This is a genomic window from Mesorhizobium sp. CO1-1-8 (assembly GCF_020164875.1).
In the GTDB taxonomy this organism is placed as follows: Bacteria; Pseudomonadota; Alphaproteobacteria; order Rhizobiales; family Rhizobiaceae; genus Mesorhizobium.
Genome location: NZ_JAIUGZ010000003.1, coordinates 461,373 through 553,914 on the forward strand (window position 1 = coordinate 461,373; position 92,542 = coordinate 553,914).

The window sequence follows — 92,542 nt, forward strand, 5'->3', positions numbered from 1 at the left end:
CGATCCAGACGCCCTCGGTAGGTTCGTCAAGTAGCAGAAGCTTAGGTTTTCCCAGCAGGGCACGACCGATTGCAAGCATTTTGCGCTCGCCGCCGGAGAGGGTCCCCGCCTGAAACTTTAGCCGCGCGCCCAGCTTCGGAAAAAAATCCAAAACCATATCAATGTCGCTATCAGACCTCTTCACGGCTGCACCCAACGCCAGATTTTCGCGCACCGACAGACTTGCAAACACGGCATTCTCTTGAGGGACGTACCCTATTCCCCTTCTGACGCGTTTTTCAGTCGCCTCGCCCTGTACCTCCGCTCCGTCGAAGCTGATGCTTCCCTTGGTCGATTTGAGCTCGCCTACGAGCGTTTTCAAGAATGTGGATTTACCGGACCCGTTGCGTCCGAGGAGCGCGATTGACCCCTTGTTGGGGCAAGCCAGGTCAATGCCAAACAACACCTGGCTTCTGCCGTAGCCAGAGCACAGCTTGTCGACCTTCAGAATTGCTTCATGTTCAGACACGGGAGGTATAGACCTCCTTCACCCTGGCCGAGTTATCCATATCATCGACATTGCCGTTATAGAGCACGCTTCCTTGATCCAGGACGGTGATCGTGTCGCAGATGTCCTTGATGAAATCGAGGTCATGTTCAACGATGATCAGCGCGCATTCTTCCTTCAGCGTCATCAACAACTCACCTGTGGATCGTCTCTCTTCCGGGCTTAACCCCCCTGTTGGCTCGTCGAGCAGAAGGAGCTTCGGTTTTTGGATCAACGACATGGCGATCTCCAGCCATTGCTGTTGCCCGTGACTGAGGTCGGAAGCCAGATCGTCCGCGCGATCGTCCAAACCAAATCGCTTCAGACTTTCCATAACCTCGGCATGCATGTCGCTTCGGCTGCGGGAACGGATCAGTGGCCACACCGACTGCCCCGCCTGCTTTGCCAGCAGGACATTGTCGTAAAGTGACAGCTCCGGCAGAATGGCCGTTATCTGAAACTTGAGGCTCAGGCCCAAGCGAGCGCGCCTGTTCGACGACATGGTCGTGATGTCGCGACCATTGAACAGGATTGCTCCCTCGCTTGCGAAATGAGCCCCGGCGATCGCTTTCAAAAGGGTGCTTTTGCCTGACCCGTTCGGGCCGATCAGACCGTGGAACGTATTGTCGGCCACTGAAAAATTGACGCCATTCAGGGCCTTCAGCGAACCGAACGCCTTGCCGACGCCCTGCACCTCAAGCAACGCCATCGCTTCGCTCCGTGACGCCTGCTGCGTTACCGACAACTTGACTGCCGGGTCTGGGAATTTTTGGCGCCTGCGTCCGAGGGCCGAAACTGCCGACCTTTTCACGCTGCGAAACGACGAACCCCAAAATCCCCGTCGGCTTGTAGACCACGACGACCAACATGATCGCCCCGAGGATGACTGGCCAAAGGCTGCGGATCGAATCAAAGTCCGAAAGAGCGAAGCTGAGCCCCTCAATAACCGCCACGCCTATGATCGGCCCGACAAGTGTGCCTGCACCACCGAACAGAGCGTAGAGCACAACGTATGTGGAGAGCGTAAAGCCCATGCTTCCAGGGCCGACGAAGCCCTCATGAAAAGCGTAAAGTGATCCGGCCAAACCAGCAATCATTCCCGCGAACGAAAAGACCAGCGCCTTGAATAGCTGGGCCCGATAACCGAGATAGGACAACCGCTCCTCGTTCTGGCGCATTCCCGCCAACACCAGGCCGAACTGCGATCTGACCAGATAGCGACTGGCCAGATAGACAATCAGCAGGACAACAACCGCCACGCAGTAGAAAACCGGCCCCGGTTCGATGTCGTAGCTTCCGATCTGCAGAAAGGGAGACACCGACATGCCATTCCCGGCCCCAACCCACTGCCAGCCGGCAACAAGTCTTTCCGCGGCGTAGGAGGCCGTCAGCGTGCCTACCGCAACGAAGATCGGCTCCGGCCGCCGCTTGCCGAGAAGCAGGCACCAAGCCAGCGTCAACGCCAGGACGAATCCGATCGCCATGCCGACGGGCAGGATAATCCAAATCTGGGTCAAACCGGCATTATTCGCCAGGAGGGTAACAGCGTAGGCCGATACACCGAAAAACAGCGCCTGGCCGAAGCTCAAAATACCGGAATAACCCCAGCAAAGATCGAAGCTGATGGCCAACAGCGCCAGGATCAATATCCGCGTGATGATCGTCACTGAGAAGTCACTGAATAAAAACGGTATGCAAATCAGGACCAGCAGCAAAATAGCTTCGATTATTGCGATCGCGCCCAGCGATCTTCGCTTTGCGGACATGGCGTTTTTAGTGGAACCAGACATTTAGATAACTGCACCCTAACATAAGCAAATGCGGTCACCCGGAGACCCGGGTGACCAACAGCGAGCCCTTCCTCAGCAAGCGGCAGGGGGAACCATGTCTGTCTTCGAAATCACTTCCCATTTGGGGCCCTTTGCCTGAGCCACATAGACGTTCATGGCAGCGTGGTGCGTGCCCGGGATGATTGCAGCTGGACCGCCAGGCCCTTCTGAAATCTTGGCGCTGTCAAGCACCGCGCTCACCGCTTCCATTGCGAGATCGCCATTCGTCTTGATGACGGATTGCTCATAGAGCTTGATCGCCCGGTAGATGCCCGTGGCGCCGGTGCCGGCGGCAAAAAGGTAGGGCGTGCCGGGGAACATCGCGTTGTAGTCGGCCAGCAATTTCTGGCTGAAGGGATCTTCGACAGTGTGGAAGAAATCCGTGACGCTGTAGATCCCTTCAAGCGCATTTTTCGGCACGAAGTTCTGCGCATTTTCGTCAAGATAGATGCACGACTGGGTGCCGCCGTTCTTTTGGAAGCCGGATTCATAGAGCTGCTTGGTGAAGCCCTGCAGTCCAGGCGGTACAATCGTGTTGAAGACGTGATCGACCTTCTCGCTGGCGATCTTGGCGATGGTCGAGGAATATTCGACCTGATCGAGCGGGTAGTACTCCTCGAAGATCACCTCACCGCCATTGGCTTCGATAAGCTGGCGGGCGATTTTGTTTGTGACGTGCGGCCATTGATAGTCTGCGGCGGGCATGGCAAACCGCTTGGCGCCCTGCTTGATCAACCATGGTATGAAATTGGTAAGCTGCTGTGTGGGTGTGAGCCCAACGCAATAGAGGTGTGGCGTGCAATCCCCCCCTTCATAGATCTCAGGGTAGATGTAGAGCGTCTTGCCGCGCTTCAGGATTGGCGTCTTGATCGCCTCGCGGGTTGAGGACAGGATGCCGCCGATGACCAGGTCCACATGATTTTGCTGGATGAGGCGCTGGACGTTGACCACGGCCTTTGCCGGATCCGACGCGGTGTCTTCCAGGTGAAGTTCAAGGGGGCGTCCAAGGATACCCCCGGCATCGTTGATCAGCTTTACCGTGAACTGAGCGGCCTGCCAGTTGGAGTTGCCGAAAGCAGCCATTGGCCCGGTTATATCGGTGGCTATGCCGATCTTGATCGGGCCGGCGGCATGGCTCCATGTGGGGCGAAATACTGATCCGGCCGAAAGTGATGCCAGTCCTGCCAGCGCCACTGAGCGTTTCAGAAAGGACCTCCGGGACACGTCACGAGAGGCGGTACCGTCCATTTCCTTCAATTTATTTGTCATCTTCTTCCCCTTGCTATCAAACCTTGCGGCCGAAATTTCACGATGATGAGCGCCACTACAAAAACCATGACCTCCGCGAGAACCGGTGTTACGTGATCAACGACAACCGGAATCTCTCGTAGCCATTGAAAGCCGGGGACCATGGATCCAACCATGGCCGCACCGGCCATTGGACCTTCGAAAGTTCCAACGCCGCCCAGCATGACCGACAGAAATGCCTGAACGAGAAAGCGCACCCCCATGTCGGCCGATAGCGAAAACAGCGGAACAATCAACGCGCCCGCCAGGCCTGCAAGAGCCGCGCCTGACGCGAATGTGGCGGAGTAAAGTCTTGAGGTAGACAAGCCTGACACGCGGGCCAGCGAGGGGTTCTCCATCGCGCCTCTAATCTGCAGGCCATATCTTGAGTACTTCAGGAATGTGTACGCCGACACCATCAAGGTGATCGTCGCAACGATAATAAGCGTCCTCCACATCGAGAAGTTCACGCCGGCGATTTCAAAGAACCCGTCCAACGGCTCCTTGATCTCGTGATATTGCCCGCCGATTAGTATTCGTACCGTTTCACGGATTATCAGACCAACGGCAAAGGTGGCCAACATTGCAATGATGGGCGTAGCATAAAGCCGCCTCACCACCGCCATCTCTACGGCCACTCCGACCACCGCAACCACGAAAGGCGCTGCTATCATCCCTGCCCATATGGGCAGCCCCAGGGTTCCGAAGAGGTAGACGGTATAGGCGCCCAGCAATACGAACTCGCCATGGGCAAAATTGAAGATGCCCATGAGACTAGCGACGATGGCCAAACCGCTCACAACAAGCACCATCACCGAAGCGAAGGCGACAATGTCGAATATCAGCTTGACTGTCACCATCTTCGTTCACCACCGTCAGCTCGCTGCCCCGCAGCCAGGAGAGCCATTTGAGCAGGCCTTGGTCAAAGGACTATTTTTTAGACCATAGGCCTCCGTGCCGGGTAGTGTCAAGGCGTCTGGGGCGGATCTGGGCCACCCCGACCAGCTCCAATCCTGTAACCCCTGTGACGTTTGGGGTGGCTGACTGGGAAGATCGGCGCCTCACTTGCAGCGAAACTCGCCCCCTTGGGCTCAATGCCGGCCACACCGAGATGGCGGCAACCGGGAGACGTGATCGCTCAAAGAGCTTCCGCTGTTCCGATTGGCTTGCAGTGGTTGGCATGCAGGAAACGCGAGAGATGCGTCTCCACAAGATTGGCGCTTTCCACCGGCAAGATGTGCCCCGCGTCCTCGACCAGCACCGTTTGCGCCTGTGGAAGGACGCTTGACGTCTCTGCCGTACTGTCGTGCGCGATGACCCCATCCGCCGTCCCGTGCATTATCAGGACCGGGCAGCGTACCTTTGAAACCCGATCGCGGATATCAAAGCCTTGGAGAGACGCGGTTGCGGCTCCAAGCGCTGGCGCCGAGGCCGAGAGGCGGTTTTCGACAAAGTCGGCCAGAAACGCTGGATGCTGCAAAGCAAACTTCGCCGAAAAAACCGATCGCGATGTGTGCTCGGCCGCTGCGCGAGGACCCATCTCCCGCAAGACGTTGCCACGTTCCTGCATTCTTGCCCAGGCAGCTTCCGGAAAATGGCTGGCCGTCCCCAGCAGGCCAAGCGCTGCGACCCTGTCCGGCTCACGACTTGCCAGTGTCATGGCGATCATGCCGCCTTGCGACACACCGACGATGGCAAGGCGATCGACCTTGCATGCCTCGAGAATGCCCGCCCAATCATCTGTCAGTTGCTCCATTGTATATGGACCTGCGGGCTTTGCCGAAGATGCGTGGCCGCGGGTGTCGGCAGCGATGACGCGATAGGAACCGGACAATTTCGCGATGACGCGATGCCAAAGCGCATGGCTCCAGCCAAGGCCATGGATGAGCAAAACTGCCGGACCACGACCCGCTTCGGTGACGAACATCTCCGTGCCATTCGTTTCAACCAGCCGACCCGGAAGTGGGGTGAAATAGCTATTGTTCATCTCTTGGTTCTACCTTCATTGGATGCAGCAAGAGAGCCCGACAAAGCCTCTTCAATTCGATGACGGCCATCGCAAAATTTCTTTTTACGCCTGTTTTTTACTTAAGATTTGTGTAGTTTTACATCGTCGTAATTCCGCAATCGGATCCAAAAATGTCAGACACAGGCGCACCAGAATGGCTTGCAGTTGCGGTACCAGACGCCGGGCAGGATCAACGGATTGTTCCCATTCGCGTCCGCGAACACGATCTCATCCTGGTTCAGGACGGATCCGACCTTTGGGCATGCCAAAGACTGTGCCCACATGAATATACAGACCTGTCGCAAGGCAGGGTCTCCGGCAAGCGACTGTTTTGTGGACGCCATTTCGCATCGTTTGACCTCAGCAACGGATCGTCCGGCAACGGCTGGGATTTGCCGCGCCTGAAGGTGTATCCGGCGCGATTGCGCGACGGCAGGATCGAAGTCGACGCTTCGGCCGTTTCGGAAGATCCTCCTGTGCGGCGAAGGAGTCTCCGGGAACGGCAGGGCCATGATCTGGTCGATCCGGCCCCGCCCAACAGGCTGTCCTAGGCCGCAATCGCAGACGGCAGAATGGGCGCAACCGCGTCATAACGTGTGCCGGCGCGCAGGCAGAAGTCGGGCTGCAACAGACGCTCCGCCACAACCTCCGTGCCTTCGTTGTCATAGAGCAGGAATTTTCCACGCAGATCGGAGAGCACAGTCACGTCCGCTTCAGCGCCAGGACGCAGAGATCCGAGGCCATTCGAGACGCGGATCATCTCTGCGGCGTGCGATGTCACCATCGGTACGACCTGTTCGAGGCTCAGTCCCAGCGCCATCATTGAACTCATCGCCTGGACGAGGCTGAAGCGGGGCTGGCCGTTGAATGGATCATTCTCATCATCAGCATGCGCGCTCGGCGTTCCCGCCGGCGCGGGCACCTGGGTGTTGTAACCGTGAATATCGGCTCCCAGCGTGTGGGGAACGATCCCGGACTCCAGCGCCTTGCGAGCCAAGCGATAGGAAAAATGGCTGCCATGTCCGACATCGACCTTCAGACCGCGATCGATGGCCGCGGCGATGACTTTGTGCACTTCGCCTTGGCGGTTCACAAATCCGCCGGGATGCCGGGTGAACGGATGAGCGAGAACATCGCCTTCGCGCAGCAACGGAATGACACGTTCAAGGATCGTGTCGACATCTTCGCCGTTCGCTCCCGATTCAGGCAGGCCCCATAGCTGACCGAAATGCACGTAAACTGGCAGATCAGTCTGACGGCCGATTTCGGCGGCGAGTTCCATCACTCGAATGCCCCAGCGCGCAAAGCCGCCAATTTCCGCATGAGCCTTGATCCCGCGCACGAGATCCTTGTTTGCATTCGCCGCCTTCACGGTGGCGTCGACGTTGACGCCATCGGGCGAATACAGCTCGGGGTAGTAGTGCCCCTCCAGGCCGCCCACCAGATATGTCGACAAGAAAGCGTAAACGCGCGTTTTGGCCCGCTCGGAAATGAAATGGCGAAAGCCTGGCAATGTCATGCAAGACGGGCCGCCCTGGTCAACAAGCGTCGTGACGCCGGATTGCACGCCAACCATGTCTGCTTCCATGCCGAACCGTCCGGTCACAAAGCGGTAGCAGTGCGCGTGGGTATCGATCAAACCCGGCAACACCAGCCGATCACGCACACTAATGACCTGCCTGGCGCTGCTTGACGTCAGAATGTTTGGGCCTACGGCAGCGATCCGTCCGTTGTGGATCGCGACATCCATTTTTCCGTCGATCCCGCTAGCCGGGCAAATCACCCGACCGCCCTGCAAAACAATGTCGTACTGCGATTCCTGGTTCATCGAGCACCTCCTAGGCATACGCATTGCAGCCTGTCAGCCAGGCCCACAACACAAGTGAATCTTGGCTTTGTCCGCCGCAACGAGTGGATTCTGTCAGCCACCGAGATATGCCTCACGGACCTGAGGGTCCTCGAGCAGCGCTTTGCCGGACCCGCTTTTCTTGATTACCCCGGCTTCGATCAGGTAGGCGTGGTCGCACATCTCCAACGCCGCGTAGGCGTTCTGCTCGACCATCAGCACCGTCATGCCTTCATTGCGGATTTCGGTGATGAGATCGAAGACCCGGTCTATGATCGCGGGGGCAAGTCCCAGCGACGGCTCATCAAAGAGAACCAGCCGTGGACGCGACATAAGCGCTCGGGCGATGGCGAGCATCTGCTGCTCTCCTCCCGACATCAGTCCGGCCGGCTGCTTCTTGCGCTCCTCCAGTATGGGGAAGCGTTTGAACATCTGGCGCATATCACTTTCAACCTGCGAAGAAGCTCGGCGCAGATAGCTGCCAAGCGCCAGGTTTTCTTCGACCGTCATTTCCGGAAAGACGTGGCGTCCTTCGGGACAGTGCGCGATGCCCTTTGACAGAATTGAGCGCGGCGTGTTGCCTGTTATGTTCTGTCCCTCGTAGCGGATGGTGCCGCGCGTGGGGGAGATCAAGCCCGAGAGAGCTCGCAACGTCGTACTCTTGCCAGCGCCGTTTGCGCCAACCAGCGCGACGAGCTCGCCCTTTTTTACCGTCAGCGAAATGCCCTTGACGGCATTCACCTTGCCGTAGCTGCAGCAGAGGTTCTCTATTTCAAGCATGACGCCTCCCATGCCCGAGATATGCATGGATCACATCCGGGTGCTGCTGCACTTCCCTTGCACTTCCGTCGGCAATGATCTTGCCCTGGTTCAGGACGACAATGCGATCCGAGACCTCCATGACCATGCGCATATCGTGTTCTACGAGGAGGATGGTGACTCCCTTCTGCCGAACTTTGTCCAGCAGGCGGATGAAGTTTGTAGTCTCCGTGGGATTCATTCCAGACACCGGCTCGTCCAGAAGCAACAAAGAGGGATCTGCAGCCAGCGCAACGGCCAGGCCCAGCAGGCGTTGCTCGCCATAGGCAAGCGAGCCCGCCAGGCTTTCGCCACGTCCGCCAAGGCCGACAAACTCGAGGATCTCCGCGGCTTTTTCTTGAAACCGGCGCTGCTCGGCGCGAGCGCCAGGCAGGCCCAGCAGGATCTCCCACGCCTGTGAACGCCCTTTGCGATGCAATCCGATCACGACGTTGTGGAGCGCCGTGCAAGCCAGGAACAGACTGGTTTTCTGGAAAGTGCGCACAATACCGAGTTCGGCGATCTGATAGGTTTTGAGGCCGGCCAAGGATTTCCCGTCGAAGCGTATCTCGCCCGACGCAGGCGCGAGGAAGCCTGTGACAACATTGAATGCAGTGGTCTTGCCAGCGCCGTTCGGGCCGATCAGGCTGACCAGTTCGCCCTTGTCGACGGAGAAGTGCATGTCAGCGATCGCCACCAGTCCGCCAAAGCGGATGCTGATATGATTGACCGACAACAACGGGGTCATCTGTCGACCCATGGCTACCTCGAACCTTCTGCCGAGACAGGCGTCTCAGCTGATGCCGGTGCGACCGCGGGAGATCCAAACCGTGACCGCAAGCGTTGAAGCGCGGGGACAATTCCCTCGGGCATGAAGGACACAACGCCTATCATCAGAAGACCATAGATGATCCACTGAACCTCAGGCTTGGCGAACTCGCGCAGAACCGGCGGAATGACCCCAAATATGGCGCCGCCCACCAACGGGCCCGAAAGCGTACCCTTTCCGCCCGTGACGATCATGATGATCATTGTGACCGTGTAGATGAACAGAAAGATATCAGGATCGATAATGCGGATATAGTGAGCATAAAGACTGCCCGCGGCGCCCGCGATCGCGGCGGAGACGACTGCGCCCAGGACGAGATAGCGGGTGACGTCGATCCCCACGGAAGAGGCCAGCGATTCATTTTCACGCAGCGCCACCATGGCGTGGCCAACACGCGAATGCACGAGCCTTGCGATGATGACGTATGCGAGAAGGCCAAGGGCCAGGATCAGATAGTAGTTGCTGATCTTGCTGTAAAAGTTGATTTCCAGACCGGGAATGGGAAGCTCGAATGGCGGAATGTTGTTGAGTGCCATCGGCCCCTGGGTCACTGAGACCCAGTTCAGCGCGACGAGCCGCACAACCTCGGCGAAACTGATGGAGACGATGACAAAATAGGCGCCGCGTATGCGGAACGATACCTTGCCGATCAACCAGCCGAACAATCCCGAGATGACAATCGCGAACAGGAAGGACAACCATACCGGTTTCGGCGCGACGGTCAGCTCGAAGTTATCAGTGATTGGAACGGTGAAGCCCAATGAACACAAAGCGCTGACATAGGCGCCGATACCGAAGAACGCGATGTGGCCGAGACTAAGTTGCCCGGTATAGCCGAACACCAGGTTCAGGCTCATCGCCCCGATGATGAAAAGCCCGGTCGTGATCACAAGATGAAGCACGTAACTGCCGCTGAGAACCGCCGGCAACACCAGGAGCGCACAAACAGTGAGGATCTGGAGGATACGCATCAGCTAATCCGCTCCGATCGGGCAATCAGTCCGGTTGGACGGAAGGAAAGCACAAGGATGATGACCAGGAAGCCGATCGCGTCGCGGTAGCCGGACGAAATGTAGCCAGCGCCAATTTCCTCGACTCCGGCCAGGATGAAGCCGCCGATCGCAGCGCCCCAGAAGTTTCCCAACCCGCCGAGAATGACGATTGCGAAAGCTTTGAGCGAGACAGGGTTTCCCATCGTAATCGTGACGATGAACGCCGGCGCCAACAGAGCACCCGCAGCTGCCGCAAGCCCGGATCCCAGCGCAAACGTCAACGTATTTATCATGCTTGTGTTGATGCCCATGAGAGCCGCCGTATCGCGGTCCTGGAATGTTGCTCTCATCGCCTTGCCCAAGCCGGAACGATGAATGAAGAGGTGCGTTGCTGCTATGAGCACGATCGCCGCTGCGAAAATGAAAACGCGCAGCCAGGAAACCGATACGGGCCCGATCGTCAGAGGATCTTCGGGAAAGGGTGTAGCGACCGACTTGGCCACTCCGCCCCAAATAAGTTGCTCGGCATTTTGCATGATGATCCATGCGCCGATCATGACCAGCATCGTGATGTCGATGTCGGCTCCGCGCAAACGCTTAAGCAGGAGGATCTCCACCATTGCTCCAAGCGCCATTCCCAAAGCGATCGCCAGCAAGATGGCGGCGAAGAAATTGACATGGAGGACCATGACGAAAAAGAAGGCCATATACGCGCCGAACGTATAAAGTTCGCCATGCGTGAAGTTCACAACCTTCATGATCCCGAAGATCATGGTTAGACCGATACCGAGCAGGGCGTATGTGCCTCCAAGGATGGCGGCGTTCATAATATGCTGCAGGAGTTCATCCACGAATTCGCACCAAGAGCCGGAGCAAAACACGAAACGGAAACTTCAAGTCGAGGAGAGATGCCCTCTCCTCGACAACCTGATTGAGCCGTCTAGAAATCGACAGGCGCGACTTTCCCGTCCTTGATCTGGATCATGTAGACATTGGGAGAACTCTGGCCGGATTCCTTGCCGGCCTCGCCATCCTTGTTGAACGCGATATCGCCGTTCGCGCCCTTGACCCTGACCTTCCAGAGGGCCTCCTGAATGGCCTTCGGCTCAGCCTTGCCAGCCTGCTTGATCGCCTCGGCGATCGTCAGGATACCATCAAATCCGCGGAAGCCTTCGGTCAGACCGGCCGGATCCAGACCCCGCTTCTTCCACTCTTCCACCAGGTAAGTCGCCACATCCCTGTTGACCGTCTGCTCCGGGAACCAGGGCGTGAAGAACACAATGTGATACGAACCGTTTGCCGCCGCCCCGGCCTGCTGAATGAGCTGGTCCGGCGCAGACGAACCGCCGGTGGTGATGAAATGCTGCGTCATGCGAAGGTCTTTCGCCTGCCTGAGCACGAGGGTGATCTGCTCGACGACACTGGTGACGAAGATCGTATCGGAGTCAGTGTCCTTCAGCTTTGCCAGCTGGGCACTGATATCGGGGGCGTTCGGATCCATCGTTTCGATGATGCCGATCTCGACGCCCTGCTCCTTCAGGGCTTTGCTGAATTCCTTGGCGGCGCCGATGCCGAAATCGTTGTTGGTAACGAGGAAACTTGCCTTCTTGATCTGAAATTTTCCGAGTTTGCTCGCAAACACCTTTGCTTCCATTGAAGATGTCGGGGCAATGCGGAAGACCCACGGATTTCCCGACTTGGTGATTTTCTCCGAGGACGAGGTCTCGACCAGCATCGGCACGCCGTATTCCATAAGCTTCGGCATCACCGCGAGTGTGAAGGTAGAACTCCACGCCCCCATCATGACAGGGACCTGGTCGCGCGTGATGAGTTTTTCCGCCGCTGCAGCGGCTTCGGTAGGATTGCCTTTGCTGTCCTCGATAACCAGTTCCAACTTCTGCCCGAGAACGCCACCTGCCGCATTGACGCGATCGGCGGCAATTCGCGCACCGTCCGCTATGTAATTTCCTGAGGCCGCGACCGGCCCGGTAAGGGGCATGTTGACCCCGATTTTGATCGTGTCCTCGGCAAATGCTTGCTGTGCACAAATGGCAAGCACCACGGCAGCTAGCGTGCGAAATCCGTAACGAAGTTTCATGACGTCTTCCCCTTGGAGATGTGGCTGGGATGCATATGGTTTTTCGAAGTTGCGCGACGTGACGAACGTCGCGTGGCGTTTTTTTGCATCGTGGCTTTTTGCATACTGTGCAAGCAGACTTGCGAATGTCAACAGGATTTATTGCCAGAATTTGCAATGACGGCGCGTTATATCCTGCTGAATATCTCGCTTTTCGCCGGAAAAGCCCATTTGAGCTGCGAAACAACGCTTTTCAATAATTGCGTTTGATGCAAGCCGACTTGCATGATAGTGAAATCTCGACTCGGCCGCTGGCTGCTCAAATCCACCATCGAGAAGACACGCAATGAAGAAATCTGGAATTGGCGCAAGCTTGCTTCGAAAAGAAGACGACCGGTTTATGCGCGGAAAGGGTCGCTATGTCGGTGACCTCAAGATGCCCGGGATGCTGGAGGTCGCCTTTGCGCGCAGTCCGCTCGCCCATGCACGAATTCTCAACATCGAGGTCCCTGAAGACCTGAAGGGCCGCGTTTACGTGGCAAAGGATCTGGCTGACACAAAGCCAATCCATGCCGGCGCGACGCTGCCCGGCTTCAAACTCTCGGATCAACCGGTGCTCGCTGTCGATCGCGTGCGTCACGTGGGCGAGTTGGTTGCAATGTGCCTCGGGGCAACCAGAGCTGAGGCCGAAGACGCCGCAGCCCGCATCCGCGTCGACTACGAGGAACTGGCGCCGGTCTCAGACATGTTGCGGGGGCGCGATGCCGACGCACCGATCCTGCACGACACATGGTCGGACAATGTCTTTCTCGAAAGTCTCGTCGAAGGAGGCGAAACATTCGAGGGCTTCAACGCTCCCATCCGGATCACGCGCGAATTGCGTACGCAGCGGCAATGCATGTCACCGATGGAAGGCAAGGGTCTCCTTGCCCATTGGGATACTCGGCGCGATCAGCTCGTCGTACTGACGTCCACGCAAATGCCTCACGTCGTTCGAACAGGCCTCGCCGAGTGCCTGAACCTGGAACAACGTCAGGTCCGTGTGACGGCGCCTGACGTGGGCGGCGGCTTCGGCCACAAGGGAGTGCTGTCGCCGGAAGAGGTGGCCGTCTGCTGGGGTGCGCGTGCAACCGGTCTGCCTCTGCGCTGGCTGGAAGATCGCCGCGAACAGCTGATCGCCAATGCCAATTGCCGCGAGCACCATTACATCATAACGGCCTATGCCGACCGTCAAGGGAAGCTTCTCGGTCTCGAAGCCGACGCAACCGTCGATGTCGGCGCCTATTCAGCCTATCCGTTTACCGCATGCATCGAGCCCTCGCAGATCTCCAGCATCTTGCCGGGACCATATGATTTTCCCCGTTATCGTTGCCGTACATGGGCGGTGGCAACAAACAAGCCAGCGTTCCTGCCATATCGCGGCGTTGCGCGCTCCGGGGTGTGCTTTGCACTCGAATGGATGCTTGACGCAATCGCGCGTGAAACCGGGCGCGAGCCCTATGAGGTGCGGCTGGAGAACCTTATCCGGCCGGAGCAGATGCCGTTCGACAACATCACCAAAAAGCATTTCGACAGCGGTGACTATCCCGAATGCATGCGCCGCCTGGTTGCGGCGCTGGACATACCAAAATGGCGTGCGCGCCAGAAGAACGGCGAGCCGGACGGGCGACTGATCGGAATAGGGCTCAGCATCTTCAACGAGCAGGCTGCCCATGGAATGTCGGTCTATGGCAGCTGGGGCATCCCGGTGTTGCCCGGATACGAATTGGCCAGCGTGCGCGTGACGCCTGATGGCGGACTGGAACTTCGGTGCGGGATACAAAGTCACGGTCAAGGCCTGGAAACGTCGTTAAGTCAGGTCGCGCATGAAATTCTGGGCGTGGATGTCTCGCGCATCGCACTCGTGCATGGCGATACCGACACCTCGCCCTACTCCGTCGGCACATACGGTTCGCGAAGCATGGTCATGGCCGGCGGAGCGGTTACTCGGGCCTGCAAGGAACTCCGGACCAGGCTTTTGAAGATCGGCGCACACCTCCTCCAGGCCGAGGTCGGCGATGCCATTTTCGAGGATGGTCAGGTGCGCGCTGGAGGCGCGTCGGTTCACATCGCCACGATTGCAAACACCTGGTATCAGCGTCCCCACGAATTGCCGGCAGATGTCAATACCGGGGGCCTTGAAGCGACGGCCGGCTACAAGACCGCACGCGACACCGGTACCTTCAGCTATGCGGCGCATGGCGTGGCCCTGGCGGTAGACCCACAAACCGGCGAAGTTGAAATTCTCGACTACGTTGTCGTCGAGGACGGCGGAGTGCTCGTCAACCCGATGATCGTTGACGGTCAGGTCTATGGCGGCGTGGCACAGGGCATAGGAACTGCCCTGTACGAGGAGATGCGCTACGACGACGCGGGGCAACCGCTTGCGTCGACCCTCGCCGACTACTTGCTTCCTGGTCCGACCGAGGTTCCTGATGTGCGCATTCTGCACATGGAAACCCCCTCTCCCTATACAGAGTTTGGAGCCAAGGGCATTGGCGAAGGCGGGGCGATCGGCCCACCGGCGGCCATAACCAACGCGATCAACGACGCGCTCAAAAACCTCCATGCCGAGGTTACTCAGCTTCCGGTAACGCCTCGGCGCATCGTGGCGGCCATCGCGGCTGGGGCCAGGATTGAAAACAGCACGACGAACGCCGCATCGAGGCCATCATGAAACCAGCCCCATTCGGATACGAACGTCCGCGCGACTTGCGCGAAGCACATCAGATCCTTCGGCAAAGCGACGGCTCCGCGAAGATTTTTGCGGGAGGCCAGTCACTGGGGCCGATGCTCAACATGCGCCTCGCTCAGCCGCAGCGGATCATGGACATCACCGCATTGCCGGAGCTCACACACAGGGAAGAAACGAAAGACAGCGTCTTTGTTGGCGCCTGTGTGACGCATGCGAATATCGAAGATCGCCTTGTGCCGGACGCCTCGCGCGGAATGATGCCATCGCTTGCAACAGGGATAGCCTATCGGGCGGTCCGAAATCGCGGCACGGTGGGCGGCAGCCTTTGCCACGCCGACCCGGCGGCCGACTGGATATCAATCCTGACGGCTCTCGACGCTCAGGTCCTGATATCTGGTGAGGGCGGCCACCGGACGCTCCCGATCAGCGACTTCATCATGGGCGTTTTTGAGGTCGATCTCTCGCCGACCGAGATCCTTGAGGGCGTAAGGATACCTCGTCTTTCTGCCCGTGCGCGTTGGGGCTATTATAAATTCTGCCGCAAGACCGGAGAGTTTGCGGAGGCCATCGGGGTCGTCGTCGATGATCCCGAGAACGACGTCTGCCGGATCGTCGTTGGCGCGACCGAAGGCGCCCCTTATGTTCTTTCGTCGCGCACGCTTTTCCGCTCCGGCGATCTCACCAAGCTCGACACCCAGCACTTGTTCGATCTCTTCGATGAAAAAGGTATGCACGACCCATATGAGCGACAGCTTCATCGCGTCGCAGTTGAGCGGGCAGCATTGAGGGCCACCGCATGACAACACACACCGTTCGACTGACCGTCAACCAAAAGCCAGTGACGGCGACCGTAGAGGCCCGTACGCAACTCGTCGACCTGTTGCGCGAGGACCTCTTGCTGACCGGAACCCATATCGGATGCGAGCACGGGGTGTGCGGGGCATGCACCGTCCATATCGACAACGTGCCGGCACGGTCCTGCATCACTTTCGCCGTCGCCTGCCAGGGCTCCGCGATAAGAACCATCGAAGATTTCGACGACGACGAGGTCATGAAGCAGCTTCGCTCGGCGTTCTCTCGCGAACATGCGCTGCAATGCGGCTATTGCACACCGGGTATGCTTGCGACATCGCGCGATATCGTTCGCCGCCTGCCGGATGCCGATTTGAAGCGCATCCGGATCGAACTGAGCGGGAATCTTTGCCGCTGTACTGGTTATTCAGGCATCGTCCGCGCGGTCCACAGCGTCCTGGAAGAACGCCGCAGGACCGGGGCCGCCACGACATTGGATCGGTCCGCCATCGGGCCAGCCGGCTCTGGTCACGCCGGGACAGTGTCAGTGTCTGGCGGCATGAATCATCGGACGCCTGAGGCAAAGACACCCGAGCCTTCGGCGGCACAACGCATCACCACGTCTGCGAGCGGCCGTTTGAGTAACACTCCCAACATCCGGATCCAACAATCCTTCGTCGTGAACTCCCCGCGCGATCAAGTGTGGGCGATGTTTGAAAATCTGGAGGAGGTGATCTCCTGCATGCCGGGCGCAGCCTTGACGGAGCCACCCCAGGATGATCGGCTCGTTGGCCATATCCGTATCGCAATGGGTCCCATCAAGGCGACTTTCAGGGGGCAGGCTGAAATTGAACGAGATCCGGCCGCCTATATCGGGGTTATTCGCGGCAGTGGCAACGAGGAGCGCGGCTCCTCAACCAGCGGCGAGCTACGCTACGCCTTGCTGGTGGGCGGCGAGAGAAGCACGCGCGTGGAGGTGGAGATCGCGGCGGCCATAAAGGGTCCACTCGCCCATTTCAGTCGTTCAAGTCTCGTCACTCAGCTCGCCGCACGTTTGACCCAGGGTTTTTCCGATAACCTTGCTGCCCGCCTGAGAGGCGAGACCAGCACTGGAACCGCGGGCGCCGACCTGAAAGTCGGCTCTCTCTTCATTGACGCGATTAGGGGATATCTTAAAAAGATGCTTGGATTTTGGCGTTAGCCGCTGACGTCCGTGTTATGCAGTGAACAAGCGTCGAAAACGTCGACCCAGCGTTCAGGCATGTCAAGAAGAACGAGCGCAATTGCCCTATCTGGCGTCACCTTGAGAAGGTCACAATGAAAAAAACGCGTGCTAGCGCCCGCGCTCGGCAAAATGTCGAGGCTGGTGAAACTGCGAGCAGCTATTTGCAACTTGGATCGTTCATCCGTCAGATGCGGCAGATGAAAGGTATGCTGTTACGCGATCTCGCGGCGGAAAGCGGCTACTCTGAGAGCCTGCTTTCCCGAATCGAGAACGATAAGACAACGCCATCACTTCACACGCTACACAACATCGCGAGCTCTCTGAACCTGACGGTTGCCGAATTGCTGAGCAACCAACCAATGGAATCAGATATCGTCCTGCGAGGGGGAAAGCGTCGAACGATCGGCTCCAGTCCAGATTCCGCCTTGCCGGACGGTATGGAGGCAGAGGTTCTGACCCCTCTTGGCCGCAAGTCCACATTGCAGGGCTTTTTGGTCCGCCTAAAGCCAGGAGCGAGCCGCACCGGGACAAGACAACACGAAGGTGAGGAGATGGGTTATGTTACGCGCGGTGAGTTACTGCTGAATGTAGCTGGCGCAACCTACCACCTCTTCCCGGGAGACTCGTTTTTTTTCGCCTCTCGCCTGGCTCATGATTATAGCAATCCCTGCTCAACGATCACGGAGGTGGTGTGGGTAAACACGCCAGCGTCAATCTAGGCGGGAATTTCGAGGCATCTTGTTTCTTCCATCTTCTGCGTGGAATGGCGCAAGCGGCACCTCCAGGAAATCAGAACCTTCTGCCCATAGGGGCACGCCGCTTGCAGCGATCGTTGCGCCGACGTCGAAATTGCAATCCGCCTCATTAGACCGGCTCTTCGGTCGAAACGTCAGCCGTCGAGAAGCTGCCAAGATCCCGGCAACCGAGCGTCTGGTGTAAGCACAGCCAGCAACACCAGTTTTGACTGCCAAAGCAGCGAAGTCAGGAGAAAAGCATGCCTCACAACCAGGCCATCAGCCCCGGCGCCGTGCGAGAGTCTGCTGCACAAGAAGCAGGGCAACGCAGTTACGCAATAGAATCTCGCGGCTCGAAGGGGCAGGTGACCAGCCCTCATATTCTTGCAAGCGTCGAAGGCCGGCGCGTACTGGCATCGGGCGGCAATGCGATAGAAGCGGTAATCGCAATGGGCGCCGTGCTTGCCGTGGTCTACCCGCATTTCAACAGCCTTGGCGGCGATGCGGTGTGGCTTGTCGCCGACGAGAACGGTAAGAGCCGTTGTTTCATGGCCATTGGTCAAGCGGCGCTCGACACCGCCGGCTACGAAGATGGCATTGCGGCGCGCGGCCCACGCTCGGCCGCCACGAGCGCTTGTCTCGTGGACGGCTGGGGACATGCACATGGCTTCGCACAGATGTGGGGCAACCGTCTCTCCTTCTCCCAGCTGCTCGAGCCGGCCATAGCGCTTGCCCAAAATGGGTTTCCCGTCAGCCAGTCACAAATGTTCTGGCTCGATTTTCGCAAGAAGGATTGGCCGTCTTGGCCTGGCTTTGCTGCAGCGTTCGATACAAATGGCCTTGGCAGCCGCGACTTCGTCCAACCGCAGTTGGCCGCGTCGTTGAGGGCCATTGCCGAACGAGGCGCGCGCGAATTCTATGAGGGCGCACTGGCGTCACGAATCGCGGATGGCCTTCGCGATGCGGGCTCGCCGTTGCGCCTTGCTGACCTTGCCGCGACGCGTACGCTGGAATGCGAGCCCCTCGCCTTAAACTACGCGGGCCATACGCTGCTGGCGCCACCGCCGCCAACCCAAGGCGTCACCACGCTGATGATCATGGGCATTCTCGAGCACTTGGGCATTGGCACGGTCGCGGAAGGATCCGCCGAGTTCTTCCATCTGATCGTCGAGGCGATAAAGCAGGCCTTTCTTTTGCGCGGGGGCATCTCGGATCCGGCATTCTGCTTGCAGCCTGTCGACACTTGGCTGAGCCCAGCCGGGCTGCAAGCCATGGCATCGCGCGTCGACCAGAGTCGCGCCATGCCCTGGCAAGAACCCTTCCAAACTGGCGACACAGTCTACCTTGCTGCAACCGATGCGCAGGGCCGCTGTGCCAGCGTCTTGCAAAGCACCTATTTTGACTGGGGCAGCGGTGTCGTTGCTGGTGACACGGGCATATTGTGGCAAAACCGCGCCGCTGCCTTCACCGCAGGCTCAAACGCGCTGCGTCCCGGAGCGCGGCCGTTTTACACGTTGAACCCTGGCATCGCGCTGAAAGGGGGACGCCCTCGCATCCTCTATGGGACGCAGGGAGCGGACGGCCAGCCGCAGACTTTGGCCACCTTGTTGACGAGGATCATCGACTTTGAATTCGGCCCTGCTGCGGCTCTCGCGGCTCCTCGCTTCCTGCTCGGCCGCACGTTCTCCGACAACAACGATACGCTGAAGATTGAACAGGATGTCCCAGCCGACGTGCTGACCGAACTATCCCGCCGTGGCCACCGGACTGCATCGCTGCCTGCGGCAAGCCCCCTCAGCGGCCAGGCCGGTATCATTGTCATTGACGACGGTGTCGCGCGCGGCGCGCATGATCCCAGAAGCGATGGCGTCGCCCTCACCGTTGAATAGGATCTCAAGCAGCGTCGCGCCAATCTGTTCGCTAAGCTTACTTCAATCCACGTCGCCTGTGGGTGGGCAGCCTGGGCAGCAACCTCCCCAAGCCTCACTGGCTTAGCCGCCGGTCATCAGCCGTCCGGTTTCGCTGAGCAAGGTCTGTATCATCCGATTGGCGATGGGATTGGACTTACCCGGCCCGAGCGCCACAAATTCCGTGTCTGGCAGCGCCGGCAAGTTGAACCGGCGGTCCAGAGCGCTCAGGCCATCGGGGATTAGACATTCGGCGAAGGCAGCAACGCCCAATCGCGCCGCCAGGGCCGCCCTCAGCCCGCTCAAGCTCCCACTGCTGCATCCGACCCGCCACGAGAGGCCCGCGCGGTCCAAGCTCTCGATAGCGATCGTGCGCGTCATGCTGGGAGGGGAATAAAGGACCAAGGGTATTGCGCCCTCTCCGTTCCAGGCAAAGGAGGAACTGGCTATCCAGATCAGCCTGCCGCGCCATGCTATGGTTCCCCTGTCATCACCATTCTTGCGTTTGGCGAAGATCACATCAAGATCGCCACTGTTGTAGGCTTGATAGAGTTGTTCGCTGAGGCCCACCGTCAGCTCTACGTCGGCAAATGGCTCCGCCTCGCGGAATCGCGTTAGCACCCCTGCGAGCCGCGACATCGCGAAGTCCTCAGATATTCCCAGGCGCAGGCGAACCCGTCTCGCGACGCCATTGAAGTGGCTCATAAGACGGGTGTTTGACTCCAATACCGCGGTCGCCAACCGAACCATGGCATTGCCATCCTCGGTCAGAAGAACGGAATGGGTATCGCGCACAAACAATATCCGCCCCAAACGATGCTCCAGTCGTCTGATATGCTGACTAACCGTTGACTGGCTCAAACCGAGACGCGACGAAGCGACGGTAAAGCTTCGGCATTGGGCCACCGTTACGAAGCTCTCTAGCAAGATCGGGTCAAGCGGTAGTGACGCGCGGGTCATTGCGTCTCTTAATGGCTGTTATCGCTGTAATTACTCTAGCCACTATCTTACCAAGCGTCACCCCTTTCCGTGCGAGGCGACCGTGACGCTCATCAAAAAGCTGCCCATCGATGCCTATATGGTGCTGCTAATCTGCACGGTTGGATTGGCCGTTGTCGCGCCGGTATCAGGTCAGGCTGCCATCCTTGTTTCACGCTTGGGTTCTGTCGCTGTCGCGCTTCTCTTCTTCCTGTACGGCGCAAAGCTGAAGACCCAGGTGGTGCTGGCCGGATTTGTGAACTGGCGTCTGCAGGGTCTGATACTATTGATGACCTATGTCCTTTTCCCCCTGCTCGGGTTGGCGATCTTCCGGGTCGGCGACGCGATCTTTCCCCATGAGATTTTGGTGGGGATCGTCTATCTAACCCTCCTGCCGTCAACGATTCAGTCGTCGATCGCGCTTAGCGCTATGGCTCGAGGCAACGTTGCGGCATCGCTGTGCGCGGCATCGGTTTCAAACCTGCTTGGCGTCGTGGTTACTCCGTTGCTGGCGACGCTGCTGCTCTCCACGGCCGGCTTCGTACTCGATGTTCGGTCCGTTCTCAGCATAATTGCACAGATCATGCTGCCCTTCGCTGCGGGACAGATAGTTCGTCCGCTTATCAGCGGATGGCTGGAGCGCAACAAGCTGATCACGACGGTGGTGGATCGCGGATCAATCCTTCTAATCGTTTATTCGGCTTTCTCCGCGGGCATGATTGCCGGCGTCTGGAGCAAAATCGATCTTCCAATCCTTGTAGCCCTTATGGTTCTGGCCGCTGCGATGCTGGCTGTCGCGATAGTCACCGTCAGGTTCTTTTCCAAATTGCTCGGCTTCGACCATGCTGACGCGACGACGCTTCTGTTCGCAGGCATTCAGAAAAGCCTTGCCAGCGGCGTGCCCATCGCCAACATTCTTTTCGTTGGCCAGGCTGTAAGCATCATTCTCCTCCCGCTGATGCTGTACCACCAGATGCAACTGTTTGTGAGCGCTTTCCTTGCCCAACAGCATGCCAAAGAGCTCTCTGCCGCCCGGCCGTAAAACGCGGAAGGCCACCGTGATGCCCAGCTGCGACAGTCGATATTTTTTCGCGCAGATTGACGGAGAAGCAGCAGGGCTGTCCTCCTGCCAGCCTGCGTGCTCGAACAAAGGTTGCGCCGAGCACTCGCTTTAATTTCGAAGGCGCGCGCAGCCGAAGGTCACGACGTTTGACATCACCTGAGTATGGCTTATAAAATAGACCAATTGACCGCCTCGCGGGCGGTCGTTCGGTTAGTGCTATAGCGAGGCGCTTCTGGCAGGCGCCAATCCAACGAATTGAGGCGATTAGAAATGTCGGTTGGGAATGCAAAGCAAGACGTTTTGGCAGTTGTCGAAAAACTGAGAGACGTCCTCGTCCAGCGAACGTCGGAAGCAGTACAAATTCGCAGTGTCACGCCGGACTACATCAACGCTGACTATGAGGCCGAGGTTGGCGGTGAGACACGAGTCTGTGAGTATTTCCGCCCCTATATGGATGATTTGGGGCTGAAGACCGACCTCTGGGAGGAAGAAAAGGGTCGAGGCGTTGTTGTCGGCGTCTGCAAGGGAACGGGAGGCGGCCGTTCCCTTGTTCTCAACGGCCACGTCGACGTGGTCCCGCCTTTGGAGGACGAGAAGTGGACCGTCGCCTCGCCCTGGAGCGGAAAGGTCGTTGACGGCAAGATTTACGGCCGCGGCGCGGTCGACATGAAGGGGCCTGATATGTCGGCCTATGTAGCGCTGCGCGCTGTTCTGGAAGCCGGCTACAAGCCAAAAGGAGATGTTACACTGCAGTTCGTCTGCGGTGAGGAAATGGGCCAGGCCCTTGGGAGCCGTGGCGCAGTGCGAAAGGGTTATGTCGCGGATTCCGTCATCATCATGGAGCCATCGCGCAGCCACCTTGGCGCTGCCGGTCCAGGCCTCGTCTATCTGCAGGTGGAAATCGCCGGCAGAGCAACCCACATCGCGATGCGCGGACGAATGGTGCATGCTCGCTCTGCAGACGAGACCCAATACGGTCCCAGCCTGGGCGTCAATTCGATCGAGCGCACCATGGTCATTTACGAGGCGATGCAACGCCTTGAACAGGAGTGGGGTTACACCAAGATCCACCCGCTTTTTGCGCCCGGATTTTTTACGATCCACCCGGGCGCCATTACCGGCGGGCCGAACGGCGCCTTCATGGTATCCGATCGAAGCACGATTGATTTTGCCATCTGGTCGCCGCCCGGCGAAGACCTGGCTGATGTTCGCAAACAGGTCGAAGAGCAGATCAAGAGGTTTGCGCAGACGGATTCCTGGCTTCGCGAGAACCCACCTAAGCTCAAGTGGCTGGCCGCCCTCGACGCGTGGGAGACGCCGCTGGACGCTCCGATCTCCAAGGCTGTGCACGATTCATATGAGGCAGTGTGGGGCGAAAAACATGTTCCAAACGCTTGCGAAGCTGGCTGCGACGCGGTCGCGTTCCTGGAAGCCGGCATCAAGGATGTGGTATGCATGGGCCCCGGCAATTTCGGTGTGGCGCACGGTCCCGATGAATATGTCGACATCGAAGAGCTGACAAAGTGCGCCGGCGTGCTTGCCCTATCTATTATCGACTATTGCGGCGTCGAATAAGGACGGCAAGCTCGGCTCGCTCCATGACATTGGAGCGAGCCGAGCCCTCCCTGATCGCTGTGATGCGTGAAGGGACCTCTCTTGTCGCCGCTCGGAATTTCGGTGGATCCGAATGAGCCCGGCTATATTGTGAGCACCGCAAGACAGTCGAGACCAGTCGCGTGCGATGGTGCGACCGGCCACAGGGGCAGCAGCGTTTGACGACGCGAGTGGTGAATTCGACCCGTCGATCATCTGCGCCGCGAGGGAAAGCTTTCGCTGCGAAGTCGCTTAAACGGACCCACCGTGCCGTCGCACGAGAGCATCAAATGCCGTCTTGGCACGCCCGGCTGCATCCTCATATCTAAGGAAGCGGCTCGATACATGGTGGCTGAGGTAGATCCCGCAAAGCTCCCATACGAACTGTTCCACATCCGTGCGGACGCAAAGATGACCCATCCATCTAGCCTCCATAACGAACTGGCGGAGTTGCTCTCGCCAATGCTCCTCGAGCTTAGCTGCGTGGGAGCGCACCTCGCCTTCAACATCGTCCAATTCGAATAGCGCCGCCGCGACGGGGCAGCCACCGCTGAGGCCGGCGCGGCCTGACCAGTCGAGCCAATTTTCCATCAGAGCAATCAGGCGCGGCAATCCCTCCGCGGCTTGCATTGCGGGTTGGGCGACGACCCGATCGGCGGCTTGCGCCATTTCGTCAAGAAGTTCGATCTGCAATTGTTCCTTGGATCTGAAATGGGCGAACAATCCACTCTTGGATATACCCGACGCACTAGCGAGTTGCCCCAGCGTCACCCCGGACAGTCCCGCAACGCTCATCTGGTCAAGTCCGATGCGCAGCAGACGTTCTTTTGTGTCGTTTCCCTTCATGCAGGAATAATACGACCGGTTGTGCTTTTTGCAAGTGGAGAGTGCCTCGTTTTTCGTTGTTTTCTGGCTTTAAGGGGGCGCCCCTTTCGTTATGGTCGGCAAGCATGATAGCAGCGGGATTTGCGCCTGAATTTCAAGTTCTACGCCCCCTCCACCGCAGGCGCGATCTATCCATCTGAATGACGCCGCAGAAACGGTCGCGTACATACCTCTCGCCGCAGATCTCGCGAAGCAATTTGCCGGCGGCCGCCGTCGACGCACTTTAATGGCACGCCCCCGGCCAAATACCTGACCTAAGGGTGGACCGTACCAAGACCGATTGGTCCGGCGATCACGTCGTGCGCCACGATCTTGTCCAGCTTCTGGGATCGTACCGTCACCTTGCCAAAGATGACGGACAGCGCGTTGGTCCCCACGCCCGTATCAGTGCGACTTGCAGCATATCGCCCAGGCAAGACTTAGCGAAGAAATCTAGAACGTGGACTCACGCAGTTCGTCTCCCGGCTCGACAGCTGCTGCCTTAAAAAGGGCGCAGCAGCTTCCGTGTGGGTCCCGCTTCGACGGGGCCACGATACCTGTGGTGCTATTGGCAATTGCCTCAACAGCCAATTCTTGGCAATCGGGATAGGAGTCCGGAAACACAAGCGCGTCCAGTGCGATCTCCTCACGGAGATCCCGCGCTTCACCAGTATACCGGACGGTAAAGTAGGACACACGATTGTGCTCGGTGGGCTTCCAATGATGCCGCCGTTCAATATGCGCAGTCCCTTTGCTCCCCGCCGTGTAGAGTGCAGGGAACTCCTTCGTGTTGAATCGGAGCGGCACGTAACTTCCACGGCGCGACGGATCGAAAGTATAAAGAAGCGCCCTGGCAATCTTCGCCACCGGACTCATGGGGGAAGGAGAATCCCCCACCTGGGCTTCGATCTCGGGCTCAGTCAAGCCAAAGCGGCTCAGCCGGTCTCGTTGAGCTTGGTAGCCGGCCATAGGATCGAACAGAATAGTTAGCACGCACCTGAACTTCTCGCGTCCTGCGTAGCGCTTTTTCCTCATCGGTCCAGGGTCCCGCCACCGCGTGCTTCAAGCAATAACTTGATTTGAAGCAACTGATTGAAGGTTCCATCCAACAGAGCCTCTCGCATGGGAATACCCAGATCAGCGGAAATCTTATCAAGAGCGGGGAGCGACTGGCCATAGAGTTCGTGCATCAGCACCGCAGTGTCGATAAGCACCCTGACGCGCTGCTTTGCGTCGCGCGACGCAGCAAGGAGGGCAACGAACGCATCTTCACCTAGATCTTTAGAACGTTCGCCGCCAAGAAGCAGATGGCTGTCGGTCTTAGCCAAGCCAAGCTCGATCGCAAAGCCCGTGAGGAACTTCCGAGCACCAGAAGTATAGTGGTCTGCCCCAAGTTCTGCAGGACGAGCGTCTTCGGTTGCGAGGCTTGCCTGAAGGCGCTCCCCGAAGTCATCCATGTCGCCCTTTTCGAGGGAAATCATGGGGCCAATTTCTGAATCGTCATAGTCCCCGATCTCATCGAGACCGGATACCATGACGAGGACGGTGTCCCGCAGCTCATCGAAGCTCCGAAGATATCGGGCAATTGCACGACCGGCTAAGTCGGGGGACTCGATCAATATGTCAGCCCTGCCAATGGGTTCGAGGCTTTGCAGATGGGTATCCCAATGCTGGTCTAGAACCACTAGGCCTGGGGGCGGAGCGCCGCCCAGGATTTCCTGTACTGAGACTTCAATGGCCGCAATATTGGTCTCACTGCGAGTTCGAATTCCAACAGCCTCAAGGCTTCCGACGAGTTTTTGCTCATCAGTCTTCTTGTCATCGAAGACCCAAGCGGTCCGCATTTCAATAACTTCGCTTGCAACGGCAACATTCACGATCCTGGATCTTTCTTTGGATGTTCTCTGACAATGGAAGATGGAAAGGTGAGAACAAAACGATGCCAAACAATCTTGTATCCGGCAATAGGGCTTAGTACCCTCTCCCCGCTGAGTTCGCTCGTGCGATAGCCAAGTGTGCCCCCCCAGATCTCCATAGCGCTCTTTGCGAACCCCAACCCTCGGCCGGCTCCGTTGTCAGGCATGCTTATGCGAGCGTATTCGCCGCGGTAGCCGGCTTCAAAAACCTTCTCCTCCTCATAGGAGGATAAAGCGGGTCCTAGATTTGAGATCGTTACCGTCAATCCGTTTGACAGCGTGGAGATGGCAGTCATCACCACCTCACTGCGTGGTACGCTGTACTTAGCAGCATTGTCGGCGAGAGTTCCGAGAATATCAGACAGAGTGGTCCCGTCCATGAGGACGTCGAAATCGACTCCCGACACCGCCAGAGCGAGCGCGCCGCCACCGGCCGCTTGAGCCGCCGCCGTAAACTGGCTCCGGAATGCGTCTCTGATACGCGTGGGCGTTGCCTTGGCTTTGTCGAAGGCCTCCTTCGCGCGCTTGACGGCGATAAGCCGTGGGTCTCGAAACAGCCGTCGATCGCCGCTCGTCGCTTTTAGTACCTGGGCACTCATTTCCAAAGAACTAACCGCAATATCGAGATCCGCTACGATCAAATCGCCGACCCGCCTATCTTCTTCATGCAGGCTTTTCACGATTCTTTGATCGAGCCGCGTCCTTATACCTCGCAGCTGCCTTTCGACCCGCCGATACTCATGACGTAGCACGTTCCGAACTTCTACCTCCCAAGAAGCGTCAGAGGTGAGGTCGGCCAGAATTGAGCTGACTAGACTGGCCAACGCAACTGTGCGCCGATCCCAGTTGGCGTCCATTGCAATGGGATGTGGCGTACTGAAGATCAGCGCACCAATCCAATCTCCAGCTCCCACGCGGGCTGGAAGCTCCACCATGAAAGTCCTTCGACTGGAGCCATCCCCGCTTGTAGGCAATTCCTGTAGTTTACGATTGCTATCTAAAAACTCTCGCACTTGGACAACCGAAACCGCCCCTAACTCATCGGTGCCAACTCGTTTGCTGGTCCAAGTTCCAAACTTTTCTAGATCAAAGGACCCTTCGCTCGGGTGCCGGGCTCCAGTGAAGACAGTGACATGATCGGCGAGGAAAACGTCCGCGATAACCCGGCAGAGTTCCGATTTGCGTCCCTGACGCGCTCCGAAGTCGTCTGACCAATACCGATCGAACCTAGACACCGCATCGAAAACATTCACGCTCAAGAATGTCGACGATAGAACCTCCGCCGCCTCTTCGCACTTTGGACGCAGTAGAGTGCCGAAGTGGCGGGGCATTGTAGACACCAACTCAAGAACCCCCCACACATTTCCGCCGATCCTGATTGGAATGGCCAGCACCGAGCGTCCCCATTCAAACTCTAACCGATCGTCGTCGGGGACAAGAATAGTCGCTTGGTCATTCAGAAGGGCATCGGCCACATAGACTGTCGCATTCTGTGTCGCAGCTCGGTAGGAGGCGGACCGCCGACGAAGCCGCTCTTGACTTGCCGCGTCTCGCATGAAGCTTCTTTTGATCGCAGCTTTTTTTTCGTGCGAATTGCCGGAACAATGGATGCCTAAAGCGTGTAGCGGTGCATGATCCTCTGTCAGCGCGTACCGATAGATCGACACCTCGGATGAGAGGAGCACGTCCGCCAGAAAGCGACAGAGCCTGTTCCAATCCACCAGCTTGGGGCTGTCTCCGGCGAAGGCGGCAGGAGCTATGCTGAAATAGGTGCTGGTCGCCAGCCAGTTGTCCAAGATCGCCATCGACTCGTGAAAGAACTGCGTCCAGGTCAGTGCACCGGTGTCCTGACGGTGTTCGACAAGGCTGGCGATATCGCCACCGTCGGCGCGAAGTGAGGCTTCGAAATCGTCCCTCCAAGAAGGCGTTCCCAATTCCGCTGCCATCGAAAGTGTCCGCTCAATGGCTTGCTCGATCTGAGGACCAAGTTCAGCCCTCAGCCCGTAGCTCCCCAAGGCATTCTTGGCTGAAACGAGCGAGGAAAGCACCGCTATCTGGGCGATATCTATGTCACCATGGTGGGCCAAAACTAGGCGGTTAATCTCACCAAGCATGTCGGCGACGTCTGCCATCCTTCGGCTGGATGGCTCAAGAGAGCGGACAAGGCGAGAATTGGCAGCATTGAGCAATCTGTCAATCGGGTACAGACTGGCAGAATCTTCCCGCCGGTGGTGCACGCTCGCGGGCCGCCACGTACGCGAAATTCTATCTAGGAATGTCTCCAAGGCAGGACGTACGCTGGACATTGAGCTGCCAGGCAGTAACCACAGTAAAGGCCCGATCAACACAACCTCATCACCCTTGGTGACGGAGCCGTAGGTAAAGAACAGCGGCGCAAACTGGGCTACGTTAACGATGCGTAGCGCAGTCGGATTGTCGACCATTGCGAGAATATGATGAAGCTCAAACCAGCGAAAGTATCTGTGATCTCTGAACATCCGGGCGATCGGGGGCGCATTTGTCCAACTAACAGAGAACAGACGGTCGCCAAGATCGCTGAACCGCGAGACCCAGATGTCGGGATCGTTTGACACGACTGCGCAGAACTCTTCGAACTCAGTCGGAAGAACTCTTATCACGTCGAAGTCATGGCTAGTCGACGCGCTTTTGTTGATCGTAGCTACGGGTACCCCTTCGAGATAGCTCAGGATTGTCGCCGCGACCACCGTTGCAGGCGAAGAAGCGTTCGATCTCGGCTTGCCTAGGTCCATAAACACCTCCGCGACTTTGAACGGAAAGTTCCATTTGGGGAATAAGTAACATAAAGCCGAGCACTAGCCGGCTCTAGATTCGACGGGTTAGTCAACATCTGCCCCCGTCCTCGGTTTCATTGTCAGTGGTCGTTCCCGGCCAGCGGCAAGCCAGTAACAACCCCGTGCCTATCTCGGCTGAGCCTCCTAACCCAAGCCCTCGATATTCGCACGCAGGCCAGAAAGCTCCAAGATTGTTCGAGAACAAATATGGCGTGTGAGCACACGCGATCCGTTAATCAAACGTTTCCAAGTCTGTCGGGCGTCACGCGCGTTTCGGGGCGCCCGATGAAAACGCACTGTTTAACTGAAGTGACCGGAACTGCGCAGTTTCGCGAGCAAGATTGTTGCCGTACCGCGATACTCGATCCGGGCATGCTCGCTTAGTGGCAATGATTCCCAGGCAGACAATTCTGTGACCAAGGTGCATGCCTCACCGTTGACCAAGGCGCATCTCATTTGGCCGCCCTTCTCGAGCACCACGATCGCCGCTTCCGCTGCACCATACCCGATCGCAGCCATTCTCCGAATGGCGGCGTCACCATCTATGCGGACATTGAATAGCACCGATCCTTCGGTTTTCTCCGCGGCGTCGATCACTCTGTCTGAAAATGGTTTCTGGATGCCGTCTGGATTGGCAATCGACTGCTCGAAGAGAACCATTTCAACGTGCCCGGCCACCATATCGGCGACAGTGCTCTGTCTGCCGCGATTGGCAATAGGCAAGATTCACTTACGCTGCTTAGCTCACAGAAACCGTGGGGGGGAACCGGTTAACGCCACCGGTTCACGCGATGAGTTCTCGGATCGACCGAGCAACAGGAAGGACCGCTTCGATTCGAACGCAACCTCCACTTTGAAGCGCTCAGAGGATCGAAGCGCATGGAGGATCGACCGGTCGACTGAAGTCTTTCCAATATTCCCCCAGCGCGGCTACGGCATCTCTGGGCCAATAGCGTAATGACGGTTTGGCGAGAGGGACGTTCGGCACGGCACGTGCCAACCTCGATAGTCTTCTCTGGTACCTCAGGATGGCGATCCAGTGCCAGTGTCAAGAGCGCAGCGTTCTCCCGATTCACTGATCGCAAAAGTCAGCGCCAGGGCAATCCTTGAGGTAGCCCACCACATCGCTTGCCAAATGCATGCGACCTAGACCGATTGGCTCGGCATGATATCCTCTATCCGGATCGGAAAGCGCCGCACGCGCACGCCTGTCGCGTGCCACACCGCGTTTGCGATTGCGCCGACGGTGCCGGTGAGACCAATCTCTCCAACACCCTTTATGCCCAGCTGATTGACGTAGAGGTCATCCTCCGGAATGAGGATGGCTTCCATCGGTGGGACGTCAGCATTGACCGGCACATGGTACTCCGCCAGATCGGCATTCATGATGCGTCCCGTTCGGGGGTCCATCACGGCCTCCTCCTGCAGTGCGAACGAAATGCCCCATATCATGCCGCCGAAATATTGGCTGCGCACAAGACGAGGATTGATGATACGACCGGCTGCAAAGGCGCCGACCAGTCGTGTCGCCCGAACCTGGCAGAGCTCCGGATCGACCTTGACCTCCGCAAACACGGCGCCATGCGCATACATCGCATGCGACGCCGCCACATCAGGATCGCGGGCGGCCTTGGCCGTGCCAACCAACTCCGTTCTTCCGGCGCGGGCGAGGATCTGCACAAAACTTTCGCCACGCTCCTTGTTGTCGCGGCGATGGAGCCGCCCGTCCTGCGCAACCACGCCGACATTGCCCGCGCCGAACAACGGAGAGTCAGGATGCCCCATCGCGAGTTCGGCAAGTCTGGCGATCGCGTCCTCACCGGCATTGTGCAGCGCCAGCCCGGCGCTGGCGGTGTGGCCAGAGGCGCCTGCAACGCCGCCGTCCGGCAGGTTCGACCGACCGGAAGAAAATTCAACCTGATCGGGGTTGAGCCCGAGTGCTTCCGCAGCGATCTGAGCCAGAGCCGTCCACGCGCCTTGTCCCATATCAACGCCGCCCGTTTCCACCAAGGCCGTTCCGTCGGCGCGCAAGGTTGCGCGCGCTTGAGCTGGAAAATGCGAACAATGAAAGACGGCCGTCCCCATGCCCCAGCCGACGAGGAAGCCGTTCTCGTCACGCATCTGGCGTGGTCCGAGCGGACGCTTCGACCAACCGAAACGCTCGGCGCCCGCGGCGTAGCATTCCCGCAGCGCCTTCGATGAAAAAGGTCGCCCGGTGCCGGGTTCGGTCTCGGCATAGTTCAACAGCCGGAATGCGAGCGGGTCCATGCCATGAGCTTGCGCCGCCTCGTCCATCGTGACTTCCAATGCCGCCGATCCCGGCGCCGCGCCAGGTGCCCGCATCGGCCCGGGCGTGCCGATGTCGAGACGCAGGCCTTCGTGCTCCGCAAGCAGCGCAGTGCTTGCATAAAGCGGCAGCGATGCATCCGATGTCGGTTCGATGAATTCGTCGAAACTGGAGGTGGTGACAAGCGTGTGGTGGTGAAGCGCGGTCAACTTTCCATTCCCATCGGTGCCGACACGCAGCTTCTGCCAACTGGCGCCGCGATGGCCGACCGGCCCGTACATCTGGGCCCGGGTCAGCACTAGTTTTACCGGCCGATGCAGCATGCGCGCGGCGAGAATGGCGAGGATTTGCGGTCCGTTGATCATCACCTTCGAGCCGAACCCCCCGCCAAGGAATGGCGAGCGGATCAACACATTCTCTGCCAAGATGCCGAAATAGGCCGCATAATATCTGGTGCTCAGCGCCAGCGCCTGATTTGGCATGTCCAGGGTTAGACTATCGCCGTCCCATTTGGCGACGATAGCATGAGGCTCCATCGCGTTGTGATACTGCGCCGAGGTCGCGAACTCCGCCTCCACTATATGGCTCGCCGCCGCGAAGCCTGCCTCGATGTTGCCGCGCTCCGTGCGGGCCGGTTCGCCGATGTCGACTGCCGAGGGTTTATAGCGCCCTCCATTTGCCGGCCCCGTGCGGGCCGCTTCCACGTAATATTGCGGCTTGAGCAGCGCGGCGCCCTCGGTGGCCGCTTCTAGCGTTTCGGCGACCACCAAGGCGATCGGCTGGTTGACGTAGCGGACCGTATCGTTCTGCAGCACTTCGACGCGGAAGCCGAAGGGCGGCATCTTCTCGTTGGGATCATGGGACAGCGGCGGTCGGTTCGCCGGCGTCAAAACCTCGACCACGCCGGGTTGCGCCTTGGCGGCTGTGACGTCGAGCGATATCACGCGCCCACGAGCGATCCGGCTGACCGCGGTCACGGCATAGAGCAAGCCTTCGGGATGGGTGTCTCCAGCGTATTGTGCACGGCCGGTGACCTTGAGCACGCCGTCGCGCCGCGTCAGCGGCTGACCGGACGTGGAGCCATGCCGGAGATGCCGCCGAAAGGGGGAAGCGGTCTCAGACATGATTTGCTCCGGCAAGGGTGGAAAACGGCGACGCCGGCAGCGCAGGCATGATGGCCGGGGTACCGTCCAGGGCAACGGATAGAGCGCGGCGTACGATGCGACGCGCCAGTTCGATCTTGAATGTGTTATCACCGGACGGCCGGGCCTCCGCGAGCGCGATATCAGCCGCCTTCGCGAAGGCCCCGGTTGTCGCCCTCCGGCCTCTTAGCCACGCTTCCGCGTCGCGGGCCCGCCATGGTTTGGCGGCAACACCGCCAAGCGCAAGGCGCGCCGAGTGGATCGTGTCGCCATCGATGTTCAGCGCAGCCGCTGCCGAAACAACGGCAAAGGCGTAGGACGTGCGCTCGCGCAACTTCAGGTATCGCGCATGGCCTGCGAAACCGGCGGCTTGCGCTGGAATCCTTAGCGCCACGATCATTTCACCGGGCAGCAGCGCCGTTTTCCGTTCCGGTGTCGACCCGGGAAGCATGTGCAGTGCTTCCACCGGAATTTCGCGAGGGCCGTGCGGGCCCAGCAACTCGACAATGGCGTCCAACGCCACCAGCGGCACGCAGAAATCCGACGGGTGGGTGGCGATACAATGTTCGCTCCAGCCAAGCACCGCGTGCAGCCGATTTTGCCCGTGCAAGGCATCGCAGCCTGATCCTGGCAGGCGCCGGTTGCAGGCGCTCTCAAGATCGTAGAAATAGGCGCAGCGTGTGTCCTGCATGAGGTTGCCTGCAACAGTCGCCGCGTTGCGAAGCTGCGCGGAAGCACCAGAAAGCAACGCCTCTGCGACCGACGGAAAAGTTCGCGCAAAGCGGCTCTCGTAGGCCAGGTCCGAGTTGCGCACCATCGCCCCGACGCGCACGTCACCGTCCGCAAGCCATTCGATGCGGTCCAGACCAGGCAGTCGGGTTACATCGATAATCCGTCCGGGCTGCGCCACTCCACATTTCATGAGGTCGAGCAGATTAGTGCCGGCTGCGAAGTAAACCGAACCCGGCTCTACCGCAGCGGCAATGGCCTCCGCCACGTTGGTTGCTCGAACATAGTCAAACCGGTTCATGCTGCGCCCGTCTGGCGGGCGCCGCCGTCGTCCTTCTCAGCCATCCTCTTCTGCGCTGCCAGCACAGCTTCGGTGATGCCCTGGTAAGCGCCGCATCGGCAGATGTTTCCGCTCATCAGTTCGCGGACGCGTTCGGGATCATCGCCGGCATGGCCCTCCGAGATGAGGCCAATCGCGCTCATGATCTGTCCGGGCGTACAGTAGCCGCACTGAAATCCATCCTGCGCGATGAAGGCGGCCTGTACGGGATGCAGCGTCTCCCCGTCGGCAAGCCCTTCGATGGAGTGGATTTCGGCGCCATCCAGGCTTGCGGCCAACGAGAGACAGGAATTGATACGCCGCCCGTCGACCAGAACGGTACACGCGCCGCACTGGCCGCGGTCACACCCCTTCTTGGTGCCGGTCAAGTGAAGCCGGTCGCGCAAGAGGTCAAGGAGCGTTACGCGGGGATCATCGAGCGCAATCGCGTGCTGGTAGCCGTTGATGACGAGGTTGATGGCGACTGACATGGATCCTGATCATGATGAAGATGACTTAAGAGTTTTTGTACCCTGTGCTGATCTGCTTGATTGGGTGAGTGTAAGCGGAATTCGCAACATGAGTTCCGGGCAGGAAAAGGCGGGGACGTCCGTGACGTATGTCGATGCAAATTGAAAGGCGTTGATTAGGTGAGGTGTGCTCCGGACCCTGTCAATAGGGTTTGAGGTCGAGAAGTAGCCGATGGGTGGAACGCGTGACGAATTCAGCCAAACGATCTCAGGCGAGCAACACAGGTTGGTGGAGAAGCGCGCCGAGGCGTAGCGCGTCTTTGGCTTCGACTTGCTGGACAGCGGAACAGAATGGCGAGGTCTCGGTCATTAACGAGCGCAACAGTCGCCATTCATCGACGGTGCGCATCAATTTGACCAGCTGGCGCTCTGTTGCGTTGGAGACTGTCTGCTGTGGCAATGAGCGCTCGCCCTTCATTCCAGGCGGGCTAAGCAGCGCTCTCACAAAAATTCACGTGTGCCATTCCCCTTACTGTCAAGGTGCTTGAATTGAAGTTGCTCGCCTAGGCGTCCTCCGGGTCAAGTTCTGACCAGGCGTCGGGCACCGCCTCGTCAAATATTGCCGACCAGTTCTTCGTGTCGTGACGTGGCTGAAGAGCTTTGGTTCTGCTGACGATCAAACCCTTCAATCTTCTCGCCGCCGAGTTGAATCGGGCCTCAACGGCCTCCACAGCCTGTTCGCCATGGACCCCTGCCTCCGGGCGGCGATTTGCCGGGAAGCGATCGGCCTCCGCCGCAGATTGACGAGCAGAAGCTGTGCCGGCCGTGCGAGCATTCTGATATGACGCGGTCGTCGCGGGAACGGGTGTCGACGGCAGGAATTCCATTGCTGGCACGAAAGGAATGTGACTGCGAGAGAAAAGCTCCGGGTCACGAAACCGCTTCACCGAAAAGAAGCGCAACTTGTCGGCAAGGATCGGGTTCTGCCCTTCGACGATCACAAGCATCTTGTCGGGCGGCAGCTGGCGAATTTCCTGCGGCATCATCAGATCCCGCTCCCTCAACTGCTCCACCTTGGTGCGCCGGGGAAGGCCCATCGGCTCGATCGTCCGGGACTCGGTCTTGTAGCGCAGTGTGCGTCGGCCAAGGCTCTTCGACACCGCCTCGGCGGTCGCTTGATCGTTCGCGCCGAGCACAAGTTGATAGCCGCAGTTTCCCATGAGGGATTGGCGCGCGGTTTCGCCATAAATCTCGTCGAGGTTCTTCAAGTCCTGGACGATGAAAGCCATTTTGATATTGTAGCCGGCGACGAAGGGCAGTCTGGCGGTGATCTCGCTCAGCTTCTTCAATTGCCTGAACTCATCCAAGAGGAAGTAGACCGGCAACGTTCGGCGCCCATGCTCCAGCAAGAGTATATCGAGGGCCTGCTGGACGAAGAGCGCCAGCAACGGCCTCAGCAGCGTGATGTCGGTGATGTTGGGCGCCAGATAGATCGAGATGGGTCGGTACTTCAGGGCACGCAGGTCCATGTCCGTGACGAAAGTGGCCGCCACCACGCGTTCGTTTCGGAAAGGTCGCAGCGCCTTCTGGACGTCGAGAAGCGCCGAGGCCGCGGCGCGCTCCGAAAGCGCGAGATAGGCATTGAAGCTCTCGACCGTGAAGCGCGAAAGATCGGGCTCCTTCTCCTTGATAAAACCCATCAGTGCCTGAAGGTTCGCGCTGCTGTTGAAGAATGCCGCCACTTCGCCGAGATTGCGTCGGCCGTGATAGAAGACACTCTCGTTGATGTAGCTGATCACCCCGGCCATGACCTGTTGGGCCGTCGCCTGCCAGATCGAATTTTCCGAATCGACGCTTTCGGGGACCAAGATTGCGGCAATGTTCTGGATGTCGGTGGTGCGGTCGCCGCGGTCAGGGCGGATGAAGTCCAGCGGATTGTAGCGGTGGGTCCGGTCGGATCCCGGGGCGAAAAGGAAGACCTGACTGCCCTTCGCCTTGCGGTAGCCGGCCGTGGACCGAAAAATCTCCCCCTTTAGATCGGTGACGATCAGCGAGCCTTCGTGGCTGAGAGCATTCGGAATGACGTAGCAGGCGCCTTTTCCGGAGCGTGTCGGCCCGATCACAAGATGATGCCGCTCGTCGTCGACGCGCAGAATCTGATGACCAAAAGACCCAAGGATATGTCCGCTACGGCGAAACCACTTTGCCCGGCGAAGCGATGCTGTATTTTGAAAGCGCGCATCGCCAAGCGGATTGGATGCCATCCGCAGACCGGCATAAGCGACAACGCCGGCGACGAGGAGCGCGGGCGCCGCGGCCCCCAGTGCCACCCGCTGCAGCGTGTGATTGCCGGCATAGACCGCGAGCTGTTGGAGAGGCACCCAAGGGTTTGTGGCCAGCGTCGCCTCTATGACACGAGCGTCACCGTAGAGAAGTTTTAGCGCCAGGCCATAACACAGGAGCCAGATGGCGAAGGCGATCGCCAGGCAGAATATGACGTAGATCACACGCAAGGAGCCTGTCATGACCCGACCATGCGTTCAAAGAAGATCTCGGAGACGCAGCGGCGGCCCCCCTCACGCCGAAGCTGGATGACAATCGGGATGACGCTGCGGATATAGGAGATTAAGTCCGCCTTCTGATATGCCGCCGAAAGTCCCGACTGCATCACCATCATGGCCAATTGCTCGTATGCGCCGAGCGGCGTGTCGGCGTGCACGGTCGTCATCGAACCTGGATGTCCGGTGTTGATGGCGCGAAGGAAGAAAAAGGCCTCCAGGCCCCTCACCTCACCGACGAACAGGCGGTCAGGACGCATGCGCAGTGAGGCCTCCAGCAAACTCTGGATCGTGACGCTGGCCGTACCCTGGTCGCCCTTTGAGGCCAAGAGATGCACCGCATTTGTCTGAGGCGGAAACAACTCTCTCGTGTCCTCCAAGGTGATGACGCGCTCGAGGGGGTCGACCGACTTGAGACAGGCGTTGAGGAAAGTCGTCTTGCCGCTAGAAGTGCCGCCGCTGATAAGGATCGAAACGCGATTGGTGATCGCGGATCGGAGGAAGCCATGGACATCGTTTGCATGGAGAAGCTTCGTCAGCTCCCGATCCACGTCGGTCGCGCCACCGATCGTCACAGAGACTTGGTCAAACGCACCTCTATCGCGATAGTCGTCGAGGCTGAAATCGCTGACGACCTGCTTGCGCAGCGAGATGGCGCCGCCGTCGGGAGCTGCCGGCGGCAGCACGATTTGGATGCGCTCGCCCGTGGGTAGCGCAGCGCTCAGGATCGGGTTGGCGGAACTGATGAACTGGTTCGTCGAGGCCGCCACGCGCTCGCCGATGTTGACGATCTCCGCCGTCGTCAGCTCAGGAGCCGAAAAGAACTCCATGTGCTCGTCGCCCAGCCGCTCGATATACACACGACCGGGACGATTGATCGAGACCTCTATGACACGCGGGTCAGCCAGAAACGGGTTCAGCGGCTCCAGCGCGCGGTAGAGAAAATAATGCCTGTGGTCGCGGGCGAAGTCAGTTGAGACCACGTTCATGCTTGATCTCCTTGAGCGCTTCGGAGAGCGGGTCGATGTAGAGCGCTGAGAAGTCGAGGTCCTGGCGCACGAAAACAAAGATACGCTCGCCTTGCGCGATGCTGATGGTTGGCGGGATCTTGAGGCTGTCGCCGAGCGCCTGATTGGCCATGTCGGAAAACGTCTGCGCCAATGTGGTGCGGGCGAGGTCCTCGGCGCGCTGACTGTCGTCGCCGCCAGCTGTCGCCGACTGGCTGTCGCCACCCGCCAGATAGCTGGCGCCGCCGCCGATGATGGACAGGAGAATGGCAGCGCCAAACCGCTCCTTGTATTTGTTGTCAACCTGACCGGTCAGGCCAGATCGGCCCAGGCTATCGGCTCCAACCGAATCGAGGCGAACGCTGACGCCGTCATCGCGCAACATTCGTGTCCAGATCACGAAGACACGCTTTTGACCCCGCACAATGTCTGACTGATATTCACCGATGAGGCGTGTGCCCGTCGGAATAAGAACGCGCCGACCATCGAAGGAATAAACGTCCTGAGAGACGACAGCGCTGATTTGGCCCGGCAGGTCACTTACGATTGCTGTTTCCAGGATCCCGGGTATCAAGGTCCCCTCCGGAACCAGTGCATCGATGCGATCGATCCTTCTTGCCTGTGCGGTTCGATCGCCGCGGCTGATCTCGGCCGCCAGGAACTTGCTGTTGCGATCCTCGCCCGCGACAGAGGCGCCCTGCCCATCCGCTGGTGTCGATCCGAGCTGCTCTTCGCTTGAACCTCCCTTGTTGTCGAACACGACCATGTTGGAGCGGTATCGTTTCGGGAATTCGTCCTTGGCTGGCGCGGACCCCAAATCGGCTTCCGGTGCCGCCGCGGGCGGAGGCGGAACGTTGAACTCAGTCGTGTCGGAATGCTCTTCCGCTTTTGCCGGCGGCGGAGGTGGCGGCGGGATTTGGAGAACTTCTGGTTCCGTCGGCTTTGGTTGCGTCACGCCGTCACGCACAAAGGACGGCGGCCGAAACGTCGTCGTTGAAAATTCCTCGTCGCCGGCCAACGGATCGCGTCGCTGCTGTCCGCCACCGGTGAAGACGAAATAAGCCGCGACGACGCCCGCGAGGACAAGGATCCCCCCGCCGAGCAACTGCTTGCGACGAACAGACCTGTCCGCGACAGCGGGCTCGTCGGCACTCGCCATGGCCTCGAGTTCGGGACTGCGCTGGATCAATTGCCGCTCCCCCTCCGCCTGGTTGCTTGAGGATCCTTGGCCGGGCCAAGGACTCCGGGATCGGGGGTGCCGAAATCGGGCTTCTTCAGATTGAAGATGCAGACCCATTGAGGGCCGTCGCGCAAGGTGAACTGCGTCGCCGTTCCATCGACGACAACATAGTCGCCTTCCCTGCGGAAATTCTCCAGCGTTTCGGAAAAGTCGGAATTGACCGCGAAGATCGCCGGCACGCGGCGTTCGAACTTGAAGAAGGTCTTGGCGCCGTCATCAAAAACCATCAGCGGCTTCAGCCCTGCGTCACCGGAGAAGGAATAGTCGATGTTGACGTTGGCCTTGTCGATGCCGGAAATATTCGGCCACGCGGCGCGCTGCTGGGCTTCGCTGCGCAAGGCGGTATCCAGATTTTTGTCGGGATAGACGAAGCGAATCCCGAAGACCTCTTTGGTCGCTTCCGGCTCGTTGTCGCGCAATTCCAGGTAGTAAATCCGCTTGTCCGTAACGACGTTCATGTTGGTGGTCACATTCCTGGCGGTCGGTTTCACGAACAGGATGTTGCCCTTTTCAGCCGGGACCACCTGCCAGCTGTCCGTGTCGCCGAGAGAAATCGTCTGGAACCTCTCGTCCTCATCGAAAATGATCATGGTCGAAATGCCATATGTAGCAGAGACTTGTACGACATTGTTCATTTGATAGATTACGCTGGTGACGCGCCGGTCGAGCGCCCCGCCCTTCGGCGTCTGAGCCGCCAGGGCGACCGAACCGAGCGCAATGAGATACAGCAAAGAGGCGAAGGCTCTTTTCCCCCTCATCACGGGCTCCCCGGCGTCACGGTTTCCTGGTCGCGTCGATAGTCGTAGACCTGGAAACCAAGCGGGTTTTCGAAGCGCCATTCGTTCTTGATGGGCGTGTCGGTGTACCGGAAGCGCACGACCGAGATCCAATGTCGGTCGATGACCTCGGTTTCGCTCTTCTCAGTGGTGGAAAAGCGTACGATCGCTGTCGAAGCGTTGGGAAAACTGACCGATTTGATCGCAACCGAAACGCTTTTCAGCTTGCCGTAGATCTTGGCGGGATTTTGCGGATTGGCGGCACTGTATAGGGCCTGCAGGTCGCGCGCGGCATTGCCGGTCGAAAGAAGTGCTGCGATGCCAAAATGCTCGTCAATCGCGTAAGGGTCGTAACCCTCGCGGTTGCGGATGTAGCGGACGACGTTGGCTTGTGTCACCGCCTCCTGCTCCGTCAGCTTAGCTGGCCGCGTCAATCCGGACTTCACCTCGGTATAGCCGGTGTTCATGTCGACCTCGACAAGGTAGGGTTCGAAGCTCTTCAGCGGCAGCATCAGCACGACGGCGAGGAGGCTGAGCACCGCGATCCCTGCAAATAGCATCGCGAAGAACCAAGCGACGCGACTGGAGCGCTTCGCCCGCTTGATGATCTCGATCTCCCAGATTTCTCCGTGCTGGAAGTAGGATGCCAGTCTGTCCTCGGGGCTCTCTGCCATGTGTTCCATCGGTTTGGCTTGGGGGGTCATCGGCGACGCTCAAGCGGATTGTTGCGGTGTTCCGTTGGCTGTGATGGCACGTTGCATGGTCTCGCGGGCCATGGAGCGGGCCGGGTGAAGCTGGGCCTGCACCCGCTGAACTGCAGCCTGCATCTGCCGCGACGACGTGCCGATCGCCATGCGTCCGAACAGGATGCCGCGGTCGGTGAAGGAACGTGACCGATTGCCGATCGGCATTGAGAAACCGCCGGCAATCCCCTGAGCCAGCGACTGAACCTGGACAAGGACGAACGAGCCAGCGAGGCAGAGCATTATGAACGCGGCGAAATCGCTGAGCTTCAGCTCGCGGTTTCCGGAGATATCGTTGATTTTGGTAAGCTCCGGCGCCATGGCCGCAATTAGAAAGGCGGCAATGACGTAGACGAACAGCGGGATCAGCGCATAGAGCAGGGACTGATTAAGCCAGCCCAACGCGTAATTGCGCGTCGGGTTGAAGAGCATGCAGGAGATGAAGATCGGCGCGGTGCCGAGCAGGACCCAAAGGATGACCTTTGCCAGCACCAGAATGCCGAGCGCGATGGCCACGAAAAGCCCGGCAAAGATCATGATCACGATGCCGATCAGTGCCGGCAGCACAGAGAAATAGCCGGCCTGCTCCGAAAACGTCGAGGCAGCCACGTTGGCTGTCTTCCAGATCTGCGAAAGCCCGTTGGTCGGCTCCGTGACCCCGGTTCCTGAGGCAGAGAGCACGGCGCGGCCGGCGGCTTCGGGCACTTTCGTCAGCCAGTCATAGACCAGCGCATCGAAATTGGACCAGGTCCTAACGAGGATGAATATCACGATGACGCGCATGAGTCGGCCGACGATCTCGGCCATGCCGAGCCGGGACGTTCCAAGGAAAAGCTGCATTCCGTAAAACAGCAAGACCAGGATGAAGAGCAACCGAAGCAGCGGATCGAGGTCCCTACCCAGCGCCTCAAACGCGCGCTCGGAGAAATTCTGTCCCGACGCGTCGATGCGTTGCAGTAGCTGTCCGACGAAATCGTCCACCGCCCCGACTACTCCGGTTTTTGTGCGAGGCCGCTGATCGCCGCAAGCACAGCTGTGCTGTCGGGATCGACCAGCCGCATTGCGCCGCACTCCTTGCCAGGATCGGCGACGTAGCCGGTCAGATCGGCCGGCCGCTTGCAGGGTGCGGACTTCTCCGCGGGTGTGGCACAGGCGGCGAGGAGGGATATCATCGCAGCAAAGCCCACGATCGTGAAAGGCCTGGTCCCGCTCATTCGTAGGTGAGCGCTTTTTTGGTATTGGAAATATCGGTCAGCTTGCGCTGGTTGTCCGCCTGCAGCGATTGCACCGCAGCGTTCATCGTCCCGATCATTTCGTTGAGGGTGAGGCCAGTCTGCACCTGGAGTTGCGTATTCTGGTCGATCGATCCCTTGATGTCCTTCGAGGTGCCGATCTCTTGTCCTGCGCTCTGCAGGGCAGACCGCCGGCTTTCAACCGCCTGCTGCGATCCGTTGACGAGCGCCGAGACACCGAGGACAGTTTTAACCAGTTCCTCGTATGATTTGTCGCTGGCAAGCGAACTATCTTCCTTGCCCGAGAGCGACTTCACCAGTTGCAGTCCATTCACGAACAGCGTCGCCGCCTTGGCGATCTGGGGCCCCATGGACCCGAAATTCGGCATTCCGCTCTGCAGAAGACCGTCAAAGGACGGGACCGACGTCACGCTGAACCCATTGCCGATGGCGATGTCCTTCAGCGAGCTGGTTTCGCTGCTGCGGTCGCCAGAGACCGCTTGCAGCGTTTTTTCGACCGTCGTCAGGATATCCTTGTTGGTGTCGAGAATCTTGGCGGTCTTTTCGGCCGTGTCCTTGGCGACAGCATAATTTGTCTTGTCGATGACCGGGATATCCGCGCGCGCCGTCGTCATGCCAATGGCCATGCCGCTGACCAAAAAGAGAATACGTTTCATCAAGGTCTCCCTATCATTGCGCAACAAGAAGCAGTTCGTCGTTCTGGTCGCGTCTGCGGGCGCAGTCCTTGGGGTCGCTGCCCGAAATCTGACCGGAACGGTCTTCGCAGAAGCCGTCGTTCGGTTGTGAGTCTTGCCCGCCCCCGCTCTGGTAGCGAGCCGAGCGATTGGCGCCCGACACGTCGCTTAGCGTGACACCGTTCCGACTATTGATAAGATCGGCCAGGCTGGCGGAGAGCGCGATCATGCGGTTCAGCATGTCGATGCTGGCGTTGCGAGCCCCGGAATTCTGATCCCAGCTTTCCTGCACGGTGCCGGTCGGAACGGAGCCAAATTGTTCGAACCAGGATGCGACGTCGCCCGACCCGTCGCCGGTGGCGCTGGTCAATGCAAGAGCCTTGATGGTGCTGGAGCGCATGCCTTCATAGGCCGTGCCCGTGCCGCCAAAGTTCAGCGGTATGCCCGACTTGTCCGATCCGCCGAAGGCCGGCAGCCATTTCTGCGTGATGTTGCGGACGTAGTCCTGGGTTTCGCGGAATGGCGGGATGCCGCCATAGCTCTCGACATTGCCCGAGCCCGAATTGTAGGCGGCAAGCGCCAGCGACACGTTGCCGTCGAAGCGACGCAGCTGCTGCTTGAAGTAGCGCGCGCCGCCGCGCAGGTTCTGCTCGATGTTGTAGGGATTGACGCCCAGGTCTGACGCAGTGCCCGGCATCAGCTGCGCAAGCCCTATCGCCCCGGCGCCGGATTTCGCGCAGGGATTGAACCGGCTTTCCTGGTAGACCAGCGCCAGGAACTGGTTCTCGTCCACTCCCTCCTCGCGCGCCACGTGCCGCACCAGGCCAGCGATCGAAGGGTTTGCATTGGCCGCGGCGACCGGGTCATCCTTGCGGCCCGGCCGGAAGACTGCGCAGGTGACGCTGGCGTTGTTCGTGTATCGGTCACGGTCGACTTTGTCGATCTCGGTGGTGCTATCGCTGCGCGACTGGGCCTCGTTCAGCACGGTTCCGTCAATGGTTGGAATATCAGCCGCGGCGGGCGTCGCCAGAAGCGCGACCATCACGGAGAAGCGCCGGATCATGGACCCCACCTCCATTCGCAGAATTCGGGCAGCCACGCCGCTGGATCCTCGCCAAGCCGGGCCCGCAGCACCGCGCAGGCCTCGATTGTGTCCTTGCGGCCCGACAGTACCTTGAGGATGTCAGGCATCGCCGACAGGTCCAGCCGGGCAATGACGGAATCAATGCCGTGCTTGATGAGGAAGCTCCGCCGTTCCGGCGGCGTGTTGCGGATAAAGGAGAACTCCTTTTGCGTCAGGCCAAAGCGGCGGATGTAGCTTTCCTCGTCGGCGCGGGGGTTTGGAAAGTGCAGGTTCGTTGCCGACTGCTCGATCAACGTGTGCGACTGAACCGACTTTGCAATGTCGGCGGCGGATTGGGTGCCAAATCCCACGATCCCGTTCAGCTTGCGGATCGTCTTCATCTTGTCGACTATGTAGCTGGAGAAGGCTTGATCCTGGAGCAGCTTCCAACCCTCATCCATGAAGATCAGGGCTGGATCGCCGGTGAGGAGCTCATCGATACGGTGGAAAAGATACATCAGCGCCGGGGTGCGGACCTCGGCATTGTCGAGAATGTGGGTCATGTCGAAGCCGAAGATGCGGCCGCCAGAAAATGAGAGCGCATCGTGCGGCGCGTTGAAGAGCCAGGCCTTCTCGCCATCGAACCACGGCCGCAAGCGTGACTGGAGGTCGTTGGCTTCAGAGCGCGAGCGGCCCATGAGAAGTCCCGACAGATTGGCAAGCGTACGCTGCTCGGTCGGCTCCTGGCAGATGCGGCCGATCGCGCGCTCCAGCGTATCGTCCTCTTGCTGGTGAAAGCCGCGGCCGTCGGCGGGCCGCAGCATGGCCTTCAAGAGACGCACCAGGAATTCCCGATTGGCGGGGGTGTTTTCCATATGCAGCGGATTGAAGCCCGTCGCTTGTCCCGGTCGCAGGACTTCGTAATTGCCGCCGATTGCCCGGATAAAGATCGAGGCGCCCTCGTCCTTGTCGAAGAAGACGGCGCGTGGCTCGGGCGAGACGCGGAACGCTTGCGCAAGCAGGAAGGTGAGCGCCACGGTTTTGCCGGAGCCTGTTGGCCCCGTCACCAGAAAATGCCCGACGTCGCGCTGATGGAAGTTAAACCAGTATGGCGTCTGCGACGTTGTCTCCAGGATCGAGATGGGCAGGGTCCAGTGCGCCCCCGACATCTGCCCCATCGCGAAATTGTGCATGGAGGAAAAGCCAGCGAAGTTGGCGCTGGACAGCATTGAGGAGCGCGCGATGTAGGCATGGTTGCCGGGAAGTTGCGCCCAAAAGGACGGCTCCATATTGAGGTCCTCGCGCAGCCAGTTGACGTTCATGTCGGTGAGGCAGGCGCCAAGTTCCGAAATCGCCTTGTCGAGCCCCGCCAGATCGCGCGACAGGCAGAGCAGGCTGAAATGGTGGTAGCCGAAGACGGCCTCCTGGTTGACCAGGCTGTTAAAGGCAAAGTCGATGTCTGTCTCGAGCGTACTGCCGGCCTCGTCGGAAGCGCGGATTTGCCGCTGCAGGCGCGAAATCCTCTCCTGCGCCACCGGCTTGTCGGCAAGTGTGAAGGACTGTGTGAGAATGAACTCGTGATTGACCTGGAGCAGGCCGTCGAGCATCCCCGGACCAGAGAACGGCGGATATTCCTTGATCGACAGCATCGCGCCGTAGCGTGTGTCGATCTCCGTCGAGCCCTGCGCCTGTAACGTCCGCCTCGAGAAGTGTAGCCGCGATGTCCCGACATAGCCGCGGATCGCCATGCGGGGGAGCCGCATCGGCCGCGACAGGCCGCAAGTCAGTATCTCGTTGAAGAACGCGCACGGTTCGGAATAGGGCTGACCGTCACGGTAGGCGATGCCGAGGACGCGCGCACCGTATCGCTTCAACTCGCGCGTGACATTGCCGACGACCTCCTCCAGCTCCTTGAGGCGCTCATAGGTGCGTCGTTGACGCACTTCTGGCGCTGCCGATCGGTCGAACAGTCTGGCTATCGTTTCGGCGCTCGCCAGCGGCCCTCGCACCCCAGCCCGCACGATCGTGAGGTAGAGTTCATTGGTGAACATGCGCCTCTCTCGAAGCGCGGCCATATAGCGTCGGTTGAGAAGATCGCAGAACGGGTCGGCAAACGATCCCCCCAGCTCTGGCGTGACCTGCCTGCGGATGACGGTCGACCAGAGCGAATAGCGGCTCGATCCGAGCGCCCGGATCAGGGTGTTGTGGACGCTCGCTCTCATATTGAGTTCGGCCTGGTCCTCGGTCTGGAAGAAAAGACCGTCGAGCTTGATCACGGCCAGCACGGCCCCGCTTTCGAGGCCGATGACGGTGTCCGACAGGTGACGCATATAGGGGACATGCGTCGCAATGAGCCGTTCGCGCCCGCGCGCGCGCCCAAAGCCCAGTTCGGCGGCAACAACGTTCTGCATGGTCATGGCCCGTAGGAGTTCGTGCGCCAGAAAAGCTTATTGGGAGTCCGCGGCGTGCGACGACCCGCGACCTGTGCAAGATCCAGGATACGGATGTCGCGGCTGGTCAGCGCGAAGAGCGCCAGATATGCGAGCGGCCCGATGCCAGCGGCCCAGAAGCTGTTCGTGACCAGGAACGCAATCAGGGTTGCGCCGATGATCAGATAAAAGGCGCTGAGCGGGATGCCCCACATCATTGGCGGTCGCGTCAGTCCAATCACCAATGGCGTCAGATGCGGCTTATCTTCGGAAAGCTCGTTCATGGCTCACTTGCCCACCGCCGAGATCATCTGGTCGACAATGGCCGGGGCGCCAAAAACGAGGCCGATGCCGATCACGACAGCGCCGGCGGTGAACCAGGAGAGCCGTCCCGCAAAGGCGAGAAAACCGAGCCCGATTACCGCGATGATCGCCAATAGCCGTCCAAACGGACCCGTTATGAAATCGACAATCATCTGTACCGCGGTCTCCAGGGGCGCGAACGCACCTGAAGTCTGTTGGGCCAAGGCCGGCTCGGCCGCCATAAAGGCCGCCGCGGCCACCAGCACGAGAAGGGTTGGTCGCTTCGCGCGCGATACGAAACTCACAGTCTGGTTCTTCATATCGGTCTCTCCATTCAAAATTGCATGACGCCGCCGACCCACTGACGCGACTTGCCGCTGGAGGGGGCTGCCGAGGTGGGATTGTCGTCTGTGGACTGGGATGTAGTTGCCTTGGGGCGGATCCCCCTGGTCACGGGAGCCGGCAAGCCGAGCTGGCGATTGATGACTTCGGAGACGAAGCGGACGGTCTCGGGAAACGGCGGGATGCCGCCATATTTGTGGACGTTGGCTTCCCCGGCGTTGTAAGCGGCCGCCACGACAAGCGGATTGCGATAGGTATCGAGCAGCGATCTGAGGAGACGCACGCCGCCGTCAATGTTCTGGGCGGGATCACAGACGTCGGTGACACCAAGAAAATCCGCGGTCGCGGGCATGAGCTGCATCGCTCCACGCGCGCCTTTGCCTGAATTGCGATCACGGTCGAGCCCGCTCTCGGCGGTTGCTATCGCGAGCGCAAACCGAGGCGCGACGCCATGGCGATGCGCCGCGTCGACGATCATCTGGGCGACCTCTGTCGCCGTCGCCGGCGAAGGGCCGCAGGGGGCTTGAGTTGGTCTATTTTTCAAGTCAACTTGACTTTGCTCGCCGAAGGGGCGCTGATCGGCTATCCCCATGCCCCAATTGACGACTCCGAACGAGTCGTTGGTCGGTTGGGCCCTCCCCTCTGGGCCGACCACAAACGCTCGGCCTTCGCCCCGCCAACGGTCTCGAAAGACTGAACCGATTTCTTGTGCAACGAGCTTAGAACCTGTGGCCGCCATCGGCGGAAGAATGATGGTCTTCTCGGTGGAGCTGCCTGCCCAAGACGCTGTGCAATTGAGGATCGCGATCGCGAGCAGCGACTGCCGTGCCAAGCGTTTTGCCATTGGGTGTATCGAGGGGGTGGCCATTGCACCTCATCCAGCTGAGACAGCACATTGAATGAGCGATCGGTACGCCAGATATAAAACAATGTCAATTTGGCTGTGATTTTTTTCTTGCAGCCGATGCGGGAAAGGATGCACATTGCAGTTCATGACCACACATTCGAGAGGACGGTTGGTATGAAACGCTGCGTCTGCGGCCTGGCTTTTTCTTTGGCAATGGCGATGCCAAGTCTTGCCGCAGGGCCTGTCGATCAAGCTTACATTCGCTCGCTTGCAGCCCCTGGAAAGACGGTGCTGGTCATCGAATATTACGATGGCAAGGGTGGTGTAGGCGACCGCAAGGGTTTCGCGTCAGCCCACGGTTTCCAGGCAGTCTCGCCAACCGATTTCCAAGTCAGCGACAAGATCACCGTGCACCTGTTCGGCGTCGAGCCTTGCGACGGATCAATGGTCAATCGCCGCGAGAATTTTTCAGGCAGCTGTGCCGACTATGCCGAGCAAGGCCTGAAGACGCTGCTCAAGGCGCCCAAGGTGATCTATTGCCGCGCCTTTGTCAGCGAAGCCAACGCACCGGTTCAGGACGCCACCTGCTACGGCTATTACAACTTCCCCGGAAGCCTGGACACGGTCGACATGTTCGAGGAGCAACTTGTTTCTCTTGGAGCGCATCGGATCGCGAAGAAGGCGGACGGCTCCCCCGCGCGCCCCGATCTCGTCCAAGCCGAAAAGATTGGCCGCGGCGGATACGGCATGTGGGCCGATCCCAGGATCAAAGCGCAGTGAAGGCCCTCGCAATCCTCATCGCCGTGTCCTTCTCGGCGCCTGCCGCCGCCGCTCCAGCGGGATATGTCGAACTGCGGCCGGGCTTGGCGCTTGAGAGCGGTGACAGCTGGACCGAGGCTGGAGCGAATTATCATCTTTACGGCGTCCAGGCCTGCCTTCGCGGCACGTTCTATACCGATCTGTCGGGCCATCGAGAAGACTGCGGCGACGCATCCCTGGCGGTCATCGCCGCATTCATTGCCGACACAAAGCCGGTCTGCACGCCGGTGGCAACGATCGGGAACGTCGTCCACGTCATCTGCTATGCCACAGTCGGAGAAGATCGAGTGGATCTTGGCAATCTGATGATCACCTCCGGTTATGCTTTCGCTGCCCTGCAGCCGAATGGCCTGCCCTATTGGCCCGCTTATGCCGTGGCGGAGCAGGTCGCTCGTGAAAAGCGGGCCGGCCTTTGGCGATTCGATGACGTTCAGCACCCGGCGATCCTGCTTGGCCGTGCTGCAAAGGCCCGGACAGGAAAATGAAGGTTCGAAGGCTCTATTTTTTCGTGGCGTTGGCGACCCTGGCCCTTCCCTCGCCCTGCAGGCCGGCCGACACCCTTGGTCCCGAAGCCGAAGCGTACGCACCGACAAGTCCTCCTCTCGCAAGGACCATCGTCGGCCGCGTGGCCGTTATCGACGGCAATACGCTGTGGTTCTCCCGGGCCGCCATGAAAGTTCGTCTCGCCGGCATCGACGTATGCGCCTTGCCGCAATGGGCCTTCGATCCAAAACGGTACGAAAAAAGCCCCGTATTGAAGCCCGTGCCCTGTGGAGCGCTTGCCAAGGCTTGGCTGAAGCGAACCACAGGCGACCAAGAGATCTCCTGCATGCCGGCGAAAATCGATTCGGACGGAGCATTCATTGGCTACTGTTTTGCGCGCGGCCGCGATATCGGCGCTGAAATGATTCGCTTCGGCTGGGCGCGCGTGGGCTACCCCTCCTTGCCAAGTTACGCATCATGGCAACGCCACGCAATGGCGGCCCGCAGCGGTATGTGGGCCGCCTACGTTCTCGACATGGGAGAGTGGCGCGCGAAAGCGATCGACCAAACGCTGCAGAGAAAGCCGATCGCCGACTTCAATCTGATGGCGGAACGAAGGCTCGAAATATCGCCCCCCTTCATCGACGCCCGCAGGCGGCCTGCTCAGGCAGACCGGTAGATCAATCATTCATAGTCGGAGGCAGAGTCATGCGGACAATCGCGTCTACAATAGCCGTCGCTGCAACGGTGCTCATTTCCTCGCAGCCCGGCATCCCTCGTGCGCGAGCTGGCGAATGGGGCTGCGAAGTTTTGCTTTGTGCATCGTCTTCGAACCCATCCTGGCACGCAGTTGCAGCCTGTCATCCCCCGATGGATCGGTTGATTGCAGCCATGAGCAGCTGGAACTTTTCCTGGCCGACCTGTCCCGAAGCCGGTACCGGCAAACCCGGATATGAACGGTACGCCGACTGCCCGTCCGGTTGGACGGTCGGCTATAGCCAGGTCGGTCAGGGAAGCCGAGGCGAGCCTGATCTCTGTACCAAAAAGAGCGGGGACTGCAGCGCGCACAATGGATGCAATGGTATCGTCTCAATGGCGCGGCCTTTGCGAGAGGACCCGTACTACTTTGATCTCTCAACTGGTGAGGGGTCGATAAGCCGGCACTGGTTCGACCTGCGACAATAGCCTGGACCCGGTAGCCGACCGTGGCCCACCGTTCAGCCTATCGCTGTAGGACATAGGCACTCTGGTCGCATGCGTGGCGTTGACAGCGCGGGTGGAGCAGAGGCAGGCGCGTGCTATTGCCGGAATGGTCGCTGAGAGGGCGCCCCGAGCGTCTTGGACAGCTGATCTCTAAAATCCTTGACGCTTTCGGTTGCAATCGAGACCTCGTCGAGGTGTAGTTTCTTCTGTCGCGCCATGGTGAGGGCGATAAGGTAGAGCGTCTTCTGAGACGCCTCCTCAGCACTGACGGCTTTCCGGGAAATCAGCCGGCGCCATGTGAAGCACTCAACGGGGTGCAGGACCAACAGTGCCGAGCGGACGGCAAAACCAGTCGGTGTCCAGACGCTCCTCTCCAGCGACTTGCCCAACAGCCGGCTTAGGACAACGTGTACTCGCCAATGCCAGCGGACGGCGTTTTGCATCGCGGTCGTTGACGCGGAAATTGTCCCGCCCGTTGTGCTCGACGCCGCACCAGGCTCCTTCGACCAAGGTGGCATGCTTGGCGGAGCCTGCGGAATATTTGTCGCGCCGGATTCACATCGGTTCTTGGATCGCGGAAACGTGCGCAATTTGCACTCCCGGACGCAGGCGTTGCGGGCGCCGCGGCATGAGTTCACTTGCACCAAGGATGTCGGGGATACAGCTCAGTGTCGAATGAAGAATAGGTAAATTTCTGAAAATCTAGATGAATATTGATAAATCTTTGCAAAGTTTCAGGAGTTTCGTGAACTAAGTTCACTCAGTCTAGAATCTCCTGAAAAAATCTAATTATAATGAACCAAGTTCATGTATTTCTAATTTAGCTAATTATGTTGTAAAAAAATTGAATGCGTTGAAGGCCAAGTTTGTGACTTTTAACAATTTACTCTGGCCAGTGTTCGGTTGTTGCGAGTTTGGTTTTTTCAACTGCCTGATTTTCCCTGTCTGGTTCTCGGGTCGATTAGGATCGCTCATTGTTGGGTGCGGGAGCTTCGGCACTCAGCGCTGGCTGTCCACTGTCGCCGCCCAGGCTCAGGAAGACCGCGTGCCAAAATTGATAGTCGCGCTTGCGACCGTCATAATGCGCGTTCAACGCACAGTACGCTGCTGCGGTTAATGCCCCGGAGCCGTAGAGATCAGTCGCGGCGCTGGCAGCAACTTGTGGATCAGCCATTTTCCAAAGGGAGATTTCGCTAATCGCACCGACATCACTCGGATAGAGCTTGGTTCTGCTCACAACAATTGCTCCCGCGGGCTGGACCAGCGAGGGCAGCATTATGCCGCCAGCCGGACGTTAAAACCCACGCGGAGTGAGCCACGATTAGGGCGAAGCGCCCAAGCAATGTCGTGTCGTCCCTGGCTGGCAGGAGCACAACATTATAGCGCAGATGCGCTGTCGCGTCAGTCGCCTTTGTGGCGCATACTGGGAAAGTTCCCTCGAGTGCCTCTGGTGCGACAAGCGCGATCGACTGGAAACGTCGGCTGCGACCCTCACTTCGACATAGGCTAGATGCCTATAAGCGCCCGCAACGTCTTCACGATTCGGTCCGAGAATAAATCGCAGACAGTGCCGAAGCGGAGAGCGCTGCCATCATGCGCTTGAGGAGTATTTATAGACCTGTCTTGCGGCAACCGGCGTTCGGGAGCAGCGACGCGGATGAATGGTTCGGAAGATCGGCGGGGGAACCGACCGCCTTGCCGAGACTGCGCTGGCCCAAAGCGATGCCCAGGCCACGTTCGCCGGCGGGCGCTGAAAGCCGATATCCGGGCCGCGATCGGGACCACACGTCCAGGGCGACGGGCATCATCGCACATCCGAAGAACGGCGGTACGATTGAGGAAGGCGGCGTATATGGCAAACCGCGCCTCGACCAGGACGTCCGGGGCTTTCATTACCGGCATCAGCTTGGCCGAGAATCCGGAATCTGTATAGCGGCACGCGCGAATGGCCTACGCGTCAGGGGATGGCTTCAAACGGGATTATTCACCTCGGCATCGATCGACCCGCGTCTCGGCACTTGACATGGCCTCAACGCGGGTCTAATCGGGTCCAGTCCAGACGGACACACCCGAAATCACCGGATCGAACATGGCCGTTCGGCCGGCAACCGAAGGAATATAGCATATGCGATCACCAAACGCATCAATCCGGAGAGCCCGCCGGGCAGCAAAGAGCATCGTCGGGGGAACCACGCTGCTGAGCGCGCTGACCAGTCCTCGCTACATCGCGCTCATGAAGACCGCCGTGGAAGAAGAAGTCCCGCCGGTCTCCATGATCAGCTCGCTCCTGACAGAAGAACTGGCAGCCGATGTGGACCTCAGGGCCGTGCCGGTGAAGCAGTTCATCGGCATGGCGGTTAAGGCCATCCTGGAGGCCGAAGGGTTCGAGGTCATGGAGACCGGCGTACGTATTGCAGGAGACCCGGTCTTTCGGTCCGGGGCAACCTATCAACCGGCCGCTGGTCCCGAGGAGCCCGACGATCTGCTGGCACGCTTCGTCGCCATGTTGAGTGTCGACGAATTGCACCAGGTTCAGCGGCTCGTCCTGGCTGCACTCTAAACAGGAGTAGTACCAGCCTGTTTGCGGACGGCGTCCTTCGGGGCGCCGTTTTGCGTCGTGCTGGGCCTTCTGTACCAGGATGCGCTTGACCCTCACCGAGGTTCAGCGCGTCCGATCGCTGGTCATAGAGTTGTGTCGCGTTTTGAAAAGCTCGGCTGGCGCTTGGCGCCAACCCCGCAGCGATGCTCACGTTCAAAGTATGGGTATCGGTGCGGGGATCGTCGGCTGCGATTGGAAAGCACTCCGTCTTTACCAGGCTTTGCAACACCGCAGGAAGCCAATTCTTGCCGTCCGCTCTTTTCTCAGCCTGAAGGACGCCTTCAGCTTTCGGGGCGCGCTCAACCGCTCGACGGCGTTGAGACTCGGGGCGATCAACAATGCCAACAGGTCAAAGCGCCGCCGCGAGGCCGGATCCGGGACCGACAGCTCTCGGCCAAGGGCGCCTTATGACGGCTTGGAGTGTGGCACGTCACAAGTTTTTAAGCAGCCAATTACGTGCCTTTTCGCTAAACCCGTGCCACGCTCCCTCGTGTGTGAGTTCCACGACAAGGAGCTCGTCGTTGTCGTCAACGAATGGAAGCAGGTCGTCCCTGACCAACTCGGCGGTGATGTCTGTTGCAACGATGAACGTAGAATCCAAATGTGCCCAATAGGTCGGATACTTTTCTTTGATGTGGTTGCGTAGTGCCGTATTTTTAGTGGAGTAGTTCGCACCCTCGCGGTTCAAGTCATAGCCAATTAGACAGCTCATCCGTTACCCTCTATTAAAAAATCAGACACTATGGCATGTCCATTCCCGCCATCGCCGTGGTAAGTAGATTACAAAGGAGGGCAGCCACATGTTCGGCCTGCGTCAGTTATCACACCTGCCGGTTCTCGCGAAGTCTTCTGCGGCACTGTCCATTGTGTTGATGCTGTTAGCCGGCGTGCGGGTCGCGCACGCCGATTTTGTCGGGAACCTCGTTTTGTTGCCCACGGGCTGCCAAAGCACCGGCCACTGCGAACTCGGTGCTGACTTCGGATTCATCGATCCCAAAGGTGTCGGCTGGCAGGCCGCCAAAGGCCTGATCACCGATGGCGCCAGCATTCCACCATGGGCACAGCCGATTGTCGGGAAGCCGTTCGATGAGAGTTTCGTCCAGGCGGCGATCATCCACGATCACTATTGCGACCGCCATGTCCGCTCTTGGCGGCAGACACATCGGGTCTTTTACGACGCCTTGCGCGCAAGCGCTGTCGGTTCTGAAAAGGCTGGCATCATGTATTTTGCCATCCTGGTCGGCGGTCCGAAATGGATCAAGCTCGTCAAGGGCAAGCCATGCGGGGTTGGACTGGGCTGCATCAACCAGGTCGGCGCCAGCCTGCAGCTGCCGGGTACTGGGCTCTCGGTAGACGAGAACGGCGGATTGATCGCGGTCCGCGGCGCGCAATATGGGACAGCCAAATTCGCCAAGACCATGGCCGATAATTTGCCTCAACTCGAGGCCCAGGGCGGATCACTGACCCCTGAGGTGGTCGAGCAGAAGGCCAGTCAGGCGATGGCCGACGACGTGTTCTTTGCCAATGGCGATGAGACTGGCACTACGTTGGATATCAAGGTCGACACGAAATAGGTGCCCGCAGCCCTCCCATTGTGATCGGCGGCTGCCAGGTAAGGGAGATGCGAATGCGCCGCTGGATTGTCGCGTTGGTGATGACGACTGCGTGGAGCCCCGCCTACGCGTGGGGTCCGGAAGGTCACGCGATCGTCGCCGAAATTGCTCAGCGGCGGCTGTCAGCCACGGCTCTTGCGGAGGTCAAGCGCATCCTTGGGGGCGAGGTCTCGATGGCGTCCGTGGCGAGCTGGGCGGACGACGTGCGCTACGCCCAGCATCCCGAGAGTTACAACTGGCATTTTGTCGACATCCCCCTTGCGGATGACAAGTACGACCCGGTTTCTGAATGTGCCGCAAATTCGGGGGGTGATTGCGCGGTCGCGGAGATCGACCGCGCCGAACATGAGATCACCTGTGCCGCAGAGCCTGGGACCAGGCGGGATAGTTTGCGCTACCTGATCCATATTGTCGGTGATCTGCATCAGCCGTTTCACACGGTGGCGGACAACACCGGGGAAAACACCTTGACCGTGACCGTCAAGTTCGGTGGCCTGATCAAAAGCCCGCCCAAGGTGCCGGCCGACAACCTCCACGCCGTATGGGATAGCACGATCATCAAGCAGACGACCTACGCCTGGGGATCGTATGTCGATCGCCTGGAGGGCGACTGGCTGCTCAAACACCCGGAGGCATCCCAGACACTCGATCCAACAGCCTGGGCCCTCGAAGCCCACACGCTGGCGCAGGAGATGGCTCGCCGGCCTGGTCGTCGGATCACCGCTTAACGATGATTACTACGCCAAGGCGCTCCCCGTCGTTGACGAACAACTCGGCCGGGCCGGCCTCCGGCTCGCGGCGGTACTCAATCGGTGGCTTGGCACGGCGCCGGCGTGTCCCCTGCCCTAGCGATTGGCTCCTGGACCTCCCCTATTTCTTAATCGCTTCGCAGCCGCGTTGCTTCGGCGGTGCACCGGTCCAGACATTGCCATCGCAGGCGCCGAGTTCTGCAACCGCAGCCAGGAACAGCAGGTTCTTTTTCTGGCTCCACGCATTACGGAATGTTCGACCAATCTCGGCCGCAAATTGCGGCGAGCTGGCCGCGGCGCTGCCGACGTCCCCGGCTCCGGCCTCGCTATATGCTTCGCGGGTGACCGAGGTCGGGCGGCCGTACAGGAACGCCTTGACCGCTGGCTCGAAGGCTGCCTTGACCGGTCCGCGTTGTCGACGGCGTGGGTTGTGTCTGGATAGCTGTCGGTGGTCACCGTCACCCCATCACGGAAGAGCAGGCAATAAGGATCGTTCGGGTATTTCCAGTCACCTTGGGCCGGCTCCACGACATAGCCTGCAACAGGGAACTGGGCGTTCGACGCGTACCACAAGCGCGAGGTCAGCCGCCCCGTGCAGGTCGTCAGGTCTTTCCGACCGGCATCGATGCAGGCGTTGACGACCCAGCTCGCAAGCTGCTTCGCAGTGGGGAACAGCAGGTAAGCTGTCGTGGTGACATTGTCGTCTGGGAACTGCGTGTCGGTGTAGGTGCAGGTCTGAACCGGCAAGCCCTTCCAGTCCGGGAGTTGTGTCAGGTCCGCATCGTGGCAGTCCTGTCGCATGTACTGCCCGTCGTGCCGTTTATCGCCGACGCGGGGCTCCAGCCAAGCCCTGACGCGTTCCTGCAGTTTGGCCGGAGACGCCCTTCCGTCCTTGGCCAAGGCGGCCGTGCCCAAACTGCATGCTATCAGCACACCTATGATAAGCCTTACTACTACTGGCACTCGTCATCCCCCGTATTCTGGCCAAGATCGCCGCACTGTCCAACAAATCCCGTCGCACATCCAGAGCGCGTCAAAAATTAAGCTGTCCTGGCGCGCGGATGAAATGTCCGGTGGCGGCGAAGCAGATGTGGGCGAGAGAAAATTTAGTCAACTCATCAACTACGCTTTAAACAGCAGTGTTCATGCGAAACAATATACTTCGACGGTGAAGTGAACACGGATTGCTCTTTTCGCCAAAACACGGCACGATGCTCATTAGAGGCTGGGGGGCGGTCATGGCGGACGGGTTTCAGGCTGCGGGCAGTAATGCCAAGGCGCTATTCACGCTCAAGGTTCACCGCGGTGAGAGAATGGCGCTGGTCGCCATGAACTGGCGCACCGGAAAGCCCTCCAACGATTTCGCCGGTTTCGCGATCCAGTATCAGCCGCCTGGCATCCTCAAGCCAATAACCGTTGGCAACCGCCTGAATTTCGAGGGCGCGCCGAACCCCAAAGGCTACAAGAGCTTCCCGACAACGCAGGCCCCGATCCAGAAGTTCAGATGGGTGGTGTTCCCGCACGACGAACCGCCTCCGGGCCCATACACCTTCACGGTGACGGCCATGTTCATGGACGCCGCTGGCGCACTGACTCCCGGCGAGCCCCAGACGGCAACGATCGATCTCGGCAAAGAAACCTATCCCGGCAAAATCAACGTCGCTTTCACCAGGGGCTATATCGCGTCCCAGTCGTTCGTGGACAAGTTCCAAGAAGGTGGCTCGCTGAAGGCCCTCCTGCCAGCCAGGGTTGCCCAAGGCACCACCTTCGTGCCGACCCATCCGAGGGCGACCGAAGCTTACGAATGGATGGGCCTGGAAGCCCGGCAAGAGATCTTTGCATTGCTCGACGCGGCGGTGGCCGATCCGACCGCGAAGGTCAGCATGGTCGCGTATGACATGAGCGAGCGGGAGATCATGGATCGCCTGCTTGCGTTGGGCCCGCGGCTCAGGATCATTATCGATGACAGCGACAAGCATGGCCTGGAGACCAGCGGCGAGACGAAGTCGGAAAGCTTGCTGATTGCCTCGGCCGGTGCGGCGAACGTCAAGCGCGAACACATGGGTGGCCTGCAGCACAACAAGATGATCATCGTCGACGCGGCCATGCCGCGCGCGGTTTGCGGATCGACGAATTTCAGCTGGCGTGGCCTTTACGTTCAATCGAACAACGCCGTGCTGCTGACAGGCGCCCAGGCCGTTGCCCCGCTCAAGGCGGCGTTTGAAGCATACTGGAAGAAGGAAGGGTTCACCGACGGAACCTCCCCGGATTGGCACCCGCTGGGCCTCGCCGGCATCGACGCCAAGATCACCTTCTCGCCCCACGACAAGGGCCGTGCGCGCTTGGCCGAAATCGGCAAGGACGTGCAGAAGGCCGAGACGTCGCTCCTGTACTCGCTTGCCTTCCTCAGCATAACGCCCGGCGCCGTGACCGAGGCCGTGGAGGCCGCGACCAACAGTCCGATCTTCACCTACGGCATCTCCGACAAAAACACGGGCGTCGTCGTTCACAAGCCCAACGGGAATACCGCGCCGGTCTATTTCGCCCGGCTGAACAAGCACGTGCCAACGCCGTTCAAGGTCGAGCCCTCAAGCGGCATCGGGCCAAACCTGCATCACAAATTCATCGTCCTCGACTTCAACACACCCAATGCCCGCGTGTGGACAGGCTCGTATAATTTCAGCGGCGCCGCAGACCTGCAAAACGGCGAGAATCTGCTGCTGATCCGGGACCAAAAGATCGCCACCTCGTACATGGTGGAGGGGCTCCGCATCTTCGACGACTACCACTTCCGCGTCACCCAAGACGACGCGGCGAAGGCAAAGAAATCCCTGGCGTTGCAAAGACCGCCGGGTGCCGGTGAAGCCCCCTGGTGGGCCGAGGATTTCACAGATCCCGTCAAAATCAGGGACCGCGAGTTGTTTGCGTAGGTGGCTGATTCAAATGCGGCGCGCCATCGTTCATCGATCAGGACCACCACTATCTCGGCCTGACGAACAGTGGACCTCGGTCATGCGGTCAGGTGTCGCCCATCGGAACGATGCGGTCGAAGGCGAGGCCGCTTGAGCCTTCGCCTCGGCCGGTCTGCTTGCGCATCCCGTACCAGAGCCACACCCGACCATCACGCCAACGCGTCCGCTGGTAGCTCGCGGTGACGCGAACGCCTGCGCGGGGGATTTCCTCCTCATGTACAAAAAGCGCCTGCGCGGGATCGCGCTCGAGCCCGCGGTAGAGCATCGGCGTGCGCGGACGCACCTTGACGGGGGCAGCTCCGTCGAGAATTCTCAGCATTCCCGCCCGTTGCAGTTCGGTTTCGCGGCCTGATCCGACCGCGTGCGCAGGAACCATCGGGATCCAATGTTCCGGGACGCTGCTCATCAGTTTGTAGCGGATTTTGGCCCCCGGGGCCGGTGGGGGCGCAAGATCGCCCGGATCGCTCTTCGCAGCCGCCTCGAAGAAGTGCCGGGTCTCGGTGGCGGCGACACTTCCCGCCTTCGGTGCGCCTGTTGGCGAGGGGAAGGTTTTCTCGATGCCCCAGACCATGTTTGCCATTTCATCGCGGACAAAGAGGATTTCCTCGAGCGGTGCCGCCTCGATCGTCTTTTGCGCCGCTGGTGGAACGACGAGGCCAAGTTCTGCTTTACCGCCGGGACCAAGCACGGTGGACTGGAACATCCCCCAGCGCTGCCAGTCATCGTTATCGCCGGCTCCAGCCGGCTCGACCCAGATGCGTTCGCCAAAGACGTTGGTGACGGCAATGCCACGCACTTTGGCGACGCTGCCGGCTGGGACGGTGAACGGGATGAGGAACCAGTCGTTGGCATAGACGAGGCCGAACTCGATGAGCAGCAGTTTGGCAAGGTCCGTCGTATCGGGTTTGATATCACCGAAATTGGTTTGGCCATCCTCGAACGCCCACCAGCGGGTGTTGGGCATCCCATTGAAGGTGACGTTGGTCGGCAGCACCGTCAATGTCGAGGTGGCAGGATCGGCGGCCGGTATCGTGGGTGGCGCGCCGTCGAGGGATGCACGTCTCGGGTCGACGTCGAAATTGTACCAGTCGAGGTGACCGTGAAAGTACTCCTCGGCGGTATATACCTTATCGCTGGGTCCGTCGGCGGTCGAACAGGAGAACTGATATTCAAGATGCTCGGGGATAAAGGCCGACTGCTCTGCCGGCTGAGCAATGAGCCCGTCGAACCAGTCCACAAAGCGTTGGCCGAGATCATCTGCCGCGGCCTCCTGGCCAGCAAGCGCCGCGATACCGGCTGAGGCGCGGTTGGCCGGATCGGCCTTGAGGAACAAATAGAGCTTGCCGCCATCCATGCAGCGACCGGCAACAGCGTGCAGATGAGCCAGCGCCTCGGGGTGCGCCGCGATGGCGGCGGCCTCCAGGACCGTCGGATCGGGGGCGTCGATGCGATAGGCCGCAATGTACTGGCTGCGGGCGGCCGGTGCGAGCGAGTTCATGAGCTTCAGCCAGTAGCGGCCCATGAGCAGGCGCAGATCGAGGGCAAGGGTCGTCTTGCCGAGCCCGAAAGCAATTGGCAGCGGCTCAACGCGGCTCTCCAGTGGCAAGGTCTCCGGAAAGGCCTCGACAGGCCCCGAAGCGGGCTGGAACCGATCGAAGGGCCGGGTTTCGACATGTGTCTTGGCGAAGATCGGCGAGCCAGCATCGTCGCCGCGAAACTCACCCATCTGCCACTGGCGGGTCAGCATCCAGAGCGGGTCGCGCACTTCGGCCTGCAGCGCGCGCTCGAAATTCTCGGCGCGGGGCCGGCCCTCGAGTCGGTTCCAGACGGTTATACCCGGGCGCGTGCGGCGCGCGATGACTTCGACGAGATTGGCGGTCAGCAGTTTTTCATTCACGGCGCCACTCCGGTCAGCTTGACGGCGTTGTTGAGGGCGAGGTGCGCGGCGATGGTGAGTTGGTTCACCTGGGTGGCCATGACCGTCGCCGGCAGGAAGGGCGCGAACGGGGAGGCATCGACCTGCACAGGCTCGACAGCCCGCAGCTTGGCCAGATCCAGGGTCTCGCCCAGCGCGTCCACCAGGTCTTCCCACGCCCACGGCGCGTGGTGATCGCTTGGGGTGACCAGCAGCATGGTTTGCGGCGCTTCGGTGTTGGGGCGGTCATGGTGGAAAGTGATGCCAGTCTGCGCCGTATCGCCGGGGATCATCTCGGACCATTCGTCGAGAAGCAGACCACATTGCAGCCGGCTACCATCGAAGGGCGCGGCGAAAATGGCCGTGTAGAGCAGTTCGTCATGGCTCGGGGGCCGATCGGGCGGGAAGGCAAGCCCAAGCCAACGGTCGTCCGGTGCAAACGGAAGCTGCAGCGCATCAAGCGACGGCTCGCCGCCGCCCAAGGCAGCCCCGAGGATCATCGTCTCCTCGCAGGCATGCATTTTCTCGCGAACGCGGGCGACTCCATGCAGCCACGTATCAACGGGGAAAGCGATCGGCGCGATGGACGGATCAGCCGGTGCGGTGAGATGCGACACGGTCGTCCCGGAACGACATGCCGCCAACGCGTTGGCAACCTCCACTGAGCGAGCAGCAGACAGGCGGAAGCGCGGGATGAGACGGAAGTCCTCGCCAAACAGCGATTTGCCTACGCTCTCAAGCGCGGCAACGGACTCCGCCGGATCGAGTGCCGCGGCATGGGCGGCAAACCCATCGTCGGCGCGCTTCACGCGGCCGCCAACGGCCAACGACAATTGTTCGATGAGGCTTTGCAGATCTTCGGTCGCGTGCATCATCGCCGTGCGCGATGCGCCGAGGTCGGACTGGCCTGGGCGAAAGTCATCCAGCGGCCACAGGAAAGTAGCGTCCGCGTACAGGTCTGATAGCGTCGTGCGGGCCGATTGTGAAAGACCAGCGAGTTGGCCTAGCCGGGCCGCAAAGGCCGCCCGGCGAGCGGTAATCACCATGACATAGGCGACGGGCGTCGCAGGCGCTGGCACGGTCTGTGTGGTGGCGATCAGCTTCTCGGCGGTCACCAGGATGCGGAAGCGTTCCTCGCCGGCGATGTTTGCCGGCAGCGCTGCATAGTCGAGCATGGCTGCATCATGATCGCCAAGGATCGTCGCCCACGCCCGGGCAATTGTTTCGGTCTGTTCGATGATCTCCCGGTAAAGCCGTTGCCGCGTTTCGTAGAGGCCGCCCCAGCCCGCCTCGCGGATACCGAACGCAGTGGCGCGTTGCAGCAGCGAGGCAGCGGCCTCTAGATGTGCGTCGTAACCGGAAAGGATCGCCGCCTCATTGACGGCGGTATCGGCCAATAGCGCCTCAAGAGTGCCCAGATACGCCATACAGTCGACCTTCAGGGCCGCGAGGGCATCCCTGACCGTGACGAGCCGCCCGGGATCGGCTTCGGGTGCGCCATCAAGGTCGATCGTCGCTTCGTTGACCAGCGCGAGGTCCGTTGGTTTCAACGGCCGGCAGCGGTCGAGCAGCTGCCTCAGACTGGCGCAGAGCGGGGTGAGTTCGAATAGGGAAAGCGGGGCACCGCCGCGACCCATGTACTGGATCACCGGGCGCACGTCTGGACGTGCACCAAACGTTTGACCAACATGGCGCCAGACGCGATCGTCGAGTTCGGCCATCGCCTGCGGAACGTCGGCAGCAACGATGGCGACGATGTCGATGGGCTGCAGGGCGAGATCCGCCAGACGCAGCGGTTGCTGCACTTGGGTGCCGGTCGCCGCGTCGCGAAAGGTCACGGTCAAGCCGATGTCAGCGCTCGGCGGCAGCACGGTGGCGAGCCAGCGGTTGAGGGCCGGCTCGGCCAGCGCCCGAGGTGTCATCGAAACAGCGGCGATCGGCGACAAGCTGGGATCGGTCCCGGCGTCGAGGTGGAGGGCAACGCGATGGGTGATCCCGACGCCCTGAAGCGGCGTGCGGGCAATGTCGGGCTCGGGTGGGAAGGCACCGCGCGCGTAGGCGTCGTAGGTGGCAGCGACGCGGTCGTAATTGCCCATCACCGCCTGATAGACGCCTTCGCCCAGGGCCAGATCGGCGACCGCGTCATGGGCGTCGGCGATGCGTCCGGCTTCCTCACTGATCACTTTGGCTTCGTCGGGCGTGGCATGCGGTAGGCCGGATTTGCCGAAGGGATAGGCTTTGTTGCCGGTCTTGCGCATGTGCTCGACCAGGGCGAGGCCGTCGACGACGTTGCGGGCGGCAATCGACTCCACCGATTTCGCCTCTTCGGTCGTGGTCGAAGCCATCCGGTTGAAGCGCAGAGGGAAGGCCTTGCGGAGTTCGAAGATGAACTTGTCGACCTCGGCTTGCGCGTGGCGGTCGTGCAGGCCGCGCTCGAAGCGGTAGCCGAGGAGGTCGCCGAGGCTCTGGCCGCCGCGTATGCCTTCGAGCAGCGACAACCCGGTCCGCACCCGCGCCGAACTGAGGTTCACCGCCAGCGTCTCGGCATTCTGCTCGCCGGCATTGCTGAGGTAGCCATTGCGCAGCACCGCCGCGGTGACGGCATGGTTCAGCGACGGCGCATGCACATAACCCTGACTGGTGCTGTCGCGCATCAACGGTGGCTCTTCGGGAGAGCCAAAGACAGCCTCAAGTTTCGGATCGTCGAGCACGACGGGTGTGAGCACCTTGTTTTCCGGGCGAACCTCCTCGAGCCAGCCGAATGCGCCGAGGTGGAGACCACGACGCGTGGCCGCGGTTGTTTCGTCCATGCCGCGCATCCGACCGAGCTGCACATTGACCAGACCAAGCAGCCAGGCATCGAGACGGTAGCCCAGACAATCGGCATGGTCGGCGAAAGCGCGCTCGAGCTGCGCCGTCGGCTGTCCTTTCAGCCGCTCGATCGCAGCCAGTTGCGTGCGCAGCCCGAAAGCGAGAGGCAGGATTTCCAGCTGCAAAGCGATGTGCTCAGCAAGCGGCCGGGACGCAAGGCCTGTGATCGTCGGTGCCGTGTCGAGCAGCAGCCGGTATCGGCTCTCGCTCAGGGTCGCCGTATCGCTGATGTGCAGGAAAGGCTGCTCAACTCGCGCGGCGAGAAGGTCGGCGCCGGTGAGAAGGCCCGCATCCTCGCGCAGCCGCACCGCCACGTCGTAATAGCCCAGTTGCAGCGCGTGGCGGAGCATGATGTAAAGCAGCGGCTTGGGGGGCTTGTCGTCGACGAAACCATCCTGGCGGTAGAGCGCATCCAGCGAGGTCCGCGCCGCACCGTCGAGCCAGTCGAGGTAGTCCCTGCCGTCAGATGTCCAGGCCCGAATGCTGTTGCTCTCCGACAGCGGCCGGTCGTCAACAACGCCGCCTTTCAACAGATTGTGCTTGCCGTGAAAAAGCAGCTCCAGCAGTTGCGGCGTGCTTTCGCCGGCAAAGCCGAAATTGCGCAGCAGCGCCATCGAACCGACGCGTTCCAGGGCAATGCGAATGGTCTCGAACAGGCCACCAAGGCCAAGCATCGAAAGTTGGTTGAAGACCACCTTGAGGCTGTCAGCGTAGCGCTGCGACCACTCGACGGAGCCGGAATGGAGACCGACGATGTCGAGCAGTGTGCGATGCGGATCGCCCGGCTTGCCGACGAAAGACACACCGTCCGCCATGGTCCGCCAGTGCGGCTCGACCGAGGCTATCAGCCGGCGCAGCGCCGCCAGATAGCGCCGGTCGCCATTGTCGGCCGCCAGCAGCGGACCCGCGCCAGGTGCGGTCAGCCACGTCATGCGGGAAAAGGCGGTGGCCGGCATGATGCCGTAGGGCTGGTTGCCGATACGGATCGTCCCAACACCTCCGCCCGCGACAACGTTGGCGGCAAAGAAAAGACGCGTGCGCTCAATCGTCTTGGCGTCGAAAGCCGGTGCCATCAACGTCTCCATCCAATAGCCAAGCGTTGATGGCCACAGCGCCTCGTGCATGGCGCGTGCCGTGCGCCGGTCGGTGCCTGCCGCGCCGGTCACATGCTGGAAGACTGCTGGATCGATGCCGAGCGCATCGGCGAGCCACTGGCCGTCCCGGCGTTCGGCAGCCGCGTTGGCGACCGTGAACTGAGGCGCGTGCAACGCGTCGAAGGCGGCATCGGGATCGTCGAGGCGGCCGTGCCCAGAGGCACCGGCCTCGGTGTTGTTGGTTGGCGTGCCCTGCCCCACCACGGCAAGGCCTTTGCGGCTCCGCAAATGGTGCAGCAGCAGGGCCTCCCACTCGGCAGCCGAACCGACCGCGTCGGTGCTGAAGCGAATGCCAACGACAAAGACACGGTCAAATCCACCGCGCAGCTGGGCCGGCGTCAGGTCGATACGCATCGCCAGTCCGATCACGATGGCCGCGTCGAAGTCAGACATCCATTTGACATCCTCGCTCATCACGAGATTGCCGTCATCGTCGTGGTGCAGCTGGTCGTCACCCTGCGCATTGGGGTCGACACCGGCCGCAACCGTCGTCGGCACCTGCTCGCCCATGACCACCAGCGGCGCCTCCCCGGCCCGCTGGCCGATGAACACGAACCGTTCAGGCAGGATGGTCATGCGCGGCGTTGCTCCCAAGGTCGAACGGCCGGTGGCGATCGGCGGTACGACCAGGATGGCGACACTTACCTTCGGCTCGCTGCCGTCGGCAGTGCGCGGTGAGGCCGCAGCGAGATTGGTCGGTGAGGTGGCGTCGAGCAGCGCATCGAGATCGGCGGCCGGTAGGGATGCGGCAAGGCTGGCGCGGGCTGTCGCTAAGCGCGCCGCGTTGTTGGCGGCGAGAAATGCAGCCTGCCAGTAAGCGATGAGCGCAGTTGCCTCTGCGTCCGGTCGCGGTGCGTCAAGGACGATGGTGAGCACGACATCGGACGGCACGACACGAACCGGGCGCGGCGCTGCCGACAGATCCGGATAGAGCGACACGATGTAACGCGCCCTGCCCGTGCCATGCGCCTCGGCGAGCGCTCGCCATGCCGCGCGCTCCTCTGCCTCGATCTGCCCGGCCTGCCACAATCCCGCCCAGTAGCGCGCCGCGCTCATTGCCTCCGCTTCGCTCAAAGCCTGGTCGAAGGTGTCGATCCAACAATCGTCCGGATAGATCCGCAGCCATAGCTGGTCGCCATGCGCGGGCGTGTGCGGCTCGGCCGCCGCCGCCGGCTTGAAACGAGTTTCGATGCGGACCGGCAACATGAGGATGGGGACACCTGTCGCCAGCGCAGGCATGTTGATGCGAGGGTCCGTGAAGGCGGCGAAATCCGCGGCCGCCTGCTTGACCTTTTCAAGCGCATCCTTGCGCAGGGCTTTTGTCGTCTCGGCAAGGCTGCGCGCTTGCCCGCGCTTGCGCCTGAGGTCGTCGCGCGCCGCAACCTGTTGCTCATCTCGTGCATCGAGGCTGCGCTCGAGATCGTCCAACCGCCGCTCAAGGCGCGCGAGCGCTCGGTCGCGCGCTTCGGTGTCTGCCTTTGCGACCTCGGCATTGTGTTTTGCCGCCGCAAGTTCAGCGCGCGCTGTCGTCAAGTCAGCCACAGCGACACCTCATGAGGGCAGCATCTCCGAGGCGTGGACGCCGACCAGCACCGGTGACTGGAACAGGATGTAGGCGAACTCGGCCGAACTCATCGCGTCGCGGTTCCAGCCGACCTTGGCATCGTCGGCAAATTGCGGGGCTTTCTCGCTGTCGGTGCCGGTGGGTTCAACGAGGGCAAGCGTCGCCGGCGCAACGGACAGATCGAGATTGGCGGCGCTCGCATCCGGCTGCACGTCGAGCCAGGCGAGATCGCTCCAGACGTTGAGCCGTGGCTGTTTGTCGGTGTCCAGACCAAAGCGCGGCTCGCCCGGCCGTTCCTTGATGATGAAGAACCAGCCCGGATCGTCCTCGTCACCCGCCGGCGCTATCGGTCCTTTGGCGTCTGTGGCCGTGAGATCGAAGCCAAGGAAATAGATGTCGGGATCGACCTTGGCCTCGTAAAGTGGTGTGCGCAGCTTGGCGCGCGGCGGATCGGCTTCCTCGACATCGCTTAATGGCAAGAGGCGACGCTCCTTGGTCTTGTCGATCGGACCGTGACGCAGCCAAGGCTCGCGGGCCTTGTCGGCGGCGGTGCCATCGTCGTGGCGCTGCCAACAGGCACGGTGGGCATAGACCACGGCGTTGGGGTAACGCTTCAGCAGTTCTCCGCGGATAACGAGGACAAGTTCTTCCTCATCGTCGCCCGGCCGCTCGCGATTGTCGTGGCTGCCGAGCTTGCTTGCCCTGCTCCACAGATGCAGCGGCTGGATGTCGCGCAGTTTGTCGCGGCGCGCTTCAGGATCGGTGCCGGCCGGGAGCAGCATGCCGTCGACATCCCAAAACTGGCGGAAGCTTGAACCGCGCTGGTCGGTCGGGAACTCGCGCCACAACAGCTCGCGGGCGAACTCGTGGTTGAGCCCCACCATGTAGGACTCGATGAAACGCTGATTGGTCTCGAGCAAGGTGATCGAGTTGTTCGGGATGAGATTGATGTTGGGCAGGAACAGTTCGGGCGAGCGATCGGTCAGCGGCTTGTACATTGGCGCGTCGATCACCGGATATGCCATGGGTTCGACAAAGCTTTCGCCGATCTCGAAACGGATGCGGGGCGGCAGGAAGATGCCTAAGCTGATACGCCCAGGAATGGTGAGGCGTGGATCGATCGCCTTGAGTGCCGCTCCGGCGGCACCCCCTAGGTCGAAGGGGCGGCGCTCGGCCGTGCGACCGACCTTTTCGCTTTCGGTGTAGAGCTCCAGCGTATCGCGGATGGCATCCTTCAGCCGGCCCGCCTCTGTGCTGTCGGGGCCAGGACCGGGCGTGTATGACGCCCCGGGATCGCCGACCTGGAAGCCCGGCGCTGGCGGCCAGTTAGACACTGCACCGGGGTCGATCGTCGAGAGTGCGTCGGACCCAGCGATGGCGGCCTTCATCCGCGACAACCACCGCAGCAGGAACAACAAGACGGCAATGACCAGGGCAACGATCGGCAACGCCAGTGTCGGTGCCAACACAACGAGCACCAGCACGATGACCAGCACCGCAATGGCAACCAGCAGCCATGGCAGCCACGATTTGCGGGCCAGCGCGATCAGCCAGGCGGGTAGCTTCGGCAACATGTCCTTGGCAGCATCGTCCTTGGTGTAGAGCCCGGGTGGCGCGACTTTGGGCGGGGCGGCGTTGATCGAGCCAGAAGCGGCGCGATCGAGCAGACCAGCTGGCGTCGCGGGCAGCGTGCGCATCAGGCGGCCGCGCGGGCGAATGATGCGGCGAAGTGCTGGCGATGTCATCGCCGGCTGCAGGAAACTCTCGCCCTGCTGGTGATACAGCGTCACCCCTTCACCCGAGCGGATACGTTTGTTGAGTGGTGCAAGCAGCAGCAATGTCTGTTGCGGGCTCACCGTCAGCAGGGGCATCAAATGATGGTCGAACCACACATCGCTGACCGCGACAGCCATCTGGCCAAGCCGGATGCGGCGCTGCGCCTCGAGGATGCGGCCGACTTGCCCCCAGGCGGCGTCCATATAGCGTTCCTGCTGATCCTGGATAATGCGGGTGCCGAAGCCGGCTGGGGCGCGGAAGCGCGGATCGAGATTGATGCGGCGCACCCAGTCGAGCTTGTCCTCCTCGTGCTGTTCCAATGGATCGGTGGCGAGGCGCCTGGTCAGCGCGTGCCAGGTGCCATAAAGCGGCGGTGCGATGGTGGGGTCCGGGTCGCCGGCTTCGATGAGCGTGTCCGGCAGGTTGGCTTGCGCTGCAAGGTCCACCTGCAGAGGCACCGGGAATGCCGCATCCCAGTGCTCGTAAAGGTCGGGCGCCGGCGGCGGCGCTCCCGGCGCCGGCTTGGGCATTGGAGGGCGGAGAGCGCCACCGAGCTTGAGGATGCCGTCGATGCCGGGGCTGTCGAGCGGACGAATGCCGGGGCCGGGATCGAGCACATCCATCTCCCGCACGCCGACTCGGCGGTCCACGGGCATCGGCTTCAGCAGCCGAACGAGCGTCTCGAAGTCGCCGCGCGCGCCGGTGCGGAAGGACCAGCGATAGTAGTAGGGGAATAGCTGCGGATCGGGCCCGGCGCCGGGAGCCCAAGATGACAATGCTGCTGCCACGTCGCCCAATTCGATGCCGAGCGCGGCCCGGCGTCCGGCTTCGAATGTGGGCATCAGGAAGGCTTGGTAGCCGGTGTTGGGAGATAGCTGACGCGGACTGAGTATACGCGAATAGGCAAGATCGGCGTTCTCGGCCAGCACACCTGTCAACCGCGACTGCACTGCGGCGGCATCGGTAGCGACGATCTCTCCAGCGGCGCCCAGGCGTCGGTTGGCGTGGACGTGGGCCCATGCCCATAGGTCATCGGCGCGCGGCAGTACGGCCATGTCAAGCAGTTGGATGGCATCGGCGGAGGCCGCGCTCGGACGCCGTGCATCCTTGAACTCGTTCTCGGCAAGGACGATCAAGGCCAGCCACGGACGCAGCCGGTCTCGCCCCGCATCCGGCGCAATCGGGCTGTAGCGCCAGGGAAAGTCCTCATCGTAGAACTCGATGGCAGCCAGATAATTCGGCTCGAAGTTGGTGCTGCCGGCGCGTGGCTCAGTGCGCACCACGGCACGGCTTTCGACGCCGACAACATCGCCTGGGCCATAGAGCGCAATCTTCTGCTTGACCGGCAGCGGCAAGGCCGTGCCGTCCGGCTTGTCGCCGACCAGGTCAAGCTCGATGTCGATCGTGGCGCGGACCTTTACCGAGGTGTCGGTATCCGGCGTCGCAATCTGGTTGGCAAGGCCGTGCCTGATCCAGGGGACGAAGGAGTAGGTGCCGAGGTCGGTCATGCTGCCATCTCGAAGCTTGGCACAATGTGGAGCGTGCTGGCGAGGGCGGGATCGGCGGCTTTGAGATCGGTGAGGAAGGCGTGGGCGAGAGATTCGCTGGCAAAGGACGCAGCCGCGGCCGAGAGTGGCTTGTTGGTTGACTGAAGGGCCACGCCAAAGGCTTCGGGGACAATGGAGATCTTGTCGTCGAAAGGCTGTAGCTTCTTCGCGGCGGCGGCGGAGACGGAAGCCTTGCTGATCGCCGCCCCACCCAGGAAGAATGAGAAAAGCGTGCTGGCGAACAGGAAGAAGCTGCGCTGGTAACGCTTGAAGTTGTTGTCGATGATGATTTCTTCGTAGCGCACATTGCGCACCACGGCGTGGCCCGTGCGAAGCGCGGTGCCGCCGGGCGCGAGATGCAGCCCCGATTTCTCGGAGGCGAAAGCTGGCCGCGAAAGCTTGTCGGCGTCCGAGAAATCGCGGAACTGCGCCGGGGCGAACAATTCCATGGCGTCGTCGACGCGATCCAGGCCACCGGCGGCGACGGTGATCGCAACACGATTGACGTCGGACGGCCTGCGGTTGCCGATCCTGTCGAGCTTGATCTCGAGCGGCACGGCGCGTTGGCTGACGGCGAGCACGCCGATCGGATGAAGGATATGTGAGGCTTCCTCCGCCGGCATGGGGCGGAGGCTGACGAGGAGATTGCCCGACGCCGGCGGCAGGGCTCGCCAGTTCTGCGGCTTGGCCAGTTCGTCGGTGAGGAACGGCATGACCTCGATGGGCGGCAAGAGGACTGGGCGGTCTTCGCCCCAGCTCTCGTTGATGTCGACGTCGAGATCCCAAAACAACACCGAGATAGAGCCATGGCCCTTGACGCGCCACTGCGCGGGGCCCTGTAGCGACCCGGTGACACGCACGGAAAACAGACCGGCACCGAACACGTCGACGGAGAATGATGCGGAAATCTCGACGATGAAGCGGAAGGGCGAGAACTGGAATAGCGCGTCGATGGCCAGATGGCCCTTCACGCCAAACTCGTCGAAGCCGAGGACAACGTCGACGCGGGCGCCGAACTGCACGGTGTTGGACGTGACGGCGAAATAGCATTCGACCCTCACCCTCACCCGCGCCAGCGGCGAGCTGATAAGGCTGACGGCGATGCGGCGCGGGCTGGGGAACGGCAGCGGAGGCGGCGAGAAGCTCGGGTGGAAGCCTCCGACGCTGAGGACGAAATTGGCATCGTCGCCGAAAGCAAGCAGCAGCCCCATTTCGCCTTCGAGCGTCAGGAAGACAATGCGGGAATCGTAGAGCGCGGCGAAGAAATAGAGACGTTTCTTGTCGAACTCGATGGCACCGGCGAAATTCACCTGCAGCTGGATGAGTGCGGCGTCCTCGGTGGGGATCGCAACCTTGACGATGCCGACGATGGCAATGTTGCCGGGGATCTCGATGATGACGCCGAGCGAGACGCTGATGAGCGTCGGGGTGCCCCAGCCTAGCTTCGCCATCGGCCCGATGAGGAACGTTCCTTCGCGCGGCGGGAACAGCACCCGCAGGTCACTGATGATGCGCGGCGCATTGGCGATGATGTCGCGCGGGAACATGACCGACTGTACGGCGCCGGTGCGGATCCCGGTCATCAGCGCCGGGATGTTCATGGTTCGGTTGAGGCCGACGAGACCGCCGACGGCCAGAAGCGTGAAACCGAAGCCGAGCTGTATGCCGGTGCCGAACTCGACCGACATGATGATGAGCAGCGAGAAGCCTGGATTGCCGTCCGGCATGCGGGTGGTGAGAAGCCCGATGGCCTTGATGGTAACGATGTCGAGGAAGGCGAGTTCGATGGCGCCTGCATATTCGGCACGATCCGGGTCGAAGCTCAGATAGCCGCCACCGCGCACGACGCCGACGTCGAGCGAGACGCCGATTCCCTTGGGCGGGCGAAAACCTGGCTGCACGGATACCAGGCCGAGATTGCCGTTGCCGTCGGGCGTGAATGCGATCTCCACCTTGACACCAAGCCCCTCGACAATGCCGACAAGCGGGCCGAGGGCGGCCTTGAGATCGGCCGTGACCGCGACAGGGAATTTGCCCTGATCGATGCCGATAGCCAGCGTCAAGGCTCGCAGATCGACCGGGCCGAGTCCGATATGCGAGGCGAGCTGAATGACAAGTCCGCCCGAACCCTTGAGGTAAATGCCGTCCTTGTCGGAAAAGCCGACGCCAAGGTCGAAATTGCTCTCGAGCTTCAATCCGCCGAGGATGTTGGCGATAAAGCCGTCGGCACCGGCGGTCGAGATCAGGATGTGGCCGCCATGAAGGTCAATGCCAAATTCAGGCACCCCCTCCCCTGTCGGCCGGATACCGATGGCCAGGCTGGCGGTGACGCCTTCGGCGGTAACGCTGGCCAGCCCCGGTAGATCGACAAGCGGTAAAGGGGCATTGGCGCCATAGGTCGCAGTGTAGTCGGCGCCGAAACGGCCGTTCAGGCTCGTCGCGTCCGGCGGCTCGACGCCGACTTGCCCTGGCTGCAGCAACAGCTTGGTGCCGGCCAGGATGTCAGCCGTGGCGCCAAGGCTCAGCGACCAGTTGTGGCGCGTAATCTCCATCGTTCCCTTGCCGATGCCGTAGGCCAGTTCGATCTCGAGACCATGCGGAACAACGTCTGGGCGCGGTGCCATCGCGGCGTAGACGGCATCGAGCCGAGGCAGCGGCAGCGACGGATCGTAGAGCACAGGCAGGCCGAGCTCGGCAAGCAACCGCTCGACCGTCGACAGCACCGCTTTGCCGTCAAAGCCCGGCTGCCCCCAGCCATAGAGTTCGGCCAGAAGTCCGCGAGCGTCCGAGAACCAGCGCGGGATGCGGCCGAAGTCGAAGCTGTTGCTGGTGAAGAACGGCAAATTGGGGTCGACAGTGCCGATGTTGTGATCGGTGCGGGTTAGGATGCCGGCCAACTCGAACAACTCATTGACGCCGCGGCTGCGGGCAAAGTAGCGGACCAGCAGATAGTCGCGCAGCCGTGCCGGCAGTTGGGCGATGATCGGCGCGGCGCCAGGCAGGCCAAGCCCCGCCAGCGCCGACTGGAGCTGGGCAAAACTTGCGATAAGCTTTACCGCCTCGTCGACCAGCGACAGGCGCACCTCGCCGCCGCCCGCCGTATCCACCTTGGCGGAAAGGTCAAGATTGAGCGCGGCAAGGCGACCGGCGGAGCGCACGAGCGCCGTCAGCGCTGGTGCCAAGCTTTGCGCCTGCGCTGGGGTGAGGACCAGCCCGAGTTCGGCGAGCAACCGCGGTGCTGTTGCCGGCGTCAGCTCGGCTAGCGGCGACAGAAGCTTTGTCAATTCGCTGGCAAGCCGCGCCAGGGTGTCGCGTCCCGCCATCAGTGCACCCTTCCGGCGACGATGACGGGGACATCCTCGATGCGCTCGACGCCGTCGATCGCGGCCAGCAGCCAGCGGCCGTAGCGATCGATATCGCGACGAAGCGCACGACTGCCATGCGCTGCCAAGAGGGGCAACAACGCCGTGGCAAGGCGCCGGCGGCTGACGCCGTTGATCACGTTTGGGATGACATGCGTCGGCTTGGTGATGGCGGTCAAGCAGTGGTGATAGAAGGCCGGACCGCCGAGGCTGCGCCAAGTGGCATTCACCGCGCGATTGGCTGCCAGGAGATGCTGCAGCTCGTAACGGTGCCGGTTGATTTTGGCGAGGATCACCCGGCCGCGACGGCTGGTGCGCAACTGGTCGCGGATAACCGATATGCTGGCAAGGCGCGCGGCGAGCACAGGATCGGGCGAGAAGCCGGGGACGATCAGGCGCCCCTCTTCCGGTGCGGTCCCAGGCACGATGCCGGAGAGGACCTGCCCATCGGGCAGATGAAGCTTGAGATGCGCAAACACGGTTTCTATCGGCGTGCAAATGCCAACGAAGTCGGCGCGCTGGAACTCGATGCGCTCCTGATCCTTCTTGCGCTTGAGCATGATATAGGGATTGAAGCCAACGCGGATGATCACCATCGCGACGATGCGGCCCTGATGATCGATGACGACGCTGCCGGAATCGCCTTGGTCGAAGCCCAGCACCGGTGCTGAACCGTAATGCTTGGTATAGTCCGGCTCGCCGTCTATGGGCTCGGGGCGTGGTAGCAGGATCATGTGCCGGATGCTGGTTTTGCCGCCGACGCCGGCGATGTCTGGCGTGATGCCCTTCTCGAAAATGGGCGTGACGATGCGCGCCTCGGGATGTGTCGCGTCCGGTTCCAGGACAACGGTCGTGTTTGAAGAACTATCGACCTCGTCGAACAGCATTGTGGCGTAAACCACCCTGCCCTTGTTGTTCGGGCTGACGATGCGCAGATACTGTTCAGGCTTTGGCGAAACCCCTGCGTTCGGTCCGATCAACGACAGATAATCCGTGTTGATGCCGGTGATGGGGATACGCCCGCCGGTGATCGGCAATTCGTTGGAGTATTTTACGCCGGGATCGAGCCGGGCAACCGCACAGTCGGTCAGCGAGCAGAGCTGGTTGTGAAGTGTCGTGAAGGGAGTTTCAACGCTGGGCGCCGCAACCCACTTATCGCCTGGAACGTCTTTGAAGCCGCCGAACCACTTGCCGTCGACATAACCCCCCTTATAGCCGCCCTCCGCACCGTCATCGGGAATGGCCTTCTTCTTGGGATCGAAGTCAGGTGTGGCGACCCGTGTTCCGCCGCCGGTGCACGAATAATTGGGATAGAAGACGGCCATGTCGGCGCTTGCCTTGTAGCCTGGAAACAGCACATGCGAACACGACAGCATGACCGGCCGGTTCTGCTCATCAAGCGCAAAGCAGCCCAGCGAGCCGGTGCTGCCGCCGGTGTCGATGAAGGCGTGCGGGACGTTGACCTCGATTTGAACGCCGGCGAACAATTCCACGGGCTTGTCGTGCGCCATCACGCACACTCCATGCCAGATGCATTCATGCCTATGCCGAGCGCTTCGAGCACCGCGGTGATCGGCGAGGCGATGCCGTCGCCATTGCCGCTAATGCCCCAGAGCAGGCCGATCGCGCGGGCGCGGGCGTCGACGATGGCGGCGCCGGAATCGCCTCGCCCGGCAAAAGCCAATGCGGGATTGGCCGAGGCGATAAGCACCTGGCCAGAGGCGGTACGCACGGTGTCACCGTCGCTGGGACAATCGCAGTGGTCAAGATCGAGGACGCGACCCGCGGTCACACCGGTCGCTGGGCCGGTTTTGCTGACCTGGTCGTGCAGAGCCGGCCGGTCGCCCGGCTGTGGCCAGTTTTGGGCAAGCGTCTCGGCAAGCCAGCGGGGCGCATCGCGCGCCCGCGCCAGTTCGACCAGCGCGCAGTCCACGAACACGGCTGTCTCGCCGCTGCCGATGCGGCCGATGACACCGTGGCGCGCGGTGCCGAGGCACACGGCGGCATGGCGCACGTCCCGACCGGCGCCAGGCGGAATGGCCCAGACCGTATCACCTGGGGCGGCACCAGCACCGAACGCCACATGGTGATTGGTGACCATGAGGTCGGCCCCTGCCAACAGCAGACCTGCGCAGCCCGGCACGCCGCGCGCGTTGGCGATGCGCAGCGGCACCGGGATCATGCCGGCACCGGTTCGCAGGTTTCGAGCCGCTCAGCAAATGCGGCGAGTGAGGCTATGCCAGCGAGCCGAACGATGAGCGGTCCGCCCTCGGCCTCGACGGTGCGGCGCAGCGATGGCGAGCCCTCGGCGGCGAGCACGCTTTGCATGGCGCGCAACATATCGGCGAGCGATACGCCGTCGATAGCGGCCGGCAGCGGCGCTTGGGTGCTGCGCATGAGCGCCACAATGTACCCGGGGCCCTTGGTGCGGTGCCAAGTCACCATGACGCGGCGGTTGTGGTGGATGAGGCTGCGAACCTCGGCCGCGTGGCGGGCAGCGAGATCGGTAAGGCGACGGCCTTCAACAGTGCGGGTTAGGATAGCGGCCTCGCGCTGGAACTGCGCGAAATCGGGGGCCGGCTCGGTAGCGATCGTCATGCCGGGGACGATCAGGTTGTCCCCAGCGGCGTTCTGCCCGGCGGCACGATAGGCGACGCCAAGGCGCTCAAGCACGGCACGGATGAAAACGCCCTGTGAGTTGCCGGTTTCTACGCGAACCGGTCGCTCGCCCTTGATGAACAACTCTTCCTGGCCACCGGCAATGAGGATGCCAATGAGTCGCTTCTGCTCGTCGACGATGGGCGAACCGGAATCGCCTGGCAACGAGAAAAAGCTGCGCTTTATGCGGATACCATGGTCGCCGACCTTGTCGACGACACAGGGCGTGTGCTCGAACCTGGCGACGACGTCGTCGAGGGTTTCGCCAGGACCGAAGGCGGCAAGGTCGAGCTCATATTCATCCTCGACCACCTTCTGGCCGGCCGCGGCGCGGATCTCGAACATCAGCCCGAGTTCGTCGACAGCGGATGGGAAGTGCAGATCGAAGGCACGGTCCTTGATCAGCCGGCTGATCTTGCCTTTGCGCAATTGTGTGGTGCGGCCGTACTTTTGCACGACGAGCTGCCGCTCCGGCGGCAGGTCCATGAACCTCTCAGCGCCGAAGCCGGCAAGGCTCGCCGCCTTGTCGAGATGCCACTCGTCGATGAGGTCGCGCGGCTGGGCGGCAATGGCACCGATCTGGGGGATAACGTTGCTGGCGCGGGCGGCGGGCTTGAGTTTGATGAGGCCGGCATCGACGGAAAAGAGCGTGTCGCCAATCTTCCAGAATTTTTGGACGGCCTCCGAGAGCTCGCCGACAAACGTATCCATCAAATCCGGTTCCGGCGAGCCGATCGGTTCCGGCGTGCAAGTGCCCTCTTTCGGAGCATAGACATCAGGAACGACGTTATCGAGAGGTTTCTTGGTGCCGATGACGTGGGCGCAGGTCAGGAGGTAGAGAGGCTTCGCCTGGCCGGGCTTTTGGACCACGATGCTCGCGGTGCCGGAGCCGCCGTTCAACGGCGTGATCTCGTTGCCGCTGTCAACCTTGGGCTTGCTGGAGTGAGGGTGCGCATTGCGCGCGGGCTTGCCAGTCTCCTTGGATGGTCGCGCCATGCTCGCCAGGCCCTTGGGACGCATATCATCCTCCGCTACGCCTCGCACGTTGAGAATCTGACCAGCCCGACGAAACGTGCAGCCTCGCGAGCATCGTCAACAATCGTTCCCACTCGTGGGAAGGACGCGCAGCCGCCAAATTCGTGCTAACCACAACGTTGCATAGGAACTATGGCATGGCAACAGCATTTGTCATCAGGTTTCCGCCTCATCTGTAGAATGACTTTATTTTAATCAATAACAGATATCGCGCGGGGCCAATGGCGTGCAGATGATCTGGCCAGATATGCTTGAACTCCGAAGGCACGCTGCATGGTCAAACTCCTCGTTTCATTGCGTGTGTACAGTTGGGGACGGGCGGGCGCGGAAGCAGGCCCGCCGGGCGATGTTCACTGGGGCGGCCTACCGCTGGCGGGGCTCATTGTTGTCAACGACCTCTTGATAGGCGACGAGATCGAGGAAGGCCTCGGCATCGACGACCGAACCCTTCTCCATCCGGAATATCCACACGAACTGGTTGCGGTATGGCGCTCCCGAGGTCGTAGTGGCCGAAGCGTCGAAACGGATGATGACCCTGTCCCCAACCGCCCAGATGTGATGGACTTTCGGCGTCAGTGGGGTCGCGAGACGGCTGACGAGGGGAAACGATGCGCGCTGCACGAAATCCTCGACGCCGTTATAGGTGCGCGCCACAGGGCCGGATCCGTGAATCGTCCAGCGTACATCGGGCGAGAGGAGATCGAAGACATTGCCGCGTCCGGCTGTCCATCCGTCGAAGGCTTCCCGCACGATGGCTTCGTTCCGGGCCATGGCGCCCGCAGCCGGCGCCGTGGCGGGGCTGGCCTGCGCTGGTGTGACGATGACAACGAAGGCAAGTGCAATCAGCAGATTGCGGCCGACGGCCACCGTGTTTCCGGTCAGTGATGCACCTTGCTTCGAGATATTACAGAGTTGCTCGTCCCTCCCCTTGAACTCGCACGAGCCTAATGCCGATTCAGGCCGCTGCCCTGTTCGGAGGCCGAGAGGGACTCGTTCTCCTCATAATGGGAATAACTTTTCTAATTGACAATCATTTGGACATACCTACTGCTTATTCTCCAATTGGGAAGGTTGCACCCGCACCAGCAATCTGGATGTGAGTAGCTGTAAATGGGGAGCGCCCGTTCGTCAGATGCCTTGCCCCATCGTCCACGCCGCCACGGCGGGATCCTTGGTTCCCGGCCTGCAGTGGTTGGTGAAATCCCGGCGGTTGAATCGCGTAGCTCCGGTCCTTGCGGAGGCAGTGGTTTCGAGTCGTGCTCACCATCGAAGGTTGGTGCAAGGTCCGTTTGCAAGAGAGGGTAGATGACTAACGAATCGATAGACGCCGGACCAGCAAGTGGGTTGGTAATCCGTCCTATGTGGCGGCATTCTGCCGGGCCTATTAAGATCGGTATAGCCACCGATACAACCGGGCCGCTGGCTATCTTTGGTAATTCCAACTGGCAGGCCGCGCAATTCACGGTCAAGCTGATCAATGATGCCGGCGGCATCCTAGGACGACCGATTGAGCTTTATCTCGAGGACACCGAGTCGGACCCGGCCAAGGCCGCAATCAACGTCCAGCGACTCATACAGAAAAAAGTAAATCTCGTCATTGGGGGCCTCTACTCGTCGACGCGAGAGGCGATGAAGAATACGATCCTGGAGCGTGGTAAGACACTCTACATTTACCCCCAGGTTTATGAGGGAGGCGATTGCACTCCTCACCTCTACTGCGTTGGCGCAACTCCGACGCAGCAGCTTGCCGACTTCATTCCTTACCTGATAAGGCAAGGTAACAAGAGGTTTGGCATGCCGTCCGCCGACTATCAGTGGCCGCATGTTACAAACAAATTAGCTCGTCAGCTGATAGAGGCTAATGGCGGAGAGGTGATCTTCGAAGAATATTATCCGCTTGATCAAATTGAATATTCATCGACTATCGCAAAGATTGTCGGCGAAAAAATTGATCACGTTTTTAATACCATCGCGCCCCCTGGCATTCCGGCCTTCGTCAAGCAATTGGCTGAATCCGGTTTCCAAAAGAATGGCGGCACTCAGTCGTGCATCTATTTGGATGAAAATGTGCAGAGCGTCGTTGCGAAAAACGTGCTTGATGGAACATACAGCGTTACGGACTTTTTTCACACTGTCCAGGATCCGTTTAGTCAGAGTCTCTTGGCCAAGTACAACGGGATGTTCCCTCGAACTCCCTATTTATTTACCTCCGGTAGTGGTGCCACCGGAGTCTACCGGGCGATCAAACTCTATGAACAATCCGTCATTGAAGCGAATGGCGATCTGGCAATGGAGGCAGTCAGCGCTGTGTTCGACAGAGCGTCAATCTCCGAAGGCCCCGGCGGCCCCGCCGCGATGATCCCTGGCACCCATCATGCCGCAATGAATATATATGTCGCTCAAGCCAAAGGCCCCAACTGGGAAGTTATCTCGCACACGAGTATGGTCCCGCCAGCTTCTTGCTAATGAAAACCGCTGACGGCTGCGGGTGCTTTAGCCTCGGATTTGCAACTGCCAACACGTGTCTCACCGCAGGTATTTCGTCTTGAAACCGCAGGCCTCCAAGTGGCGTACATGAACGTTGCTTGCGGGGCTGGCCGGCTCGGGTTCGCTCGTCAGACCTGGACCGGTCGGGCGTACGTCCACTCTCAAAAACATGCGACAGTTGGACGAGCGGTTGAGACTAAATCGCATTGCCACCATCTGCGGACCTCACCTGCAATGTCGGGTTTGGAGCCGGGAGCGGACTACTGGCCGGTTCTGGCGTTCGCCAAGGAAAAGCGGGCGCTCGAACCAGTGGCTATGCCCCAAATGACCCTATGTTCGGTGTCGCATCAGGGCCACCGGTACCGCCCGAGAACAAGGCGATGACTGGCTGGATTACTTCTTGAGCGCGCCATCTTGCCCGAAGGTCGACCGAGCGGGGAAAACACTCCCGGATTGGCCCTGTTTCTTTACGTGGCCCAGAGACATTGCCCGCGCGTAATAAATCGGTGGCGTTCCGACATAGCGAGAAAACGCGACGCTGAACGCGCTCGCCGAGCCGTAGCCTACGCGTTCGGCGACCCGGGCTACGCCAATTCGTTCCCGGCGCAGCAGGTCTTTCGCTAAAGCCATGCGCCAGCCCAGCAGGTATTCCATCGGCGCGACGCCGACCTCGCGCCGGAACCGTTCGAAAAATGTAGAGCGCGAGAGTGCGGCTTTCTTCGCGAGGTCCACGACCGTCCAGCGCTGGGCCGGACGTTCGTGCATCTCCCGCAGCGCGGCAGCAAGTCGATCATCGCTGAGTCCGCGCAACAAGCCAGGCGGCGAAGCCGGTCCTGTGGTCGAGCGCAGGGCCTCGATCAGCAGAACCTCCAGCAGGCGGGCCAATACAACATCCCGGCCGGGCCGGTCTGCCCGTGTCTCGTCGTTCACGAGTTCGACCAGCGTCATCAGCCGCCTCTCTCCGCGAACATGGACGAGCTGGGGCAGGAGCGACACGAGCAAGTTGGCATCGTCTGAGCCGAAGGCGCAGTGCCCTACCAGCATGCGGACGTCGGGTGAATCGCCGCAGCTGCCGAGCCGATATACGCCCGAGCTCATCTCCACGATTTGCGGTTCGATGCCGGCCGGCGGGGGAACAACGCTCGAGGTGACGAAATCATAGGCCGCAGGCACAAGGACGAAGTCGCCGCTGCGGAGCCTGATCGGCTCTCGACCGGCAATCGACAGGCGGCACGAACCCTCCAGAACCGCGCAGTAGAACGGAAGTCCGTCATCCAAGCGTCGCACAGCCCAGACCCCGGCTGCGATGACGACCTTGGAAAAGGAGGTGTTTGGCTGGAGAAGCCCGACAATTTGGGTAAGCGGATCAGACATTCGGACTTAAAGCAATGACGAATGGACTATCAATTGTAGCAGGTCCGAGGGCAGGTGCCTATCCTTGCTCTGCCTCCACGCCGAAGCGGACGCCATCGCTTTGGGCGAGGCATCATCAGTTCAGGAGAACCGCTTTGATTTTTTACGACGCAAAACAGCCAGGACCGAACCCAGCCGTTGTCCGGCTCTTCGTCCACGAGCGACAGGGACTTCGGTTCGACGTGGAGTTGATCGATCTCGCCGGCCTCGAAAACCGAAAGCCGGCTTATCGGACCACCATAAATGCCCGGGGAGAGGTGCCTGCGCTACGCCTTGACGATGGAAGGATCATCACCGAGATCACCGCGATCTGCGGCTACTTCGACGAGATCGCAGAAGGCGGCCGGCGATTGTTTGGCAACACGCCTGAAGAACGCGCTGAGATTCACATGTGGACCCGGCGGGCCTATCTCGAAATCATTCTTCCTTTCGTCACATGGTGGCGCGGCACCGACGCGGCCGAGGAAGCTTATCGCGGTCACCGGGTCCTCATCCCGGAGGCCAAACGCTCACACAGGCTGCTCGCCGATCAAGGGCTCAATCAGTTCGACGAGGATCTCGAAGGCAAGACCTTCATTGCCGGTGACGCTCTCACCATGGCCGACCTCCTGTTGTACGGCTTCATGGGGACAAACATCGCCACCGGAGAGATTCCCTGGCTCAACGTGCCCCAACGTCCCAATGTCGCCGCCTGGTTTGACCGGATGGGGGCACGAGAGGCCAGCCAGAAGATGATGACCTCCTTGCCTCCACGCGTCGAAAACTAGATTGGCCGTTGATGAAGGCGGGTCGCATACGGGCAAAATTGACCGAACCATCCTCAAGCCAGAGACAACTCCAAGTCACCGGCGATGGAGGATCATGCCGGCGTGGTGCAGAACGTCGTCGATGAAATCGCCGTCCGCGGTGAAGCCGGTATCGTCCCAATACTCGATGTGCGTGCCGGTCACTTCATAACGCCCCACATAGGCGCGTTCGCGCGTCCCTCTTGCCTCGACATAGCGGCTGTTGGGCAGAAGCTCGTGACGGATGTGACCGTCCTCGGTGACCCAGAGGCCGACATAAGGGTGGCTGGCTTGAAATTCTGTTTCCTCGGCTTGCACGGGTAGGGCCAGAAGGGTTGCGGTAATGAGAGCTGCGAAGGCACGCTGCATGGTCAAACTCCTCGTTTCATGTGCTTGTGTTCAGTTGCGACGGAAGGGCGCGAAAGCGAGCCCGCCCGGCGATGTTCACTGGGGCGGCCTACCGCTGGCGGGGCTCATTGTTGTCGACGACCTCTTGATAGGCGACGAGATCGAGGAATGCCTCGGCATCGACGACCGAACCCTCCTCCATCCGGAATATCCACACGAACTGGTTGCGGTAGGGCGCTCCCGAGGTCGTAGTGGCCGAAGCGTCGAAACGGATGATGACCCTGTCCCCAACGGCCCAGATGTGATGGACTTTCGGCCTCAGCGGGGTCGCGAGACGGCTGACGAGGGGAACCGATCCGCGCTGCACGAAATCCTCGACGCCATCATAGGTGCGCGCCACCGGGCCGGATCCGTGAATCGTCCAGCGAACATCGGGCGAGAGGAGATCGAAGACATTGCCGCGTCCGGCTGTCCATTCGTCGAAGGCTTCCCGCACGATGGCTTCGTTGCGGGCCTCGGCGCCCGCAGCCGGCGCTCTGGCGGGGCAGGCCTGCGCCGGTGTGACGATGACAACGAAGGCAAGTGCAATTAGCAGGTTGCGGCCGACGGCCACCGTGTTTGCGGTCAGTGATGCAAGGGACATGGGGTCGCTCCATTCTTGGAAGGGTGCTGGTGGGATCGGGACCGCCGCCGTGGCGGAAGTGGCCTCAATCGGAGCGGCCCACAAAAGACCGCCGCGGATCGGCTCGCCCGGCATCAATTGCCCGATGCGGTCGGCCGGATGGTGATCTCGGAGGTGTCCACGCTCTCAGGCGCCTCGATCACTTGGCGCACAGCACGGGCGATGTCGGCAGGCTGAAGCGCAATGGCGCGATAGGCATCCATCAGCGCCATGCTTTCCTCATGGGTAATGGTCGAGGCGAGTTCGCTTTCCACGACACCGGGATTGACGCAGGTGACGCGGATGTTCGTGCTTTCCTGACGCAGTCCATCCGAGATCGCCCGGACCGCGAACTTGGTTGCACAATAGACCGCAGCGGTGGGTACGACCGACAGCGCGCCGATGGAGCCGATGTTGATGATTTGCCCACTGCCTTGCGCCTCCATCACCGGCAACACGGCGCCGATGCCCCAAAGCACGCCCTTGATATTGACGTCCACCATGCGCTCCCATTCGTCCTGCTTGCCGGCGGCAAGCGGGGAGAGCGGCATCACGCCCGCATTGTTGACCAGAACATCGATGCGCCCCCAGGCCTCGACTGCCGCCTCGGCAAAGTTGGCCATGGACTGGCGGTCGGTGACGTCCAGTGCCCTGGCCTCGGCAATCCCGCCAGCGTCGCGAATTTCGGCGGCAATGCCTTCGATGCGATCCAGCCGGCGCGCGCCCAGCAACACCTTCGCGCCGGTACCGCCCAGTTCCCTGGCGATACCCTCGCCGATGCCGCTGGAGGCTCCCGTGATCAAGATGATCTTGTCCATGTCGTGCTCCTTCCTGTTTCCGGGACGAAGATGGACGCTCGCGACGGGTGCTGGTATCCGTCATCTGCTGGACTGGATGGTTAGCGGCCTTGGACAATGAAGATGGACCTGAATCTCCTGCCACTCTTCCTCGCCGTCGCGGAGGAGCACAATTTTCGCGCCGCCGCCGATCGCCTCGGCGTGACCCGTTCCGCCGTCAGCCAGGGAATGCGGCGGCTCGAGGATTTCTTTGGCACGACATTAGTCATGCGCACGACGCGTTCCGTGCGCTTGACGGAAGCTGGCGAGCGTCTCCATGATGCTCTGTCCCAGCCGCTCTCGGATATTGACGCTGCGCTTGAGGGCGTGGCTGCGCAGAACGCACCACGCGGGCTCCTGCGGATCGCCGTAACCTCCATCGCGGAGCAATTCCTGTCGGGTCCTCTCATAGCCTCCTTCGCGGCGGCTCATCCCGGCGTGACGATCGATGTAACGGTCACGGATGAAGAGTTCGACATCGTCGCCGCCGGCTTTGACGCGGGCGTCCGGCTGGGCGAGGTGATCGAGCAGGACATGATCGCGATTCCCCTGACCGGCGATCAGCGACAGATGGTGGTCGCGGCCCCCGCCTATCTCGCGACGCACGGCGCGCCGGCCCATCCGCGCGAACTGGTCCATCATCGATGCATCGGCTGGCGTCCAGCGCCGAACGTCGCGCCATACCGCTGGGAGTTCGAGGAGAATGGCACCCCCTTTGACGTGGCGGTCGAGCCCCAAATCACCACCAACGACCTGCGCCTGATGCTGCGCACCGCGCTCACAGGAGGCGGCCTCACCTTCGCGCCGGAGGAGACCTTCAGACCGTTCGTGGAAACGGGCGAACTCGTCCCGCTGCTGGGCGATTTCCTGCCGCCATTCCCAGGCTTTTTCCTTTACTTCCCCCAGCGTTGAAACATGGCGGCCAAGATGCGCGTCCTGATTGAACATGTCAGACAATGGAGACAGCGCTCGCCGGCAGCGATATAGCCTGCGGGCAGTAGAGGAAGCGACATACATGAACCAAGACCAATCCAAAGAACAATGATCGACAGCTTACTACCATGAGCATCCAACTCAGGTCATTGCGATCCGCGAAGGCTCGACCATTTTGCCAATTCGGATATGGAGAGTGAATGGGACCAGCTGCCTTGTTGCCCGAGCGCGCGCGAGGTCGCATGAGATTGGGCAGACGACATGTCCGCTTCTGGGATGGTAGATCCCGAAGCGCCAACCTTTCGCTTTTCCATCACGACCGCTTGATCGTCGAGGATCTTGAGTTCAACCGTCGATAGGGGGTCGTGTCCAGGGATCCGGCCACCGGCGATTGCGCCCCGCTCCATACCTAATCTGAACAAGCCATCACCCACCGTCATCCACCTGCCGCTCAGAAATCGGCGCAATGCCCTCGAGTACTTCTCAACGCCCCATCAGATGCGACGCAGCGTGGTCGGGTTGGGGCCCGCTAGTGCGGCGGTCAGAAAGTGTTGCGCCGCTTACCCTCCAACAAATCGAGAACGGCGTGCGCGGCATCGATAACATTCGTACCGGGGCCGAACACAGCCGCCACACCGTGGTCAAACAGGAATTGATAATCCTGATGCGGCACGACACCGCCGCAGACCACGATGACGTCTTCAGCCCCTTTCGCCTTCAACGCCTTGATCAGCTGTGGAAGCAGAGTCTTGTGTCCGGCCGCAAGCGAGGACGCCCCGACGACATGGACCTTCGAGGCGACTGCCATGTCGGCGACTTCTTCGGCTGTCTGGAACAGGGGACCCGCGATCACATGGAAACCGAGATCGCCGAAGGCTGATGCGATTATTTTTGCCCCTCGGTCATGACCATCCTGGCCGAGCTTGGCAACCATAAGCCTAGGCTTTGTGCCGAGAGAGGCAGAAACTTCTTCGATGCGCGATACCAGCATCTTGTATTCTGGTTCATATCCAAAAACGGAGCCGTAGACATTGGTGACCACTTCAGGAATGGCCGTATGGTCCCCGAACACGCGGCGCAAAGTATCCGAAATCTCTCCTACCGTTGCGCGAGCGCGAGCTGCTTCAATGGCTGTCTCGAGAATGTTGCCCTTCCCGCCGGCCGCGGTCTCGCCAAGTGCGGCAAGGGCTGCGTCGACGCGCTTGGGATCACGCTGACGCTTTGTCCTTTTGATACGGTGGAATTGCGCCTCGCGCACTGCCTTGTTGTCGATGTCGAGGGTCTCGATCTGGTCTTCCTGTTCGAGCCGGTACTTATTGACGCCGACAATCACCTCGTCGCCGCGGTCGACTACCGCCTGCCGGCGCGTGGCTGCCTCTTCGATCAAGCGTTTTGGCAAGCCTTCAACGACGGCCTTCGTCATGCCGCCCATCGCCTCGATCTCCTCGATCAGCGCCCAGGCTTTGTCGGCCAGCTGCGAGGTCAGGCTCTCGACATAGTAGGAGCCGGCGAGAGGATCGACGACCCTGGTCACACCGGTTTCGTGTTGCAGGATCAACTGCGTGTTGCGCGCGATACGCGACGAGAACTCCGTCGGCAGCGCGATCGCCTCGTCGAAGGAGTTGGTGTGGAGCGACTGGGTGCCGCCGAGCACGGCGGCAAGCGCCTCGTATGCGGTGCGCACGATGTTGTTGTAGGGGTCCTGCTCCTGCAGCGACACGCCCGAGGTCTGGCAGTGGGTGCGCAGCATCAGCGACGCCTCCTTCTTCGGTTCGAACTCCTGCATGATGCGCGTCCATAAGAGCCGCGCGGCGCGCAGCTTGGCGGCTTCCATGAAGAAGTTCATGCCGATGGCGAAGAAGAAGGACAGCCGGCCGGCGAAGTCGTCGACGCTCAATCCCTTTTTCAGCGCAGCGCGGATATATTCGCGTCCGTCGGCCAGCGTGAAGGCAAGCTCCTGCACCAGCGTCGCGCCCGCTTCCTGCATGTGATACCCTGAGATCGAGATGGAGTTGAACTTCGGCATCTCGCGCGCCGTGTATTCGATTATGTCGGCGACGACCCGCATCGAGGGCTCGGGCGGGTAGATGTAGGTGTTGCGGACCATGAACTCCTTGAGGATGTCGTTTTGGATGGTGCCCGATAGTTTCTCGCGCGGTACGCCCTGCTCTTCGCCTGCCACGATGAAGCTGGCCAGGATCGGGATGACTGCGCCGTTCATCGTCATCGAGACGGAGACGGTTTCGAGTGGAATGCCGTCGAACAGGATCTTCATGTCCTCGACGGAATCGATCGCCACGCCGGCCTTGCCGACATCACCTTCGACGCGCGGATGGTCGCTGTCATAGCCGCGATGGGTGGCGAGATCGAAGGCGACCGATATGCCCTGCTGCCCGGCCGCCAACGCTTTGCGGTAGAACGCGTTGGAAGCTTCCGCGGTGGAGAAGCCGGCATATTGGCGGATCGTCCACGGCCGCCCGGCATACATGGTCGCGCGCGGCCCGCGCACGAACGGCTTTGCGCCCGGCACAGAGCCGAGATGGCCAACCACCTGCAGGTCCTCCTGCGTATAGAGCGGTGTGACGTCGATACCCTCAGGCGTGCGCCAGATCAGGGCGTCGGGAGAAGAGCGCAGTTCCTTTTCGGCAAGAACTCGCCATTGTTGAATATCTTCCTGCTGAGTCATCTCCTTGTCCCTGCTCCTATGAACCTCGCCTAAAGAACCTTCTCGAATTCAGGCAGGATGACGAAGAGATCGCCGACGAGGCCATGGTCGGCAACCTGGAAGATCGGTGCCTCCTCGTCCTTGTTGATGGCGACGATGACCTTCGAATCCTTCATGCCGGCGAGGTGCTGGATGGTGCCGGAGATGCCGACTGCAATGTATAGATCGGGAGCGACGACCTTGCCGATCTGGCCCGACCTGCCAGTCGTTGGTCGCGAACCTTGACGTTCGCCTCCACAACCCGCTTCACGGGCACAAGGATCTTCATTGCCTGTCCTATTCAAATTCCATGATGAGTTCATCAACGGTGAGACTTGCGCCGGTAACAGCGGCAATCCGCAGGACCGTGGCCCGACGTTCGGCACGCAGGACGTTCTCCATTTTCATCGCTTCGACGGTGGCGAGCGCCTGCCCCGCCTCGACCGTGTCTCCCACGTCCACCGCAATGGCAGTGATGACGCCGGGCATCGGACAGAGCAGCATCCTCGATGTGTCCGGCGGCGTTTTTTTTGGCATCAGCCTGGCCAGTTCCGCAATGCGGGGCGTACTCACATGGGCCACCACGTCCAGGCCGCGCCAGCGCAGGCGGATACCCGCCGCGACGAACGACGACTTTACCCCAATCGTCTCGTCGCCGATCCTCTCGATGCCGAGCGTGAACCGCGCGTGGGAGCGGCCCGGCAGCCAGTCGCTGGCGACCGCAACCGGCGGACCATCGGCGAAGCAGACGGCAATCCTGCCGCCTTCATGTTTGACCGTCACAGCATAGCTTTCTCCGGCAAGCGTCACGCCCCACGCGCTGCCCACCACCCGGCGGTGATTGTCCATTGCGCCGGAAATCAGCACATCGCGCCGTTGTCTTGTCAGATTGATGAAGACGGCAATCGCGGCAAGCTTGCGGGCCTCTTGCGCCGATGGCTCTACACCCGAAAATCCGTCCGGATACTCCTCGGCGATGAAGGCCGTTGTCAGCCGTCCCTCGCGAAAGCGCGGATGATCCATCACCGCTGAAAGGAAAGGCAGATTGTGACCGATGCCCTCGACCTCGAAATCGTCGAGCGCGCCAGCCATCGCCTCGATCGCGGCCCGCCGGTCGGGTGCCCAACTGCAAAGCTTGGCGATCATCGGGTCATAGTACATCGAGATCTCGCCGCCCTCGAAGACGCCGGTGTCATTGCGCATGACGGAACCGTCTTCGCGTCTTCCCTCGACAGGAGGGCGGTAGCGCGTCAACCGCCCGATCGAGGGCAGGAAGTTGCGATAAGGATCCTCGGCGTAAAGCCGACTTTCAATTGCCCAGCCGTTCAGCTTCACGTCGTCTTGGTTGATCCGCAGCTTTTCGCCTGCCGCGACGCGGATCATCTCTTCGACCAGATCGATGCCGGTGATCAGTTCCGTCACCGGATGCTCGACCTGAAGCCGTGTGTTCATCTCAAGGAAGTAAAATTCCTTGTCGGCGTCGACGATGAATTCGACCGTACCGGCGGAGAAGTAGCCGACGGCTTTGGCCAACGCGACAGCCTGTTCGCCCATAGCCTTGCGGGTCGATGCATCGAGGAACGGGGATGGAGCTTCTTCGATGACCTTCTGGTTGCGGCGCTGGATCGAACATTCGCGCTCGCCGAGATAGATGAGGTTGCCATGCTGGTCGCCGAGCACCTGGATCTCGATATGGCGCGGCTGGGTGACGAACTTCTCGATGAAGATGCGGTCATCGCCGAAGGAAGATTTCGCCTCATTCTTTGAAGACTGAAACCCCTCTCTTGCTTCTTGGTCGTTCCAGGCGATGCGCATGCCCTTGCCGCCACCGCCGGCCGAAGCCTTGATCATGACGGGATAACCGATCTGTCCCGCGATCTTGGCGGCCTCTTCGGCATCCTCGATCAGCCCCATATGACCTGGAACGATGGAGACGCCAGCTGATGCCGCAATCTTCTTGGAGGTGATCTTGTCGCCCATCGCCTCGATCGCCACTGGCGGCGGGCCGATGAAAGCGACCCCCGCGGCCTTCAATGCCTCGGCGAAATTGAAGTTCTCCGAAAGGAAGCCGTAGCCCGGATGCACGGCGTCAGCACCGCTCTGCTTCACTGCATCGAGTACCTTGCCGATGACGATGTAGGACTGGTTCGATGGCGATGGACCAATATGCACGGCCTCGTCCGCCATTCTCACATGCAGGGCCTCACGGTCGGCATCCGAATAGACCGCGACCGTGGCGATGCCGAGTTTCCGCGCCGTCTTGATGACGCGACAGGCGATCTCGCCGCGATTGGCGATGAGGATTTTCTTGAACATGGACGGCCTATCGTTCGATACGGAAAATCGTGGGATCGCGATCACGCTTCCACTTCAACCCAGCGCGGCTCAGTGTTTCGGGAACATCGATCACGCAAAGGCACCAATCCATTTCGTTCTCATGCGCCAGCCAGACCAGTTCCTGGGCCTCGCCGATGAAATCGGCGAGTTGTCTCGGCGTGGCACAAGACGTTTGCGCGCAGAACACATGGGTGCACCTCATTTCGCCCTACAGCGGCATCGTGTCGTGTTTCTTCCAGCGCGCATCGACGCTCTTGCCGCGCAGCGCCGCGAAGGCACGGGCAATGCGTCGGCGCGAGGAATGCGGCATGATCACCTCATCGATGAAGCCACGTTCGGCAGCGACGAAAGGATTGGCGAAACGCTCCTCATAGTCCTTGGTGCGCTGGGCGATCTTGTCCTTGTCGCCAAGTTCGGAGCGATACAAGATTTCGGTCGCGCCCCTGGCGCCCATCACCGCGATCTCGGCCGTCGGCCAGGCATAGTTGACATCCGCGCCAATATGCTTGGAGGCCATGACGTCATAGGCCCCGCCATAGGCCTTACGCGTGATCAGCGTCACCATCGGTACCGTCGCCTGGCTGTAGGCAAACAACAGCTTCGCTCCATGCTTGATGACGCCGCCATATTCCTGTGCGGTGCCGGGCAGGAAGCCAGGCACGTCCACCAAGGTCAGGATCGGAATGGAAAAAGCATCGCAAAAGCGCACGAAGCGTGCGGCCTTGCGCGACGAGTCGATGTCCAGGCAGCCAGCCAGAACCATCGGCTGGTTGGCGACAACGCCGACAGTCTGACCTTCGATGCGCAGGAACCCCGTGATGATGTTTCTGGCGAAGGCTTCCTGTATTTCGAAGAAATCGCCTTCGTCGGCGAGCGCCAGAATGAGCTCACGCATATCATAGGGTTTGTTGGCACTGTCCGGTACCAGGGTGTCGAGCCGCATCTCGATGCGCGACGGATCATCGTAGAAGGGACGAACCGGCGGCTTTTCCCTATTGTTGAGCGGGAGGAAGTCGAACAGGGCGCGTACCTGCTCCAGAGTCTCGATGTCGTTGTCATAGGCGCCATCGGCGACCGAGGACTTGGCTGTATGTGTGCGAGCGCCACCGAGTTCTTCCGCGGTCACGATCTCGTTGGTGACGGTCTTCACCACATCCGGGCCGGTGACGAACATGTAGGAACTGTCTCGCACCATGAAGATGAAATCGGTCATTGCCGGCGAATAAACCGCGCCGCCGGCGCAGGGTCCCATGATCACCGAAATCTGCGGCACGACGCCCGACGCATCGACGTTGCGCTTGAACACATCGGCATAGCCAGCCAGCGAAGCCACGCCCTCCTGGATACGTGCCCCGCCGGAATCGTTGAGCCCGATCACCGGCGCGCCGTTGCGCACCGCCATATCCATGATCTTGCAGATCTTCTGCGCATGCGTTTCCGACAGCGAGCCGCCAAGCACCGTGAAATCCTGGGCGAAGACGTAGACCAGACGGCCATTGATCGTGCCCCAGCCGGTGACAACGCCGTCGCCCGCCACCTTTTGGTCGGCCATGCCGAAATCAGCGGAGCGATGGGTTACATACATGTCGTATTCCTCGAACGACCCCTCATCGAGGAGGACGTCGAGGCGTTCGCGCGCCGTCAGCTTGCCTTTGGCATGCTGGGCATCGATACGCTTTTGGCCGCCGCCGAGACGCGCCTCGCCGCGGCGCGCTTCAAGCTGTTCGAGAACGGCGCGCATCAACAGCCGCCCTGCGCGTCTAACCACTTCCAGGCGGCAGGGAACACAAGAGCAGCCAGAAGCGCCTTAACGATGTCACCGAAGATGAAGGGGTAGAGTCCGAACTGAAAAATTGGCTTATCGAAGCCGAGCACGGCACCAAGCCACAGCAGCCCCGGCACATAAATGACAGCGCCGGCAAGCAGGGCTGCAGCCATCCCAGAAAGCGGATTGCGATCCCAGCCCCGCACGGCGAGCCAACCGGCAAGTAGCACAGCCGGCAAATAGCCCAGGAGATAACCTCCCGTCGGCCCCATCATATAGGCAAGGCCGATACCCTTCTCCGGCGTGCCGGTAAAAACGGGGAAACCGGCCGCGCCCTCGGCCAGATAAAGAGCAACGGCGGCGAGGCCGCGTACAGGTCCCAGCGCCAACCCCAGCCCAATGACGACGAAAGTCTGCATCGTGATCGGCACCGGATGGAATGGCACCGCAATCCTGGCAGAAAAGGCGAGCAGCAGCGACGCTCCAAGGATCGCAGTTCCGTCGACGGCAAGGTTGCTCGCGCCGCGCCGCCTGGCAATGGCCCCGTAGATCGTCATTTCCATTCTCCTGTCCGCACGCCCCATTGCGCCATCAGCCTTTAGGCGGCTTCGTCGAATGAGAAAACGTTTGAATGGGTGGGACGGCATAAGATAGAAAGTTGCAATCTGCATTTTGCGAAATTGCGAACATGGCCCCAGGCAAGCTCTTTATCGGTAGAAAAGTCCGAGAACTGCGCGAAAGCAGCAAGGCGACCCAGGCCGCCTTCGCTGAGCGCATTGGCATCTCGACCAGCTACCTCAATCAGATCGAAAACAATCAGCGGCCGGTTTCGGCTTCAGTGCTCTTATCGCTTGCCGAAAACTTCAAGATCGATATCGGATCGATATCTGGAAGCGATAGCGACCGTCTGCTCTCCGCCCTCAGCGAGGCTCTTGCCGATCCGGTTTTCAGTGCCTACTCACCCAGTTTGCAGGAGTTGAAACTCGTCACTCAAAACGCGCCCGGCTTTGCGCATGCTCTGATTGCCAGCCACCAAGCCTATCGCCGCAACAGCGAACAGCTTGCTAGCTTCGATGATCACATGGTCCACACCAACACCTTCGGTGATCCGACGCCTTACGAAGAGGTCCGCGATTTCTTCCACTTCGTCGACAACTACGTTGCCGACCTCGATCTGGCAGCCGAACAACTGGCGGCGAGCCTTGGCATTCTTGGCCGTGATGCCGGGCTTGTGCTGCCGACCTATCTGGAGAGCCGGCACGGTGTTCGGATACTGCGCGCGGAACCCGGCGAGGATATCCTGCGCCGATATGACGGCACTTCCCGCGCACTTTTCCTCAATCCCTATTCGCCGACGTCGACGCGAACTTTTCAGATGGCGTTCCAGGTGGCCGCCTTGGAATTGGACAGTGAGATCGATGCGATTGTCCAGCGGGCGAACTTCCGCGCGCAAGAGTCCGGTGAGATTTGCAAGATCGGTTTGCGCAACTACTTCGCTGGAGCGCTGACGCTGCCCTACCAGCATTTTCTGGCGGTGGCGAAAGAACTTCGTCACGACCTCGAATTGCTGGCGACGCGTTTCGGTGCGAGCCTGGAACAGGTCGCGCATCGTCTTTCCACCTTGCAGCGGCCGGGCGTCAAGGGCGTACCTGTGTTCTTCGCCCGCATCGATCGCGCGGGAAATATCACCAAGCGTCACAGCGCTGCAAAACTGCAATTCGCTCGCTTCGGGGCAGCATGCCCGCTCTGGAATGTACATCAGGCCTTTGAAACGCCGGGCCGCATCATCCGCCAACTGGCTGAGACGCCAGACGGCGCGCGCTATCTGAGCATAGCCACCGAAATTGGCAAAGGCAGCGGTGGGTTCAACGCGCCGCACCGACGTTATGCCATCGCCCTGGGCTGCGAGGTGGCTTATGCGCAAGACTTCGTCTATGCCGACGATATCGACCTGAACAATCGGTTGGCATTCGACCCGATCGGAATTTCATGCCGTATCTGCGAGCGCGCTGGCTGCCCGCAACGGGCCGTGCCTCCCTTGAAGAGCAGGCTGACCATCGATCATCAACGGCGGGGGGTCCTTCCTTATCAAATCGCCTGACTTTATCTTCCTGCCCGAGGTGCAGCAACCTGCCTGACGCACCAATCTTGCCAGGCCTTAAAGAGCGCCCCTTATGGTTGACACTTTTCCGAAAAGGCGAGGATCATGAAGCCAAGGCCGACAGCCAAACAAAGCAGCGAATAGTACCGGCGATCCGGCTTGGCGAAGGGCTGGCGGCGTCAGCCGCCGCCAATCAGGCGTGAACCCGACGACACCGCGAGCGAGCAACACCTAAGCGATCAGGATCGAAGCCGGCGCCAATCCCGACCTGGGAAAAGGGTCGCAATGACGGCCTCGAGCGCACGCGGAAGACATCGGAAGGATTGCCAAGGGACGTGCGGGGACTTGATCCATGATGACAAACGGGTCGTGGTGATCCGTTGCTAGACATGCAGCGCATGTCCAAGGGCCTTGAGCGCGGCTTCCGGGAAAGCCTCGCTCTGGGTCGGATGAGCATGGATCGTACCGGCGATGTCTTCCAGCCGCGCGCCCATTTCGACGGCGAGCGAAAACGCTGCGGAAAGTTCTGATACGCCCTGGCCGACCGCCTGGATACCGAGCACAAGGTGATTGTCCGCACGAGCGACGACGCGGACGAAACCGTCCTCTCCAAGCTTCGTCATGGCGCGGCCATTGGCGGCGAAGGGGAACTGGCCGACCTTAATTTCCAACCCCTTCGACCTGGCTTCTTCCGGCGAAAGGCCGGCCGACACTATCTCGGGGTCGGTGAAGCAGACGGCCGGAATGGAGCGCTTGTCCCAGCTGCGTTTGTGGCCGGCGACGATCTCGGCGACCATCTCGCCCTGCGCCATCGCCCGGTGCGCCAGCATCGGCTCGCCGGTGACGTCGCCGATGGCGA

General features: G+C 60.5%; 72 protein-coding genes and 2 pseudogenes (1 of these 74 running past the window's edge). 19 read left to right on the top strand and 55 right to left on the bottom strand.

The genetic code is table 11. From position 1 onward, the window contains the following. From LB558_RS08515 to LB558_RS08540, 6 genes are all read right to left on the bottom strand, one after another. Positions 1-508 carry the 5' portion of an ABC transporter ATP-binding protein gene (locus tag LB558_RS08515; protein ID WP_224697134.1) on the bottom strand. 197 nt of this gene lie to the left of the window's left edge, so only the first 508 of its 705 coding nucleotides appear in the window; it begins with the start codon at positions 506-508; its stop codon lies beyond the left edge, outside the window. Continuing rightward, entirely contained in the window at positions 501-1,235 is a 735-nt protein-coding gene (locus LB558_RS08520) for an ABC transporter ATP-binding protein (RefSeq protein ID WP_224697135.1), read from the bottom strand. The genes LB558_RS08515 and LB558_RS08520 overlap by 8 nt, the downstream gene beginning before the upstream one ends. Next, positions 1,222-2,316 carry a branched-chain amino acid ABC transporter permease gene (locus LB558_RS08525; protein ID WP_224697136.1) on the bottom strand — a complete coding sequence of 365 codons (1,095 nt, stop codon included), beginning with the start codon at positions 2,314-2,316 and terminating at the stop codon, positions 1,222-1,224. Before LB558_RS08525 ends, LB558_RS08520 begins: the two co-directional genes overlap by 14 nt. A gap of 72 nt (positions 2,317-2,388) precedes the next feature. Then, positions 2,389-3,624, bottom strand: a complete 1,236-nt coding sequence (locus tag LB558_RS08530) for a substrate-binding protein (RefSeq protein ID WP_224697137.1) — start codon at positions 3,622-3,624, stop codon at positions 2,389-2,391. Then, positions 3,621-4,502, bottom strand: coding sequence for a branched-chain amino acid ABC transporter permease (locus tag LB558_RS08535; protein ID WP_224697138.1), 882 nt, complete (start codon positions 4,500-4,502; stop codon positions 3,621-3,623). The genes LB558_RS08530 and LB558_RS08535 overlap by 4 nt, the downstream gene beginning before the upstream one ends. Before the next feature lie 278 nt (positions 4,503-4,780). After that, positions 4,781-5,629 (bottom strand): alpha/beta fold hydrolase, encoded by an 849-nt coding sequence (locus LB558_RS08540; RefSeq protein ID WP_224697139.1) that lies wholly within the window; start codon positions 5,627-5,629, stop codon positions 4,781-4,783. A 152-nt stretch (positions 5,630-5,781) separates the two neighbouring features. Between LB558_RS08540 and LB558_RS08545 the strand changes: the two genes are divergently transcribed. After that, positions 5,782-6,201, top strand: coding sequence for a Rieske (2Fe-2S) protein (locus LB558_RS08545; protein WP_224697140.1), 420 nt, complete (start codon positions 5,782-5,784; stop codon positions 6,199-6,201). Here the strand turns inward: LB558_RS08545 and LB558_RS08550 are convergent. The 6 genes from LB558_RS08550 to LB558_RS08575 all read right to left on the bottom strand — a co-directional run bounded on the left by LB558_RS08550 (position 6,198) and on the right by LB558_RS08575 (position 12,213). Then, a complete protein-coding gene (locus tag LB558_RS08550; RefSeq protein WP_224697141.1) occupies positions 6,198-7,478 on the bottom strand; it encodes an amidohydrolase/deacetylase family metallohydrolase in 1,281 nt (426 codons plus the stop codon). The genes LB558_RS08545 and LB558_RS08550 overlap by 4 nt on opposite strands. A 93-nt stretch (positions 7,479-7,571) precedes the next feature. Further along, a complete protein-coding gene (locus LB558_RS08555; protein ID WP_224697142.1) occupies positions 7,572-8,276 on the bottom strand; it encodes an ABC transporter ATP-binding protein in 705 nt (234 codons plus the stop codon). Continuing rightward, positions 8,269-9,042, bottom strand: a complete 774-nt coding sequence (locus LB558_RS08560) for an ABC transporter ATP-binding protein (protein ID WP_224697143.1) — start codon at positions 9,040-9,042, stop codon at positions 8,269-8,271. The genes LB558_RS08555 and LB558_RS08560 overlap by 8 nt, the downstream gene beginning before the upstream one ends. A 14-nt stretch (positions 9,043-9,056) precedes the next feature. Further along, positions 9,057-10,097, bottom strand: coding sequence for a branched-chain amino acid ABC transporter permease (locus LB558_RS08565; protein WP_224697222.1), 1,041 nt, complete (start codon positions 10,095-10,097; stop codon positions 9,057-9,059). Beyond that, on the bottom strand, positions 10,094-10,966 hold the full coding sequence (locus tag LB558_RS08570) for a branched-chain amino acid ABC transporter permease (protein ID WP_224697144.1): 873 nt from the start codon (positions 10,964-10,966) through the stop codon (positions 10,094-10,096). The genes LB558_RS08565 and LB558_RS08570 overlap by 4 nt, the downstream gene beginning before the upstream one ends. A gap of 89 nt (positions 10,967-11,055) precedes the next feature. Then, positions 11,056-12,213, bottom strand: coding sequence for an ABC transporter substrate-binding protein (locus tag LB558_RS08575; protein ID WP_224697145.1), 1,158 nt, complete (start codon positions 12,211-12,213; stop codon positions 11,056-11,058). A 325-nt stretch (positions 12,214-12,538) separates the two neighbouring features. Between LB558_RS08575 and LB558_RS08580 the strand changes: the two genes are divergently transcribed. The 5 genes from LB558_RS08580 to LB558_RS08600 all read left to right on the top strand — a co-directional run bounded on the left by LB558_RS08580 (position 12,539) and on the right by LB558_RS08600 (position 19,566). Continuing rightward, on the top strand, positions 12,539-14,908 hold the full coding sequence (locus LB558_RS08580) for a xanthine dehydrogenase family protein molybdopterin-binding subunit (protein WP_224697146.1): 2,370 nt from the start codon (positions 12,539-12,541) through the stop codon (positions 14,906-14,908). Further along, complete coding sequence (locus tag LB558_RS08585; protein ID WP_224697147.1) at positions 14,905-15,726, top strand: FAD binding domain-containing protein; 822 nt, start codon at positions 14,905-14,907, stop codon at positions 15,724-15,726. The genes LB558_RS08580 and LB558_RS08585 overlap by 4 nt, the downstream gene beginning before the upstream one ends. Continuing rightward, complete coding sequence (locus LB558_RS08590; protein ID WP_224697148.1) at positions 15,723-16,919, top strand: xanthine dehydrogenase family Fe-S subunit; 1,197 nt, start codon at positions 15,723-15,725, stop codon at positions 16,917-16,919. Before LB558_RS08585 ends, LB558_RS08590 begins: the two co-directional genes overlap by 4 nt. 116 nt (positions 16,920-17,035) lie before the next feature. Continuing rightward, a complete protein-coding gene (locus tag LB558_RS08595; protein WP_224697149.1) occupies positions 17,036-17,662 on the top strand; it encodes a cupin domain-containing protein in 627 nt (208 codons plus the stop codon). A 275-nt stretch (positions 17,663-17,937) separates the two neighbouring features. After that, entirely contained in the window at positions 17,938-19,566 is a 1,629-nt protein-coding gene (locus tag LB558_RS08600; RefSeq protein ID WP_224697150.1) for a gamma-glutamyltransferase family protein, read from the top strand. 102 nt (positions 19,567-19,668) lie between these two features. On the opposite strand, the gene LB558_RS08605 is transcribed toward LB558_RS08600, so the two are convergent. Then, positions 19,669-20,544 carry a LysR substrate-binding domain-containing protein gene (locus LB558_RS08605; RefSeq protein WP_224697151.1) on the bottom strand — a complete coding sequence of 292 codons (876 nt, stop codon included), beginning with the start codon at positions 20,542-20,544 and terminating at the stop codon, positions 19,669-19,671. 82 nt (positions 20,545-20,626) lie between these two features. On the opposite strand from LB558_RS08605, the gene LB558_RS08610 reads away from it, so the two are divergent. Next, the gene (locus tag LB558_RS08610; protein ID WP_224697152.1) at positions 20,627-21,604 is read left to right on the top strand and encodes a bile acid:sodium symporter family protein; all 978 of its coding nucleotides are present in this window, start codon (positions 20,627-20,629) and stop codon (positions 21,602-21,604) included. A gap of 291 nt (positions 21,605-21,895) precedes the next feature. Further along, entirely contained in the window at positions 21,896-23,200 is a 1,305-nt protein-coding gene (locus tag LB558_RS08615) for a M20 family metallopeptidase (RefSeq protein WP_224697153.1), read from the top strand. A 270-nt stretch (positions 23,201-23,470) separates the two neighbouring features. Here LB558_RS08615 and LB558_RS08620 read toward each other — a convergent pair whose 3' ends face one another. From LB558_RS08620 to LB558_RS08725, 22 genes are all read right to left on the bottom strand, one after another. Next, positions 23,471-24,064, bottom strand: a complete 594-nt coding sequence (locus tag LB558_RS08620) for a TetR/AcrR family transcriptional regulator (RefSeq protein WP_224697154.1) — start codon at positions 24,062-24,064, stop codon at positions 23,471-23,473. 471 nt (positions 24,065-24,535) lie between these two features. Then, positions 24,536-25,117, bottom strand: a complete 582-nt coding sequence (locus LB558_RS08625) for an RES family NAD+ phosphorylase (protein WP_224697155.1) — start codon at positions 25,115-25,117, stop codon at positions 24,536-24,538. After that, positions 25,114-25,959: a hypothetical protein gene (locus LB558_RS08630; RefSeq protein ID WP_224697156.1), complete on the bottom strand. Its 846-nt coding sequence runs from the start codon at positions 25,957-25,959 to the stop codon at positions 25,114-25,116. The genes LB558_RS08625 and LB558_RS08630 overlap by 4 nt, the downstream gene beginning before the upstream one ends. After that, positions 25,956-28,769: an ATP-binding protein gene (locus tag LB558_RS08635; protein ID WP_224697157.1), complete on the bottom strand. Its 2,814-nt coding sequence runs from the start codon at positions 28,767-28,769 to the stop codon at positions 25,956-25,958. Before LB558_RS08635 ends, LB558_RS08630 begins: the two co-directional genes overlap by 4 nt. Positions 28,770-29,111: 342 nt before the next feature. Further along, positions 29,112-29,492, bottom strand: coding sequence for a hypothetical protein (locus LB558_RS08640; protein WP_412033452.1), 381 nt, complete (start codon positions 29,490-29,492; stop codon positions 29,112-29,114). 465 nt (positions 29,493-29,957) lie between these two features. Further along, the gene (locus LB558_RS08645) at positions 29,958-32,222 is read right to left on the bottom strand and encodes a xanthine dehydrogenase family protein molybdopterin-binding subunit (protein WP_224697159.1); all 2,265 of its coding nucleotides are present in this window, start codon (positions 32,220-32,222) and stop codon (positions 29,958-29,960) included. Beyond that, positions 32,215-33,270, bottom strand: coding sequence for an FAD binding domain-containing protein (locus LB558_RS08650; protein ID WP_224697160.1), 1,056 nt, complete (start codon positions 33,268-33,270; stop codon positions 32,215-32,217). Before LB558_RS08650 ends, LB558_RS08645 begins: the two co-directional genes overlap by 8 nt. Continuing rightward, positions 33,267-33,779 carry a (2Fe-2S)-binding protein gene (locus tag LB558_RS08655; RefSeq protein ID WP_224697161.1) on the bottom strand — a complete coding sequence of 171 codons (513 nt, stop codon included), beginning with the start codon at positions 33,777-33,779 and terminating at the stop codon, positions 33,267-33,269. Before LB558_RS08655 ends, LB558_RS08650 begins: the two co-directional genes overlap by 4 nt. A gap of 247 nt (positions 33,780-34,026) precedes the next feature. Further along, positions 34,027-34,236: a hypothetical protein gene (locus LB558_RS08660; protein WP_224697162.1), complete on the bottom strand. Its 210-nt coding sequence runs from the start codon at positions 34,234-34,236 to the stop codon at positions 34,027-34,029. Between the two features lie 85 nt (positions 34,237-34,321). After that, a complete protein-coding gene (locus tag LB558_RS08665; protein WP_224697163.1) occupies positions 34,322-36,283 on the bottom strand; it encodes a type IV secretory system conjugative DNA transfer family protein in 1,962 nt (653 codons plus the stop codon). Further along, the gene (gene virB11 / locus LB558_RS08670; RefSeq protein ID WP_224697164.1) at positions 36,280-37,305 is read right to left on the bottom strand and encodes a P-type DNA transfer ATPase VirB11; all 1,026 of its coding nucleotides are present in this window, start codon (positions 37,303-37,305) and stop codon (positions 36,280-36,282) included. Before virB11 ends, LB558_RS08665 begins: the two co-directional genes overlap by 4 nt. After that, positions 37,286-38,509: a type IV secretion system protein VirB10 gene (gene virB10, locus LB558_RS08675; RefSeq protein ID WP_224697223.1), complete on the bottom strand. Its 1,224-nt coding sequence runs from the start codon at positions 38,507-38,509 to the stop codon at positions 37,286-37,288. Before virB10 ends, virB11 begins: the two co-directional genes overlap by 20 nt. Then, complete coding sequence (virB9, locus tag LB558_RS08680) at positions 38,509-39,321, bottom strand: P-type conjugative transfer protein VirB9 (RefSeq protein ID WP_224697165.1); 813 nt, start codon at positions 39,319-39,321, stop codon at positions 38,509-38,511. The genes virB10 and virB9 overlap by 1 nt, the downstream gene beginning before the upstream one ends. Beyond that, positions 39,321-40,013 carry a virB8 family protein gene (locus LB558_RS08685; RefSeq protein WP_224697166.1) on the bottom strand — a complete coding sequence of 231 codons (693 nt, stop codon included), beginning with the start codon at positions 40,011-40,013 and terminating at the stop codon, positions 39,321-39,323. The genes virB9 and LB558_RS08685 overlap by 1 nt, the downstream gene beginning before the upstream one ends. A 39-nt stretch (positions 40,014-40,052) precedes the next feature. Beyond that, on the bottom strand, positions 40,053-41,063 hold the full coding sequence (locus LB558_RS08690) for a type IV secretion system protein (protein ID WP_224697167.1): 1,011 nt from the start codon (positions 41,061-41,063) through the stop codon (positions 40,053-40,055). An 8-nt stretch (positions 41,064-41,071) separates the two neighbouring features. Then, complete coding sequence (locus LB558_RS08695; RefSeq protein ID WP_224697168.1) at positions 41,072-41,254, bottom strand: hypothetical protein; 183 nt, start codon at positions 41,252-41,254, stop codon at positions 41,072-41,074. Positions 41,255-41,292: 38 nt separating this feature from the next. Further along, positions 41,293-41,991 carry a type IV secretion system protein gene (locus tag LB558_RS08700; RefSeq protein ID WP_224697169.1) on the bottom strand — a complete coding sequence of 233 codons (699 nt, stop codon included), beginning with the start codon at positions 41,989-41,991 and terminating at the stop codon, positions 41,293-41,295. Positions 41,992-42,004: 13 nt separating this feature from the next. Beyond that, positions 42,005-43,072 (bottom strand): lytic transglycosylase domain-containing protein, encoded by a 1,068-nt coding sequence (locus tag LB558_RS33040; protein ID WP_318011624.1) that lies wholly within the window; start codon positions 43,070-43,072, stop codon positions 42,005-42,007. Further along, the gene (locus LB558_RS08710) at positions 43,069-45,483 is read right to left on the bottom strand and encodes a VirB4 family type IV secretion system protein (RefSeq protein WP_224697224.1); all 2,415 of its coding nucleotides are present in this window, start codon (positions 45,481-45,483) and stop codon (positions 43,069-43,071) included. Before LB558_RS08710 ends, LB558_RS33040 begins: the two co-directional genes overlap by 4 nt. Before the next feature lie 2 nt (positions 45,484-45,485). Beyond that, positions 45,486-45,785: a type IV secretion system protein VirB3 gene (locus LB558_RS08715; RefSeq protein ID WP_224697170.1), complete on the bottom strand. Its 300-nt coding sequence runs from the start codon at positions 45,783-45,785 to the stop codon at positions 45,486-45,488. A 3-nt stretch (positions 45,786-45,788) separates the two neighbouring features. Further along, positions 45,789-46,124 (bottom strand): TrbC/VirB2 family protein, encoded by a 336-nt coding sequence (locus LB558_RS08720; protein WP_224697171.1) that lies wholly within the window; start codon positions 46,122-46,124, stop codon positions 45,789-45,791. A gap of 14 nt (positions 46,125-46,138) precedes the next feature. After that, entirely contained in the window at positions 46,139-46,990 is an 852-nt protein-coding gene (locus tag LB558_RS08725; protein WP_224697172.1) for a lytic transglycosylase domain-containing protein, read from the bottom strand. A gap of 177 nt (positions 46,991-47,167) precedes the next feature. On the opposite strand from LB558_RS08725, the gene LB558_RS08730 reads away from it, so the two are divergent. Genes LB558_RS08730 through LB558_RS08740 form a run of 3 tightly spaced genes read left to right on the top strand, consistent with a single transcriptional unit; the run spans position 47,168 to position 48,974 of the window. Continuing rightward, entirely contained in the window at positions 47,168-47,773 is a 606-nt protein-coding gene (locus LB558_RS08730; RefSeq protein WP_224697225.1) for a hypothetical protein, read from the top strand. Then, positions 47,770-48,297 (top strand): thermonuclease family protein, encoded by a 528-nt coding sequence (locus tag LB558_RS08735; RefSeq protein WP_224697173.1) that lies wholly within the window; start codon positions 47,770-47,772, stop codon positions 48,295-48,297. Before LB558_RS08730 ends, LB558_RS08735 begins: the two co-directional genes overlap by 4 nt. Next, a complete protein-coding gene (locus tag LB558_RS08740) occupies positions 48,294-48,974 on the top strand; it encodes a thermonuclease family protein (RefSeq protein ID WP_224697174.1) in 681 nt (226 codons plus the stop codon). The genes LB558_RS08735 and LB558_RS08740 overlap by 4 nt, the downstream gene beginning before the upstream one ends. 1,485 nt (positions 48,975-50,459) lie before the next feature. Here the strand turns inward: LB558_RS08740 and LB558_RS08745 are convergent. After that, positions 50,460-50,735, bottom strand: a complete 276-nt coding sequence (locus tag LB558_RS08745) for a hypothetical protein (RefSeq protein WP_224697175.1) — start codon at positions 50,733-50,735, stop codon at positions 50,460-50,462. Between the two features lie 888 nt (positions 50,736-51,623). On the opposite strand from LB558_RS08745, the gene LB558_RS08750 reads away from it, so the two are divergent. After that, on the top strand, positions 51,624-52,058 hold the full coding sequence (locus LB558_RS08750; RefSeq protein ID WP_224697176.1) for a hypothetical protein: 435 nt from the start codon (positions 51,624-51,626) through the stop codon (positions 52,056-52,058). A gap of 469 nt (positions 52,059-52,527) precedes the next feature. On the opposite strand, the gene LB558_RS08755 is transcribed toward LB558_RS08750, so the two are convergent. After that, positions 52,528-52,809: a hypothetical protein gene (locus LB558_RS08755; RefSeq protein ID WP_224697177.1), complete on the bottom strand. Its 282-nt coding sequence runs from the start codon at positions 52,807-52,809 to the stop codon at positions 52,528-52,530. A gap of 88 nt (positions 52,810-52,897) precedes the next feature. Here LB558_RS08755 and LB558_RS08760 point away from each other — a divergent pair, with 88 nt between their 5' ends. The 3 genes from LB558_RS08760 (at position 52,898) to LB558_RS08770 (ending at position 57,389) form a co-directional block, all read left to right on the top strand. Further along, positions 52,898-53,671, top strand: a complete 774-nt coding sequence (locus LB558_RS08760; protein WP_224697178.1) for a DUF1353 domain-containing protein — start codon at positions 52,898-52,900, stop codon at positions 53,669-53,671. Positions 53,672-53,724: 53 nt separating this feature from the next. After that, positions 53,725-54,438 (top strand): S1/P1 nuclease, encoded by a 714-nt coding sequence (locus LB558_RS08765; protein WP_224697179.1) that lies wholly within the window; start codon positions 53,725-53,727, stop codon positions 54,436-54,438. A gap of 1,259 nt (positions 54,439-55,697) precedes the next feature. After that, the gene (locus LB558_RS08770; protein ID WP_224697180.1) at positions 55,698-57,389 is read left to right on the top strand and encodes a phospholipase D-like domain-containing protein; all 1,692 of its coding nucleotides are present in this window, start codon (positions 55,698-55,700) and stop codon (positions 57,387-57,389) included. An 88-nt stretch (positions 57,390-57,477) separates the two neighbouring features. Here the strand turns inward: LB558_RS08770 and LB558_RS08775 are convergent, their stop codons facing one another. The 8 genes from LB558_RS08775 to LB558_RS08810 form a co-directional block, all read right to left on the bottom strand. Beyond that, positions 57,478-59,328, bottom strand: a complete 1,851-nt coding sequence (locus tag LB558_RS08775; protein WP_224697181.1) for a hypothetical protein — start codon at positions 59,326-59,328, stop codon at positions 57,478-57,480. Continuing rightward, positions 59,325-64,913 (bottom strand): hypothetical protein, encoded by a 5,589-nt coding sequence (locus tag LB558_RS08780; RefSeq protein WP_224697182.1) that lies wholly within the window; start codon positions 64,911-64,913, stop codon positions 59,325-59,327. The genes LB558_RS08775 and LB558_RS08780 overlap by 4 nt, the downstream gene beginning before the upstream one ends. Before the next feature lie 9 nt (positions 64,914-64,922). Continuing rightward, positions 64,923-68,219 (bottom strand): hypothetical protein, encoded by a 3,297-nt coding sequence (locus LB558_RS08785; protein WP_224697183.1) that lies wholly within the window; start codon positions 68,217-68,219, stop codon positions 64,923-64,925. Next, positions 68,216-71,581: a DUF6603 domain-containing protein gene (locus tag LB558_RS08790; protein ID WP_224697184.1), complete on the bottom strand. Its 3,366-nt coding sequence runs from the start codon at positions 71,579-71,581 to the stop codon at positions 68,216-68,218. Before LB558_RS08790 ends, LB558_RS08785 begins: the two co-directional genes overlap by 4 nt. Next, positions 71,581-73,131, bottom strand: coding sequence for a hypothetical protein (locus tag LB558_RS08795; RefSeq protein ID WP_224697185.1), 1,551 nt, complete (start codon positions 73,129-73,131; stop codon positions 71,581-71,583). Before LB558_RS08795 ends, LB558_RS08790 begins: the two co-directional genes overlap by 1 nt. Continuing rightward, a complete protein-coding gene (locus LB558_RS08800; protein WP_224697186.1) occupies positions 73,131-73,802 on the bottom strand; it encodes a S1 family peptidase in 672 nt (223 codons plus the stop codon). The genes LB558_RS08795 and LB558_RS08800 overlap by 1 nt, the downstream gene beginning before the upstream one ends. Then, entirely contained in the window at positions 73,799-75,298 is a 1,500-nt protein-coding gene (locus tag LB558_RS08805) for a hypothetical protein (protein ID WP_224697187.1), read from the bottom strand. Before LB558_RS08805 ends, LB558_RS08800 begins: the two co-directional genes overlap by 4 nt. A gap of 378 nt (positions 75,299-75,676) precedes the next feature. Further along, positions 75,677-76,180, bottom strand: a complete 504-nt coding sequence (locus tag LB558_RS08810) for a nuclear transport factor 2 family protein (protein ID WP_412033446.1) — start codon at positions 76,178-76,180, stop codon at positions 75,677-75,679. 438 nt (positions 76,181-76,618) lie between these two features. Here LB558_RS08810 and LB558_RS08815 point away from each other — a divergent pair, with 438 nt between their 5' ends. Then, positions 76,619-77,779, top strand: coding sequence for a substrate-binding protein (locus LB558_RS08815; RefSeq protein WP_224697188.1), 1,161 nt, complete (start codon positions 76,619-76,621; stop codon positions 77,777-77,779). A gap of 414 nt (positions 77,780-78,193) precedes the next feature. On the opposite strand, the gene LB558_RS08820 is transcribed toward LB558_RS08815, so the two are convergent. Then, on the bottom strand, positions 78,194-79,174 hold the full coding sequence (locus tag LB558_RS08820; protein ID WP_224697189.1) for an AraC family transcriptional regulator: 981 nt from the start codon (positions 79,172-79,174) through the stop codon (positions 78,194-78,196). Between the two features lie 134 nt (positions 79,175-79,308). Between LB558_RS08820 and LB558_RS08825 the strand changes: the two genes are divergently transcribed. Beyond that, complete coding sequence (locus tag LB558_RS08825; RefSeq protein ID WP_224697190.1) at positions 79,309-79,980, top strand: glutathione S-transferase family protein; 672 nt, start codon at positions 79,309-79,311, stop codon at positions 79,978-79,980. 75 nt (positions 79,981-80,055) lie between these two features. Here the strand turns inward: LB558_RS08825 and LB558_RS08830 are convergent, their stop codons facing one another. The 3 genes from LB558_RS08830 to LB558_RS08840 all read right to left on the bottom strand — a co-directional run bounded on the left by LB558_RS08830 (position 80,056) and on the right by LB558_RS08840 (position 81,825). Then, a complete protein-coding gene (locus LB558_RS08830) occupies positions 80,056-80,367 on the bottom strand; it encodes an Atu4866 domain-containing protein (protein ID WP_224697191.1) in 312 nt (103 codons plus the stop codon). An 88-nt stretch (positions 80,368-80,455) separates the two neighbouring features. Further along, positions 80,456-80,989: a nuclear transport factor 2 family protein gene (locus LB558_RS08835; RefSeq protein ID WP_224697192.1), complete on the bottom strand. Its 534-nt coding sequence runs from the start codon at positions 80,987-80,989 to the stop codon at positions 80,456-80,458. A gap of 113 nt (positions 80,990-81,102) precedes the next feature. Further along, on the bottom strand, positions 81,103-81,825 hold the full coding sequence (locus LB558_RS08840) for an SDR family oxidoreductase (RefSeq protein ID WP_224697193.1): 723 nt from the start codon (positions 81,823-81,825) through the stop codon (positions 81,103-81,105). A 96-nt stretch (positions 81,826-81,921) separates the two neighbouring features. Between LB558_RS08840 and LB558_RS08845 the strand changes: the two genes are divergently transcribed. Then, positions 81,922-82,755 carry a LysR family transcriptional regulator gene (locus tag LB558_RS08845; RefSeq protein ID WP_224697194.1) on the top strand — a complete coding sequence of 278 codons (834 nt, stop codon included), beginning with the start codon at positions 81,922-81,924 and terminating at the stop codon, positions 82,753-82,755. 562 nt (positions 82,756-83,317) lie between these two features. Here LB558_RS08845 and scpA read toward each other — a convergent pair. The 5 genes and pseudogenes from scpA to LB558_RS08870 form a co-directional block, all read right to left on the bottom strand. Next, positions 83,318-85,462, bottom strand: coding sequence for a methylmalonyl-CoA mutase (gene scpA / locus LB558_RS08850; protein ID WP_224697195.1), 2,145 nt, complete (start codon positions 85,460-85,462; stop codon positions 83,318-83,320). A 29-nt stretch (positions 85,463-85,491) separates the two neighbouring features. Further along, positions 85,492-85,720 (bottom strand): annotated as a pseudogene (locus tag LB558_RS08855) (FAD-binding protein); the annotation flags it as partial. 57 nt (positions 85,721-85,777) lie between these two features. Then, positions 85,778-87,796, bottom strand: a complete 2,019-nt coding sequence (locus tag LB558_RS08860) for an acetyl/propionyl/methylcrotonyl-CoA carboxylase subunit alpha (RefSeq protein ID WP_224697196.1) — start codon at positions 87,794-87,796, stop codon at positions 85,778-85,780. Positions 87,797-88,025: 229 nt separating this feature from the next. Then, the gene (locus LB558_RS08865) at positions 88,026-89,558 is read right to left on the bottom strand and encodes an acyl-CoA carboxylase subunit beta (RefSeq protein WP_224697197.1); all 1,533 of its coding nucleotides are present in this window, start codon (positions 89,556-89,558) and stop codon (positions 88,026-88,028) included. After that, complete coding sequence (locus LB558_RS08870; RefSeq protein WP_224697198.1) at positions 89,558-90,145, bottom strand: biotin transporter BioY; 588 nt, start codon at positions 90,143-90,145, stop codon at positions 89,558-89,560. Before LB558_RS08870 ends, LB558_RS08865 begins: the two co-directional genes overlap by 1 nt. 125 nt (positions 90,146-90,270) lie before the next feature. On the opposite strand from LB558_RS08870, the gene LB558_RS08875 reads away from it, so the two are divergent. Beyond that, entirely contained in the window at positions 90,271-91,683 is a 1,413-nt protein-coding gene (locus tag LB558_RS08875) for a helix-turn-helix domain-containing protein (RefSeq protein WP_224697199.1), read from the top strand. Positions 91,684-92,066: 383 nt separating this feature from the next. On the opposite strand, the pseudogene LB558_RS08880 reads toward LB558_RS08875, so the two are convergent. After that, positions 92,067-92,542 (bottom strand): annotated as a pseudogene (locus tag LB558_RS08880) (dihydrolipoyl dehydrogenase); the annotation flags it as partial.

What these genes read in the sequence shown, in the direction of transcription:
- LB558_RS08520 (WP_224697135.1), bottom strand. Translation starts at nt 1,235, where the DNA reads ATGGCGTTGCTTGAGGTGCAGGGCGTCGGCAAGGCGTTCGGTTCGCTG.
- LB558_RS08525 (WP_224697136.1), bottom strand. Translation starts at nt 2,316, where the DNA reads ATGTCTGGTTCCACTAAAAACGCCATGTCCGCAAAGCGAAGATCGCTG.
- LB558_RS08530 (WP_224697137.1), bottom strand. Translation starts at nt 3,624, where the DNA reads ATGACAAATAAATTGAAGGAAATGGACGGTACCGCCTCTCGTGACGTG.
- LB558_RS08535 (WP_224697138.1), bottom strand. Translation starts at nt 4,502, where the DNA reads ATGGTGACAGTCAAGCTGATATTCGACATTGTCGCCTTCGCTTCGGTG.
- LB558_RS08540 (WP_224697139.1), bottom strand. Translation starts at nt 5,629, where the DNA reads ATGAACAATAGCTATTTCACCCCACTTCCGGGTCGGCTGGTTGAAACG.
- LB558_RS08545 (WP_224697140.1), top strand. Translation starts at nt 5,782, where the DNA reads ATGTCAGACACAGGCGCACCAGAATGGCTTGCAGTTGCGGTACCAGAC.
- LB558_RS08550 (WP_224697141.1), bottom strand. Translation starts at nt 7,478, where the DNA reads ATGAACCAGGAATCGCAGTACGACATTGTTTTGCAGGGCGGTCGGGTG.
- LB558_RS08555 (WP_224697142.1), bottom strand. Translation starts at nt 8,276, where the DNA reads ATGCTTGAAATAGAGAACCTCTGCTGCAGCTACGGCAAGGTGAATGCC.
- LB558_RS08560 (WP_224697143.1), bottom strand. Translation starts at nt 9,042, where the DNA reads ATGACCCCGTTGTTGTCGGTCAATCATATCAGCATCCGCTTTGGCGGA.
- LB558_RS08575 (WP_224697145.1), bottom strand. Translation starts at nt 12,213, where the DNA reads ATGAAACTTCGTTACGGATTTCGCACGCTAGCTGCCGTGGTGCTTGCC.
- LB558_RS08580 (WP_224697146.1), top strand. Translation starts at nt 12,539, where the DNA reads ATGAAGAAATCTGGAATTGGCGCAAGCTTGCTTCGAAAAGAAGACGAC.
- LB558_RS08585 (WP_224697147.1), top strand. Translation starts at nt 14,905, where the DNA reads ATGAAACCAGCCCCATTCGGATACGAACGTCCGCGCGACTTGCGCGAA.
- LB558_RS08590 (WP_224697148.1), top strand. Translation starts at nt 15,723, where the DNA reads ATGACAACACACACCGTTCGACTGACCGTCAACCAAAAGCCAGTGACG.
- LB558_RS08595 (WP_224697149.1), top strand. Translation starts at nt 17,036, where the DNA reads ATGAAAAAAACGCGTGCTAGCGCCCGCGCTCGGCAAAATGTCGAGGCT.
- LB558_RS08600 (WP_224697150.1), top strand. Translation starts at nt 17,938, where the DNA reads ATGCCTCACAACCAGGCCATCAGCCCCGGCGCCGTGCGAGAGTCTGCT.
- LB558_RS08605 (WP_224697151.1), bottom strand. Translation starts at nt 20,544, where the DNA reads ATGACCCGCGCGTCACTACCGCTTGACCCGATCTTGCTAGAGAGCTTC.
- LB558_RS08615 (WP_224697153.1), top strand. Translation starts at nt 21,896, where the DNA reads ATGTCGGTTGGGAATGCAAAGCAAGACGTTTTGGCAGTTGTCGAAAAA.
- LB558_RS08620 (WP_224697154.1), bottom strand. Translation starts at nt 24,064, where the DNA reads ATGAAGGGAAACGACACAAAAGAACGTCTGCTGCGCATCGGACTTGAC.
- LB558_RS08625 (WP_224697155.1), bottom strand. Translation starts at nt 25,117, where the DNA reads ATGAGGAAAAAGCGCTACGCAGGACGCGAGAAGTTCAGGTGCGTGCTA.
- LB558_RS08635 (WP_224697157.1), bottom strand. Translation starts at nt 28,769, where the DNA reads ATGGACCTAGGCAAGCCGAGATCGAACGCTTCTTCGCCTGCAACGGTG.
- LB558_RS08640 (WP_412033452.1), bottom strand. Translation starts at nt 29,492, where the DNA reads ATGGTGGCCGGGCACGTTGAAATGGTTCTCTTCGAGCAGTCGATTGCC.
- LB558_RS08645 (WP_224697159.1), bottom strand. Translation starts at nt 32,222, where the DNA reads ATGTCTGAGACCGCTTCCCCCTTTCGGCGGCATCTCCGGCATGGCTCC.
- LB558_RS08650 (WP_224697160.1), bottom strand. Translation starts at nt 33,270, where the DNA reads ATGAACCGGTTTGACTATGTTCGAGCAACCAACGTGGCGGAGGCCATT.
- LB558_RS08655 (WP_224697161.1), bottom strand. Translation starts at nt 33,779, where the DNA reads ATGTCAGTCGCCATCAACCTCGTCATCAACGGCTACCAGCACGCGATT.
- LB558_RS08660 (WP_224697162.1), bottom strand. Translation starts at nt 34,236, where the DNA reads ATGAAGGGCGAGCGCTCATTGCCACAGCAGACAGTCTCCAACGCAACA.
- LB558_RS08665 (WP_224697163.1), bottom strand. Translation starts at nt 36,283, where the DNA reads ATGACAGGCTCCTTGCGTGTGATCTACGTCATATTCTGCCTGGCGATC.
- virB11 (WP_224697164.1), bottom strand. Translation starts at nt 37,305, where the DNA reads ATGAACGTGGTCTCAACTGACTTCGCCCGCGACCACAGGCATTATTTT.
- virB9 (WP_224697165.1), bottom strand. Translation starts at nt 39,321, where the DNA reads ATGAGGGGGAAAAGAGCCTTCGCCTCTTTGCTGTATCTCATTGCGCTC.
- LB558_RS08685 (WP_224697166.1), bottom strand. Translation starts at nt 40,013, where the DNA reads ATGGCAGAGAGCCCCGAGGACAGACTGGCATCCTACTTCCAGCACGGA.
- LB558_RS08695 (WP_224697168.1), bottom strand. Translation starts at nt 41,254, where the DNA reads ATGATATCCCTCCTCGCCGCCTGTGCCACACCCGCGGAGAAGTCCGCA.
- LB558_RS08700 (WP_224697169.1), bottom strand. Translation starts at nt 41,991, where the DNA reads ATGAAACGTATTCTCTTTTTGGTCAGCGGCATGGCCATTGGCATGACG.
- LB558_RS33040 (WP_318011624.1), bottom strand. Translation starts at nt 43,072, where the DNA reads ATGATCCGGCGCTTCTCCGTGATGGTCGCGCTTCTGGCGACGCCCGCC.
- LB558_RS08710 (WP_224697224.1), bottom strand. Translation starts at nt 45,483, where the DNA reads ATGCAGAACGTTGTTGCCGCCGAACTGGGCTTTGGGCGCGCGCGCGGG.
- LB558_RS08715 (WP_224697170.1), bottom strand. Translation starts at nt 45,785, where the DNA reads ATGAACGAGCTTTCCGAAGATAAGCCGCATCTGACGCCATTGGTGATT.
- LB558_RS08720 (WP_224697171.1), bottom strand. Translation starts at nt 46,124, where the DNA reads ATGAAGAACCAGACTGTGAGTTTCGTATCGCGCGCGAAGCGACCAACC.
- LB558_RS08725 (WP_224697172.1), bottom strand. Translation starts at nt 46,990, where the DNA reads ATGGCAAAACGCTTGGCACGGCAGTCGCTGCTCGCGATCGCGATCCTC.
- LB558_RS08730 (WP_224697225.1), top strand. Translation starts at nt 47,168, where the DNA reads ATGAAACGCTGCGTCTGCGGCCTGGCTTTTTCTTTGGCAATGGCGATG.
- LB558_RS08740 (WP_224697174.1), top strand. Translation starts at nt 48,294, where the DNA reads ATGAAGGTTCGAAGGCTCTATTTTTTCGTGGCGTTGGCGACCCTGGCC.
- LB558_RS08750 (WP_224697176.1), top strand. Translation starts at nt 51,624, where the DNA reads ATGCGATCACCAAACGCATCAATCCGGAGAGCCCGCCGGGCAGCAAAG.
- LB558_RS08755 (WP_224697177.1), bottom strand. Translation starts at nt 52,809, where the DNA reads ATGAGCTGTCTAATTGGCTATGACTTGAACCGCGAGGGTGCGAACTAC.
- LB558_RS08760 (WP_224697178.1), top strand. Translation starts at nt 52,898, where the DNA reads ATGTTCGGCCTGCGTCAGTTATCACACCTGCCGGTTCTCGCGAAGTCT.
- LB558_RS08765 (WP_224697179.1), top strand. Translation starts at nt 53,725, where the DNA reads ATGCGCCGCTGGATTGTCGCGTTGGTGATGACGACTGCGTGGAGCCCC.
- LB558_RS08770 (WP_224697180.1), top strand. Translation starts at nt 55,698, where the DNA reads ATGGCGGACGGGTTTCAGGCTGCGGGCAGTAATGCCAAGGCGCTATTC.
- LB558_RS08785 (WP_224697183.1), bottom strand. Translation starts at nt 68,219, where the DNA reads ATGACCGACCTCGGCACCTACTCCTTCGTCCCCTGGATCAGGCACGGC.
- LB558_RS08790 (WP_224697184.1), bottom strand. Translation starts at nt 71,581, where the DNA reads ATGGCGGGACGCGACACCCTGGCGCGGCTTGCCAGCGAATTGACAAAG.
- LB558_RS08795 (WP_224697185.1), bottom strand. Translation starts at nt 73,131, where the DNA reads ATGGCGCACGACAAGCCCGTGGAATTGTTCGCCGGCGTTCAAATCGAG.
- LB558_RS08800 (WP_224697186.1), bottom strand. Translation starts at nt 73,802, where the DNA reads ATGATCCCGGTGCCGCTGCGCATCGCCAACGCGCGCGGCGTGCCGGGC.
- LB558_RS08805 (WP_224697187.1), bottom strand. Translation starts at nt 75,298, where the DNA reads ATGCGTCCCAAGGGCCTGGCGAGCATGGCGCGACCATCCAAGGAGACT.
- LB558_RS08815 (WP_224697188.1), top strand. Translation starts at nt 76,619, where the DNA reads ATGACTAACGAATCGATAGACGCCGGACCAGCAAGTGGGTTGGTAATC.
- LB558_RS08820 (WP_224697189.1), bottom strand. Translation starts at nt 79,174, where the DNA reads ATGTCTGATCCGCTTACCCAAATTGTCGGGCTTCTCCAGCCAAACACC.
- LB558_RS08830 (WP_224697191.1), bottom strand. Translation starts at nt 80,367, where the DNA reads ATGCAGCGTGCCTTCGCAGCTCTCATTACCGCAACCCTTCTGGCCCTA.
- LB558_RS08835 (WP_224697192.1), bottom strand. Translation starts at nt 80,989, where the DNA reads ATGTCCCTTGCATCACTGACCGCAAACACGGTGGCCGTCGGCCGCAAC.
- LB558_RS08840 (WP_224697193.1), bottom strand. Translation starts at nt 81,825, where the DNA reads ATGGACAAGATCATCTTGATCACGGGAGCCTCCAGCGGCATCGGCGAG.
- LB558_RS08845 (WP_224697194.1), top strand. Translation starts at nt 81,922, where the DNA reads ATGAAGATGGACCTGAATCTCCTGCCACTCTTCCTCGCCGTCGCGGAG.
- scpA (WP_224697195.1), bottom strand. Translation starts at nt 85,462, where the DNA reads ATGACTCAGCAGGAAGATATTCAACAATGGCGAGTTCTTGCCGAAAAG.
- LB558_RS08860 (WP_224697196.1), bottom strand. Translation starts at nt 87,796, where the DNA reads ATGTTCAAGAAAATCCTCATCGCCAATCGCGGCGAGATCGCCTGTCGC.
- LB558_RS08865 (WP_224697197.1), bottom strand. Translation starts at nt 89,558, where the DNA reads ATGCGCGCCGTTCTCGAACAGCTTGAAGCGCGCCGCGGCGAGGCGCGT.
- LB558_RS08870 (WP_224697198.1), bottom strand. Translation starts at nt 90,145, where the DNA reads ATGGAAATGACGATCTACGGGGCCATTGCCAGGCGGCGCGGCGCGAGC.
- LB558_RS08875 (WP_224697199.1), top strand. Translation starts at nt 90,271, where the DNA reads ATGGCCCCAGGCAAGCTCTTTATCGGTAGAAAAGTCCGAGAACTGCGC.